Genomic DNA, 115,343 nt, shown 5'->3' with positions numbered 1-115,343 from the left:
AAAACTGAACTTACCAAAGAAGGCATCAGCTTTAACCGTGTAGAACTGGGAATCATGGTGGAAACGCCTGCCGCCGCCGTAATCAGCGATGCGCTGGCAAAGGAAGTGGAATTTTTCAGTATTGGCACTAATGACCTTACCCAGTATACGCTTGCCATAGACAGGCAGAATCAGAATCTTGACAATTTTTACGATTCCCATCACGAAGCCATCCTGCGTCTGATTAAGATGACCGTGGAAAATGGCCATAAGGAAGGAATCTGGGTAGGCATCTGCGGAGAGCTTGCCAGCGATACAACGCTTACCAGGACCTTTGTGGATATGGGAGTGGATGAATTATCCGTATCCCCCACCTATGTGCTCAGTGTCAGAAAGGCCGTCAGGGATATCTGAGAGGTAATTTATTAAATGGTATCTGCCCGGCCTGCCATGAGCGGGACGCGGTAAGAATAGATATGAAAAACAGAAGGGAGACAGCAACATGAAAGAATTCGAGTATACAATCACAGACGAATTGGGAATCCATGCCAGACCGGCAGGACTTCTTGTGAAGAAGGCCGCGGAGTTTGCCAGTACGGTATCCGTTGATAACGGAACCAAAAAAGGAGACGCAAAGAAAATCATGTCTCTGATGATGATGGCCGTTAAGCAGGGCCAGACCGTGAAATTTACCATAGAAGGTCCGGATGAAGACGCAGCTGCACAGGCGCTGGAAGCATTCATGAAGGAAAATCTGTAACTGAAGCTGTATTCCAAAGGAAGGAGAATTCCTTTTGAATAAAACAAGCTCCGTAGCTAGGGCGGGGCAAAAAAAAGAAGGGGGCATTTTTAATTATGATGAAGTATTTGCAGAAACTGGGTAAATCCCTGATGCTGCCGGTTGCTTGTCTGCCGGTATGCGGTATCCTGATGGGCATCGGATACATCCTTGCACCTGCGGCTATGGCCGGTGAAGTAGCCGGTTTTACGGCAGGAGGCTTCGCTTATACACTTGGTCTGTTCATGATCAAGGCAGGCGGCGCCCTGATCGACAATATGGCATGGCTGTTTGCAATTGGTGTTGCAATCGGTATGTCTGATGACAATGACGGCACAGCAGCCCTGGCTGGTCTGGTTGCCATGTTACTGTTCCAGAACCTGCTCAGCTCCGGCGTTGTTTCCGCATTGACCGGTAAAGAAGCTGCTGCTGCGTTCGGCAAAATCAATAACCAGTTTATCGGTATCCTGGCCGGTATCATTGGTGCGGTTTGCTACAATAAATTCAAAAATACCAAGCTTCCCGATGCGCTGTCATTCTTCAGCGGCAAACGTGCCGTTGCTATTGTAACAGCATTGGTATCCCTGGTATTCACAGGTATCCTGTTCTTCGTATGGCCGGTTCTTTACGGAGCACTGGTTGCAGTAGGCGAAGCTATTTCCGGACTCGGCCCGATCGGCGTAGGTATCTACACCTTCCTGAACCGTCTGTTAATCCCTGTAGGTCTGCACCATGCACTGAACTCCGTATTCTGGTTCGACGTTGCGGGAATCAACGACCTTGGAAACTTCTGGGGAAATACAGGTACCTTTGGACAGACTGGTATGTACATGACAGGTTTCTTCCCGTTCATGATGCTCGGTCTTCCCGCTGCCTGTCTCGCTATGTACCATACAGCAAAAGACAACAAGAAGAAGATGGTATTCGGTCTGCTCGCATCTGCAGCATTCTGTTCCTTCTTCACAGGTGTTACAGAGCCTATCGAATTCTCCTTTATGTTCCTGGCTCCCGGCCTGTATTTAGTTCATGCTCTGCTGGCTGGTATTACAGCAGCAATTACCGTTGCACTGCCCGTAAGACTGGGCTTCTCTTTCTCCGGCGGCGCTATCGATGCTGTTCTCAGCTCCTTCCTGCCTCTTGCTGAGAATCCCTGGTTAATCATTCCGATCGCAGTTGTGGTTGGTATCATTTACTATGTGGTATTCAGATTCGTTATCACAAAATTCAATCTGAAGACTCCCGGCCGTGAAGATGATGATCTGGAAGCTGAGAAGAAAGTAACCCTCGCCAACGATGACTTCACAACGGTTGCCAAGATCGTTCTGGAAGGACTCGGCGGAAAAGAAAACGTGAAATCTCTGGATAACTGTATTACAAGACTCCGTCTTGAAATTAAAGATTATACCAAGGTTGACGATAAGAAGATTAAATCTGCAGGTGTTGCAGGCGTTATCAGGCCCAGCAAGACATCTGTTCAGGTTATTGTCGGCACCAAAGTCCAGTTCGTTGCAGATGAAATGAAGAAGCTGCTGTAAGGAACACACGGACGTTACAAGAAATTCCCACCTAGCACAGTCGGAAGCTCCGTAAAAGGAGCTTCCGAATTTGGTTATAAAGATTTTTCAGACAAATATGGTTAAAAAAAGACCAGATTGTACATAGAACAAGCTGGTGTACGGCTGTATAATAGATTATAATAAAAGTGTACATACTAAAACCAAGAAAAGGAGCAATAATTATGAAGATTATCAAAGCTAAAGATTATAAGGATATGAGTAGAAAAGCCGCCAACATTATTTCCGCACAGGTTATTATGAAACCCAACTGTGTGCTGGGACTGGCAACCGGTTCCACCCCTATCGGCACCTACCAGCAGCTGGTGGAATGGTATAACAAGGGCGATCTGGATTTTTCAGAAGTAACCTCCGTGAATCTGGATGAGTACAAGGGACTTACCAGAGATAACGACCAGAGCTATTATTACTTCATGAATGAGAACCTTTTCAAACATGTCAATATCAATAAGGAAAGAACCCACCTGCCCGACGGCACACAGCCCGATGCTGCAAAAGCCTGCGCAGACTATAACAACGTTATCGCTTCTGTAGGCGGCATTGACCTGCAGCTGCTGGGACTGGGCCACAACGGCCATATCGGCTTCAACGAGCCTTCAGACAGCTTCGAACTGGAAACACACTGCGTTGACCTGACAGAATCCACAATCAAAGCAAACCAGCGCTTCTTCGCTTCCTACGATGACGTGCCCAAACAGGCATACACCATGGGCATCAAAACCATCATGCTGGCAAAGAAAGTACTGGTAGTGGTAAGTGGAGAAGACAAAGCCGATATCGTTAAAAAAGCCTTCTTCGGCCCTGTAACCCCTCAGGTTCCCGCTTCCATACTCCAGCTCCACAGCGACGCCATCGTAGTTGCAGACGAAGCAGCACTCTCCAAAATCTGAGTACCTGAATTTTACTCCGCAAAACAAGGAGGAAAATTCCTCTGCCCGCAGAGGGGTTCGCATTTTGCTCCGCAAAACAAGGAGGAAAATTCCTCTGCTCGCAGAGAGCTCGCATTTTGCTCCGCAAAACAAGGAGGAATATATGATAATACAAAGTAAACGGGTATGGATTGCCGGACAGTTTCTTGCCATGCAGATAGAAATGCAGAACGGCAAAATTACGGACATCCTCCCCTATGGAACCAAAGCAGCGGACATAGATTACGGTGACAAACGCATTGTCCCCGGATTTATTGACGTACACACCCACGGAGCCTACGGCTTTGACACCAACGATGCAGAACCCGAAGGCCTGCGTGACTGGATGAAACGCATACCGGAAGAAGGCGTAACCGCCATCCTCCCCACCACCGTAACCCAGATGCCCGACGTACTCACCGCCGCCCTGAAAAACGTGGCAGCAGTAGTGAGCGAAGGCTACGAAGGAGCCGAAATCCTGGGCGTTCACTTTGAAGGCCCCTATCTGGACATGGAATACAAAGGAGCGCAACCGCCGGAAGCCATTGCAAAAGCCACGGTAGAACAATTCAAAATGTACCAGGAGGCCGCACAGGGACTGATTAAATACATCACCATGGCTCCTGAACACGACGAAAACTTTGCCCTCACCAGATACTGCAGAGAAACAGGCGTGGTAGTCAGCATGGGACACTCCTCCGCCACCTACGAACAAGCCATGCTGGGCATAGCCAACGGCGCAACCAGCATGACCCACGTATACAACGGCATGACACCCTACCACCACAGAAAACCCGGCCTCGTAGGCACTGCCCTCAGAGTCCGCGACATCTACGGCGAAATAATCTGTGACGGCTGCCATTCCCACCTGGCCGCCCTCAACAACTTCTTCCAGGCCAAAGGAAGAGACTACAGCATCATGATAAGCGATTCCCTACGCGCAAAACACTGCCCGCCCGGAGGCAACTACCAGCTGGGCGGCCATGACATCGAAATCGGCGAAGACGGCCTGGCAAGACTCAAAGGCACCGACACCATAGCAGGAAGCACCCTCAACATGAACAAAGGCCTCAAGATCCTGGTTGAACAAGCCATGGTTCCCTTTGACGCCGCCCTCAACTCCTGCACCATCAACCCCGCCAGATGCCTCGGCGCAGACAACCGCAAAGGCAAAATAGTAACCGGCTACGACGCAGACCTTGTCATCCTCGAAGACAACTACGACGTAACCCAAACCTACTGCAAAGGAACCCCGATGCTATAGTCATTACAATTACCCTTATTATACCTGTACCATAAAAACACAGGTACAATAATCACAAGAAACAATAAATAAGAAATTGCAAATCAGTTACAAGTAACAAACACCAAATACAATGAAATACCATATATAAAATAGCCCAAATAAAAAACAACGCCTTTCAACACAGACGTTGTTTTTTACTATCCTTTTACGATAATCCATATATTAAAATTACCTCTTTTCAACTATATCTCCTACGCTTATCCTAATCCCCAGGTCTGCCGGTGTTTTCCTGCGCCTTCCCTCCCAGGACCAGGAGCTACGGACAGCCGCAGGAAAACACCGGCAGACCGCACTCTTTTTTCAGGAAATTCTTTTAAAAAGGGTGGTTTTGGTGTATAGTATTAAAGAAGCCCGGATTGCCCGTCCCACAGGAAAGGAGGCCGCCCATATGGATTGTAAACAAGCAGAAAAACTGATTCCTGATTTTATCAAAGGAGAAATGGATACCAGGACGGCGAAGCAGTTCCTGGAGCACGTGGATAAATGTCCGTCCTGCAAAGAGGAGTTAAGCATCCAGTTCCTGGTAACTGTAGGAATGGAACGTCTGGAGGACGGCGAGGCTTTTAATTTGAATGATGAGCTTTCGGCAAGGCTTCAGACCGCTGAAAGCCATATAAAAATACGCCAGATGCTGCAGAGAGGGCTATATTATTTTGAAGCCATAGCGATCCTGACAGTCATTCTGGTTATGACAACGGTGGTATTTGTATGAGTAAAAAAATGGTTCTGATTGACGGGCACAGCATATTGAACAGAGCGTTCTATGGTGTGCCTGATTTGAGCAATGCCCAGGGGCTCCATACCAATGCGGTATATGGCTTCCTGAATATCATGTTCAAGATTCTGGAGGAGGAAAAGCCTGAATATCTGGCGGTGGCTTTTGACGTGCATGCGCCTACCTTCCGCCATGAGCTGTTCAAGGAGTATAAGGGGACGAGAAAGCCCATGCCGGAGGAATTGCGGGAGCAGGTGCCGGTCATGAAAGAGGTGCTTCAGTCCATGGGCATCTGCACTGTGGAAAAAGCCGGCCTGGAGGCGGATGACATTCTGGGGACCCTGGCAAAGCGCGGGGAAAAGGAAGGAATGGAGGTGGCTCTGGTTTCCGGAGACAGGGATCTTTTGCAGATAGCCAGCGACCATATCAAGATCCGTATTCCCAAAACCAAAGGCGGAAAAACGGAAATAGAAGACTATTATGCCTCTGATGTTCAGGAAGCCTACCAGGTGACGCCGGTACAGTTTATTGAACTGAAGGCCCTTATGGGGGATTCCTCCGACAATATTCCCGGAGTGCCCAAGGTAGGACCCAAGACAGCCACGGATCTTATGGTCCAGTACGGCTCCCTGGACAACATTTATGCACATTTAGATGAAATTACGAAGAAAAGTATCCGGGAGTCCCTGGCGGCCAACCGGGAGCTTGCGGATCTGAGCAAGGTGCTGGCAACCATCCACACGGATTGTGAACTGGATGTAACCTGGGATATGGTCAGGCTGCAGGAGCTTTTTACCCCGGAAGCCTACACTCTCTTTAAACAGCTGGAATTCAAAAATCTGCTCAGCCGGTTTGAAGAAGATGCGGTTACACAGAATGATCAGAAGGAAACCTTCCGCATGACCTCGGAGCTTTCCGATGCGGAGGAAGCTTTCAGTGCGGCGGAAAAGGCAGGAAAGGCTGCATTTCTTGTGCTGGAGGACGGCAGGGCGGACGGGGATTTTGCGGCCCTGGCCCTGGCAAGCGCCGCGGATCAGATTTGGATTTTCATCCCCCAGGGCTTCCTGACGAAGGAATACCTGACGGACAAGCTGAAAAACCTGGTGAAAAAGGGCGTCAAACTATCCACCTTCCAGATCAAGAACCAGTATGGGTATCTGGAAAGCGATGAGACGGAGCGGTTTTTTGATGTGCTGATTGCGGCATATCTGCTCAACCCGCTGAAAAATGATTACAGCATAGAGGATATTGCAAATGAACAGCTGGGCCTGATGATTCAGAGCCGGCAGCAGCTTTTGGAAAAGCTTTCTTTGGTGAAGGCGTCCCAGGAGAGGGAGGAGGCCTTCCGGGAATATGCAGGCTTTGCCGTATATACGATTTTCATGGCGGAGCCCAGGCTACGGGAAAAGCTGCGGGAAACCGGGATGGAGAAGCTTTTTGAGGAAATAGAGATGCCTCTGACAAGAGTGCTTCATGATATGGAAGAAGAAGGCGTGGAAGTGCGTCCGGAGGAGCTGAAGGCCTATGGAGACGCGCTGGTGGAACGGATAGAGGAGCTTGAACATTCCATCCATAAGCAGGCGGGAGAGGACTTTAACATCAATTCCCCCAAGCAGCTGGGAGAAATCCTTTTCGAAAAAATGCAGCTGCCCGGCGGAAAGAAAACGAAGACCGGATATTCTACCGCCGCGGATGTGCTGGATAAGCTGGCTCCGGATTACCCTATCGTTTCGGAGATTCTGGAATACCGGGGGCTGACCAAGCTCAAATCCACCTATGCGGACGGACTTGCGGCCTATATCGGGGAAAACAACCGGATTCATACCACACTGAACCAGACGATTACCGCCACGGGAAGAATCAGCTCCACGGAGCCGAACCTGCAGAACATTCCCATGCGTATGGAGCTGGGGCGTCTGATCCGCAAGGTGTTTGTTCCCAGGTCAGGCTATGTGTTTACCGATGCGGACTACTCCCAGATCGAACTGCGCGTGCTCGCCCATATGTCCGGGGATGAGCAGCTGATTGAGGCGTACCGTTCCGATGCGGACATCCACCGCATTACGGCGGCCAAGGTATTCCACACTCCATTTGAGGAGGTGACTGACCTTCAGAGAAGGAACGCCAAGGCAGTGAATTTCGGCATTGTGTACGGAATCAGCTCCTTCGGGCTCAGCCAGGATCTGAGTATTTCCAGGAAGGAAGCGGCGCAGTATATTGAAGAATATTTTAAAACCTATCCTAAGGTCAAGGAATTTCTGGACAGAGAGGTGGAAAATGCCAAAGAAAACGGCTATTCCGTCACGATGTTCGGCCGCAGGAGACCGGTGCCCGAACTGAAATCCAGCAATTTCATGCAGCGCTCCTTCGGTGAGAGAGTGGCCATGAATGCGCCGATCCAGGGAACGGCCGCGGATATTATAAAGATTGCCATGATACGTGTCTGGAAGCGCCTGAAGGAAGAAAACCTGAAATCCCGCCTGATTCTGCAGATCCACGATGAGCTTCTTGTGGAGACTGCGGAGGATGAAATGAGCCTGGTGGCGGACATTATGGAAAAGGAAATGAAGAATGCCGCTGAACTGGCGGTTTCTCTGGAAATCGACCTTCACACGGGAAAGAACTGGTACGAGGCAAAATAAGGGGAGTTTTACAATGAAGCTGATAGGCATTACAGGCGGCGTGGGAGCGGGAAAGTCACAGGTGCTTTCCTGTCTGGCTTCCCGCTGCCGCTGCCGCATCCTGCTTGCGGATGAGGTGGGAAACGAAGTCAAGCTGCCCGGACAGCCCTGCTATGAACGGCTGGTGGAGCTGCTGGGAAAGGATGTGCTGGCGGAGGACGGGACCATTGACAGGGAAAGGATGGCTGAAAAGATTTTTGCAGATGATTGCCTACTTTCCCAGGTAAATGGTATCATCCATCCGGCGGTAAGGGTTTACATATTGCAGGAGGTGGAGAAAGAAAGAAGCCTTGGAAGGGTGGATTTCTTTTTCCTGGAAGCCGCTCTTTTGATAGAGGAGGGCTATGACAGGATCGTGGATGAGCTGTGGTACGTCTATGCGGATGAGGAAGTGCGCAGAAAGCGTCTGAAGGAAAGCAGAGGGTATTCGGATGCGAAGATAGACCATATATTCCACAGCCAGCTGCCGGAGGAGGAATTCCGCCGCCACTGCCGGAGAGTGATTGAAAATAACGGGGATCTGCAGGAAACCTGCCGCCAGATTGATGAGGTGCTGGCAAAACTGCAGGAGTGATGTTTTGAAGGGCGTTTGCAGTTTTTCCTTGCAAGCGGCGCCGGAATATGGCATATTAGAGAGTGTTTGAAATTACAAAGACTTTTGGTACGCCTGCAGACAGGGCGGAGGATGAAGGAGTAAGAAACTTATGAGACTGTGCAGCATTGCAAGCGGCAGCAGCGGAAACTGCATTTATGTGGGAACGGATACGACGCACGTTCTGGTGGATGTTGGAATAAGCAGAAAGCGGACGGAGGAAGGGCTGAAGAGCCTTGGCATCTGCCCCGGCGAGCTGGATGCGATTTTTGTCACCCATGAACACAGCGACCATATCAGCGGGCTGGGCGTTTTTTCCCGCAAATATAATGTGCCCATTTATGCGACAACCAGGACGGTGGATGCCATTAAGGGCGCAAGGAGCCTGGGCGAAATAGACGGGGAGCTGTTTCAGACCGTAAAAGCGGATGAAAGCTTTACCATAAAGGACATGACAGTGAATCCCATGCGGATTTCCCATGACGCGGCGGATCCGGTGGCCTACCGTTTTTCCTACGGAAGGCAGAAAATCGGCGTGGTGACCGATCTTGGCACATATAACGATTATACGGTGGAGTGCCTGAAGGGAATGGACGCCCTTCTTCTGGAGGCGAACCATGACGTGAACATGCTTCAGGTAGGGCCTTATCCTTACCCGCTCAAGCAGCGGATCCTGGGCGACAGAGGGCATCTTTCCAATGAAAATTCCGGCAGGCTGTTAAGCAGGCTGCTGCATGATAAGCTTCAGTATATCGTGCTGGGGCATCTGAGCAAGGAAAACAATATGCCAGAGCTTGCCTATGAGACGGTGAAGCTGGAAATCACCCAGTCGGATAACTGCTATAAAGCCGGGGACTTCCCGATTCAGGTGGCGAAACGGAGCGAGGTATCCCGTTTAATAGAAATCGCGTAAAGGTGAAGGCGTGAAACGGCTGAAAAATTACGAAAGAAGCGGAGGAACTTTTGATGAAGAAGACAATTATTACAGTAGTAGGACATGATACGGTCGGTATTATTGCAAAGGTGTGTACCTACCTGGCCGACAACAACATTAATATCCTGGATATCAGCCAGACCATTGTCCAGGGATATTTCAACATGATGATGATTGTGGACATGAACCATACCGGAAAGCCTTTCGGGGATATTACAGACGAATTAACCGGGCTGGGTGAAGAAATCGGCGTTATTATCAAATGCCAGAGCGAAGAAATCTTCAGTCAGATGCACAGGATTTGAAAGTAAGAGGTTTGTGGAATGATAAATATATTTGAAGTAAATGAAACCAACAAGATGATTGAAAAGGAAAATCTGGACGTGCGCACTATTACCTTGGGCATCAGCCTCCTGGACTGTGTGGATTCCGATTTATCCCGTGTAAATGAGAAAATCTACCGTAAAATCACCCATGCCGCCAAAAACCTGGTGCAGGTGGGAGAGGAAATTTCCAGGGAATACGGGATCCCCATTGTAAACAAAAGAATTTCCGTAACCCCCATAGCGCTCATCGGCGGCGCGGCCTGCAAGACCCCGGCGGACTTTGCGACCATAGCGGATACGCTGGATAAGGCGGCCCATGAGGTGGGCGTTAACTTTATCGGCGGCTATTCGGCGCTTGTTTCCAAGGGCATGACCTCCGCGGACGAGCTGCTGATCCGTTCCATTCCCATGGCGTTAGCGAGGACGGAAAGAGTCTGCAGCTCCGTCAACTTAGGTTCCACCAAGACGGGCATTAACATGGACGCGGTGAAGCTGATGGGAGAAATCATCCTGGAAGCGGCGGAATATACCAAAGAAACCGATTCCTCCGGCTGTACGAAGCTGGTTGTTTTCTGCAATGCGCCGGATGACAACCCGTTTATGGCAGGCGCCTTCCACGGCGTGACGGAGGCGGATCAGATCATCAACGTAGGCGTCAGCGGCCCCGGTGTTGTTAAAACCGCGCTGGAAAAGGTGCGCGGCGAGAGCTTTGAAGTGCTCTGTGAAACCATTAAAAAGACGGCGTTTAAGGTGACAAGAGTCGGCCAGCTGGTAGCGAAGGAAGCTTCGAGAAGACTGGGAATCCCTTTTGGTATCGTGGATCTTTCCCTTGCCCCCACGCCTGCCATCGGCGACAGCGTGGCGGATATCCTCTGTGAAATCGGCCTGGAATATGCAGGGGCTCCCGGGACCACGGCGGCGCTTGCCCTGCTTAACGATCAGGTGAAAAAGGGCGGCGTTATGGCATCCTCCTATGTGGGAGGCTTAAGCGGCGCATTTATCCCTGTCAGCGAGGATCAGGGCATGATAGACGCTGTATCCGCCGGCGCCCTCACGCTGGAAAAGCTGGAAGCCATGACCTGTGTCTGCTCCGTAGGCCTGGATATGATCGCAATCCCCGGAGATACCAAAGCAACGACCATTTCCGGGATAATCGCAGATGAAATGGCAATCGGCATGGTTAACCAGAAAACAACGGCAGTCCGCCTGATTCCTGTTATTGGTAAGACTGTGGGAGATCATGCGGAGTTCGGCGGCCTTCTGGGACATGCGCCCATTATGCCTGTGAACCAGTTTGACTGCTCTGCCTTTGTGAACCGCGGCGGAAGAATCCCGGCGCCGATCCACAGCTTTAAGAATTAGAATATGGCCGGGAGGATAACCGCATCCGCCTCGGTTCCCGCCCCTGTCCGTCCGGAGTCCTGTTTCCTTCTCCGGGCTGTGGCAGGGGTATTTTTTATCCAGTTTCAAAAACGGGGTGTTTCTGACTGTCCCGGACTGCCGGAATTCTGCCAACACGGCCATAACTCCTCACGCAGCCAACGCAGTTGCTGCGTGAGGAGTTATGGCCGTTAGGGAAGGGGTCAGGTTACGGGGAGTTGGCGTTGGTATTCGTTGGTGAAGGGAATGTGGTATTTTTGGCAGAGGACAGTTTGGTAAATGTGGGAGGCCTGGATGTCTTCCTGGAGCATTTGGGTGGTGAAGGGGGTGAGGAGGGGGGAGGCGGCGGATAGTTTGGGCAGGTAGGGGATTTTGGCGTTATTTTTTATGGCGTTCAGGAGAGGGGCGGCTTTTTTGGTGAAGGCCAGGGGGCGGGCGTAGGAGGGGAAGCGGGTGCTTTTTCCGGCGTCCTGGTTTTCCTGGGTGAGGTTCAGAAGTATGTGGGTGAGGCAGCGGCTGGCGCGGGCATAAGTGAGGTCTTTGGTGTTGAGGAGCTGGCAGAAGCTTTTCCAGCCGGTGTAGTTATTCAGGTTTTTCTTCAGCTTGTCGGAGAGGTCCGGGGTGATGTCTGCGTATTTCTGGTAGCCGTTTTGAGCCTCCATCAGAAGGCGGTAGTGGATGAGGAGGGAAAAATCCTGTTCTGAGAGAAGGCCTTGTTGGTTCAGGTGTGTTTCCCAGATTGGCCAGGTTTGTTCCGGGAGGGAGGCTTTGACGGTGTGGAAGCCGGTTCCTTCCAGAAGGGCTTTTCTGATGGCGGTGGCAGAGCTGAAGCTTTCCTGGCTGCAGTGGGCGGCCGAGAGGTTTTCTTCGTGGTAGGCGGAGCCCTGGCGGAGGATTGTGAGGGGGCGTATTTTGCTTTGGGAGAGGGTCAGGGCTTTGCAGTATTCAATTCCGAGGATATTGTTCGGGAGGGTCCAGTATTGGGTGTCGGTTTCGTCGCTTAAATTAAGGGCTTTGGCCCTGGCGGCGGGGTAGGAGAGGCCTTCTTTTTGGTTTTGTCTGATGCGTCGGCGGTATTCATCGTCTTTTTCGGCGGAGAGGAGGGCATGGGCGGATGCGGCGATTTTTTCAGTATCTCCGGATTCGCTTCCAAAGCACAGATAATCCACAACGCGCAGGCCGTCCAGGACGGAGACGGCTCCGCCTGCAAAAAATTCTGCGCTTGCACAGGCATATCGTACCGGAAGCTCCAGTACCAAATCCGCGCCGCAGGCCAGAGCCATTCTGGCTCTGGTGTATTTATCAAGTAAAGCCGGGGCGCCCCGTTGGGTGAAATCTCCGCTCATCACTACTATTACGTAATCGGCGTCTGTCAGTTCGCGGGCTTTTTTTATCTGGTATTCGTGTCCTTTGTGGAAGGGGTTATATTCGGCTATAATTCCTGTGACCTTCATATCGGTTATTTTTCCTCCATAGGTCTGATTGTTAATGCTGTTCGGGCTTTCCGCAGTTATTTTTTATTTCCCAAGCGTAACTGTGAGGGGCTGAACAGTTACTCCTAATCACAAAAAGCATATCATGTTTTGGCGGGCGGGACAATAGCGTGAGCTTCGGCTCTTGCTTTTGTACAAATTCATGGTTACTGTACACTCCGTGGCCGGTAACTGCATAAATCCATTTAAAATTGCCTGCAGCAATGGGATTTATGCACTCTTGAATCACTTTCTTACGTACTGTGCAGTAAAGGCACAGTACTGTGTGAACAGTAACAATTCACGAACAATTTATGCCCATTGGTGAAATGTGCAAGATTTTGTACAATAAAATCAGGAAAATAGCCTTGTATACAAAAAAAGAATTCTGTATAATTTAGCTAGACGAAAAGTGGACGACAAAAATTGGAAGAAGTGGAATAGAAAGGAGTTTTTTGGGTATGTCTTATATTGATACGATTAAAGAGAAGGCTAGGTCTGACAGAAAAACAATTGTAATGCCTGAAACAAATGACAAAAGAACGCTGATTGCAGCCGCGCATGTGCTGCAGGAGGGAATTGCCAACATTATTATGGTGGGCAATGAAGAGAAGATTATGGACGGCGCCGGCTGGCTGGAAGTGGATCTGACCGGGGTTACGGTGATTGATCCCAACAAGACAGACAAGCTGGATGAGTATGTGGAGATCCTTTACGAAACAAGAAAAGCAAAGGGAATGACCATGGAAAAGGCAAGGGAGATCCTTCTGAGCGATCCTCTGACCTTCGGCGTGGTTATGGTAAAGGCCAATGATGCGGACGGAATGGTTGCCGGTGCGTGCCATGCCACTGCGGACGTGCTCAGGCCCTCCCTGCAGATACTCCGTACAGCTCCCGGCGTGAAGCTGGTTTCCGCATTCTTTATCCTGGATGTGCCGGATTGTGAGTATGGCGAGCACGGCACCTTCCTTTTTGCAGACTGCGGTCTGAATCAGGATCCCACCTCGGAAGAACTGGCTGCCATCGCCGATACAAGCGCAAAGAGCTTTAAGCAGCTCATCGGCGCAAAGCCCATTATTGCCATGCTTTCTCATTCCACCAAGGGAAGCGCACACCATGCGCTGGTTGACAAGGTGGTTAAGGCAGTGGAAATTGCCCATGAGGAATACCCGAACCTGACGCTGGACGGAGAATTGCAGACAGATGCCGCGCTGGTTCCCAAGGTGGCCAAATCCAAGGCTCCCGACAGCGATGTGGCCGGCAAGGCAAATGTGCTTATTTTCCCCAACCTGGATGCGGGCAACATCGGCTATAAGCTGGTTCAGCGGCTGGGCAGGGCGGAAGCCTACGGCCCCATGCTCCAGGGAATCGCAAGACCCGTCAACGATCTGTCCAGAGGCTGTTCCTGGGAGGATATCGTAGGTGTTGTTGCGCTGACGGCGGTACAGGCACAGCTTGTTTAAAAAGGCATGGCAGCTGTAGAGCTCCTTATTAACCACGGCCTGTGATAAAAGAAAAGGGAAAAGGTGTTGTTCAATGAATATTTTAGTAATTAACTGCGGAAGTTCATCCCTGAAGTTCCAGCTGATAGATTCGGAAAGTGAAAAGCTGATTGCAAAGGGACTGTGTGAAAGAATTGCTATCGAAGGAAGCCGGCTGGTTTATACTCCTGCGGGAGGAGAAAAGCAGATTACAGAAGCTCCCATGAGGGATCATAAGGAAGCGGTCAGCCTTGTGCTGAAGGCCCTGACGGATGAAAAAACGGGCGTGGTAAAAAGCCTTGATGAAATCGGCGCCGTAGGACACCGCCTGGTACACGGCGGGGAGCATTTTTCAAAAGCTACCCTGATTACGGAGGAAGTAAAAAAAGCGATCCAGGACTGCTGTGAGCTTGCGCCGCTTCATAATCCGGCCAACTTAATCGGCATTGAGGCCTGTGAGGCGCTGATGCCGGGAACTCCCATGGTGGGCGTATTCGATACGGCCTTCCATCAGACGATGCCGGAAGAGGCCTATATGTATGCCATTCCTTACCGTTATTACCAGGATTACAAAATCAGGAGATATGGTTTCCACGGCACAAGCCACGCTTATGTTTCCAAAAGAGCGGCGGCTGTGCTGGGGCAGCCCGTTGAAAGCCTGAAAACCATCGTATGCCATCTGGGCAACGGCGCTTCCGTATCCGCAGTGAAATACGGAAAGTGCATCGATACCTCCATGGGCCTTACCCCTCTGGAAGGCCTGGTTATGGGCACCAGAAGCGGCGACATCGATCCCGCCATCATCGAATTCATCGCCCATAAAGAAGGCAAAAGCATCGATGAAATCATGAATATCCTGAACAAGGAATCGGGCGTGTACGGCCTTTCCAATGGCTTCTCCTCCGATTTCCGTGACCTGGAGGACGCTTACCTGGAAGGAAATGAAGACGCAGCCCGTGCTTTAAAAGCTTTTTCCCAGAGAGTTATCAAATACATCGGCGCGTATGTCGCGGAAATGGACGGCGCAGACGCCATCTGCTTTACCGCAGGGCTGGGAGAAAACAGCCCTATCATCCGGGATATGGTATGTGCAAGCCTGTCCTACCTGGGGATAACACTGGACGAGGAAGCAAACCATAAACGAGGCGAGGAAATCATAATTTCCAGGCCCGGAAGCGGCACTAAGGTACTGGTAATCCCCACCAACGAAGAACTGGCGATTGCCAGGGAAACCGCTGAAATTGTAAAATCTTAAAATTTTTGCTTGCTTTTATGAAACTTTAGCGTTATAATGCAATAAAATAAAACATGAAACAACTTAATAATTTTTTGAAAACCGATGATGTGGAGATAAAAACAGATCGTGCACTTACAGAGAGTCCGGAATGCTGAGAACGGACAGGACGCAGCCTGTTAAATGGACCACGGAGGGCATGGTGAAGGCAGCCGCAGAGGCTGGCCCAGTAGCCGTGACGTGAGGCATACGTCAGTTGCCGCGGATATGATAGTATCCGGCGAGAGCGCGCAGTTTATTTATTTGCGTGAATCAAGGTGGCACCGCGGGAGCAGTTTATTCACCCGTCCTTGACAGAAAACTTTTATGAGGATTCTGTCTTGGACGGGTTTTTTGTATTGCGAAGGCTTTGCCGGAGCGCACCGTCCGGGCAGGGAGCAGGAGGTATAAAAATGGAACAGATGACCCTGGAACAGGCGAAAAGAATAGCGCAGGAGGGAGATTACGGGCTGGTGCCGCTGACCAGAGAGCTTTATGCGGATGCAATAACTCCCACAGAGGTGATGCGGATTCTGAAAAATATCAGCAGGCATTGCTACATGCTGGAAAGCGCAGAGGATAATAAGCGATGGGGCAGATATACCTTCCTTGGATATGAACCGGCGCTGGAAATTACCTGCCGCAACGGTTCGGTACAGATAAAAAACGCACTCCACAACATCCGGACGGAGGGCGGCCCCGGGGAGTGCATCCGTCAGCTGCTGTCGGAAAACGCAAGTCCGGCGGTGGAGGGGCTTCCTCCGTTTACAGGCGGCCTGGTGGGATATTTTTCCTACGATTACATTAAGTACAGCGAACCGGGCCTTGTGCTGGATGCCACGGATACGGAAGGATTCCAGGATGTGGATCTGATGCTTTTTGATAAAGTAATCGCTTTTGACAATTACCGGCAGAAAATCATTCTCATAGCCAATGCGAAAACGGATGATTTGGATCACACTTACAATAAAGCCATGGAGGAACTGAGGAACATGGAGGAGCTGATCCGAAGAGGACGGAAAGCACTGATCCCTCCGCTGAGGCTTCATTCCGGTTTCCGGCCGCTCTTTGAAAAGGAAGAATACTGCGGCATGGTGGAAAGGGCAAAGCATTATATCAGGGAGGGAGATATTTTCCAGGTGGTGCTCTCCAACCGGCTGGAGGCGGATATGGAAGGGAGCCTGTTTGATACCTACAGGATACTGCGTACCGTGAATCCTTCGCCGTATATGTTCTATTTTTCCGGGGACAGCATGGAAATAGCGGGCGCCTCCCCGGAGACTCTGGTAAAGCTGGAGGACGGGACGCTTTATACCTTCCCATTGGCCGGAACGAGGCCGAGAGGGGCGGACAGGGAAGAGGATGAACGGCTGGAAAGAGAGCTTCTGGCAGATGAAAAGGAATGTGCGGAGCACAATATGCTGGTGGATTTGGGAAGAAATGATATCGGCAGGATCGCAGGCATAGGAACGGTTAAGGTAGAAAAATACATGAGCATCCAGCGTTATTCCCATGTGATGCACATCGGATCCACGGTTTCAGGAAGCCTTCGGGAGGATAAAGACGCGCTGGATGCAGTGGATGCCATCCTGCCTGCGGGAACGCTTTCCGGAGCGCCCAAGCTGCGGGCCTGTGAAATCATTAATGAACTGGAAGATAATAAGAGGGGGATCTACGGCGGCGCCATTGGTTATCTGGGCTTTACCGGAAATATGGATACCTGCATCGCCATCCGCCTGGCCTATGCAAAAAACGGAAAGGTATTCATCCGCTCCGGCGCCGGCATTGTGGCGGACAGCGAGCCGGAAAAGGAATATCAGGAATGCATTAACAAGGCAAAGGCAGTGATGACTGCCCTTGAGATGGCGGAAGGAGGGATTGACAGATGATACTGCTGATTGATAATTATGACAGCTTTTCCTATAACCTGTATCAGCTGATTGGCTCAGTAAATCCGGATATCCGGGTTATCCGCAATGATGAGAGAACCGTAGAGGAAATTGAGGCCATGGGGCCGGAACTGATTGTTCTCTCCCCCGGCCCTGGGACGCCCTCCCGGGCCGGTGTGTGTGAAGAGGTGGTCAGAAAGCTTTCCGGCAGAATACCGCTGTTTGGGGTTTGCCTGGGCCATCAGGCCATCTGTGAGGCCTTTGGCGCGAAAATCGGATATGCAAAACAGCTGATGCACGGAAAGACCTCGGAAGCCTTTCTGGAAAAGGAAAGCCGCCTTTTCCGGGGGATGGGCGGCTCCATACAGGTTGCCAGGTATCATTCGCTGGGGGCGGAGCCGGAGAGCATACCGGAGGAGCTTCGGATAACTGCCAGAACGGCAGACGGGGAAGTGATGGCCGTGGAACACCGGGAATATCCTGTATATGGTGTCCAGTTTCATCCGGAATCGGTGCTGACGCCCGCCGGAATAACAATAATTAAAAATCTGCTGCAGGTCTTTTAAGGCCATCCGGGCGGAGGAAACCAGTAATATATAATATAACAGAAAGGAATACAGAAATGATTAGAGAAGCAATTGCCACACTGGCAAACGGAGAAGATATCGGATATGAAACCGCCAAAACGGTTATGAATGAGATCATGTGCGGAGAGGCCAGCGACATCCAGAAAAGCGCATATCTGACGGCGCTTTCCATGAAAGGGGAAACCATTGAGGAAATCACAGGCTCGGCGGAGGAGATGAGAAATCATTGTGTCCGGCTTCTGAATGATATGGATGTGCTGGAAATCGTGGGGACCGGAGGGGATCGTTCCAATTCCTTCAACATTTCCACCACCTCCGCCCTGGTGATCGCGGCCGGCGGCGTACCTGTGGCAAAGCATGGCAACCGGGCCGCTTCCAGCAAATGCGGCGCTGCGGATGTGCTGGAGGCGCTGGGCGTGGACATTACCATAGCCCCGGCCAAAAGCGCGGAGCTGCTGAAGGAAATCGGAATCTGTTTCCTGTTTGCCCAGAAATACCATACAGCCATGCGTTATGTGGGGCCGGTGCGTAAGGAGCTGGGAATCCGTACCGTATTCAATATCCTGGGTCCTCTGGCCAACCCGGCGGGAGCGAATATGGAGGTTATGGGCGTGTATAATAAGGAACTGGTGGAACCGCTGGCAAGAGTGCTTGTAAATCTTGGCGTAAAGAGCGCGATGGTAGTGTATGGGATGGATAAGCTGGATGAAATATCCATGAGCGCGGAAACCTTTGTCTGTGAGGTAAAGGATGGCAGCTATAAAACCTACTACATCGAACCAGAACAGTTTGGCTTTCACAAATGTGATAAGAAGGAGCTGGAAGGCGGGACGCCGGAGGAAAACGCGGAGATTACCTTAAAGATCCTGGACGGGGAAAAAGGCCCCAGAAGAGATGCGGTGGTACTGAATTCAGGCGCCGCCCTGTATATTGCGGGCAGGGCGGAAAGCATGGAGGAGGGCGTGAGAATGGCAGAGGAAATCATCGACAGCGGAAAAGCGAAGCGGAAGCTGGAGGAGTTTGCCGCCTGTTCCAGAAGCTAGGAGGATTGGGTATGATATTGGAAGCCATAGCGGATAAAACAAGAGAACGGGTAGCGGAGCGCAGGAAAAGGGTCCCTTTATACAGACTGCAGGAGGAAGCGGAGAAGCTCCCGGCTGTTACGGGCTTTCCTTTTGAAAAAGCCATTGCCGGGCAGGAGCTTTCTTTCATCTGTGAGGTGAAAAAAGCGTCTCCGTCAAAAGGGCTTATCGCGCCTGATTTCCCCTATCTTCAGATTGCAGGAGAATATGAAAAGGCGGGGGCTGCCGCTGTTTCCGTCCTGACGGAGCCTGATTTTTTCATGGGAAGCGACAGGTATCTGCAGGAGATTGCAGCTAAGATCCATATTCCGGTACTGCGGAAGGATTTTACCGTAGATGAATACATGATATATGAGGCCAGGCTGCTGGGGGCGTCGGCAGTCCTGCTGATTTGCTCGCTTCTGCGGGAGGAGGAACTGAAGCGGTATCTCAGGCTGGCGGACAGCCTGGGAATGTCGGCGCTGGTGGAGGCGCATGACAGGGATGAGGTAAAAAAGGGGCTGGAGTGCGGCGCGAGGATTATCGGAGTGAACAACCGGGATTTAAAAACCTTTCAGGTGGATATCAGCAATTCGGTGCGGCTGCGGGAGCTGGTTCCAAAAGAAATTCTGTTCGTTTCCGAAAGCGGCATGAAGACGGCGGAGGATATCCGGATACTGGAAGAAAACGGCACAAACGCAGTTTTAATTGGGGAAACGCTGATGCGCAGCCCTGACAAGCGCAGAGAACTGGAAAGACTGCGCGGCCGGCTGTGAGCCCCCTGATACCGGCGGCTTTTCCGGAAGAAGAGAAGCCGGCGGAAAGAAGGACGAAGGTTAAAATCTGCGGACTGAGCCGGACAGAGGATATCTTCTATGTTAATGAGGCATGTCCCGATTATGTGGGCTTCGTCTTCGCAAAAAGCCGCAGACAGGTGGAACCGTCCCAGGCGGCCGCCCTTCGGAGGCTCCTTCGAAGGGAAATCTGCCCGGTGGGCGTATTTGTGAATCAAAAGCCGGAGGAGATACTCAGGCTCCTGCGTGATGGAACCATTGAAGCGGTTCAGCTTCACGGACAGGAAACGGAGGAGCAAATCCGGCTTATCAGGCGGGAGAGCGGGAAAAAGGTGATTAAGGCCGTCAGAATTACGGATGGCAGGCAGCTGGATGCATGGAAGGAAAGCAGCGCCGATTATCTGCTGCTTGACGGCGGCTGCGGAGATGGGAAGGTGTTTGACTGGTCCGTGGCGGAAAAAGCAAAAAGCCTGGGAAAGCCCTTTTTCCTGGCAGGAGGGCTGAATGCCTGCAACGCGGCGGAGGCGGTGCGGCTGTTTGAACCATATGCGCTGGATTTAAGCAGCGGTGTGGAAAACGCCGGGGTAAAGGACCGGCAGAAAATACTGGATTTTATGAGAGCGGTCAGGCTGGCCGGGAAAGAAAGGGAGAATTGCGATGAGTAAGGGACGTTTTGGTATTTTTGGAGGACAGTATATTTCAGAAACCCTGATGAATGAACTGATCCGTCTGGAGGAATGCTATGAATTTTATAAAAAGGATCCGGATTTCCTGGAGGAGCTGGACCGTCTGCAAAAGGAATATGCCGGCAGGCCTTCCCTTCTGTACTATGCGGAAAAGATGACCAGGGATCTGGGCGGCGCGAAGATTTATCTGAAGCGGGAGGATTTGAACCACACCGGATCCCACAAAATAAATAATGTGCTGGGCCAGGTGCTCATGGCCAAAAAGATGGGAAAAACCAGGGTGATCGCGGAGACCGGAGCAGGGCAGCATGGGGTGGCAACCGCTACGGCCGCGGCGCTGCTGGGCATGGAGTGCGAGGTTTTTATGGGGAAGGAGGATACAGACAGACAGGCGCTGAACGTATACCGGATGGAGCTGCTTGGCGCGAAGGTGCATCCGGTAACCAGCGGAACGCAGACCTTGAAGGATGCGGTGAATGAAACCATGCGGGAATGGACCAACCGGGTGTCCGATACCCATTATGTGCTGGGTTCCGTGATGGGGCCTCATCCTTTTCCTACTATAGTGCGTGATTTCCAGAGCGTGATCAGCAAAGAGGCGAGGGAGCAGATTCTGGAAAAGGAAGGAAGGCTTCCGGCAGCGGTTGTGGCGTGCGTGGGCGGCGGTAGCAATGCCATGGGAATGTTTTATCGTTTTATTGAGGATGAGGGCGTGAAGCTCATCGGCTGTGAGGCCGCGGGAAAAGGCGTGGACACACAGCTGCATGCGGCTACCATGGCTAAGGGGACGCTGGGAGTGTTCCACGGGATGAAATCCTATTTCTGCCAGGATGAATACGGACAGATAGCGCCGGTTTATTCCATTTCCGCAGGGCTGGATTATCCCGGGATCGGGCCGGAGCACGCGTATCTGCACGATACGGGAAGAGCGCAGTATGTGCCGATAACCGATGAGGAGGCTGTGGAGGCCTTTGAATATCTGGCGCGCACGGAGGGGATTATCTGTGCGATAGAAAGCGCCCATGCGGTGGCCCATGTGATGAAAACCGCAAGGCAGTACGGGCCGGAGGAAAATATTATTATCTGTCTGTCAGGCAGAGGCGATAAGGATGTGGCGGCTATAGCGCGCTACAGAGGGAGGAAGCTTTATGAGTAACATAAAAAATGCATTTCAAAATGGAAAGGCTTTTATTGCCTTTCTTACCGCGGGGGATCCGAATGCGGATAAAACGGTGGAATATATTCTGGAAATGGAGAAGGCAGGGGCCGATCTGGTGGAAATCGGCATTCCCTTTTCCGATCCGACGGCGGAGGGCGTGGTGATACAGGAGGCCAATATCCGCGCCCTCGGCGCAGGGATGACCACGGACGGCGTGTTTGATATTGTACGCAGGGTCAGGGAAAAATCCCGGATTCCGCTGGTGTTCCTTACGTATTTGAACCCGGTATTCCACTATGGTTATGATCGGTTTTTTGAAAAATGCGGGGAGCTTTCCGTGGACGGAATCATCATTCCGGATCTTCCGTTTGAAGAAAAGGGGGAGCTGGCGCCTGCGGCAACAGCACATGGCGTGGATCTGATTTCCATGATTGCGCCTACCTCTAAGGAACGGATTCGGAAGATTGCTTCGCAGGCAGCAGGCTTTCTCTACATCGTCTCTTCCATGGGAGTAACCGGTGTAAGGAGTGAAATCACCACGGATTTAGGCGCCATTGTCAAAGAGATCCGGGAAGTTACGGATGTCCCCTGCGCGGTGGGCTTCGGCATCAGCACGCCGGATCAGGCCCGGCAGATGGCAGCATTATCCGACGGGGCTATTGTGGGCAGCGCTATTGTGAAAATTATCGCCGAAAAGGGAGGGCAGGCCGGGGAAGCTCTTGCGGAATACGTGAGTAAAATGAAGGCCGGCGTATGTGCCGCCAGGGAGGCGCAGAAGAGCCTGTAAAGCGCTTTGCGGCAGCAGATTGTAAATTATTACAGTAATATTAAGATTTCATTAAGTTAAAAAAATCGCGAAAATTCTCTTTTCATTCCTATTAAAATGTATTATGCTTAATAGGCCGTGGCAGGTCGTTTTATGTCGTAATCAATATGGCGGGCGGTATGCAAATGCATGGTCCAATGCCGGGACAGTGGGGCTGGGGCCGCGGTAATACTGAATTAGAAATGACGTTTGGAGTGGAGAATGTGGCAGGATTTGAAATAGGAAAGATAATGAGTGAGAATAGCCTTGTATTCAGCAGTCTGGAATTCCTTTTTCGGTTCCTGCCTGTTTTTCTGGTTATTTTTTATCTCACCCCTGTAAAATACAGAAAAATTGTACTTTTTATCGGCAGTATCCTGATGTATGCCTGCGGGGAGCCGCAGTTTGTCCTTTTGCTGCTGGCGTGTACGGCGCTTAATTTCCTTATCGGGCGGAATATGCGCACGGATATCGAATCGCCCTGCCCGCACAGCAGGTGGCGGCATAAGAAGCAGCGGAAATGGCTTCTGCTGGCGCTGGCAACGGATGTGGGAGTGCTTGCTTTTTTCAAAATCGGAAATGCTGCGGACAGCAATATCCTCCTTCCCCTGGGAATCAGTTTTTATACCTTTAAAATGATTTCCTATCAGATGGATGTTTACCGGGGAAAGGCGGAGGCTGCCGGTTCCTTCTGGATTTTCGGCTCTTACATATGCATGTTCCCGCAGCTGACAAGCGGCCCTATCATGCGGTATGGGGATGCGCAGGACAGCCTGGAGGCGCCCCGCTGTACGCCGCAGCAGTTTGAAGAGGGCCTGCGGCTGCTTGTAATCGGTCTGGGGGCCAAGGTGCTGCTTGCGGACAAGCTGGGACTTTTATGGAATGATATCCAGACCATCGGTTTTGAAAGTATTTCCACGCCCCTGGCCTGGCTGGGAGCGTTTACCTACTCCCTGCAGCTGTATTTTGACTTCGAAGGCTATTCCCTGATGGCGGTGGGAATCGGCATGATGATTGGGCTGCCTTATATTAAGAACTTCAATCAGCCTTACATGGCTGTTTCGGTCAGTGATTTCTGGCGAAGGTGGCATATGACGCTGGGAAGCTGGTTCAGGGACTATGTCTATATTCCCATGGGAGGCAACAGGAAAGGGCTGCCCAGGCTGGTTTTGAACCTGTGTGTTGTCTGGCTGCTGACGGGGCTGTGGCACGGCGGAAGTGTGAATTTCCTTGTCTGGGGCATTACGGTAGGCGTTTTTGTGATTCTCGAAAAGCTTATATATGGAAAGTGGCTGAGCCGGCACAGCGTGCTGTCCCATGTTTATGTGTGGATTATAATCCCTCTTACCTGGGTGATTTTTGCAGTGACCAGCCTGAAGGATCTGGGCATTTATTTCGGCAGGCTGTTCCCTTTCTTCGGTGTGGGAGAAACGCTGAATCCCGGGGATGTGTTCAAGTATCTTTCCATGTACTGGTGGCTGCTGCTGGGCGGTATTTTCTTCTGTATACCGGCGGTATCCGTATGGTTTAACAGGCATAAACGGAAATGGTATGGATATGCGCTTGTGCTGGTGATTTTCTGGGCGGCTGTTTACCAGCTTTCGAATGAGGCTAACAATCCTTTTATGTATTTCAGATTTTAAGGTGGCATAATAATGAAGAATTGGAAAAAATGTCCGCTCTTTCTGCTTTTGCTTGTGAGCGGGCTGGTAATAACAGGAGCCGGGTACGCAGGTGAGCACAGTATCTATGCAGCCTACAGTAAGCCGGACGGGTGGATGACGCCGGGGCTGTCTCTGGTTTTTCAGGGATGGAAGGACGGCGTGTATCCGTGGGAGCTGTTCGGCAATAGCGATGCCAGCCAGACGATGGCGGAGGCGGGAACAGATACTGAGAACAGCGTTTTGCAGGAAACGCAAACCCTGGGAAATGTCCCGGACACGGCGGAAATGCCGGAACCTGAGGAAACACAGACTACACAGGCTTCAGATAATGGGTCAGGTCAGGCTGAGGGAAACGGTCAGGGCAGTGTATCGCAGAATTCGGTCAGCGGCAATTTCCTGGCGGGGGACGGACTGGTATCAGGCAATTCCGTACAGCCGATGTATGATAAGTTCGGAAAGCTGATCAATCAACCGGCTCCGGAGCAGATAAAGCAGGAAATTCCCATGCAGATACCGGACGGCGGAGGTGTATCCGAAAATCAGGTTCCGGCTGAAGGGGGAGGGGCTTCCCAGGCTGAGAACCCGGAAAATATGCCGGAGAACGGAGCACAGAGCCAGGAACAGCTGGCAGAGGGGCAGGAACAGCAGGGTGCTTCGGAAGAGAACACCAATAAAACATATGAATTCACTACGGTGAGCGAGGATTATTTTAATGACGCGCTGTTCATTGGGGATTCCAGAACGGTGGGATTGTGTGAATACGCAGGAATGCGGGATCGCGCTACCTTCTATGCGGCGACCTCGCTGACGATTTATAATGTATTTGAATCGCCCAAAAAGGTGGCCCAGCTGGACGACGGCACGAAGGTGACGATTGAAGAGGCGCTGTCACAGAAGCAGTTTAAGAAGATCTATATAATGCTGGGAATCAATGAGCTGGGAAGAGGGACAACGCAAAGCTTCTTTACCGTTTATGCCGACACCGTGAACCGGATACGCCAGCTGCAGCCGGAGGCCATTATTTTCGTACAGGGCATCATGCGTGTAAGCGGTGAAAAGAGCCGTACGGATAAGGTGTTCAACAATGCCGCTATTAATGAAAGGAACGAGGCGCTGGCAGCCATGGCCAACAATCAGGATATCTTCTATCTGGAAGTAAATGATGCGGTCTGCGATGCCAACGGCGACCTGGTGACGGAATATACCTTTGACCAGATACATTTGAAAGCGAAGTACTACCAGCTTTGGAAGAATTATCTGCTGGGACATGGTATTGTGCGGGATGAATAGAAGGAAAATTTGGTGGTTGACAAAATGTGCATGGTTATGTATAATTGTTGAAGTGCGAATGGGATTCGGCTTGACCGGATTCGTTGGGAGTCTACTATGTTAATCAATTTGACAGATGTCTTTACAGAAGAAGAAAAGTCTGTTACAAAAGAGGTTCCTCTGGAGCTGACAAGCATACGATTTCAGGGTGAGGATTTCAGGATTCTTGAGAAAACACCCGTCAGGCTTACTCTTGCCAACAATGGTCAGGGGAGAGCATTGATTGAAGCGGATGCAGAGGTGACTGTGGAGTTGAAATGTGACAGGTGCCTTCGTGAAGTAACAAGAGAATTTGCGGTTCACGCTTCTGTGGCTGCCGTATCGCCCGATGTGGCTAATGCGGAGGAACAGGATGAGGAAAGCGGATTCCTGGAAGGATATCAGCTGAATGTAGACAGCCTGATAAGCAATGAAATCATTACATGCTGGCCGATGAAAATTCTCTGTAAAGAGGACTGCAAAGGACTTTGCAGTGTCTGCGGGAAAGATTTGAATGAAGGGACATGCGATTGCGACACCTTTGTTCCGGACCCCAGAATGGCGGCAATTATGGATATCTTTCGTGAGAACAAGGAGGTGTAAGTAATGTCTATCTGTCCTAAGAATAAATCTTCTAAATCCAGAAGAGATAAGAGAAGAGCAAACTGGAAAATGAGCGCTCCGACACTGGTTAAGTGCAGCAAATGCGGCGCACTGATGATGCCTCACAGAGTTTGCAAGGCTTGTGGCTCTTACAACAAGAGAGAGATCGTTTCCGTAGAAAACTAATTGTTTTTCCGCTTGATTAAGCGGCAGGGAACACAGAACAGTCTATCATGGAAATCCATCGTATTTCAGTTTTGAAATAGATGGATTTCTTTTTTTACTATTTGCCGGTAAGAGAAAGAAGGGTTGGTTAACAGGCAGGAATCGTGTATAATAAAGTACGGGTGCGGATGATCAGGAATGGGCAATTGATAATGAAACACAATGATGACTGCGGCGGAGGGATGTAAGGGCGGCTGCAGGGACTGCGGGAAATGGAGGCGTAATTAATATGCGGAAAAAGAAGTTAACAGTTCTTATTTTTGTCAGTCTGGCGTTTTTGCTGACAGCGTGCGGCAGACAGGGAAGCGGGAAAGAGACTGCGGCGGAGGAACCGTTGAAAATAGAGACAGAAGCCGGAAATACCCGGAAGGAAGAAACGCAAACACCGGCAGACGGAACAGAAAAACCGGCGCTCGGAACGGATATGCAGGAGCAGGAGGGAAAAGTACCGGAAACGGATGCGGGTGACGATGAAGTGAAAGGCCGCTTTGAAATATTCGAGGTAACACAGGATGGACTGCTGGCCTGTGGAATGGACAATGCCTATCCGGGGCTTTGCCGCATCGGGCACGGAAATATCCTGGAAAACCAGGACGGTGAAACGATAGGGCTGTCTGAGCTGGTTCCGGGAATGATAGTGGAGCTGACCTGGAATGGAGGTGTGGAGGAAAGCTATCCGGCGCAGTTTACTTATTCCGCTCTGAAGCTCACCGGGGAGTCGGGGAACCCGGAATTTTTGCTTTATCTGCAGCTGCTTCAGGATTTGGCGAAGACAGATCCGGGACTGAATGAAGGTATTACGGAAAGCTATTTTGATTTTACGTCAGTTGCCTCTTTAAGCGAAGGGGAGAAAGAAGGGCTGGCTTATCTGGGAGGCACGTATTTCGGCGGATTCGGTTCTCAGTCCACACAGGAGGAACTGGCGGCGCAGGGGATCCTTGATCGGGAAAAGGGAATAGAAAACGGGATTCTTGTAACGATAGAGGAGCTTTCCAACCAAAATGGAAAAGTGACCTGCAATGCGGAAAAATACAGAAGCGGAACCGGCGCTTATTATTTTCATGATGTGACTGCGGAATATAAGAACGGGAAATGGAAATATGAGATTGGTGCGGAAATGATAAGCTGAATGATGGCGCCGGGCTTTTATGGTCTGTCCGCTGTGTTGGCTGTAGGTATGGTGTAAGTGACATATGGTTTCATAAAAAGAGTGGCTGCCAGGCGAAATATAAAACCGGCAGCCACTCTTTTTCGTTTCGATAATTTCAGGGTTTAGGACTGTTTTTCTGCAGCGGTATTCTGATAATGACTTCAGTACCGTTGTCCGCCTCACTGTTTATTATCAGGCCCAGATTATCTCCGTAGGAAAGCTTCAGCCTCTCGTTTACGTTTTTTATCCCGATATGCGTTGTTTCACAGGCGAAAAGCCCCTGCATTTTATCGGGGGGAATGCCGCAGCCATTATCGCTTACCCGGATAAAGCATATTCCTTTTTCCTCTGACAGGGCGATAATAAGCCTTCTGGGCTGTCTGCGGCTGCTGCGCAGGCCATGCTCGATGGCATTTTCAACAATGGGCTGCAGTATCAGGCAGGGAATAGGCAGCTCCAGAAGAGCTTCCTCCAGCTGATATTCCACAAGGAAGGAATGGCTCGTAAGAATCAGCTGAATTGAAATATACGCCTTTATGTTCTCCAGTTCATTCCGTATGGTGGTAGTATCCTGCCCTTTATTCAGGGAAGTCCGGTAAAAAAGTGTCAGAAGCTGCACTGTTTCACTGATTTCGGTTTGCTCCGCTATAATAGCCCGTGCGCTTATCAATGAAAGCGTATTGTAAAGAAAATGCGGGTTAATCTGAGCGCGCAGGGCGTTCAGCTGATATTCCTTTGCTTTCAGCTTCTGTACATAAGCTTCATCAATAAGAGAACGTATCCTTTTCAGCATGGAATTAAAGGTGTGAATCAGCTTTCCGATTTCATCATTCCGGTTGGGGATAATCAGCAGCTCATGCTTCTCGATGTCTGCCAGGGATATTTTGCTTATCACCCCGGTCAGCTGTCTGAGGGGGGAAAGGATAGAGTTAACGGTAAAAAAGGTGAGCAGGAAAAGTATGGTGAAACAGAGGGCTATCAAAAAGAATGAGGTAAAGATTGTCCGTTCCACCGTCCCTTTCACATTGCTGATAGGACTGTAATAGTAAATAGTCCATCCGGCCGATTCTACAGGCGCTGAAAGAAAAATATAGCGGCTGCCGTATTCCTCCACGGTTTTTTCATAATCCGTCAGCAGCTCCTGTGCATTCACAGGAAAGTCATCCCCGGGGAAGGAATGGTACTGATAAATCAGGGAATTGTTTTTTCCGGCGATAACAAGACCATAGGCGTCCTGGCTGATGGAATTGGTGCAGGCGAAAAAATTCTTATAATCCGTTTCCAGATACAGATAATTATCAAATGGATAGGAGGGTATCTTGGGAAGCATACGTATGGATGCCAGGCTGGGGCTCTCCTTTGTGCCGGTTACTATCCAGCTGGGAGTATGGATATCCTTTATTTCCGGAAACCAGGGTTCTGTTTCCAGATCTGACAGACTGTTTACCAGATTTTTGTGGGGGAAAATCCCACAGGAGGAATAAAGCAGGATATCGGTAACCTCCGGAATCAGGCATTTATAAATGTATAGCTCCGGTTTTATGATATTGCTGTAGGCAGTATACATTTTGAAATAATCTTTCCCGTAATCCACATTGATTGCGCTTATAATATCGTCATTATTATAGATTACATTTGAAAGATTAATGGTGTCATTTATCTGGGCATCCAATTGGGAGATGCTTTGATTGAGCGCATTGCTCAGCATGGATTGTTCATGGGAAAACAGCTGCTTCCCCAGGGCGGCCTTCAATACTATCAGAAGAAGGAAAAGCGCCGAAAAGGAAGCGATGATATAGATGCAGATGAGCTTTGTCTTAAGCTTCATATCACGTATATATCGGAAAAACAGGTCTAAAGTTCTCATAATGATTTCCCTCCGGAAAACTGGTTGTGCTGCTGACGGTATTTTTCAGGGCTGATTCCGAAATGCTCCGTAAAGGAACGGATAAAGTAGGCACAGTTCTGGTAACCGACAGAGGCGCTGATGGCTGTGATTTTCTGCTGTGTGGTTTCCAGCTGGCGGCAGGCCTGATTGAGCCGGAAGGTCTTTATGTAGCGGTTCAGGTTCATTCCCGTTTCTTTCTTGAAAATCCGCGACAGATAATCAGGATGGAGATAAGAAATTTCTGCCAGTGCCTCCAGGCTTAAATTCTCCTGATAATGAGTGGAGATATATTCGCAGACAAACCGTACCTTTCCGTTTGCAGAGTCCAGGTTTTTAATTTCCTGTTTATTTTCAGAAGGTTCCGGGGGCGTATCGGAGAGAGACAGTTCCATGGCCTGTACCGTCGGCAGAAGCTGTTCCGGAGCAGGCATGGAAGAAGAAGTTCCGCGAAATGGCAGATGGTACATATTCTTAAGCCGTTCCACAAATTTATCTGCCCTTTTCTTTGCATTGCCGCATTCTTCATCCGCCGGGATTGAAAAATCCACAGCAAGCAGAAGAAATTGGGAATCAATGGGAATACATCGGGCGGGATAATTAAAAAACTGGCTGGCAAGCTGGCAGATTTCAGCCTTCAGGTTAAAGAGGGAGCTGAGGCTTCCGGACTCGGCTGTCAGTAACAGCAGTTCCCCTTTATCAGGCATCAGGCTGCGGATCTCCCTGGGCAGCATTCCGTCTTTTCCGCTCCGCAGGGCGCCGCGGAGCAGCTGCTGGGTAATTTGATCCCGGCTGTAGGCAAGCTGAAGGTGGTCAGCCTGCCTTTTTTGTTTCTCTTTTTCCAGTTTATCAGCAATTCTTAAAATAATCTGTGTAAATTCCTGTGGCTGAATCGGCTTGAGAAGATATTCCTCCACTCCGAGGGAAATAGCGGTTTTTGCATAGGAAAAATCCTGATACCCGCTGCTTATAATAATTTTTAAATAAGGATTGACAGCGAGCGCTTTTGCCGACAGGGCCAGCCCGTCCATAAAGGGCATGCGGATGTCCGTTATCAGAAGCTCCACGGGGGACTGCTGTATGTAATGAAGCGCTTCTTCGCCGTCTGAGGCAACGGCTGGCTCCAGGGGAAGGGCATATTTTTTAATCAGATATAAGATGACATCGAGTTCCGCAATGGAATCATCGGCGATTAGTGTGGGAATCATTTCTGGCCTCCTGCTGCATTGATTTAATGGGGTTTTTGACAGGACCGGGCGGATATTGCATCCAGTCACTGGCATATATAAAAAATACACTACGAATAAGTGTATCATAAAAGAAAGTGATACACAATTCAACATTTGTACGGCTGTAAAATGCCGGTGCTTGGGTGAAGTGTACAAGAAATTAAAATGAATGTCGGATTTTTATTATATACGCATCATGAAAATAAAAATATAATATTAATATAAATTAACTGGTGTGCACAAGTTAATAAAATTGAGATAGAAAAGGAGTATTACAGGTTATGAGAAGAAAGTTTTCAAAGGGATTATCCATCGTACTTGCACTTACCATGGCAGGTTCCCTGATGGCATGTGCAGGAGCGGATGACAACACAGCATCTTCTGCAGCAACGCAGCAGGCAGAATCAAAGGGGGAAGGTACAGAGGCGGCTGCCGCATCGGAAGAAGCGGATCCTTATGGCCCGGTGGCGGAGAAAATTACGCTTCATGTGGGAAGAAGTGAAGATACCGGAGCTACTTATCTGGATGGACAAGATTCCTCCAATAACTATCTTGTAAATCATATCAGTGAAAAGCTGGGTATAACGTTTGAGTATGATTTTTCCGTTCCCAGCGATACCTATGAAACAAAGGTCAGCATGGCGATTACCTCCGGTGAAATTCCGGATGTTATGGTGGTGAACGAATCACAGCTTCGCCAGCTTGTGGCCGCAGGCGCCATAGAGGATATGTCGGATGCTTATAACAAATATGCTTCCGATAACCTGAAGGCAGCTTATGATACCACAAAAGGAATCAGCTTTGCCAGTGCTACCTTTGACGGGAAATTAATGGGCATGCCCAGCATCAGCCCTGGGGCGGACGGAATTCCGATGCTTTTCGTGCGCGGCGACTGGATGGAGGAATTAAATCTGGAGGAGCCTAAAACAGTAGAAGACATTGTTAACATTGTGGAAAAATTTAAGGCTGAAAAGGGTACGACCAACGGTCTGATAGTGTCCTCCAAGATTGTAAGCAAGGGAGGCAGCAATACATATGGAATAGACGCTCTGTTCGCCCGCTACAATTCCTACCCGAAGCATTTCATTACGGGTGCGGACGGCAAGATCGTTTATGGATCCAATACCGCTGAAACTAAAACTGCTCTGGAAGAAATCAGAAAGCTGGTGGAGTCAGGTGTGATTGATTCTTCCTTTGTAGTAAGAGACAGCAGTACCTGTGAAGAATTGATTACCAGCGGACAGTCCGGAATTTTCTTTGGCGCATGGTGGAATATGAACTGGCCGTTGAATGGTATGCTTTCTGACGATCCTTCCATCTTCTGGAATTGCTATCTTGCACCTCTTGCAGATGATGGAAAATATAATACTGCAATGATTTCTCCTTCCGCAAACTATCTTGTTGTAAAAGCAGGTTCTTCCGAAGCTGTAAAGGAAGCGGCGATCAAAACAATGAATTATCAGTTTGATATCGACCAGGATCAGGGTGTGAGCCTGAAAGCAGATCCTACAGATCCTTACAGCTGGACAACAATGCCTTTTTCCATTCTTCTCTCCAGATATGATGATAAAGAAGGTAAGGCTCTGGCAGCATTGGAAGTAATAAACGGTAAAAAAGATGTTTCTGAGTTATCCGGTGAAGCTTTGCAGTGGTATGAATCTTATCAGGCGGCAACGAAAGATGTAAAATCAGCATCGGAAGCCAATAATCTGTTTGGATGGTCTTATGTCCGTTCGGCAGGCCTTCTGGGACAGGAAGTGGGCAATATGAACCAGATTTTTGACGCTTCTTATTCGAGAACGGAGACAATGGACAGTAAATGGGCAACTCTGGAAAAATTAGAAGATGAGACCTTTTTAAAGATATTAAATGGAGAGGCATCCATTGATTCCTTTGATGAATATGTTGAACAGTGGAACGCCCTGGGCGGCAGTGACATTCTTGCAGAACTGGAAGCTTTGAAACAGTAAAAAGAATCAATCTGTTGAGATACCTGTTATGGAAGGGAGAATCCTTGTGATTCCCCCTTCTTGCAAGGTAGCGTTTTTTGCGGCAAAAGTAGAAATTTCTCTGTGGAAAATAAAACAGGAGTGTATGATCACATGAAGAAAGTTGAAAAGAAAAGGAAAATAACCTTAAAAAATACATGGCCGCTTCATCTGATGCTTCTTCCCGGGGTATTGGTGTTGTTTACCTACACGATACTTCCTTTTTTCGGAAATATTATGGCCTTTGAAAATTTTCAGCCGGTACTTGGTTTTTTTAAATCAAAATGGGTCGGCTTGGATAATTTCAGATATATGTTTATGCTTCCGGACACCTTTAAGATATTCAGAAATACCCTTGTCATTGCTGTGGGGAAAATTGTTTTCAATCTGGTTATGTCCGTCTTTTTTGCAGTTCTGCTGTATGAAATGTCAGGAAAAAGATTTAAAAAGACGGTTCAGACCATCTGCTTCCTGCCACATTTTCTTTCCTGGGTTATTCTTGCCATGATTTTCAGGGATATTCTTGACGGAAGCGGAATCATTAACATGGCGCTGATGAAGCTGGGAATTATTGATGAAGCAATCGTTTTTCTGGGAAACAACAAACTGTTTCAGGGGATTATTGTAGGAACGGATGTATGGAAGGAATTCGGTTACGGAGCCATTATTTTTATTGCTGCGCTGGCAGGAATTAATCAGGAGCTGTATGAAGCGGCTTCCATCGACGGGGCCAGCCGGCTGCAGAAAATATGGAATATTACGCTGCCCGGTATTAAAGTAACAGTGGTCCTTGTGGCTACGCTAAATATTGCCAATGTGCTGAATGCCGGCTTTGATCAGATATATAACCTGTATTCTCCTATTGTCTATGATACGGGAGACATTATAGATACCTATGTTTACCGGATGAGCTTCGAGAGCGCACAGTATTCGCTGGCAACGGCAATCGGGCTGATGAAGTCGGTAGTCAGTTTCCTGCTGATTGTAACTTCCAATTATCTGGCGCGCAAGTTTGCGAATTACCGCATTTTTTAGGAGGATAGAGTATGCTGAAATATAAAACGCTGGAAAACAGAATATTTGATTTTGTGGTAACTCTGATTCTCATTATCCTTGGACTGCTGTGTTTTCTGCCTCTGCTTCATGTGCTGGCCTTGTCATTGAGCAGCAAAAATGCGGCCGTGGCAGGAAGGGTAAGCTTCTGGCCGGTGGAATTCACTCTGGCTTCTTATGAATATCTGCTGAATGATTCCCGATTTTTTCAGGCCTTCTGGATTTCCGTGAAAAGGGTTATTCTAGGCGGCGGCCTGAACCTGATCTGCACCGTGTTGATGGCTTATCCGCTGTCTTTGGAAAAGGATGAGTTCCCTTCCAGAGACCGCTACATGTGGTTCACCATTTTCTGTATGCTTTTTGGGGCGAGCCTGGTTCCCTGGTATTTTGTGATTAAAGGCACCGGACTGCTGAACAGTATCTGGGCGCTGGTAATTCCCTCCGCAGTGCCGGTTTATAATGTTATCCTGCTGATGAATTTTTTCAGGAACCAGCCGAAGGCCATCAAAGAATCTGCGAAAATCGATGGAATTAACCAGATACAGATGATGTCTTTAATCTGCGTCCCGCTGGCCAAGCCCGCTATCGCAACGGTTACTCTGTTCAGCATTGTGGGGCACTGGAACAATTTCTTTGACGGCATGCTGCTTATCAATACGCCGTCTAAGGTTCCGTTGCAGACATATATACAGTCCCTGGTAATTAATATGTCCGACACCTCAAAGCTGTCAACGGAGCAGCTCATAAATATGATGTCGCAAAGAACCTTCAATTCTGCTAAAATAGTGATAGCGACGGTGCCCATATTAATTATATATCCTTTTATGCAGAAGTATTTTGTGACGGGTATTACGTTGGGTTCCGTGAAAGAATGAGCATAAGGAGAATACGGCAGTGGAAAAAGATTTACTTAAGGCGGATTTTACAAATCCTGTACTAAAGGGCGAATATGCGGATCCGGATTTGGTGTGTTTTGATGGCGTATGGTATCTGTATCCCACAACGGACGGATTTGAAAACTGGTCGGGGACACAGTTTTATGTGTTTTCATCTGAGGATGGAATAAGCTTTCATAACGAGGGATTGATTCTTGACGTGGCATCAGAACAGGTGCCATGGGCATCAGGCAGTGCCTGGGCGCCCTGTATTGCGCGAAAGAACGGAAAATATTATTTTTATTACTGTGCCAAGGATAAAAGCGGCAGTTCCTGCATCGGTGTAGCAGTTGCCGAACATCCTGCCGGGCCTTTTCAGGCACAGCATCAGCCGCTTCTGACAATGGAAATGATGAAAAAGTACGGAATTTCCATGGGGCAGACGATTGATCCATCCATTTATCAGGAGGACGGGGATACCTGGCTTTTGTTTGGGAACGGAAATCCGGCTATTGTGAAGCTGCAGGATAACATGACATCGATTTGTGTTGAGACACTGAGGAATCTGGAAGGCGCGTTTGATTTCAGAGAAGCCATTACTGTTCTGAAACGACAGGGTATTTATCATTTCACCTGGTCCTGCGACGATACGGGAAGTGAGAATTATCATGTAAACTATGGAACCTCCGAATCTCTTACGGGCCCGATAACTTACCGTTATGCAATTTTGGAAAAGGATCCGGAAAGAGACATACTGGGAACCGGACACCATAGCATTTCCGCCGTGCCCGGAGAGGACACTTATCGAATTGCCTATCATCGTTTTGCTACGCCGTTGGCTAAGTACGATAAGGGGAAAGGGTTTCACAGGGAAACCTGTATCGCTGATTTACGGTTTGGAGCTGACGGATTGATGGAGAAGGTGGAAATGAAAAATTAGTGCGGCCGGTATGCTGCGAAACAAAAACAAATAATATGTAATTTCACACAAGCCCCGGCCTGTTTTCAGGCCGGGGCTTGTGTCATTGAAATGCGGCGGGCTTGTGCCCACTCTGCCCTCCGGCGGACAATTCGCTTGATTTTTACAGGCATGTCTAGTATATTTATATAGGATACTCAAATTCCGCAGGTGGGCTTTGCGGTTTGCCTTTTATACGGCTGCAGCGCCGTAGCAGCAGGAACGGACAGAGCCTGGCTGCGAGGTTTGAGCGGATTACGCAGTGCGGCATGGGAGAAAAATAAATTTATATTCCCATTCAGTGTGTGCTTTGATGCACAGGGAGAGTGGGGATGAAAGCTCCCATACTCAGAATCAGCGGCGACAGGGAGGAAGCAAGATGGCAGATTATGTAAAGGTGGCAGTGGATGCCATGGGCGGTGACAATGCGCCTGCAGAAATAGTCAAGGGCGCGGTGGAAGCGATCCAGGCGGAAAAGAAGATAAAAGTGTTCCTGGTGGGGAAAGAGGAACAGGTAAAGGCGGAGCTTGCCAAATATACCTATCCCCAGGAGCAGGTGGAGGTCGTGAATGCGACGGAGGTAATTGCCATGGCGGAGCCTCCTGTGGCGGCCATCCGCAGCAAGAAGGATTCCTCGATTGTAAAGGGTCTCTATATGGTAAGGGAAGGAAAATGCGATGCCTTTGTGTCCGCGGGAAGTACGGGAGCCGTACTGGCAGGCGGACAGGTTATCGTGGGACGCAGCAAGGGTGTGGAACGCCCGCCGCTGGCGCCGCTCATTCCTACGGAAAAGGGAGCCTCCCTTCTCATTGACTGCGGGGCCAATGTGGATGCCAGGCCTTCCCAGCTGGTGCAGTTTGCAAAAATGGGTTCCATTTATATGGAAAATGTCATGGGAATTAAGAAGCCCAGGGTGGGCATCGTCAATATCGGCGCGGAAGAGGAAAAGGGAAACGCGCTGGTAAAGGAAACCTTCCCGCTGCTGAAGGAATGCAGCGATATCAATTTTATCGGCAGCATAGAAGCGAGGGATATCCCGGCAGGTGCGGCTGACGTGGTAGTCTGCGAGGCATTTGTGGGAAACGTGGTCCTGAAGCTGTATGAAGGCGTGGGGGCTACATTAATCAGTAAAGTCAAGTCCGGCATGATGGTGAATCTGCGAAGCAAGATAGGGGCGCTGCTTGTAAAGCCCGCGCTGAAGCAGACGCTGAAGGCCTTTGACCTGGAGCAGTACGGCGGGGCGCCGCTGCTTGGCCTGAAGGGATTGGTGGTTAAGACACACGGAAGCTCCAAAGCCGTGGAAATCAAAAACACAATTCTGCAGTGCTTAACCTTTAAGGAACAGGATATTAACGGGAAGATCCAGAAAGTGATTTCCGGAGCGGCTGAGTAAGTAAGAAAGGACGAAAGATATGGAACTTGACAAGCTGAGAACTATCATAGCGGAAGTGTTATGCGTGGATCCCAAGGAAATTACAGAAGAGACCACCTTTGTTGACGATCTGTGTGCGGATTCTCTGGATGTGTTCCAGATCGTGATGGGCATTGAGGAAGAATTCGGTATCGAAATCGCACCGGCCGATGCGGAAAAAATCAGCACGGTAGGCGAAGCGGTCGAGCTGATCAGAAATACAAGATAGAGGACGGCAGAGGGAAAACGACTCCCGTCAGGGCATGGAAACAGTTGCCGATGAATCTAATAATCGTATAAGAAAAGCCCGTGGCAGGGAAACCTGGAGGGCTTTTTGATATGCAGAAAGGACCGGATAAGTGTGAAATATACATTGGAAGAGCTTGAAAAAAGGATCGGGTACACCTTCCGTGACAAAAAGCTGCTGAGGCAGGCTTTGACCCACAGTTCCTTTGCCAATGAGCAGAAGATAAACAAACTGGAAGATTATGAACGGCTGGAATTTTTGGGGGATGCGGTGCTGGAGCTGGTATCCAGTGATTTCCTGTTCCATGAGAACCCCCAGATGCCTGAAGGCAAGCTGACGAAGCTGCGTTCTTCCATGGTCTGTGAACCGGCGCTGGCGTACTGTGCCCGTGATTTGGAGCTGGGGCAGTATATGCTGCTGGGCAAGGGAGAAGAAGCTACCGGAGGCAGAGGACGGGATTCCATTACCTCGGACGTTATGGAAGCGGTAATCGGAGCCATGTATCTGGACGGAGGTTTTCAGGCGGCGCATGATTTTATTCACCGGTTTGTGCTTTCTGATCTGGAGAATAAAATCCTTTTTTATGACAGTAAGACCGTGCTTCAGGAGATGATACAGACTATGCCGGAGGCCGTATTTGAATATGTGCTTACCGGGGAGGAAGGGCCGGATCATGACAAGGAATTTCTGGTAGACGCCGTGCTTGACGGAAAGCTTATCGGGAAGGGAAAGGGCCGCACCAAGAAAGCGGCGGAACAGCAGGCGGCCTATGAAGCGATCCTGGCGCTTCGGAAGAATAAGGAATAAGGATTAAACTAATGTACTTAAAAAGTATTGAGATACACGGATTCAAATCCTTTGCCAACAAAATAACCTTTCAGTTCCACAATGGAATCACCGGAATCGTAGGACCCAATGGAAGCGGGAAAAGCAATGTGGCCGATGCCGTCCGCTGGGTGCTGGGCGAGCAGCGGGTGAAGCAGCTGCGCGGCGCTTCCATGCAGGACGTCATTTTTTCCGGCACGGAGCAAAGAAAGCCCATGGGCTACGCCTATGTGGCCATCACCCTGGACAACAGGGATCACCAGCTGGCAATTGATTATGATGAGGTGACGGTGGCCAGGCGCATTTACCGTTCGGGGGAAAGCGAATATCTGATGAACGGTTCGCCGGTCAGGCTGAAGGATGTGAATGAGCTTTTTTACGATACGGGTATCGGCAAGGAAGGCTACTCCATCATCGGCCAGGGCCAGATTGACAAAATCCTGAGCGGAAAGCCGGAGGAAAGAAGAGAACTTTTTGACGAAGCTGCAGGAATCGTTAAGTTCAAGCGCAGGAAAGCCGCCGCCCAGAAGAAGCTGGAGGATGAAAAACAGAATCTGCTGCGCGTCAGCGATATTCTTTCAGAGCTGGAAAAGCAGGTGGAGCCGCTGGAAAAGCAGGCGGAAAAAGCAAAGGTCTACCTGAAGAAAAAAGAAGATTTGAAGAATCTGGATGTCAATGTGTTTCTCCTGGAAAATGACCGTCTGCGTGGGCAGCTGGCCGGAGTTGGTGAAAAATACGAAATAGCCTCCCGGGATCTGCAGGAAACCACGGAGAAATATGAACATATCAAAGAGGAATACGATCAAATCCAGACGGAAATCGAAGAACTGGATAAGCGCATTGAACAGGCCCGTTCCCAGCTGAACGACACCGGCATGCTGAGGGGAAAGCTGGAAGGGGAAATCAACGTCCTGAAAGAGCAGATCAATTCCGCCAGAGGAAATGAAAAGCATCTGCAAAACCGTAAGGAAACCCTGCAGCGTGAAATTGATGCAAAGAGCGGGGACAAAGCGGCAATCCTTACAGAAAAGGGCAAGATAGACGCCCATTTGAAGGAGGTAGAGCTTGCAAGGCAGGAGGCTAAGGCCAGGCTGTCCGAAGTACAGGCCAGGATTGATGAGCTGAATACGGAAATAGAAAACGGTAAAAATACGATTATTACCGAGCTGAATGAACGCGCTACCATCAAATCCCGTATGGGACGTTTTGATACCATGCTGGAGCAGATCCAGATCCGCAGGGCAGAGCTGAATTCCCGGCTGCTGCGGGCAAAATCGGATGAAGCCTGGCAGGAGGAAAACATTAAAAGGCTGGAGGAGGAATTCCTTCAGATTAATGAAAATATATCGGCCCTCAACGATAAGCAGACATTGCTGGAGGAAGAGCTGAACCAGATACGGGATGAGCTGTCGGGGAAGGATCAGAAGCTGCGGGATACCCAGGTGCTTTACCATCAGGATAAATCCCGGCTGGACGCCCTGTCGAATCTCACGGAGCGTTATGAAGGCTATGGTGGCAGCGTAAAGCGTGTCATGGAGCAGAAGGAAAACAGCCCGGGGATTATAGGCGTTGTTGCCGATCTGATCAAGGTGGACAAAAAATATGAGGTGGCCATTGAAACGGCCCTGGGCGGTAGCATCCAGAACATTGTGACGGAAAATGAAGAAACCGCCAAGGAAATGATCGCCTTTCTGAAACAGAACAAAGCCGGCCGCGCCACGTTCCTGCCCCTGACCAGCATCAGTAACAGGCAGGAATTCCAGAGAAAAGAGGTATTGCAGGAAGCCGGTGTCCTGGGTCTTGCGGACTCCCTGGTGACGACGCAGGAGCGCTACCGCGATGTTGCGGCCTCCCTTCTGGGAAGAATCGTTGTGGTTGACAACGTGGACAATGCGGTCAGGATTGCAAGAAAATACAAATACAGCCTGCGGATGGTGACGCTGGAGGGCGAGCTTTTTAATCCCGGCGGTTCCATCAGCGGCGGTGCCTATAAGAACAGCAGCAATCTGCTGGGACGCCGCAGGGAAATGGAGGAGCTTGGGAAAAAGGTCAGGGAAACCCTGATGGCTATTGACAGGCTGCTGGATTCCATTGAACAGACAAAAAAGCGGAGAAACCAGCTGCGCATGGATCTGGAACAGGTAAAGGCCTCCCTTCAGGAGGAATTTATCCATCAGAATACGGCGCGGATGAATGTGGCGGCCGCCAGAGAGAAAAAAGAACAGACGGAACAGGGATATGGAGATCTGCAGACCGAGCAGAAGGAAATCGCCGCCCAGATAGAAGAGATAAAAAACGGAAAAGATGAAATCCTCAGACAGCTGGAAGCCTCCGAAATGCTGGAAAAGGATGTGGATGCCAGAATCGGCGAGGCGCAGAAGCTGCTGGAGGGGCAAAGGGGCGAGGAAAGCCTTCACAGCTCCCGTGTGGCCGAATGGGATCTGGAAGTGGAAAAAATCAGGCAGAAGCAGGGCTTTGAACAGACCAACCTGGATCGTATTGAAGGCGAAATCAGCCGGTTTGCCGCTGAGCTGGAAGAAATCCTGGAGGGAATGGAAACAAACCTTGTGAATATCACCCGGAGGGAAGAGGATATCCGCCGGCTGCAGCAGACCATAGCGGATTCCCTGAGCACCCAGACCGACGGCGAAGAGAAGCTGAAGGCCGACATGGAAAGAAAAGAAGCCTTAAGCGGACGGCAGAAAAACTTTTTTGCGGACAGGGAAAGCCTGTCGGACAGGCTGTCAGGGCTGGATAAGGAAGTATACCGGCTGAACGCCCAGCGTGAAAAGCTGGAGGAGGCTGTGGAAGCCCAGATCAACTACATGTGGGATGAGTATGAAATTACCTTGAGCAGCGCTGCAGCGCTTAAAAAGGAAGGCCTGCAGGATCTGGCAGGCATGAAAAAGGAAATCGCTTCCCTGAAGGAGCAGATAAGAAAGCTGGGGGATGTAAACGTAAACGCCATCGAGGATTATAAAAACCTGATGGAACGTTATAACTTCCTGAAAACCCAGCATGATGATCTGGTGCAGGCGGAGGAAGCCCTGAAAAAGATTATCCTGGAGCTGGATGAAGCGATGCGCAGGCAGTTTAAGGAAAAATTCGCCCAGATCGGCCAGGAGTTCGACAAAGTGTTCAAAGAGCTTTTCGGCGGCGGAAAGGGAACCCTGGAGCTGATGGAGGATGAGGATATTCTGGAAGCGGGAATCCGAATCATCGCCCAGCCGCCGGGAAAGAAGCTGCAGAATATGATGCAGCTTTCCGGCGGTGAAAAAGCACTGACTGCGATTTCCCTCCTGTTTGCTATTCAGAACCTGAAGCCTTCGCCGTTCTGCCTGCTGGATGAAATCGAGGCGGCGCTGGACGACAGCAACGTAGGCCGGTTCGCCAATTATTTACATAAGCTGACGAAGTCCACGCAGTTTATTGTTATTACACACCGAAGAGGAACCATGGAAAAGGCCGACAGGCTCTATGGTATCACCATGCAGGAAAAGGGTGTTTCCACGCTGGTAAGCGTAAGCCTGATAGACAGGGATTTGGAAAACTAATCGTAACAGCAGGATGGTTTGAGATGCTGCGGCTAATCAGTAGGAGGTAGCTATGAGCGAAGAAAAGAAGGGCTTTTTTGCCCGGCTGAAAGAGGGCCTGAATAAAACAAGAAATAATATTGTGCATGGAATCGACTCCGTATTCAGCGGCTTTTCGGCGATTGACGATGAATTTTATGAAGAACTGGAAGAAATCCTGATTATGGGGGATATCGGCGTAAATGCCACCTCCAATATTCTGGATCGCCTGAAGCAGCAGGTGAAGGAACAGCATATCAAGGAGCCCTCCGCCTGCAAGCAGCTGCTCATCGACAGCATAAAGGAGCAGATGCAGGTAGGGGAAACCGCCTATGACTTTGAAAAGAAGCAGTCGGTGATTCTGGTAATCGGCGTAAACGGCGTGGGAAAGACTACCTCTGTGGGCAAGCTGGCGGGCATGCTCAAGGAAGAGGGCAGGAAGGTGCTGATTGCCGCAGCGGATACTTTCCGCGCCGCCGCAGGGGAACAGCTTGCGGGCTGGGCCAACCGGGCGGGCGTTGATATGATCGGCGGGGCGGAAGGCTCGGATCCCGCCAGCGTGGTCTTTGATGCGGTGAATGCAGCAAAGGCCAGGCATGTGGATGTGCTTCTGTGCGATACCGCCGGAAGGCTTCATAATAAAAAGAACCTGATGGAAGAGCTGAAGAAAATGAACCGGATCATAGACCGGGAATTTCCGGATGCCCATCGGGAAAACCTGGTGGTCCTGGATGGAACCACAGGGCAGAACGCCCTTGCACAGGCCAGGGAATTCGGCGAGGTAGCCGACCTGACCGGTATTATCCTTACAAAGATGGACGGTACGGCGAAAGGCGGGATTGCGGTGGCAATCCAGTCGGAGCTGAATGTGCCGGTGAAATATATCGGCGTGGGAGAGGATATGGAAGACCTGCAGAAATTCGATCCGGAGCAGTTTGTCAATGCTCTGTTTGATGTAAAGACGGAAGAAGAATAAAAAGGCAGGGCATGTCTGGAAGAAAACCAATGCCTCCGGACTGAATTGTACGCGCCAAAGTGCGCAGATGGGAGTAAACATGGAAGAAAACAAAATGCTCACCCTGGAGAAGTTTGAAGAGGCTTCCGAGGTGGTAAAAAAAGTAACACAGGAGACTAAGCTGGTATTCAGTGAATATTTCAGCAACCAGTCGGGAAACAAGGTCTATTTTAAGCCGGAGAACATGCAGCTGACCGGCGCGTACAAGCTTCGCGGCGCTTATTATAAAATAAGCACCCTGACGGAGGAGGAACGAAGCAAAGGACTGATTACAGCCTCCGCCGGCAATCATGCGCAGGGAGTGGCCTATGCGGCGAAGGCCTATGGCTGCAAGGCGGTGATTGTAATGCCGACCACGACCCCCTTGATGAAGGTAAACCGCACCAAGGGCTATGGCGCGGAGGTTGTTCTTTACGGAGACGTATATGATGAAGCCTGCGCAAAGGCCTACGAACTGGCGGAGGAATACGGATATACCTTTATCCATCCCTTTGATGATCCGGTAGTTGCCACCGGCCAGGGAACCATAATGATGGAAATTTTCAAGGAGTTGCCCCTGGTTGACTATATTCTCGTGCCCATCGGCGGCGGCGGACTTGCCACAGGCGTTTCCACGCTGGCAAAGCTTCTCAACCCCAAGATTCATGTGGTTGGCGTGGAACCTGCAGGGGCCAACTGTATGCAGGCGTCCCTGGAGCAGGGAAAAGTAGTGACGCTTGACAAGGTCAATACCATTGCCGACGGTACGGCCGTAAAAACGCCCGGAAGCATCATCTTCCCTTACATACAGCAGAATATTGATGAAATCATAACCGTGGGCGACGAGGAACTGGTGACAGCATTCCTTGATATGGTGGAAAACCACAAGATGGTTGTGGAAAATTCCGGACTGCTTACCGTTGCGGCGCTCAAGCACCTGAACGTGAAGAATAAAAAAGTGGTTTCCATTTTAAGCGGCGGCAACATGGATGTAATTACCATGTCCTCCGTGGTGCAGCACGGACTGATTTTCAGGGATCGTATTTTTACCGTTTCCGTTCTGCTTCCTGATAAGCCGGGCGAGCTTTCCCGCGTGGCGGCTGTGATTGCAGAGGAAAACGGAAATGTTATCAAGCTGGAGCATAACCAGTTTGTATCCATCAACCGCAGCGCGGCTGTGGAGCTGCGCATTACTCTGGAAGCCTTTGGGACGGATCATAAAAATCAGATTCTGGCCGCTTTGGAGAAAGAAGGTTATCAGCCGAAACTGGTCAGAACGAATATTTAAGCGCCATATTGCAGAAAATGGACAATGGCGGTTCATTTCCGAAGGAAGCAGGCCGGGGATAAATCCATCCGGTGACTGCTGCGGGAAATATATCGCAGTAAACCAGGTTTACTGCGCCTGCCGGCGGAGGTTTGGCTTCCGCCGGCTCTGGAGAGAATGTTGATATGAAAGATGTGTCGAAAGCAGCCGTAGGCTTTTAGATGCTGATTAAACCGCGTAAGTTAATTATGCGGTTTTTTTAATAGGGATTTACCGTGGCAGGCACGGCGTTTTAGAGTTGATGCCCGTTGCCTGCGGCGGGGTGCTGACTGTGGGATTATGGAAAGGGAGGTTTTTTATGACAGAAAAGTTTGTGGAAAAGAAATCGGTGAAAAGGCGGATTTATGATTACGTCATGATTACGGCGGCGGCCTGTATTTATGGCGTGAGCATCAGTCTGTTTCTGGATCCCAACAACCTGGCGCCCGGAGGCGTCACAGGTATTGCGGTGATCATAAACCGTCTGTCCGGACTTCCCACCGGTACCGGCATGCTGCTGATAAATATCCCGATACTGATAGCGGGATTGTGGAAGTTTGGCTTAAGGTTTATCATTTCCACCATTTACGCTACTTTGATGTGTGCCGTGTTTACCAATTTTTTTGCCCGGTTCGGGGCGCTCACCTCACAGCCGCTGCTGGCCGCCCTGGCAGGGGGGATTCTCATGGCCATCGGGCTGGGGATCGTTTTCAAAGCCGGAGCGACTACAGGAGGGACGGATATTATTGTTAAATTCCTTCGGCTTAAGTATAAACATCTTAAAACAGGAAGGCTGTTCTTCCTGACGGATATCCTGATTGTATCCGCCTCTCTCTTGGTATTTGGGGATTTTGATACCATTATGTATGCTATCCTGGCCGTTGTGGTGTGCAGCATTATGTTTGACGCGGTACTTTATGGCAGGGATGAGGCGAAGCTTATCTATATTATCAGTGACAGTTCGGAAAAAATCACCGCAAGGATTCTGGAGGAGCTGGATATCGGCGTAACCTATCTGGAAGGCAAGGGCGCCTACAGCAACAGTCCCAAAAAGGTGATTATGTGCGTTATGCGCAATACCATGTCCCCAAAAGCGGAGGAGATCGTGAAGGAGGAGGATCCTCTCGCTTTCATGATTGTTTCCAGCGCCACGGAGATTTACGGGGAAGGGTATAAGAATATTTTCAGCGAGAAAATTTAAAGGATGTTAAAGAAGAAAATGGATTATTGTTTACAGAGAGGGTATGAAAAAGCAGCAGCGGAACAGGAAGAATTGAAAATAAGGGTAGTCAGAAGCGGCCGCAGAACGGTCTGTCTGCAGATAGATGAGAAGCTCGATATTACGGTTCGCGCGCCATACAGGATGCCTGATTCGGAAATCCGCAGATTTGTGGAAGAAAAATCTTCCTGGATCACAAAACATATAAAGCAGATAAAGGAAAGACAGAGGAACGAAGCACTGCAGCCTGAGGAACGCCTCACAACAGAAGAAATCAGAAAGCTTGCCGGGGAGGCGCTTAAGTATATTCCGCAGAGAACCGCTTATTATGCGCCTTTGGTAAAAGTAAGCTATGGAAGGATAACGATACGCAACCAGAAGTCCCGTTGGGGAAGCTGCAGCAGCAAGGGAAACCTGAATTTTAACTGTCTTCTCATGCTTATGCCGCCGGAGGTGATTGATTACGTAGTGGTCCACGAGCTTTGCCACCGCCTGGAAATGAACCATTCGGAACGGTTCTGGAAGGAAGTGGAAAGAGTGCTGCCGGATTATAAGCTTCGGAAAAAATGGCTTCGTGAGAACGGGGACAGGATAATGAGGCGGATGGCGCTGCCTGACTGACAGCTGGCGGGATTGGTACTGCAGAAAAATGCAGATATTCAGGAAAAATAAGATGTTAAGGAAAAAAAGAAGGTGTCAAGAAAAAATACTTGACACCTTCTTCCTTTTATAGTAAGATTACAACTGCGGTTATCCGGGCGCAGTAGCTGATGAGAACCTTCACAGCTTCCGGAGAGAGCCGGGCAGCAGATAACAGGCACAGGGTGATAAGGCAATGGAAAAGATAGTGGAACAGGGTCTGTTATATGATTTTTACGGCGAGCTGCTCAATGAGCACCAGCGCCGGATATATGAAGATGCGGTAATGAATGACATGTCCTTAAGCGAGATTGCCCAGGAAGCGGGAATCAGCAGACAGGGTGTTCACGATTTGATAAAGAGGTGCGACAAGACGCTGGAGGATTACGAAAGCAGGCTGCACCTGATGGAAAAGTTCAGGATTATCACAGAAAAGCTGGAAGAGATCAAACAGCTGACGCCGGATGAAAAGATCAGGAAGCTGGCGGATGAGATTCTGGCAGAAATGTAATTTATTCTGTGACTGTGATGTAACCAGACAGTTACACATCAGCAAAGGAAACAGTGTTTATGGCATTTGAAAGCTTAACAGATAAACTCCAGAATGTATTCAAGAACCTGAGAGGAAAAGGCCGTCTGACGGAAGAGGATGTGAAAACAGCCTTGAAGGAGGTCAAGATGGCGCTGCTGGAAGCGGACGTTAATTTCCGCGTGGTAAAGCAGTTTGTGAAATCCGTGGAGGCACGCGCCATCGGCGCCGATGTTATGAACGGCCTGAACCCAGGTCAGATGGTCATCAAAATCGTAAATGAGGAAATGACCGCCCTGATGGGTTCGGAAACTACGGAAATCGCCATGCAGCCCGGCAAGTCAACCACCGTCATCATGATGTGCGGCCTTCAGGGCGCCGGCAAGACGACGACCGCGGCAAAGCTGGCCGGTAAATTCAAGCTGAAGGGAAAGAAACCGCTGCTGGTTGCCTGTGATATTTACAGGCCGGCCGCGATTGAACAGCTGGAAATCAACGCTAAGAAGCAGAATGTGGATGCTTTTTCCATGGGAACCAAAAACAAGCCCCTGGACATTGCAAAGGCTGGCATGGAGCATGCACAGAAAAATGGAAATAATGTAGTCATCATCGATACGGCGGGCCGTCTTCACATTGATGAAGAGATGATGCAGGAGCTTCAGGAGATCAAAGAAAACATCACCGTGCACCAGACGCTTCTGGTGGTGGATGCCATGACTGGACAGGATGCCGTGAACGTGGCGAAGGAGTTTGACGAGAAGGTAGGCGTGGACGGCGTAATCCTTTCCAAAATGGATGGCGATACCCGTGGCGGTGCGGCGCTTTCCATCAAGGCGGTGACCGGAAAGCCCATCCTTTATGTAGGTATGGGTGAGAAGCTTTCCGATTTGGAGCAGTTTTATCCGGACAGAATGGCCGGCCGGATCCTTGGCATGGGCGATGTCCTTTCCTTAATAGATAAGGCCCAGGCCAACATGAATATCGACGCTGATAAGGAAAAAGAAATGGCGTCGCGCATGAAGAAGGGTAAATTCGATTTTGAGGATTACCTGGAAAGCATGAAGCAGATGCGCAACATGGGCGGCCTGTCCAGCATTCTCAGCATGATGCCCGGCATCGGCGGCAAGAGTGCGGAGATCGAATCCATGGTGGATGAAAAGCAGCTGGCCCATATGGAGGCCATTGTCCTTTCCATGACACCGGCCGAACGCCGGAACCCCAAGCTCTTAAATCCCAGCAGAAAGCACAGGATTGCAAGAGGCGCGGGCGTGGATATCAGTATTGTAAACCGCTTCATCAAGCAGTTTGAGCAGAGCCAGAAAATGATGAAGCAGCTTCCCGGCATGATGGGAGGCTTCGGAGGCAAAAAGGGTAAGTTTAAACTTCCTTTTTAATAAATTAAAGCAAACAAAGCAAAAGATTCTTGGAGGTAAGAAAAAATGGCAGTAAAAATCAGATTAAGAAGAATGGGACAGAAGAAGGCTCCTTTTTACAGAATTATCGTGGCAGATTCCAGATCTCCCAGAGACGGAAGATTCATCGAGGAAATCGGAATCTATGATCCTAACAAAAATCCCAGTGAGTTCAAGGTAAATGAAGAACTGGCAAAGAAATGGCTGAACAATGGTGCACAGCCCACTGAAGTAGTAAGCAAAATCTTCAAAGCAGCAGGAATTGAGAAATAAGACCTCTTGGCAAAGAAGAGGGTATCGGCGCCATTTACCGGTACCCGGGTTGACGCCTGCGGCGGAATGGAGGAAAAGTAATGAAAGAACTGGTTGAAGTGATTGCAAAAGCACTTGTTGACAACCCGGAGGAAGTAGTCGTTACGGAAAAGGAAAGCGGTAAAATAACGACGATTGAGCTTCACGTTGCACCGTCCGACATGGGCAAGGTAATCGGCAAGCAGGGCCGTATCGCCAAAGCAATCCGTGCGGTTGTGAAAGCGGCAGCACTGGGAGATAAAAAACATGTGGATGTAGAAATCATCTGAAACGAAAAGGCTGCTCCCTTTACGGAAGCAGCTTTTTGCTGAGCAAAACCTGGTTTGCGCAGGAACGGTTATTGTGCCGGAGGCGTAAATCCTGTTCGTTTGGAGGAAAAGAATGGAACAGAAACTGCAGGTAGGAATCATTACGGCAACTCATGGCCTGAAGGGCGAGGTAAAGGTTTACCCTACGACGGATGACCCGGGACGGTTCCGGAGGCTGAAGAAAGTGATTCTGGATAACGGTAAAGTGTCCGTGGATCTGGAAATCGAAAGTGTTAAATATTTCAAACAGTTTGTAATACTGAAATTCAAAGGGCTGGACGATATTGAACAGGTGGAAAAATACCGGAAGGCCAGCCTGTATGTGACCAGGGACAATGCGGTCCGGCTGAAAAAGGACGAGTTTTTTATTGCAGACCTTATCGATATGAAGGTGGTAAACGAGGATGGTTCCCCTTTGGGAACGCTTCGGGATGTTATAACCACAGGGGCGAATGATGTTTATGAGGTGGCACTGGATGAGGGAGGCACTGTTCTGATTCCGGCCATTAAGGAATGCATTCTGGATGTGGATGTGGAAAATGCCGTAATGAGGGTCCATCTTCTGGAAGGGCTTCTGGATTTACAGTAAAACAGGCTGCATGCAGGCGGCGGATGGGAGCAGGTATGAATTTCCATATACTCACGCTTTTCCCGGAGATGGTTACAGGCGGGCTGAATACCAGCATTCTGGGGCGTGCCGCACAGAACGGGCATATTGGCCTGGAAGCGGTAAATATCCGGGATTTCACCAAAAATAAGCATAAAAAAGTGGACGATTATCCCTATGGAGGAGGGGCCGGCATGCTGATGCAGGCCCAGCCCGTTTTTGATGCATTTAAATCGGTGGAAGAAAAAATAATTTCCCGTGGCGGAAAGTCCCCCCGTGTGATTTACGTTACACCCCAGGGAAAGGTATTTAACCAGCAGATGGCGCAGGAACTGGCGCAGGAGCAGGATCTTGTCTTCCTTTGCGGCCATTATGAAGGGATTGATGAACGGGTGCTGCAGGCTGTTGTGACGGATTATGTGTCCATCGGCGACTATGTGCTGACAGGAGGAGAGCTGCCGGCCATGGTCATGATTGACGCCGTTTCCCGTCTGGTCCCGGGTGTGCTTAAGAATGAAGAATCAGCGGAATTTGAATCCTTCCATGATAATCTTCTGGAATATCCCCAGTATACCAGACCGGAGGTCTGGCAGGGCGCAGAGGTCCCTGAGGTGCTTCTTTGCGGGGACCATGCAAAAGTGGACCGTTGGCGGCTGGAGCAGTCGGAAGCGCGGACAAGGGAGCGCAGGCCTGATTTGTATGAGCTTTATGCAAGAAAAGGCCGGGCTCTCGGCTATCTGCAGAAAAGGAAGCTCTCCCATATGGATATGCTTGAGGTTATCCGCAGAGGACAGGGCGAGCTGCTTTACGGCGCAGAGGACGGCGTCCTTGTCAGGGATATTCCCAGCGGTGCCTATATGCTGTCCGCAGCGGATGAGGATATGGGGGAAAGGCTGATTTCCCTGATCCCGCGCGGCCTGAAAAACGGCCTGTATGTGGCGCATCAGGATTTCCTTAAGGACAGCCTTTGCAGAAGATTTGGCTGCAGCGTGATCAATTCCTGCGTACAGGCGGTTTATACCAGGAAAACGCCATGGGAAGAAGCTGCGGCGTATGATATCAGGCCGTTGGATCTTTCCTGGCTGGAAAGCGTTTACGGACAGTACCATACGGTTCATGACAGGGCTTATCTGGAGGAGAGGATCAGCGCCGGAATGATGTATGGGGTCTTTCTTGAAGGAAAGCTGGCCGGATTTGCCGGAATTCATGCGGAAGGAAGCATGGGAATGTTAGAGGTAGCGGAAGAATTCCGCAGGCGGGGAATCGGCGAGGCGCTGGAAAAACATCTGATAAACAGGATGCTGGAGCGCGGCTGGGTCCCCTTCTGCCAGGTATTTACCGACAACGAGGCGTCCGTGCGTCTCCAGGAAAAGCTGAAGCTGCGCATCGGCAGGGAAAAGGTCTACTGGATATCATAATTTTTACTTGCGTTTACAGGAATGATATGGTATATTATAAACGTTGCGATAATGAGATGGTCCTCTGTTACAGGTAAATGTATTAAGAACATCCAGGAAATCAGGAGGAAGAGCAATGAACGACATTATTAAGGCAATTGAAGAGGAACAGCTGAAGCAGGAGGTTCCGGAATTTTCCGTTGGTGATACCGTAAGAGTTTATGGTAAAATCAAAGAAGGTAACCGTGAAAGAGTCCAGGTATTTGAAGGTGTTGTCCTGAAAAAGCAGGGCGGCAGCAACAGAGCTACCTTTACCGTAAGAAAGAGCTCCAACGGCATCGGCGTTGAGAAGACATGGCCGCTGCACTCTCCCAATGTAGAGAAGGTTGAGCTGGTAAGAAAAGGTAAAGTAAGAAGAGCCAAACTGAACTACCTGAGAGACAGGGTAGGCAAGAAGGCCAAAGTTAAAGAACTGGTAAAATAATCGGATACGGTATGAGGGGCAGCCGCTGTGGTGGCTGTCTCTTTTTATATTGTTGATGCAGCGGTTCTGCTTCCTGGACATTAACACCGTTTCCTTTGTGGCCAGCAGGCAAGACGGAGATGCTTGCAAGGTTCGCCCCTTTCGTGATAGAATGTAAGCGTCGTTTAGCAAATGATAGGAAAAAGCAGGCGTAACCGGGAAGGCATTATATAGCTGCCAACCGGAGTAAAAACGGCTTTTTACAGCATTCTATATAGGAAGAACAAATGAGAAGAACCAAAGGATTAAGCTTCTACAGAAGAAGGAAAAAAATAAGCACGACCATTGTCCACGAGATATTGAGCTATGTGGCAGGAATTTTAATTGCCGCTTTTCTTGCCTTTGTCATCGTTTATTTTGTGGGAATCAGAACCAGTGTGATCGGGGTATCCATGGAACCGGCGCTTTATAACGGGCAGGGAATCCTGATAAACAGGTTTGCTTACAAGCTTGCCAATCCCAGGGCCGGAGACGTGGTGGTTTTTCTTCCCAACGGCAATCAGAACACCCACTATTATGTAAAGCGCGTTGTGGCCGGGCCGGGTGAAACCGTACAGATCAGGGAGGGAATCCTCTATGTAAATGGAAAGGCGGTGGAGGATGACACCTATGACCTGATAGCGGACGCGGGAATTGCGGAGCATGAGATCAAGCTGGGAAATGATGAATATTTTGTTATGGGGGATAACTGCAACAGCAGTGAAGACAGCCGCTCCGGCAATATCGGCCCGGTTTCCAGAGATGATATCGTGGGAAAGGCCTGGTTTAAGATGGCGGGCGGAGGCAGCAATATGGGACTTGTGAAATAGGACGGACTGCCGGGCGGAAAAGCAGGATTTTTAAAAGAATCCGTAGCCGTGAAGGCATGATAACTTAAAAAAAATTCAGGAACGGATTTGGAGATGCCGCCACCTGGCTTCCAAATCGGAAAGGTATGGGAAAGTATATATGAATTATCAATGGTATCCCGGGCATATGACAAAAGCCAGGCGCGCCATGCAGGAAGATATTAAGCTGATAGACCTGATTATTGAGCTGGTGGATGCCAGAATACCGCAGAGCAGCCGCAATCCGGATATTGATGAGCTGGGACGGAACAAGGCCAGGCTGGTGCTTCTTAATAAATCGGATTTGGCGGATCCGGCATGTAACAGGGCCTGGACGGCCTGGTTTCAGGAAAAAGGGATCAAGGCCCTGGAAATCAACGCGCAGACCGGACAGGGGCTGAAGGCCATTCAGGGAGCCGTACAGGAGGTGTGTAAGGAGAAGATAGAGAGGGACAGAAGGCGGGGAATCCTGAACCGTCCGGTGAGAGCCATGGTAGCGGGAATCCCCAATGTGGGGAAATCCACCTTTATCAATTCCTTTGCCGGAAAGGCGTGTACCAAAACGGGCAACAAGCCCGGCGTAACCAAAGGAAAGCAGTGGATCAGGCTGAATAAGGGGCTGGAGCTTCTGGATACACCCGGAATTCTCTGGCCGAAGTTTGAAGACCAGAGCGTTGGCATGAAACTTGCATTTATAGGCTCCATGAACGATGAAATCATCATTATGGACGAACTGGCCATAGACTTGATTGCCTATCTTCAGGAATGGTATCCATCCCTTCTTCAGGAGAGGTATTCGCTTGCCGGAGGGGAAACTCCGGTCCAGGTGCTGGAAGCGGCGGCCGAAAAGCGCAAATGCTACAAAAAGGGCGGCGAGCCGGATTTAAGCAGGGCGGCCCAGCTTGTAACGGATGATTTCAGAAGCGGGAGACTGGGAAGAATTTCTCTGGAAAGACCCGGGACAGGGAATGTCTGAGAAGTGATTTTCAAATATTCCCGAGAATAAATGATTGGAGCACAATAAAATGAAAAATGTGGTAAAGGAAATTATCAGTACAATACTTTATATTCTGGCGGTTCTTCTTGGAACCTATCTGCTGATAACCTTTGTGGGACAGAGAACCTCGGTGAGCGGAAGCTCCATGGAGCCGACCTTGAGCAATAACGATCAGCTGATACTGGATAAGATATCCTACCGTTTTTCAGAACCGAAACGTTTTGATATCATCGTTTTCCCCTTTCAATATAAAGAGAATACTTACTATGTAAAGAGAGTCATCGGCCTTCCCGGGGAAACGGTGCAGATTGATTTGGAGGGCAACATTTACATTAACGGCGAGATACTGGTAGAGGATTACGGCAAAGAGAAGATCAACTTCCCGGGACTTGCGGTGGAACCCATTACATTGGGGGATGATGAATATTTTGTCATGGGTGATAACCGGAACAACAGCTCGGACAGCCGGGATCCAAGCGTGGGGAACATCCGGCGCAGCAACATTATCGGTAAGGCCTGGGTGAGGATATGGCCGTTAAACAAGTTCGGCGTGCTGAAGCATCAATAGGCGCAGGCCGTAAAAAAGGTGACTGACGATGAAAATACAGGAGATAAAGGATCAGTTTAACAGCTGCTCCCCGGAAGACCTTCCGCGGCTGATGGAAGCCTATAGCGCGGATGAAAGAAGCGGTGTCCAGGCGGAAATTGCCAGGGCAAAGAAGCGGCTGGAAGCCCTGGAAAAAGAGAAAGAACGCACCAGGGCGCTGCAGCAGTATGAAAGAAAATATGAAAGCGCCGGCTTTGTCTGCGGAATCGACGAAGTGGGAAGAGGCCCGCTGGCAGGCCCGGTTGTGGCAGGCGCCGTGATTCTGCCCCGGGATTGCGGGATATTGTATCTGAATGATTCCAAACAGCTGAGTGCCAGGAAGCGGGAAGAGCTTTATGAGGTTATTATGAGGGAGGCGGTTGCCACGGGAATCGGTTATGCCTCGCCTGCGAGGATTGACGAAATCAATATTCTTCAGGCGACTTATGAGGCCATGCGTGAGGCGATAGGAAAGCTGGCCGTAAAGCCGGATATCCTGTTGAATGATGCGGTGACGATTCCCGGCGTGAATATCAGGCAGGTGCCCATCATCAAAGGGGATGCCAAAAGCGTATCCATCGCGGCTGCCAGCATCATTGCCAAGGTGACGAGAGACAGGCTGATGGTGCAGTATGACAGCGTTTTTCCTGGGTACGGCTTTGCAGCCAACAAGGGCTACGGCGCTGCGGCCCATATTGAAGCGTTGAAGCAGCTTGGCCCCACGCCGATTCACAGAAGAAGCTTTATTAAAAATTTTATGGAAGGCTCCAATGAATAGAAGAAAAATCGGGGAATCCTATGAAGAGGCCGCCGGCGTATATCTGCAGAAAAAAGGGATACGGCTGGCGGAAAAGAATTTCCGATGCCGTCAGGGAGAAGTGGATCTGATCGGCTGGGACGGGGAATATCTTGTTTTTTTCGAAGTGAAATACAGAAGGACTTGCGACGCCGGTTATCCGGCGGAGGCAGTGGGAATTGGAAAACAAAAGAAAATATGCCGTGTGGCGGATTATTACCTCTATTATAAGAGGCTGGGAGAAAGCATTCCGGTACGGTTTGACGTGGTTGCAATATGTGGTGAGAGCGTGAACTGGTATCAGAATGCTTTTGATTATATCAGGCCATATTAAAGGCGGCTTTAATATCCGGGAATGAACCGGAGCGCTGCCGGCGGCGGAAAGGAAGGTGACCGGTTTGGAAAATGTGACGGCAATTAGGAGAAAGAACAGGCCTGTGCCGGTGATGGCGCAGACAGTAAAAGGCGGCGCAGAGTTTTTGTCCTTTCCTGAAATAGAAAAAACAGGTGTGGTAAGGCATCTGATGAGTACAAGGCTGGGCGGCGTGAGCGAAGGGGATCTGTGGTCCATGAACGTAAGCTATTCCAGAGGGGACAGGAAGGAAAATGTGGATGAAAATTACCGCAGGATCGCGGAGGCGCTGGGCTGTGGTATGGAAGATTTTGTTTTTTCCGATCAGACGCATACCACCAATATCCGCCATGTAACCGGGGAGGACAGGGGAAAAGGAATTTTGCGTCCCAGGGATTATACGGATGTGGACGGCATGATAACGGATGAGCCGGGGATTGTGCTTTCCACCTTTTATGCGGATTGCGTTCCCCTCTTGTTTGTGGACCCGGTAAAGAAGGCGGTGGGGCTTTCCCATTCGGGCTGGAAGGGAACTGCCGGCTGTATGGGAAGGAAAACGGTAGAGGCCATGCAGGAGGCCTTCGGAAGCCGTCCGGAGGACATACTGGCAGGGATTGGCCCGTCTATCTGCCGGGACTGTTACGAGGTCAGCAAAGATGTGGCAGAGGTCTTTCAGGCGCTTTTTGCAGAAGATATTATGCGGAAAACGGGAGTGGGCATCAGGGAGATTCTTGAAGAAAAGGGAAATGAAAAATATCAGCTGGATTTGTGGAAGGCCAATGAGGCGATCTGCCTGTCTGCGGGAATCAGCCCGGAGCATATCAGTGTGACGGATGTCTGTACCTGCTGCAATCCAACCTATCTTTTTTCCCACAGGGCCAGCAATGGCAGAAGAGGAAATCTGGGGATGTTTGTTGTGTTGAATTAAGAGGAGTATCGCATATGGCAAAAACGGAATTGGCAGTAGCGGAACTGATTTGGAACATGATAGCGAGGAAAACCGGGAATGTGGGAAAGGTGGATTTTTTCCCGCAGAAGCCGGCATTTCCCTTTGGAGAGGGCTTTCCGGGGCGGGAAGAAGCGGAACAGCCCCTGGAAAGGGCGATTCCCGAAACGCAGGGGATATCCTCCGCCCGTATTGCGGCCTTTTTAAAGGATCTGGCGCTTCATGAGAGCATTGATATTCACCAGATTATGCTGGTGCGCAATGGGAAAGTCATCTGTGAATGCGGATTTGCCCCTTATCCTGCGGGGATGTGGCATGCAAGCTATTCCATGTGCAAAAGCATTACAGGCATGGCCATTGGCATGCTGATTGCGGAGGGAAAGCTGAAGCTTGGCGATAAGGTGATTGATGTATTCCATACCAGGAAAAATCTGTTCAATATTTTCCGGCTGAAGGATGTCACCGTGGAAAACCTGCTGGACATGACCAGCTGCGTCAGCTTTAATGAAACGGGAATCGTGTCCGGGAACGACTGGGTGAGAGGCTATCTGGAATCAGGGCTGGCAGGCGTGCCGGGACGCGATTTTGAATATAACAGCATGAACACTTATATGCTGTCTGCAATGATTACGGAAATTACCGGGGAAAGCCTGATGGAGTACCTGCGGCCCAGATTATGGGAACCGATGGGCATACGCAGGATTTTCTGGGAAACCTGTCCCAAGGGGATTACCAAGGGCGGCTGGGGGCTTTTTATCTGCCCGGAGGATGCCGCCAAGCTGGGAATGCTGTACCTGCAGAACGGAAACTGGAAGGGTGAGCAGCTCGTCCCGGAGGAATGGGTAAGGACCTCCAGCACCCTGCATATGGAAACGCCTTCAGAAATGAGCAGCTACGGTTATGGCTATCAGATGTGGATGGGCGGCAGGGAAGGCTCTTTTAACTATAATGGCATGCTGGGGCAGGATGTGCTCGCTTACCGGGATCTGAACATGGTGGTAGTGACCAATGCGGGAAGCAAGGAGCTGTTCCAGAACTGCGTGCTGCTGGGCATTGTCAAAAAATATTTTGAAGGTGACTATAATCCGCCTTCCCGGCTTCCTGACGATCTGCGCAGCCAGATCATGCTGCAGCATGTAATTGAAGAAATGGAGGGGAGGCGGACCGGCCTTCCGGTCATTGAAAAGGGCGGCTGGGAAAAGCGGAAGGCTGTTTACATCCGAAGCACGCTGCGGCAGAACAGAATCCATTATCTGGACGGCAAAACCTATGAAATGGAAGAAAAGCATGTGGGCCTTATGCCGTTGATGATGCAGGTGTTTCATAATAATTTTACCGACGGAATTGGGAAAATCGGTTTTACCGCCGCAGGGAACAGGCTGTTTATCCACCTGTTTGAGGGCGAAGAGGAAATTTCGCTGGAAATCGGCTTTGTGAAGGCGGCGGCCGCCAACGTATCCTTCCATGGGGACATTTACCGCCTTGGCGTCAAGGGGGAATTTTCCACGGATGAGGACGGCAGGATGGTGCTGAAAATAGATTTTGCATTCCTGGAGGAGGCCTGCAGACGGAAGGTAAAGCTGTATTTTGATGGGGATACGCTGGAGGCCCACTGGGATGAGACACCAGGAAAAGAAGTGATTATGGAAGGCCTGGACTCGCTGACGGATATCGGCGGGAAAATGGGCTTCCTGCTGAATACCATAAAAGAAAGCGGCGGAATAGATGTTTTTCATATTCTGGTGGAACGAACCGTGCAGCCGGTTTGCACAGGCAGGCTGATCGATCCGAATGTGGAAGTGGAAAAGGAAAAGGGAACGGAAACGGAAATGCAGGAGGCCCAGGATGCCGTGCAGGATACGCTGCAGAATACGGCCCAGGATGCTGTACAGGATACACCGCAGAAAGCCGTGCATAAATTCGTGGGAGATGCCGCACAGAAAATAGTCCAGAACATTGTGGGAGGCGCTGTACAAAAAACTGTGCAGAACATTGTAGAGGATATTGTGCAGAATACAGAGGACACAGAACAGAATACCGTGGAGAATACCACGGAGGAAAATACACAGGTTAGTTCGCTGACAGCGGCGCAGAATGTGTTGGCGGATAATACGCACAATAAGGAAGGGGAGCATGTCAGTGGATGGAAGTCATGTTAGGATAGGGTCGTGTATACTCGCGGGCGACATGGATATTATGGTTCGATTTTACAGGGATACGCTGGGCTTTCAAACGCAGTGGGATGGAGGGGATTTTGCTGAATTTGAAACAGCTGGGGGCGAATTATCCTTTTGGCTGTACAGCAGGAAGGAATTTGTTAAGGCAATCGGGGAGAACTATATCCCGCCTAAGGGAATCAATCAGACATTTGAAATCGCCCTTTGGTTACCAAGTTTTGCTGATGTGGATGCGGAATATGAGCGGCTGTCAAAGTTGAATGTACAGTTTCCGACAGGAGAACCTATCACCTATCCTTTTGGTATTCGCAACTTTTATGTTGCCGACCCGGAGGGCAATCTACTTGAAATCGGCAGTACAAGAGAATTGTAATGCCACACAGTATTAGAATATTACAGGCAGGGGCCGCAAAATCATCTGAAATGTTGATTTTGCGGCCCTTGTAGTTTTTTGCAGGTTTAAGAGAGGAGGCTCATGCCATGTAATCAGATTTTTGATTTCCGCTGTACAGGCCAGCATGAAGGGCTGGTAGTAAGAAAGTGATTCAGGAATGTCAGAATCTATCGCTGAAGGCGGCTTGGGATGGATTTTGGCAGTAACTGTGAAGGTGCTGAACAGTTTCAGTATACTATAATTGAAAATTATCACAAACAAATATAATAAATGTCTATTTATGTATAGACATAATTGATTTATGATAGTATAATTCATGTATGGGCAATCATAATAATAAATAGCAGGTTAGTAGTAGGCGGGAATAAATGACAGTGCGGAAATGCCAGTGAAAGGACGAAAAAATTTATGTTGATTCACGCAGTATATGCAGTATATGTATAAAGCCCCGCAGTTTACAGAATGCCGGAACAACCAGCTGGGACACAAATAAAATATAGTATCACCAAGGGAGGAAGAAAAATATGGCTTACGACAATATGGAAAGCAGAAACGAGCTTTTTTTCAGCGCCGATACGGAAGAACTGAAAAAAGGCTGCCGGGAAAACGATAAAGAAATGAAATGTCTCATTTGCGGTGAAACCTATGAGAAGGGGGAAATTTTCCCTTTTGAGGGAAGATATTTCGATGCGGGAAAAAGGATGAAGCTGCATCTTGAAAAAGAACATGGCTCCATGCTCCATTTCCTCTTAAATTCCGGCCTTGCAGGCGTTTCAGAAATACAAAGCGCCATCCTGGCAGCAATGGCAGAGGGCTTAAGCGATAAGGAGATAGCCGCCAGACAGCAGATTGCCCAGTCAACGGTGAGGAACCACCGCTTCAAGCTGCGGGAAAAGGAACGGCAGGCCAGAGTATTCCTTGCGATAATGGAGCTTATGAAAGAATCTGTGCCCACAGAGGAAAACGATCCCGGTGAGAAGCTTTGCGAACCGCACCGGACAGCCTCCATGGTGGATGACAGGTACGTGATTACTGAGGAAGAAAGAACGCAGATTCTGGGGACTTTTTTTGATGAAAACGGACATTTAAAGGAAATCCCGGCCAGAGAGAAGCGAAAAGTAGTGATACTTCGTAAAATAGCAGAAAATTTCAAACCGGGTACAAAATACACGGAAACAGAAGTAAACCGCATTCTGAAAAGAATCAACGACGATTTCCCTTACATCCGCAGACTTATGATTGAATACGGTTTCCTGGATCGCACCAGCGACTGTTCCAGTTATTGGATAAAGGAATAGAATCAGTAATACTTGGTCAGGCCTGCCCATTTACTGTGCCGATCGAAGGAAAGTAACAAAAAAGGCCATGAAGCGAACCACCTGTAACAGCTCGGATCCCCGGGCTGCTGCAGCATTGCAGGCTATCCCTGCATCAGTTCCTCCATGGCCTCTTTCAATCCTTTTACAGTCATGGGAAACATGGGAAATATCCCCTTAACCGCAGTTTCGGATTCCCTCCAGGGCGCGTTCCCCTGCGCCATTTTAGGATTCAGCCAAACGCTTTTCCGGAAATGCTCCTTCATAAGCTCCAGCCAGCCGATGCCGGGAAGCCCGTCATTGGGACCACGGTAGTTGCCCGAAGGCGAATAAAGCTCCTCCGGAGCCATGGCGGCATCACCCACAATCACCACACGGGTATCGCTTTTCAGGTTACGAAACAGCCATTCCGTATCAATCCAGTCGCCATAATCACAAACAGGGGACTGGTAAACCTTCCCATATATACAATTATGGAAATAGTAAAAATGCGTTTCCTTAAAATGATTGGACTTGCTCACCGCCTGAAAAAGCTCATTCATCAGCTGTGAATAAGGCAGCATCGTACCGCCGGAATCCATGAGAAGCAGCAGCTTTATTGCATTTTTACGCGGTTTTTCCATAACAACCTGAAGAAAACCGCCATTCTGGCAGGTTTTATCTATCGTTCCCTCCACATCCAGATCGGTTCGGGGAAGATCCTGCCTCGAGGAATACTGCCGCAGCCGCCGCAGCGCCTGCTGGAATTGGCGATTGTCAATGATCCTGTCATCCCGGAAATCTTTATATTTACGCTCGCCCATGACGGCAAAAGCTGACTGATGCCCCGATTTGCCACCCACCCGGATACCGCCCACGCTGGCGCCGGTATTCCCGAAAGAAGAACGGCCCATAGTTCCCACCCAGTAACTTCCGCCATTGTGCTCGCTGGTCTGCTCCTTCAGCCTCTTTTCCAGAAGGGCCTCTGTTTCCTCCGCGCTTTCCTCCCTGCGTTCCAAAGAAAACGCGCCCTCGCTTCTTTTTTCCTGAAGCAGCTCGTTCATTTCAGGCTTGTCCAGCCATTCCAGAAGCCGGGAAGAAAGCGCCGTCCCCTTTTCAATCCCCTGGAAAAATTCCCCGAAAGCCAGGTCAAACCTGTCATAATCCGTCTCCCGTTTTACAAGAAGCATCCGGGAAAGCATATAAAAATCAGAAAGGCTGCAGCCGCACAGCCCCTTATCAAGCGCCTCCTGTAAAGAAAGCCACTCCCCGGGAGTAACCGCGATTCCCTTCCCCTTCAAAACCACAAAAAAGGCCTCAAACATAACCCCGCTCCTTACAGAAAACGATGCTTTTTCAAAGCATCCAAATCCTCATCCTTTTTCAACAGCACCCCTGGAAACGGCAGCTCTTTCTCAAGGACTTCCCCGGAAATCCCGCCAAGCTGCAGTGCATTCACCCAATCCAGCAGCTCCGAGGTACCGGGCTTTTTACGCAGATTCCGTATGGAACGGATTTCCTCAAACGCCGAAACCGCCGCACCCAGCAGCTTATCCTCCACCTCAGGGAAATGCGTCCTTACGATTTTCTCAAGAAGCTCCCTGTCCGGAAAATCAATATAATGAAAAATACACCGCCGCAAAAAAGCATCCGGCAGCTCCTTCTCCGCATTAGAAGTAATAATAACAACCGGCCTTTGCTTCGCCCGCACGGTCACCCCGGTTTCCGGAATATAAAACTCCATCCGATCCAGCTCCCAAAGCAGATCATTAGGAAACTCCAAATCAGCCTTATCGATCTCATCAATCAGCAAAACCACCTGATTTTCATGCGAAAACGCCTCCCCCAGCTTACCCAGCCGGATATACCTTGAAATATCGCTGACCCCGGCCTCCCCGAACTGACTGTCATACAACCTTTTAACCGTATCATAGCTATAAAGCCCATCCTGAGCCCTGGTAGTAGACTTAATATTCCAGACAATCAAATCCATCCCCAAAGCCTCAGCCACTGCCTGCGCCAACACCGTCTTCCCTGTCCCCGGTTCCCCCTTAATCAACAAAGGCTTCTCCAAAGCCACCGCCACATTCACACTCTCAATCAACCCCGTCCCCGCAATATACGAGCCCGTAGACCGAAACAATTTCTCATGATTCATACAAACATCCCTCCTGAAAAAAGAATCCCCAACAAACACCACCCTCCATAATAATTGACATTCCCCCCAAAATCAACCCACAACCCACCAACTGATAAATTTTATCCGCCCCGGTACGTACTGCCGCCTCTCTCCATTCGCTTCCCCTCCCCCAACCTTAAGAAAATATTAATAATGTTCCTTTTCCTATATTAATAACTATATGTTTAAATAAAAATACAAACATCACAGATCTGCATCACACACGCGGCGGCTCTTACCATATATTGCATGGGCGGGGCCGCCGTAACATGCCGAAAAGGCTACAAGTCGGCCGCAGTTTGTGGTATACTGATGCAAAAAGGCAGGCCTGTCCGGCAGGGAATGATAAAGCACGGTCTGCGGAAGGAGCGACAGAAGATGACGAATATTCTTGTATGCGACGATGATAGAGAAATTGTGGAAGCGATAGAGATTTACCTGGCTCAGGAGGGCTACCATGTTATAAAGGCATATGACGGGGAACAGGCCATCCGTGCCCTGAAGAACAATGAGGTGCACCTGCTTATCATGGATGTGATGATGCCCAGGCTGGACGGCATCCATGCCACCCTGAAAATCAGGGAATACAGCAGCATCCCGATTATTATCCTTTCTGCCAAATCTGAGGATGCGGATAAGATCCTGGGCCTGAATATCGGAGCCGATGATTATGTGACCAAGCCCTTCAATCCGCTGGAGCTGGTGGCAAGAGTGAAGTCCCATCTGCGCAGGTATACCCAGCTGGGAAACCTGAATGCGGAAAACAATGCAATTTTCCGTGCGGGAGGGCTTGTGATCAATGACGAAACCAAGGAAGTGACGGTGGATGACGAGCCGGTTAAGCTGACCCCCATCGAATATAATATCCTCCTTCTTCTGGTGAAGAACCAGGGCCGTGTGTTTTCCATTGATCAGATATATGAAAGCATCTGGGAGGAAGAGGCTATCGGCGCTGATAACACGGTGGCCGTCCATATCAGGCATATCCGTGAAAAAATTGAAATCAATCCCAAGGAGCCCCGTTATCTGAAGGTTGTATGGGGAGTGGGCTATAAAATCGAAAAGCAGTAAAGGCCGGGAAAAGTACAGCAGGGCGGGAGGAAGAATTATGAAGAAAAAGAATGTGATGGGAAGAGGAAAACGTACGTTGCTCCTGTTTGCAAAAAGAGTATTGACGGCGGCGGCGATCGGAAGTGTAATCGCAATTATTTCCAACTCCTTCATTACGGTGGAAGGCACCAATGGAAAGAGCCGCTACTTTATTTCTCCCTTTGCCCAGAAGGAAATGTTTGAGGATTCGGAGGTTTTTGATGATATCCTGCGTAAGGATGCCCAGGATATTACCAGAATGTCCGTCATCAAAAGCCAGCTGGAAACGGACGGCGTCTATGATGGAAAGAAACAGATCGATATCACCGCATATGTGAACAGGACGAGCATGGTATCGGAAGAAGAAGTGACCGCAGAATATTACCTGGACGATCTGATTAAATGGGGAAACTACGGATTCAGTTATGAAACGGTTTATGGAACGGAAAGTGATTTTGCCATCTATTTCGGTCTGGGGAAAAGCGAGACGGAGATGGAAATTCCCAGTGATCTTACCATGGGGGACTATGCACTGCAGTCAGAGCTTACCAGGCAGGCCATCAAATATTCCGCACAGGTTGCGGATAAGGGAACGGACTCCCTGAGCATGCGGATGATCATGGAGCTTCCGGACAGTCTGGAAAGCTATATGGAAAGAGCCTCGGAAAAGGGAGAAATGACCGTAAACACGGAAGATGTATTGGCCCTGGATATTCTCGTCCCCAGATATTATTCCGCATCGGGAATGGATCTGGCTGATTATGCCTCGGATATGGAAGAATATATGATGCTGCGGAATAATCTGGTGGAGGCCTGCAACCAGCTCTATCACAATTTTACGGAATACAGCAGCTTTAAGAAGTTTTACGGAGAAGACAAGACGAATGTCCGTTACTGCTACCAGATGGTAGTGGATGGAGAAATCCGTTATTTTACCAATCTGTCCCAGAGCTATACCAATAAAAGCGAGAAGCAGATAACGGATGAATTCAGCGCCTACGGACGTTATCTGTATTATAATCCTGATCGGGTGGAGATTAAGACCAATACCCAGATGACCACGGAGGAAATGCGGGAAATACTGGGTTCTTACGAATATGCCTTCGGAGAAAATTCCAGAGTCTGGATCGGCGTGGATACTTCCTATGAAGTAAATGACAGCCTGGCGAAGGCCAGGGCGGCTTTTGTCAGCTTTATGCCTTATTACTGGCAGACGGTGGCCCTTGGCGCGCTGGCAATGATCCTGTCCCTTTGGCTTCTGGGCGTCCTTACCGTATATGAAGGAAGAAAAGAAGAGGAAAACGAGGACGGCTATGTGGTTACCCTGAAAAAGGGAGATCATTTTCCCACCGAGATTTTCCTTGTCCTGGCAGCTTCCGTGACTGCAGGCTTCTGCGTACTGTGCGGCGCGGCCTATGATATTGCTTTTTCCTATACGCTCGCAGGGGAGGGCGTCAGTCCGTTCATGCTTACGGCGGCGGCCGTTGCGGCAGCCTTCCTGCTGGACTGGATCAGCACCTCCTTCTATCTGGGGCTGGTGCGCCGTCTGAAGGTGCATACCTTCTGGAGGGATTCTTTGCTGTGGCAGCTGGGCAGGCTGTTAAAGCGCATTGTCCTGCGTCTGTATGACAACAGCCATATTGTGAGCAGAATCCTGATTCCCTTCCTTATCATTGCCGCCTTCAACCTGTTTATGGGGATTCTGGGCACGGTGGGAATACTGTTTGCGGGAATCGTGGATATTTTTGTGGCGGTCCTTTTGTATATGGAAAGAAAGGATCTGCAGAAAATTGTGGAAGGCACGCAGACTATCGGAAGCGGAGATTTCGGCTTCAAAATAGATGACAGCAAGATGCATGGGGAAAACAGGGCGCTGGCGGAAGCGGTCAACAGCATCGGCGACGGGATTCAGGAGGCTGTGGCCACCAGCATGAAGGATGAAAGGCTGAAGGCGGACCTGATTACCAATGTGTCACATGATATTAAGACCCCCCTTACCTCCATTATTAATTTCGTCAATCTCCTGAAAAGAGAGAATATCCAGGATGAAAAAATAAAGGGCTACATTGAGGTGCTGGACAGCAAATCACAGAGACTGAAACAGCTGACGGACGATCTGGTGGAAGCATCCAAAATATCCTCCGGCAACATTTCACTGCAGATGGAGAGACTCAACTTTGTAGAACTGATCAATCAGACTGTGGGTGAATTTTCGGAAAAGATGAATGAAAAGTGCCTGGATTTAATCGCAAACATGCCGGAAAAACCGGTCTATATTGAGGCAGACAGCAGGCGGATCTGGCGCGTGGTGGAAAACCTGTTCGGAAACGTATATAAATACGCCCTGGAAGGAACCAGAGTTTATCTGGATCTGGCGGTGAAAGAAACCGACGGACAGAAACTGGCCTCTTTTTCCATGAAAAATATTTCAGCACAGTCCCTGAATATCAGCGCGGATGAGCTGACAGAACGTTTTATCCGCGGGGATGTTTCCCGGAGCACGGAGGGAAGCGGCCTGGGGCTGTCCATCGCCAGGAACCTGACGGAGCTTCAGAACGGAAAGTTCGACATTTATCTGGATGGAGATTTGTTCAAGGTGATAATTACCTTCCCTTGTCTGGAAGAACAGCAGTAAAAAATTCCCCGCGGCCTGCGGGGAATTTTTTTATAAACCACTTCTGTAATGCTTCTTATGCGATTCTTTTCTGTTAAGCCTTCAGCAATTTTCCTTATATCTTTTCCTTAAGCCACCCGATATGGCAGATCAGATATGGTATTCTTCCCTGTTATTGTATCTGGCCAGGATTTCATTGATTTTTTCCGTAGGAGTCATAACGTGGGACATGGAAATGTCATGATTCATAAAATCAATGATGGATGCCAGGAACTTGCTCATATCGGCCTCGGTATAATAGGGCCTGGTGTAAAGCTCCGGCGGCTGATAGGTGAGGTTGGTGGTGATTACCCGGTCGAACCAGCAGTTTTCATAGGCCTTGTCGAAGGCCTCAAGGCCATTGGTGAACAGTCCGAAGGTACAGCAGATGAAAACACGCTTGGCATTCATTTCCTTCAGCTGTCTGGAGGTATCCAGCATGCTTTCTCCGGAGGAAATCATATCGTCAATAATGATAACGTCCTTTCCGTCAACGCTGTCTCCCAGGAATTCATGGGCGACGATGGGGTTCTTGCCGTTTACAATGGTGGAATAATCGCGGCGCTTGTAGAACATGCCGGTATTGACGCCGAGTACATTGCCGAAATATACGGCGCGGTCAAGGGCGCCTTCATCGGGGCTGATAACGATAGTATGATCCTGATCGATGATCAGATCATCCTCCGTATCCAGCAGCGCCCGCATGAACTGGTAAGGCGGCGTAAAATTGTCAAAACCGTTGAGCGGGGTTGCATTCTGCACCCTTGGGTCATGGGCATCAAAGGTGATAAAATTATTCACGCCCATATTTGCCAGCTCCGTGAGCATATATGCACAGTCAAGGGATTCCCTGCTTGTCCTCTTGTGCTGGCGGCCTTCATAAAGGAAGGGCATGACCACATTGATTCGATGCGCCTTTCCTGCGGCAGAGGCTATCATGCGCTTCAGGTCCTGGTAATTATCATCGGGCGATTTGTGGTTCGTATAACCGTTAATGGAATAGGTCAGACTATGGTTACATACGTCAACAATGATGAAAAGATCCTTTCCGCGGACGGATTCCCTGATGATTCCTTTTCCTTCCCCGCTTCCGAAGCGGGGGCTGGAAGCATCCACAAGATAACTGTTTTCAATATACCCCTGGAAAGCGGGATCGTCGTGTCTTGTATTTTTCATATTTTTCCGGAATTCAACAAGGTAATTGTTGACGCGTCTTCCGATGGTTTCTGCGGATTCCATGGCAAGCACCTTAAGAGGCGCTACCGGAAGGGCGTTTTCCAGTTCTCGTACGTTTGGCATATGGTTCTCCTGTCTGTCTGCCTGGGCAGACGTTTTCTCTTTTTTAGATCTGGCAACATTACTTATTTTATAACATTATGCTAGTGACACGTCAAGAAAATTCTAGTAGAATAAGGAAAGGGCATGACAGTTTGGACAACCGGACTGTTATGAAAGGGCCGCAGGATACTGACGTTGTGCCGAAATAAGAAAAACGGATGCCCGCAGGAAAAGGAGAAAGAATTCATGAAGGAAAAAGGCCATTTGATCCAGGCTGTGGAAGAAGGCGGAATCGCTGAGGAAATGGGAATTGAGCCGGGAGACAGGCTGCTGGAAATCAATGGAGAGACGGTGGAGGATATTTTTGACTACCAATATATGATTGAAGAGGAATATGTGGAGGTGCTGATTGCGAAGCCCTCCGGTGAAGAATGGCTGCTGGAAATAGACAAGGATTATGAAGAAGATCTGGGAGTGACCTTTGACAATGGTCTGATGGATGATTACCGCTCCTGTACCAATAAATGTATTTTCTGTTTTATTGACCAGATGCCGAAGGGGATGCGGGAAACGCTGTACTTTAAAGACGATGATTCCCGGCTTTCTTTTCTGCAGGGAAATTATGTGACCCTCACCAACATGTCGGAGAAGGATGTGGACAGGATTATCAAGTATCACCTGTCCCCTATCAATATTTCCTTCCAGACGACCAATCCGGAATTGCGCTGCCGGATGCTTCATAACCGGTTTGCGGGAGAGTCGCTGAAAAAGGTGGACAGATTTTATGAGGCCGGCATACAGATGAATGGCCAGATAGTGCTTTGCAAGGGTTTTAATGACGGAGAGGAGCTGGAACGTTCTATCCGGGATCTGACAAAGTACCTCCCTCATCTGCAGAGTGTGTCCGTTGTGCCGGTGGGGCTGTCCAGATTTCGGGAGGGCCTGGAGCCGCTGGAGCCTTTTACGAGGGAGGATGCCAGGCGGGTGCTGGAGCAGATTCACCGCTGGCAGGAAAAGCTGTACCCCGAATACGGGCTTCATTTTGTCCATGCCAGCGATGAGTGGTATATCCTGGCAGGGGAGGAGCTGCCCCGGGAGGAAAGCTATGACGGATATCTGCAGCTGGAAAACGGCGTGGGTATGATAAGGCTGATGCTGGAGGAGTTTGAGGATGCGCTCGCCCGGCTGGAGGAGCCGGAAGCCCTGGAAAACAGAATACTGAAGGGCACCTATTCCTCCGTAACGGGCCAGATTGCCTATCCCTATATCCGCCGGATGGCGGATCGGCTGATGGAGCGGTTCCCGGAGGTGAAAATACAGGTATTCCCCATAAGAAACGATTTCTTCGGGGAACGGATTACCGTGACCGGGCTTCTCACCGGACAGGATATCATAGCCCAGCTGAAGGGCAGGGATTTGGGAGAAATCCTCTATCTTCCCGAGAACATTTTACGGAGCGGGGAGCGCGTCCTGCTGGATGATATCACGGTGGAAGACCTGGCTGGGGCTTTACAAGTGAAGACAGATATTGTAAAATCAAGCGGATATGATTTTGTGGACGCATTTATAAGGAAACTGTGAAAGGCCGCTGACGACAGGCGGCAGAATGGATGGTAAATATATGAGCAATACAAACAGAAAATCAATCGTTGCGGTGGTTGGAAGGCCGAATGTGGGTAAATCCACCCTCTTTAACGCGCTGGCGGGAGAGATGATTTCCATTGTAAAGGATACGCCGGGCATTACAAGAGATCGTATTTATGCGGATGTAACCTGGCTGGACCGGGCTTTTACCCTGATTGATACAGGCGGTATCGAGCCGGACAGCAGCGATATTATTTTATCACAGATGCGGGAGCAGGCGCAGATTGCCATTGATACCGCGGACGTGATCCTTTTTATGGTGGATGTGAAGCAGGGCCTCGTGGATTCGGACTCCAAGGTGGCGGATATGCTCAGACGCTCCCATAAGCCGGTGGTGCTGGTGGTTAACAAGGTGGATGATTTTGATAAATTCATGCCGGACGTGTATGAATTTTACAATCTGGGAATCGGGGATCCTCATCCGATTTCTGCCGCCAACCGCATGGGACTGGGGGATTTGCTGGATGAGGTAATCAGCCATTTTGAGGAAAAGACGGAGGCTGAGGAGGAAGACGACCGGCCGAGAATCGCAATTGTAGGAAAGCCCAATGTGGGGAAATCTTCTATTATTAACAGGCTGATCGGAGAGAACCGTGTGATCGTTTCCGATATCGCCGGAACCACGAGGGATGCGATTGATACGGAGGTGGTCCATAACGGAAAAGAATATATTTTTATTGATACCGCAGGACTGCGCCGTAAAAATAAGATAAAAGAAGAGCTGGAGCGCTACATGATTGTCCGTACGGTCAGCGCCGTAGAGCGCGCCGATGTGGTGGTTCTTGTGATTGATGCCCAGGAGGGAGTTACCGAGCAGGATGCCAAAATCGCCGGGATTGCCCATGAACGCGGCAAGGGAATGATCATAGCCGTCAACAAATGGGATGCCATTGAGAAGGATGACAAGACCATTTACCGTTTCTCGGAAAAGATTAAAAATACGCTTTCTTACATGCCTTATGCGGAAATGCTTTTTATCTCCGCAAAGACAGGACAGCGTCTGCCCAAGCTTTTTGAAACCATAGATGCGGTGATTGAAAACCATGCCATGCGCGTGGCGACAGGCGTTCTGAATGAAATCATGGCAGAGGCGGTGGCCATGCAGCAGCCCCCGTCGGACAAGGGCAAGAGACTGCGTCTTTATTATATTACCCAGGCAGCGGTGAAACCGCCTACGTTTGTTATTTTTGTGAACGATAAGGAACTGATGCACTTTTCCTATACTCGTTATATAGAAAATAAAATTAGGGAAGCCTTTGGATTCAGAGGCACCCCCCTGAAGTTTATCATCAGGGAACGGAAGGAGTCGAAGTAAAATGATACGTATCGTTTGTCTTTTGATTGGCTATGTATGCGGCCTGTTCCAGACTTCATTTATCTATGGCAAAATGCATGGCATTGATATCCGGAATTACGGAAGCGGGAACGCAGGAACCACCAATGCGCTCCGCGTGCTGGGCACCAAAGCCGGCCTGATCGTTTTTGCCGGCGATGTGCTCAAGTGTATACTGGCGGTATTGCTTGCGAGGCTTTTGTTTGCAGCCGGCCATCCCGACATGAAATATCTGTATATGCTTTATGCCGGGGCGGGCGCGATTCTGGGCCATAACTTTCCCTTTTATCTTCATTTTAAGGGAGGTAAGGGGATTGCGGCCACAGCCGGCCTGATTCTGTCCTTTCATCCTTATTTTATCCCCATGGGCGTGGTGCTTTTCTTCGGCGCCTTCCTGACGACCCACTATGTATCCCTTGGATCGCTGCTGGTTTATGCCGGTTTCATGATTGAACTGGTGGTCCTGGGACAGCTGGGGGTTTTCGGAATGGGGCAGGCGGCCCTGACGGAGCTTTACATAATCGGAGCTTTCCTGACCATAATGGCTTACTGGAAGCATCGTGAAAATATTAAACGGCTTCTTCATGGAAATGAAAGAAAAACCTATCTGTTTAAGAAAAATAAAGAAGCGGTGTAGCTGTCCGGCCAGCTCTGCGTATATACTGCGCAGAACGTATATAAAAGCAGGGGTACCGGTGAAATAAGCGCCGGGGCGTGCTGATGGCAGAAATGAATTTTCAAACATGCTCCGGGCAAAGGTCTGAAAAACAGACAGAAGGGAAGTAAACATGGCGGAAATAGGAATGATCGGAGCAGGCAGCTGGGGAACAGCGCTTACCTGGCTTCTTACAAATAACGGACATAATGTGACCGTATGGTCTGCACTGGATGCGGAAATCGAAATGCTGAAAAAGGACAGGGAGCAGAAAAGCAAGCTTCCGGGGGTTATCCTTTCGGAGGATACCCGGTTTACCACGGATTTAAAGGCAGCGGTGGAAGGAAAGGATCTGCTGGTGCTGGCTGTGCCTTCCCCGTTTACAAGAAGCACCGCCGCCCGGCTTAAGGATGTTGTAGAGGACGGCCAGATCATCGTGAATGTTGCAAAGGGAATCGAAGAAAATACGCTGATGACGCTTTCCCAGATCATCGAAGAGGAGGTCCCTCAGGCAGAGGTCGCCGTCCTTTCCGGCCCTTCCCATGCGGAGGAAGTGGGAAAAGGCCTTCCCACCGTTATTGTGGCAGGCGCAAAGCATAAGGAAACAGCGGAGTATATCCAGAATATTTTTATGAATGAGGTATTCCGTGTATATGCCAGCCCGGACGTGCTGGGCATCGAAATCGGTGCGGCCCTGAAAAATGTGGTGGCGCTGGCAGCAGGCATTGCGGATGGCTTAGGCTATGGTGACAACACAAAAGCGGCCCTGATCACACGGGGAATTACGGAAATTGCACGTCTAGGCATTAAGATGGGCGGCCATTTTGAAACCTTCTGCGGACTGTCCGGCATTGGCGACCTGATTGTAACCTGCGCCAGCATGCATTCCAGAAACCGCCGTGCCGGAATACTTATCGGTAAGGGATATACCATGGAGGAAGCCATGGACGAAGTAAAGATGGTGGTGGAGGGTGTTTATTCCGCCAAGGCGGCCATGACGTTGGCTGAGAAATACGAGGTACAGCTTCCCATCATCGAACAGGTCAATGAGGTGCTTTTCCATGGAAAAGCAGCAGCCCAGGCGGTCAATGATCTGATGCTGCGTGATAAGAAAATAGAAATTTCAGACGATACGATGTGGTCATAGCTGTCACAGGCATTCGTCAGCTATTAGCAGGCATTTCCGGGTATACTGTGCGGAAATGCCTGAAATACATAAATAACTAAATAAAAAAGAGAAGGGGATTGAAAGAAATATGCAGGAGAAGCAGCTTCAGGAATTGTTGGGCTCCTTAAGTCTGACAGAAAAAATCGGGCAGCTGGTGCAGGTGCCGGGAGAGGTTCTGAATGCAGAGGGACAGGAGCTGGGGGTCCGTGAGGATCTTGGCCTCAGTGAAGAAATCATCCGTAATGCAGGCTCCACGCTGAATGTGGTGGGCGCAAAAAGAATCAAAGAAGTACAGAAGGCATATCTGGAGAGGAGCAGACACAAAATTCCTCTTTTGTTCATGGCGGACATTATCTATGGGTTCCGTACGGTATTTCCCATACCGCTGGCGCTTGGCTGTACCTTTGAGCCGGAGCTCCTGGAAAGGCTGTGTGAAGTGACCTCCCAGGAAAGCGTGGCGGCAGGGGCGCACGTTACTTTTTCGCCCATGGTGGATCTTGTGCGGGATGCCAGATGGGGAAGATGCCTGGAATCCACCGGAGAGGATCCTTATATGAACAGCCTTTATGCAAAGGCCATGGTGGAAGGCTTCCAGAAAGGAATGAGTGACGGGGCAAAGGAGCCGAAAGGCATGGCGTCGTGCATCAAGCATTTTGCAGCTTACGGCGCTCCCGAAGGCGGAAGAGATTACAATACGGTGGATATGTCCGAGCGCAGGCTGCGCCAGGAGTACCTGCCCTCCTATAAAGCCGGTGTGGATGCGGGCTGTGAGATGATCATGACCTCCTTCAACACGGTGGACGGCATCCCTTCCACGGGAAACAAGTGGCTGATGGACGATGTGCTCCGGAAGGAGTGGGGCTTCGATGGTGTTGTCATCACCGATTATGCTGCTATTGCCGAGCTGGTAATCCACGGCGCCGCGGAGGATCAGAAGGAAGCGGCGCGTCTGGCCATGGAAGCGGGCGTGGATATCGATATGTGTACAGGCTGCTATGCCAACTATCTGGAGGAACTGATTCAGGAAGGCAGAATTGATGAAAAACAGCTTGATAAAGCCGTAATGCGTATCCTGAAGCTGAAAAACAAGCTGGGACTGTTCGAAGACCCCTACAGGGGAGCAGATGAAGCGAAGGAAGCCGGGCTGTTCTTGAGTAAGGAAAACCGCAGGCTGGCAAAGGAAGCTGCCGTGAAGAGCATGGTACTTCTGGAAAACAGGGAAGAAACGCTTCCTCTGGCAGCCGGCGCCAAAATCGCCTTGATCGGTCCCTATGCGGACAACCAGGATGCCCTTGGCTTCTGGGCAATCCATGGAACCAAAAGCGCGGTGATAACCCTGAAGACCGCACTGGAAGAAGCTGTGGGAGCTGAAAATGTGATGAGCGCTCCGGGCTGCGAAACCATACTGGAAAAGGATTACCATGATCTGCCTGCGATGCAGAAGCAGTATGGTATGGAAGGCTGGAGTGACGAAAAACGGCAGGAGGAAATGGAAAAAGCCGCAGAGCTTGCCGCACAGGCGGATGTGGCGGTCCTTGCGCTGGGAGAAGCGGTGCTGCAGGGCGGCGAAGGCGGAAGCCGGACCAGCCTTACCCTCCCGGGGGATCAGCTTGCGCTTCTGAAAAAAGTGCGGGAAAAAGCGGCAAAGGTGGTAGTAGTCCTTTTCGGAGGCCGTCCGCTGGTACTGGATGAGGTGAGTAAGCTCTCCGATGCGCTGCTGGAGGTATGGTTCCCGGGAACTGAGGGAGGCCATGCAATAGCCGATGTACTGCTGGGAAAAGAAAGCCCCTGCGGCAGGCTCTCCATGAGCATGCCCCGCTGTGTGGGACAGATGCCGCTGTACTATAACCACTTCAACACGGGACGTCCCTACGACGGTATTACCCCGAACCGTTTCTTCTCCCGCTATACGGACTGTGAAAACACTCCGCTGTACCCATATGGTTACGGCCTTTCCTATCATAAGGCGGAATATGGTCCTGTGACCTTAAGCAGCCATATCATGAAAAAGGGTGAGACGATTACGGTGCAGGCGGATATTACCAATACAGGCAGCAGGGCCGGTATTGAAACAGTGCAGCTGTATCTCCGTGATGTGGCGGGCAGCGTGGTCCGCCCGGTGAAGGAGCTGAAGGGCGTACAGAAGGTAGCGCTGGATGCAGGAGAGACTAAGCGGGTTAAATTTACCATTACTGAAGAAATGCTTCGGTTTTATGGGAAAAACATGGAGTACTGCTCGGAACCGGGAAAATTCCAGGTGATGATCGCCCCGGACAGCAGCTACGATATGCAGGCTGAGTTTATACTTGAATAAGTAAAATGAATTGATAAATAAAAATATTGGTAACTGCGGGGAAACTGAACAGTTACCAGTCTTGATGATTAACATTGGAGGCCGCGGTAAAACGCGGCCTCTGCTGTATTTTACAATAAGTGCGGCCAGGGTAAGGGAAATATTTACAGTATTGCCGGAAGCAGCAGCGTAATCCTGCAGCCTTTTCCCGGAAGGGATTCTGCCCGGACGCTTCCCCGGTGCTCCTGCGCAATTGTTTTTACAAGGAAAAGTCCCAGCCCGTTGCCGCCGTCTTCTTTTCTGGTGGTAAAGGAGCGATCAAAAATATGGGGAAGAAGATTCTCCGGGATGCCGCAGCCGGTATCGCTGACGGATAACAGATAGCTGCCATCCTCCGCGGAAAGCGAAAGGGTGATTGTCCCGTCTGCAGGCGTAAAATCCATGGAATTGAAAATCAGGTTTTCTATGGCTCTTATGATGGAATCAGGATTTCCCAGCATCCGGCAGGGGGAGGAAGGGAGGGAGAGAAGGAACCGCGGGCCGAAGACTTCCACGTCCTGCCTGTTCCTTGAATAATAGTTTTGTATGAGCTTGCGTAAATCAAACTGCTCCCGTCGGGCGGCATGGGGAAGCCCGGCGTTAAAATCCTGTATGGAACGGATTTGTACCGAAAGCTCCTCATATTTTTTTTCAATCATATCAATTTTTTCCTGTGTCTTTTTGTCCACATGGATGTCATTTTCCTTTACCAGCTGAAGATAAGCGGAAATACAGGCGATGGGGGATTTCAGGTCATGAAGGAATTCTGACAGGATTTTCTGTCGCTCCGAAAGCAGCAGGGTCACTTCATTCGTCCGTTCTTCCACCATATCCTGCAGATGCTCCGTCAGCTGACGGTTTTGGGCCGCCATCTGGAAGTGCATCCTCAGCATGAGTCCTGAAAAGCAGAGAATCAGAAAAAACGTGCCATATTCATCAGGCCAGCCGGCACAGGCAGGCTCCCAGCGGTTAAGTGTAAGGACGGAGGAAAGAAGCCCGGCACTGTATACGGCAGTTCCGGCGGCAAGCCAGACCGTATATTCTCCCCTGGAGCCCCATAGTGAAAAAATAAGCAGCAGAAAGGCTATGCCAAGCTTGTACCAGGAAATAAGCTGACCGTACCAGGGAATGAAATAGGGTAAAGAGGGCAGCAGAAATAACGGAAGAAGCACACTGACAAGCAGCATTGCCAGAGCGGTCAGTTCTATGAAGGTGGCTGCTTTCTTTTTCCGGGTCTTTGACAGGACGAATACGATTTTTGCGGTACACAGAATGATGAGCATTGAGCTGCCGTCCTCCAGGCCATACAGTATGCGGGGAAAGGGAAGGCCCGCGGTATGGAAAAAGGGATAAGCGCAATGCAGGGAAAATGTCAGCGCCAGGATGCCGAGCCAGTAATAAACCTTCCGGCCGGACTGCTTCCTGCTTCCCAGCCAGACGGCGGCGGACAGCAGGGCGGCGGACAGGGAGAAAAAGCAAAGAAGACCGTAAAAGCCCATTCGGACAGCGTTCTGCAGGTGTATTGTCTGAGCGGTCCCCAGCACCGGGGGATATGTAATTCCGCTGTAGTAATGGCTGTAATTGGCGGTCTGGATGATGATTTCTATTTCAGGCGCGTCAGGAACCGTGAGGGTAAGATCGTGCACCATGGGGGAATAGGGCTGTAAGCTTCCTTGTGCAGCAGCCTCTCTGCCGTTGATGAATACGCGGCAGGCCGAGAAAACTTCCGGCAGATATACTACAAGTCCGCCCGTATCCTGCCGGGAAGCAAGCCTGAGCCGATAGGTGGCGAGCCCATGAGGAGAATGCCCTTCATGAAAGCCGGCAAAATTCAGGTAATCTCCGATGCGTATTGTGATATGGCTCTTTTCATCGACGGAGGATGGAAAATCTTCCGGTGAGAGCAGTCTGTCAGGATAGACTTCCCAGCCCTCAGTCAGATACACAGGGGAACCGCTGCCAACGGCCTGTGTGTCAATAAGCAGGACGCCGTCTTGAATGTCGCAGCTATCTTTGTTATATTTATTATCAGTTATATAGAGAAGATGAAGGGCTGTAAGAGCGAGCAGGAATAAAAAGCTGCACAGCAGCAGTTTTTTTCCTGCCTGAAGTTTTTTTTTCGTGTGTTTTGTGTGTTTCATAGGCACCTCGCAGGAAGGAGAGCAGACATTTTGAAAAATTGGAAAGGGTTCTTCTTTGTCTATACAGCCATTATTATACTACTTTTTTGTAGTAAAATCGCGGAAGCGTCCTCCGTATCGTATAATTCCATTTTGACTGAAGAGGCCGACTGGATTGAAATCGCTGATTTTAAGGAACTGCGCAGTATAATGAACGGAAGCATAAGACCGCAGACAAGGCATATCCGCCTGACTGCGGATATTACAGTTTCCGGGGGAAAAGACGACATTTATTATATCATATCTCCTGAGTATGCGCCAATTTATATTGATACAGGGGAATATACCATCTATGTGGAAGGCCAGCTGCAGATATTGGGAAATGCTTTGATATTTGGAAAAGGCGGGGAGGAGGGACTTGTACATATCCGGAAGGGGGGCTATGCGGATATCCAGGGAGCAAGTCTCAGGGCGGAAGAAGGCTATGCTGTCTGGCAGGAGGATGGCGCTTATTTCAGCGCATCGGATTGGAATGAGAGCACATCTTATCCTGCCTCCTATTCCTGCGAGGGAGAGTGCAGATATCCGGATAAGCCTGTTGTATGGGATTCTTATGAAGAAAGCAGTGAGGAAATTCCATATCGGATAGTCCCTGCGGAAACTGCTTTTACACAGGAAATGCTTCCTGAGGCGCTTTTTTGCGTCTGGTGCGAGAATGGAAAGCGCTGTGAAGGGAAGCTGCCGGTTTTCTGGGAGACGGAGGAGGATACACATACATCACTTCAGGAGAGGAAAAGAACCTTGCTGAAGGGAAATTTTGGAATGGACCGGGATGCGGCGCGCCGGCCGGAATGCATGCTCGTCTTCCAAAATAAAAATGGTGCAGTGATTATCAAAGGAGAGCTGACGGCATATACGGAAGATTTCTTTGTCATGAGCCTTGATTTTGTTCTTGATAACTATGAAGAGGAAAATGACAGCTTTTATGTGATATGTTCCGGAGACGGGAAAGAATGGCAGCGGTCGGAACAGGGAAATTACAGCCTTCAAAACGGGATTGCCTACTATGATGAGACATTTGAAGACGGACGGCAGCCTCCGGTCTATTTTTGTGTATGTGTTGAGAAGAAGGACAGGCTTTATTATTCGGATACTGTGATGATATCGGAGGATAACACACTAGTTATTGCTGATATTCAGGGAGGCAGAGGAGGAGGCACCCCTGTTTTGACAGGTACGGGCAAACTGGAACCGGAACAGGAGGTGGTGAGCGCTGCAGAAAACAGCGCTTCGGAAGACGTGCAGACGGATGCCCCGGCACAGAAAAAGGAAGAGGGCTGGGAGGAATCGGCGTATTCGTCGGCAGAACAGGAACAGGAGACTGTTTTGCAGGTTGGGGAACCGGAAAATGCTATTTTGGATTATACGGAAGAACAGAATGAACAGACAGAAGGAAAAGAAGCTGAGCCGGAAGGAACGGAAGCGTTTCCTGCTGAAAAATCCGGGACATATACCGAAGAAGCTGATTTTGGAAAAACAGGGTCAGAGACAGACATGGAGGCAGGCGAAGAAACAGAGAAAGTAACAGACCAGGGATCAGAAAAAGGATTGGAAAAAGAAACAGCACCCCGGCCGGCGGAACTGCCGGAGGATATCAGGCCGGGCGAAAGCTTCGGACAGGACAGCATGGAAAGAAAAAGACAGATTTTTATGGGCTTTTGTTCTGTAGGCATCATTCTGGCTGTGGTATTTGCAGGGAATGCTTTTTTCCGCAGCCGGGGAAGAAAATGAGCCAACCGGAGCCGGCCGTATACACTGCCGGCTCCGGTCACGGAACGAACAGGTAACCTTTGTGACGTACTGTACGGATATACTCCTTTTCCGGGCAGATGTCACACAGCTTTTTCCTGACCTTGCCAATGCGGGCCTGAAGGTTATGGCGGCTTTCATTGATGGGCTGCTTCCATATATTGTCATAAAGCTGCTCATAGGTAAAAAGCTGGTTCGGATGGCGTGCAAAAAAGGTGAGAATATCGAATTCCAGACGGGGAAAGGCATATTCCATTCCATGATAAATGACCATGAGCCTGCCGGTATCAATAGTTAGTTCCCCGAATTTGAGCAGCTCCGGCGGCTGATTTTCATAACGGCGCCGGATTCGTACATTGATGCGCAGCTCCAGCTCCTTCAGTGAAAAGGGCTTGGAGACGTAATCGTCCCCTCCGGAAAGAAAGCCTTTGATTCTGTCGTCATTTTCCGTATAACAGGATAAAAATATGATCGGTACGGAAGAAAACTGACGGATGGAGGTGCACAGCTCGAACCCGTTGCTATCCGGCAGGTCAACGTCAAGGATTACACAGTCTATGCTGGTACTTTTCAGATAGTCTATGGTTTTAGCTGCTGATGCCGTACAGATAATGTCATATTGACGTTCGTTGAAATATTCAGACACTACATTCCGGAGCGCAATATCATCATCCACGAAAAGAATTTTATACATGTCACGTATCCCCTTTAAAATAAATATTGTCCTTTGTCCTTTCGTATTGCAAGTATATCATAAAAATTTATTGAAAATAGTCGCCCCAATGTCGCTTTTTGTAAAATTGTGCTAATCTTGGAAAATATCTGCTATAATTCAACCATATCTTAGATGGAAAGGTAATGGAGTATCACAATGAAAGAAAGCAATTTTAAAAAGGCAGTGAATGAGATTCTGAGTTTCGATTTCTCAGGGGACGGACAGAAGGCAAAAAATTCAGGAGAAAGTTCAAGGAAACCGGAGGGGAGGGAGAATCCGGATATAGGCACAGATGCAGAAATCGTAAAAGGGAGCTTGTATCCCGATAAAAATGCTGTGGGTGAGATAAAAAGAGAGAATACGGCAGGAGAAAAAATGGCGGAAGAATCAGCAGGCGGAAGAGCAAAGGGAGTAAACGCCGCCGGATCCACGACGCCTGTCCCGGCCGGAGCGGATACGGCGGCAGCAGACAACATGACACCCACATTAAAAAATGAGTCTGTTATTACGGAAGATATGGTAATTGACGGAAGCGTCAGGACAAAGTCAAACCTGCGAATCCTGGGACAGATTTCCGGGGATGTAAGGTGCGAGGGAGCGCTGCTGCTGGCAGGGAAGGTGATCGGTGATGTTTATGCCGACAGCATGCGGGTCCAATCGGGAAACATAACCGGGAATATTCAGGTGACTGATGAAATGGTGGTGGATAACAATTCCTGGATCAAGGGGGACATTACCTCAGGGCGGCTGATGTTTAACGGGCACAGTGAAGGAAACATGATGGTGCAGGAGAGCATTGAGCTGAGGGAGTCTGCCAGGGTGAAAGGAAATATATCCTCGGAATGTATTTCCATGTACAATGGCGCGCATGTAAAGGGAATGATCGACATTGGAGGCCTGGAAGAAGTCAGGGAAGAATAGCAGGAGGGAAAAACCATGGATTTTTCCACTGTGAACAGGGAGTTTTGTGCAAAGACAGCAGGCGGGGACTTTGGCAGGCTTCCGGATAAGCCTGCCGTATCGGGGAGAGGAAGGCGGAAAAGGAAAAACAGGTATTGGGGAAGCGTACTTTTCTATAAACATCTGATATTGGGAATGACTGCGCTTGCGATTCTGTTACCTTTATTTGGCCTGACCGGAATGGTTTATAAATATACCTGTCTGAAGGCGGAATATCAGGGGCTGCTGCGTCGTGCGAATGCTTTGTGTACGGCGGAGGCTGCCGAAAAAGACAATAAAATATCCGAAATCGGCAGAAAGATAAAGGAAGAGCTTTCCGTATGGACAGAAGGCGTGGGAAAAATCCCGTTTCAGGTAAATACGGAGGACTGGAATTATATCCTGGTAAATGACTGGAATCCTCTTCCGGCATCCTATAAGTTTCAGCTGGATGTACTGGAGGATGGACATCAGGTCGATTACCGCATTGCAGAAGATTTGGGGGAAATGCTCTCTGATGCAGAGGCCGAGGGATTGGAACCGTTGGTATGTTCTGCCTATCGCAGCTATGAGCGGCAGGCAGATCTGTTCAACAGCTCGGTTGAGGAACTGATGGAGCAGGGAATGACGTACAGAGAAGCTTACTACAAGACCCATGAACAGGTTGCGATTGTGAACTACAGCGAGCATCATACCGGACTGGCGGTAGACATTGTAGGGAAAAACCATCAGATGCTGGATGAGCGCCAGGGGAGAACAAAGGAGGCACAGTGGCTTGCCCAAAACTGCTCCCGTTATGGTTTTATCCTCCGATACCCAAAAGGAAAAGAGAAGATTACGGGAATCGAATATGAATCCTGGCATTTCAGGTATGTGGGTAGGGATGCTGCGCAGTTTATTACAAAAAATGATTTGACGTTGGAGGAATTTTTAAAAATAGCGAAAATACAGCAGAAAACCGGAAGATAAGGTCCTCAGGGACATAGCTGGCATACATGCTTAGCGCCAGCCGAAGCAGAGCGCAGACCATATACCTGCGGACTTTACATTCCCGTTCATGGCATTTCAGGTTGGTGCCCCATTGCCTGCGGAAGCGGGCTTATTTGATTGCGGAAACGATCTCCCGGGCAACCTTCGGCTTGTTCATAGTATAAATATGGATGCCGTCCACATGATGGGCCTTCAGGTCAAGAATCTGTTCTATTGCGTAATCTATGCCGGCTTTCCTCATTTCCGCCGGATCGTCTCCGTAGGTGGCGATGAGATCCGCCAGCTTCTTGGGGACGGAGGAGCCGGAAAGGGAAACCGTGGTTCCCAATTGTTTGGCCGAGGTGATGGGCATGATACCGGCGCAGATGGGGAGGCTTATGCCCGTACTGCGCGCCTTGTCCAGAAATTCATAATACACCTGGTTGTCGAAAAAGAGCTGTGTAATCAGAAATTCAGCCCCAGCGTCACATTTTTTCTTCAAATGGAGAAGATCGCGGTCCAGATCCTTTGCTTCATAATGCTTTTCCGGGTAACAGGCGCCTGCAATGTGGAAATCTGTGGAGCTGTTCAGATAACCTGTCAGATCCGAAGCATGGGGGAAATGCCGGCTGTTAAACTGTTCATCGCTCATATAGGACGGCCTGTCGCCGCGCAGGGCCAGGACATGGTTCACATTGGCTTCCTTCAGCTGTGCTGTTACCGCGTCAATGTCTTCTTTCCCGGAGCCAACACAGGTCATATGTGCCAGGGCATTGATTTTCAGGTTATTCTGGATATAGGAAGCGATTTCCACGGTTTTCTTCGACTTGCTGCCGCCGGCCCCGTAGGTAACGCTGATAAAGTCAGGCTGCAGCCCGGCAAGGGAATCCAGCACCAGAAACGCATTGGCAAATTCCTCTTCCTTTTTGGGCGGAAAAACCTCAAAGGAAAGAAGCTGCTTATTTTCAGAAAAAAGCTCTTTTATCATCTGTTTAACCTCTTTAACATGAATTTTATTTTAGATTGCATTTGACTCATAACAGATAGTATCGTAACATGTTATTGTGTGAAATTCAAGAAATGATTTGTCTGCGCATTCGGCCACACGCGCGGCGTTTTTATTAGCCGGATGCTGTAACGGTTCAGGCCCGTCTGAACCGTTACCATATATGGAGGGAAGCAGTCATGGATAAAAATATCTATCATGTTCCGTATATCTATGGAAAAATGGACGGCAGGGGCACGGTGTCCGTCAGGGTGCCGGGTTCAAAGAGCATCACTAACCGGGCGCTGCTGCTGGCAATGCTGGCCGATGGGCCATGTACGCTCACGGGCGCTCTGTTCAGCGATGATTCCCGGTATCTGCAGCAGTGCATCGCGGATTTGGGGTTTGAAATAGAGGCGGATGAAGAAAGGGCTGAGGTGCGGGTGGAAGGTCTGGGAGGGAGGCTGCCGGTGCGGGAAGCCTCCCTTTATGTGGGAAGCGCGGGAACGGCGGCGCGTTTCCTCACAGCCTTGCTTGGGCTGAAGAAGGGAGCCTGGCATTTGGATTCTTCGGAGCAGATGAAGCGGCGTCCCATGCTTCCGCTGCTCCAGTCGCTTCAGGAGCTGGGGACCCGTGTGGAATATCAGGGGCAGGAGGGACATTTCCCGTTCACCCTGTATCCGGGAAACAACGGGCGGCAGGATATTGCAGTCAATATTGAGCACAGCAGCCAGTTTTTGAGCGCGCTACTGATTGCGGCCTGCTGCGCAGAACGGAGCCTAGATATCCGTGTGGAAGGAACCCATGGTATGGCCTACATAGATATGACGCTTCGGATGATGGAGCAGTTCGGGGTAAAAGCGGAGAAAAGAGGCGGGGATTGTTTCCATATGGAAGCAGGGCAGAGCTATCGGCATCAGGAGTATGCAATAGAGCCTGATGTCTCGGCGGCCTGCTATTTTTACGGGATGGCGGCAATCCTGGGGATCGAGGTGCTGGTGCCCGGCGTACATTTTGGTTCACTGCAGGGAGATGTGCAGTTCCTGCGGATTCTGGAACGGATGGGCTGCAGCCTGCACGAGACGGCAGAGGGAATCGCATTGAAGGGACCGGAAAACGGAAGGCTGCGGGGCGTGGAAGCGGATATGCATGCCTGCTCCGACCAGGCCATAACCCTTGCGGCTATAGCGCCGTTTGCAGATGCGCCTGTCACCATAACAGGCATCGGACATATCCGGTATCAGGAAAGCAACCGTATGGAAGCGATTTCCACGGAGCTGGCGCGGCTGGGAATCCGCTGTGAGCAGGGGGAGGACAGCCTGAGAATATGGCCCGGCAGGCCTGTGCCGGGAGTTGTGGAAACCTATGATGATCATCGGATGGCTATGGGATTTTCCTTGCCTGGGCTGAGAGCCGAAGGGATTACAATTGCGGATCCCGGGTGCTGCAGAAAAACCTTTGAGAATTATTTCCAGGTGCTGGATGAGGTGGTCAGAGGCGTGACAGGATAAAAGAATCCGGCCGTCCCTTCCTCCTTTGGGAGGGGGGACGGCCGGATTCTGGCATTTTGCGGCATGGGGGAGAAGCGTTATTCTTTTCCGTCCCAGCAGTAGGTGCATAATTTGCTGCGGTCGATTCCCACGGAGTCGATCATATCGTCCAGGCGGTTGTAGCGCAGGGAGGTGAAGTTGAGCTGCTCTCCAATGCGGGATACCATGGCCTGGAATTCAGGGGTCTCAGGATTGGAGTAAGCGTCCAGATTTACGTATTTATTGTCGCCCTCCATTTCTTTGATGACCCTTCTCGTAATGAGATCCATTTCTGAGGTGGATCGGGAGAAGTTGAGGTATTTGCAGGCATAGAGGAGAGGAGGGCAGGCGGGACGAATGTGTACCTCTTTTGCGCCGCTTTGGTACAGGAATTCCGTTGTTTCTCTCAGCTGTGTGCCGCGGACGATGGAATCGTCGATGAGAAGCATGCTGCGGTTCTGTATCAGATCGCGGACGGGAATCAGCTTCATTTTGGCAATCAGATTCCTCTGGCTCTGTATGGTGGGCATGAAGGAACGGGGCCAGGTAGGGGTGTATTTGATAAAGGGCCGGGAGAAGGGGATGCCGGAGGTATTGGAATAACCGATGGCATGTGCGGTTCCGGAGTCCGGTACGCCCGCTACGATATCAGGTGACGCATCGTCTCTTTTGGCCATGGACGCGCCGCAGTTATAGCGCATTTTTTCCACGCTGATTCCTTCGTAGGAGGAGGAAGGGTAGCCATAGTAAACCCAGAGGAAGGTACAGATTTTCATATCCTTGCCCGGCGCTACCAGGGTGCGCATGCCTTCCGGGGTGACAACCACGATTTCTCCGGGTCCCAGTTCGCGTTCGCTGACGTAGCCCAGATTGAGATAAGCAAAGCTTTCAAAGGAGATGCAGTAAGCATTTTCTTTCTTGCCGATGGCTACGGGAGTACGGCCCATTTTGTCACGCGCGACATAAATGCCCTTGGGGGTCATAAGCAGGATGGTCATGGAACCGTCGATGAGATCCTGGGCATACTGGAGGCCTTCGATGATGTTTTCCTTTTGGTTGATGATAGTTGCAACAAGCTCGGTGGCATTGATGGTGCCGCCGCTCATTTCCAGAAAATGAATGTGCGATGAAAAGAGAAGCTTCGTCAGAATTTCTTCCGTATTGTTGATTTTGCCCACGGTTGCGATGGAATACGTACCGTGATGGGAACGGACGATCAGCGGCTGGGGTTCATAGTCTGATATACTGCCGATTCCCAGATTCCCTTTCATTTCCGTGACTTCTTTGTCAAATTTGGTGCGGAAGGGGGCATTTTCGATATTGTGGATGGAACGATCAAAACCGCGTTCCCGGTCGTATACGGCCATACCGGCCCGTCTTGTTCCCAGATGGGAATGATAGTCTGTGCCGAAAAAAAGATCGAAGACACAGTCTTCCTTTGATGCTACTCCAAAAAATCCACCCATGATGTTCTCCTTAGTATTGGTTTTCTTGACTGTTCGTAACAGCCCGCATTCCGGACTGCTATGGTTCTTCCGATGGCGGGAAGGCACACGTATCGTTTCCTTTCAGCGCCGGCTCCGGTATCGGAAGTATGTAGATGTAATAAAAACTTGGCATTAAAATCATATCATGATGGAAAATAAATGTATATATGCAAAAGTACAGAAAAATTATATTGACTTTTCTGAAAACAGGCAATAGAATAGGTTACAGACATATTCATGAATCAAAAATGCGATGATGGCGCACAAAGAGTTGTATTTTCCCACAGAGAGAGGGAGTCGTCGGCTGGGAGCTTCCTTGGGTTCAGATGCAGCTTGAATTTCACGCCGGAGCTGTCCTTTTGAAGGCCTTCAGGCTTAGGAGGGAACGTGGCGGCACGTTACGCCGGAATGAGAGCCTGCGGTGCACAGGGCGTTAAACGCCGGATGTGAAGCAGGAATGTGGGTGGTACCGCGGAAATTATTTCGTCCCTGGATTTTTGCCGGGGATTTTTTTGTGTCCAAAATTCCCCGGAGGCTGTCAGGCGCAGCGAGCCGCGGCGGCTGCAGGACGGCCGGAGGCCGGACCACAGGCTGAAGCGGGCTGAAAAGCTGTCAACATTTTTCACATGGAAAAAAATATGCCGGTGTCAGGATTTACGCGCCGGCAGCAGGAGGTTTTTATGAAAGACAGATTGGAACAGATCAAGGAAGAGGTCAGAAAGCAGGTGGAAGCTGCCGGAACCCTTGATAAGCTGAACGAGGTAAGGGTAAACGCTCTGGGTAAAAAGGGAGCCCTTACCGAGGTTCTGAAGGGTATGAAGAACGTGGCAGCCGAGGAGCGGCCGAAAATCGGACAGATGGTGAACGATACCAGAACGGAAATCGAAGCCATGCTGGAAGAAACGAAGAAGAAAATGGAATCCGCCATCAGGGAAGCCAAAATGAAGGAAGAGGTCATTGACGTTACCCTTCCGGCCAGGAAAAACCAGGTGGGCCACCGTCATCCCAACACCATTGCCCTGGAAGAGGTGGAAAGAATCTTCGTGGGAATGGGCTATGAGGTAGTGGAAGGCCCTGAAGTGGAAAACGACTATTATAATTTCGAAGCCCTGAATATCCCCAGGAACCATCCCACCAGGGATGAGCAGGATACCTTCTATATTTCAGAGGATATCGTGCTGCGTACCCAGACCTCTCCGGTACAGGTGCGTGAAATGGAAAAAGGGAAGCTGCCCATCCGCATGATCGCTCCGGGACGTGTGTTCCGTTCCGATGAGGTGGACGCGACCCATTCTCCTTCCTTCCATCAGATTGAAGGACTTGTAATTGATAAGAATATTACGTTTGCCGATCTGAAGGGAACGCTGGCTGAGTTTGCCAGGGAGCTGTTCGGAGAGGAGACGAAGGTAAAATTCCGCCCCCATCATTTCCCGTTCACAGAGCCCAGCGCCGAAGTGGATGTGACCTGCTTCAAGTGCGGCGGCAAGGGCTGCCGTTTCTGCAAAGGCTCCGGCTGGATTGAAATCCTTGGCTGCGGTATGGTGCATCCCCGCGTATTGCAGATGAGCGGAATTGATCCCAAGGAATATTCCGGTTTTGCATTCGGCGTAGGCCTGGAGCGTATTGCGCTTCTGAAGTATGAAATTGACGATATGCGTCTGCTTTATGAGAATGACGTCCGTTTCCTGAAGCAGTTCTGATGGAAAAAGCGGATAACTGATTTTGTTTCTTCCTATTATAAAGGAGGAATTTTGCGGCTGTTTCATTCATGGGAAAGCCGTGTATACTCAGAATGCGGACTGAAGGAAATAAGAAAGGCATGGATACAATATGAATACAACGTTATCATGGATTAAAGCATATGTGCCGGAGCTGTCATGCACGGACCAGGAATACTGCGATGCGATGACAATGAGCGGCACCAAGGTGGAAAGCTATGAAAGGCTTGACAGGAATCTGGAAAAAATCGTAGTTGGCCAGATAGAAAAAATAGAAAAGCATCCTGACGCGGACAAGCTGATCGTCTGCCAGGTAAATATCGGCGCTGAGACCATTCAGATCGTTACAGGCGCTCCCAATGTGAAGGAAGGGGACAAGGTACCGGTGGTTCTTGACGGCGGTAAGGTGGCCGGCGGACACGACGGCGGCCCGCTCCCTGAGGAGGGCATTTCCATTAAAGCAGGAAAGCTGAGAGGAGTTCCCTCAAACGGTATGATGTGCTCTATTGAAGAGCTGGGATCCAGCCGGGATATGTATCCCGAGGCTCCTGAAAACGGCATCTATATTTTCAGCGATGATGTGGAAGTAGGTTCCGACGCAATCGATGCCCTGGGTCTGAGGGACACCGTATTTGAATATGAAATCACAAACAACAGAATTGACTGCTTCAGTATTCTGGGAATTGCCAGGGAAGCGGCCGTGACCTTCCATAAGCCCTTCGTCCCCCCGGTGGTTAATGTGCATGAAAATGGGGAAAATGTCAATGATTATATTAAGGTAGAGGTAAAGGATCCCGATCTGTGCCCCCGCTACTGTGCAAGGGTATGTACCAATATCAAAATCGCCCCTTCGCCCAAGTGGATGCAGAGAAGGCTGGCTGCCAGCGGTATCCGTCCCATTAACAACCTGGTTGATATCACCAACTATGTCATGGAGGAATATGGCCAGCCCATGCATGCCTATGACTTAAGCACCATAGCCGGCGGCCAGATCATTGTACGCCGTGCAAAGGACGGTGATGAGTTCCAGACACTGGACGGCCAGGTGAGAAAGCTGGACAGCGAAGTGCTGATGATCTGTGACGCTGAAAAAGAAGTGGGCATCGCCGGTATTATGGGCGGCGAGAATTCCAAAATAACAGACGATGTGAAAACCGTACTGTTCGAAGCCGCGTGCTTCAACGGAACCAATATCCGTAAATCCGCCAAGAGAATCGGCCTGCGCACCGATGCTTCCGGCAAATTTGAAAAAGGACTTGATCCTAACAACTCAGTGGAAGCGATCAACAGGGCCTGCCAGCTGATTCAGGAGCTGGGCTGCGGCGATGTTGTAGGCGGCATCGTGGATGTATGCGCGCCTCTGAAGGAAAGAGTACGCATCGCGTTTGAGCCGGAGCGCATCAACGCGCTGCTGGGGACACAGATTCCGGAAGCGGAAATGCTGGATTACTTCAAACAGCTGGAATTTGACTATGATGCAGACAAAAAGGAACTGATTATCCCTACTTTCCGTCAGGATATCGAAGGCTTTGCCGATGTGGCGGAGGAAGTGGCGAGATTCCACGGCTATGATAAGATTCCCACCACACTTCCCAGCGGGGAAGCCACCACAGGAAAGCTTTCCTTCAAGCTGCGCATTGAGGAAAAGGCAAGGGATATCGCCGAGTACTGCGGTTTTTCCCAGGGAATGTGTTATTCCTTTGAAAGCCCCAAGGTATTTGACAAGCTGCTGCTGGATCAGGATGATGTGCTGCGCAAGGCGGTAACAATCGCCAACCCGCTGGGAGAGGATTTCTCCGTCATGAGAACCATTTCCCTCAACGGCATCCTCACCTCGCTGGCAACCAATTATAATAGAAGAAACAAGGACGTCAAGCTCTATGAGTTGGGCAATGTATACCTGCCGGAAAGCGTGCCGGTAACCACGCTGCCTGAAGAGAGAATGCAGTTTACGCTGGGCTTCTACGGGGACGGAGACTTCTACACCATGAAGGGCGTCATTGAAGAATTCCTGGAAAGCATCGGCATGAAGGATAAGAAGGAATACGACCCTAAGGCCGGCAAAAACTTCCTTCACCCGGGACGTCAGGCCAACATCATTTACGGCGGTAAGGTTCTGGGCTATCTGGGTGAAGTACATCCGGAGGTACTGGATAACTACGGCATCGGGACAAAGGCTTATGTGGCGGTTCTGGATATGCCTGAAATCATTCCTTTCGCAACTTTTGACAGGAAGTATGAAGGAATTGCAAAATACCCGGCGGTTACCCGCGATATCAGCATGGTAGTGCCCAGAGAAATTCTTGTGGGACAGATTGAAGCGGTTATCGCACAGCGCGGCGGAAAGATTCTGGAAAGCTATGCCCTGTTTGATATTTATGAAGGCAGCCAGATCAAGGCAGGCTTCAAATCCGTTGCCTACACACTGACCTTCCGCGCGAAGGACAGGACACTTGAGGATGCCGATGTGAGCGCGGCAATGAAAAAAATTCTCAATGGCCTTCAGGGGCTTGGCATTGAGCTGAGACAGTAGTACAATAATACGGGGAGCACCGAACGGGAGGTGAGAATTATGGATATCGGACCAGTAAATCATGAAGTGGATTTCTGCAAGGTCTATGATATGGAAACCAAGGAAAAGGTAGAAAGAATACTTTTGAAAAACAGCATTTCCTATTTTGTGGAATGGGAAGTCAAGGGGGTAGGAGGCTTATTCTTTTTCAGAAAGCCCAGGGAAAAATCCGCCTGTATTTTCCGCATCCACAGTGACGAGGTTTCCAGAGCCAAAGAACTTCTCAAGCCGGTGCTCGGTTCAAAACTAAAAGAAACCGGAGGTAAGGCCTGATGGAAACGAAAAATGTATGGACCAGTTATTCCGAAGAGCAGCTGAAAGAAGCAGATGCTTTTGCCAGAGAATATATGGACTTCCTGGATGCGGGGAAAACTGAAAGAGAGTGCGTGGATACCCTTGTCAATCTGATTGAGAAGGAGGGCTACGTTGAACTGAATACGCTTATGGAAAGCGGCAGGGAAATCAAGCCCGGCGACAAGATCTACGCTGTAAACATGAACAAATGTCTGGTAATGTACCAGATCGGCAAAAAGCCTATGAAGGACGGCATGAATATCCTGGGTGCACATATTGATTCCCCCAGAATCGACGTAAAGCAGAATCCCCTTTATGAGGACAGCAACATTGCCTATCTGGATACCCATTACTACGGCGGCGTGAAGAAATACCAGTGGGTTGCCATCCCGCTTGCCCTCCACGGCGTAGTGGTAAAAAAAGACGGCACCACCGTTGAGGTGAATGTAGGCGACAATGAAGACGATCCTGTATTTTTCATCTCCGATCTGCTGATTCATCTGGCAGGGGAGCAGATGGATAAGAAGGCTTCCAAGGTAATCGAAGGGGAAGCCATGGATCTGATTATCGGAAATATTCCGGTGAAGGATAAGGACAAGGACGCCGTAACTGCAGGCGTGCTCAAGATTTTAAAGGATACTTATGATTTTGAAGAGGAAGACTTCCTTTCCGCAGAGCTGGAAATCGTTCCCGCTGGAAAAGCAAGAGAAGCCGGCCTTGACAGAAGCATGATCCTCGCTTACGGACAGGACGACAGAGTCTGCGCTTATACCTCCGCAAGGGCAGTGCTTGAGGTGGGCGGCACCATTACGGACCGTACCGCATGCTGTATCCTCGTGGATAAGGAAGAAATCGGCAGCGTAGGCGCAACCGGCATGCAGTCCCGTTTCTTTGAAAACATGACTGCAGAGCTGATGGAGCTGATGGGCGAATACAGCGAACTGAACCTGAGAAGATGCCTGACCAATTCCGCCATGCTCTCCTCCGATGTGAGCGCAGGCTACGATCCCGCATATGCTTCCTGCTTTGAAAAGAAGAATTCCGCTTTCCTTGGAAATGGCATGGTATTCAATAAGTTTACCGGTTCCAGAGGAAAATCCGGTTCCAATGATGCCAATGCGGAATATGTGGCGCATATCAGAGACATTATGGACAGCTCCGACGTGGTATTCCAGACTGCAGAGCTTGGCAAGGTAGATGTGGGCGGCGGCGGAACCATCGCTTACATCATGGCTTTATACGGCATGAATGTCATTGACTGCGGCGTTGCCGTGCTCAACATGCATGCGCCCTGGGAAGCCACCAGCAAGGCCGATGTATATGAGACCATGAGAGGCTATGTAGCATTCCTGGAAAAAGCCAGCTTTTAACATCCAAAGGCCTGTTGAATGCGGAATAACCGGGGAAGAAGAGTAATATGGAAGAATTGAAAACATCAGATTTTTACTATGAACTTCCGCCGGAGCTCATTGCCCAGGATCCCCTGGAGGACCGTTCGTCCTCCAGGCTCATGGTCCTGGATAAGGAGACCGGCGAAGTCTCTCACCATGTATTTAAGGAAATCGGAAGCTTTCTTGAGCCGGGGGATTGCCTGGTGTTAAATAACACCAAGGTAATACCTGCCAGGCTTATGGGTGTGAGAGAGGAGACCGGAGGAGCCATAGAGGTCCTTCTCCTGAAACGCAGGGAAAATGATATCTGGGAAACGCTGGTCAAGCCAGGTAAAAAAGCCAGGCCGGGAACTAAAGTTGTATTTGGGGACGGCCTGCTTCATGCGGAAGTGCTGGAAGTGGTAGAGGAAGGGAACAGGCTCATACAGTTCCATTATGAAGGGATCTGGGAAGAGGTCCTGGACAGGCTGGGGGAAATGCCCCTGCCTCCCTACATCACCCACAAGCTCCAGGACAAGAACCGTTACCAGACCGTTTATGCCAGGTACGAGGGATCGGCGGCAGCGCCCACCGCAGGGCTTCATTTTACACAGGAGCTTTTGAAGGAGCTGGAGGAGAAGGGGATTGATATTGCCTATGTGACCCTTCATGTAGGGCTGGGGACCTTCCGTCCGGTAAAGGTGGAAAACCTGCAGGAGCATCATATGCATTCCGAATACTATCAGGTAACCCGGGAAGCGGCGGATAAGATAAACAGGGCCAAGGCGGCGGGACACAGAGTGGTATGCGTGGGCACCACCAGCTGCCGTACTGTGGAAAGCGCCTGCGACGAAAACGGCCTACTGCAGGAATGTTGTGATAATACGGAGATTTTCATCTATCCGGGATACCGGTTCAAGGTGCTGGATGCGCTGATTACGAATTTCCATCTGCCGGAATCCACACTGGTAATGCTGGTGTCGGCGCTGGCCGGCCGGGAGCATGTGCTGGCGGCGTATGAAGAGGCGGTGAAGGAAAAGTATCGGTTTTTTTCATTTGGCGATGCCATGCTGATAAAATAGTTGTATAAAATCGGAATCATAACAATGTGTACTGTAAAGTATGCAGTAAGACAAACGGTGTTGGGACAGTATCCCGGCACCGTTTTTTTTTAGATGTATTTTTTAAGATATGCTTGAGAAAAATCAGATAGGATGATGGGCAGATGCAGATGGGGGTGCTCTGCCTCTTTTTGACTCCCTTACGATGATGACTTACCGGATGAAATGGGTAACTACAAAAGAGTAGTAGAAATGAACAGAATAATTTCAGAAGATTTTAGCTGCTTCTATTTCCGGCAGCTGCTAATGAAAATTTTAATGATTTTGAGAATGGAAGCTCTTTGCTTTTCAGGACATTTATCCAGGATATCCAAAACGGCGACTATCTCGTCTTCGTGTTTTTTCTCCGAGTTTTCACCGTATTCCCTGCCTAAAATGATATAATCCATGGGCATATTGAGCGTATGAGACAATGCCATTAACGTTTCCACCGACATGCCGCAGCTGCCTCGCTCTATATCAGCATAATATTTTGGTACTCTGTCAATTCTTTCTGCCATTTCTTCTTGAGTCATCCCCAATAAGGTACGTTTTAAACGTAGCCGTTCCCCTGCAGCAAGTCTATTATAGGTCTTAGACATTGCAGTTCTCCTTTCGAACAATTCATAACAGGTTAAATAGTTACGGGGTACCTTTTAGACGATCGCTGCCCAAACAGCCGGATACTCCGCCATCCGGCTAATTTCGGCCAATTTCAGCTATTTCTTACAAATCATTCCTTTTTTCGGAACAGTAAAAAATATCCATTTCCTATTATACAGAAATAAAAGTAAAATTGGTGCCTAAAATGTAAAAAAAAGTACCCATAATGGCATTATTTGATGAAATTGGATTTGACAACACATGTTTAAAACGTATATAATATAATAGTTTTAAACGTAGCTTAGTAAATTTCCTGAATCAAGAAGAAAAAAATACGAAAGGGAAAAAGCAAATTACAAAAAAAGTAACGTATATGGATGGATTTATTGATATACACTCGCACGTTATTCCGTGCGTGGATGACGGCTCCCAATCAATTGAACAGTCGGTGAAAATGCTGGAAATAGCGGCATCCGAGGGAATTTCGACCATAATAGCAACCCCCCACCAGAAGGCGGATAGAAGGTGTGTAACACCCGAGGGAATTGTGAAACGGATAGAAATCCTGCAGAAAAAAGCGGACGAGCTTAAAATTCCTGTCAAATTATTTCCGGGAAATGAAATTTTTTACCGCCACGGCCTGGCAGAGCTGCTGGAGCAGGGGAAGATCCGGACATTGGCGGATTCCCATTATGTGCTGATAGAGTTTTTGCCGGGGGAGGATTATGCATACATAAGAGATGCGATAGGCAGAGTGGCTTCCTTTGGATACTGGCCGGTGGTGGCCCATGTGGAACGGTATGTGAATGTGATTAAGGATATGGAAAAGGCGGAACGGCTGAAGGAAGATGCCGGGTGTTATTTTCAGGTGAATGCCTCAAGTGTTGTCGGCGACCAGGGTTTTGCGGCGAAGACTGTGGTGAAGAAGCTGCTGAAAGCCGGATTGGTGGATTTTGTGGGGACTGATGCACATAGTGATGGAAGCCGGGCGCCGAGACTGAGGAAGTGCGCTGGGTATTTGGAAAAGAAATATGGAGAAACCATGGCTGGGAAGCTGATGCGGGAGAATGCGGAGGCTGTTCTGGAGGATCGGGTTTTGTAAGGGTTAGTTTTAGTAAGAATATTTGGAACTGAGAACAAAAGAGAAATATGCGGGAGAAAATAGGAATGGAAGAAAATACGATACGGCAGACAGATGAAATTGAGATTGATTTGTGGGAAATCTGTCTGGTGCTGATACATAACCTGGCTTTAATTGTTTCTGGGGGAATTATGGTGGCGTTGGGGGCTTTTTTGTTTACACAGCTGTTGGTGACGCCTTCTTATGAGTCTACTACCAAGATTTATATCCTGAATAAGCAGGAGAACAGTGCAGTGACTTATTCGGATATTCAGCTGGGGACGCAGCTGACGAAGGACTATGCGGAATTGATTCAGAGCCGGTTTGTTTTAGAGGAAGTAGTGCAGGGGATGGGGCTGGATCTGACTTATGAGCAGATGAAGGAGAAGGTTTCAGTTACGACGCCTACGGATACGCGTATTTTGGCGATTACGGTGAAGGATAAAGACCCGGTGATGGCGATGAAGATGGCCAATGCAATCCGGGAGGCGGCCTCGGTGCATATTATGAACGTGATGGATATCCAGGCGGTAAATGTGGCGGAAACTGCCAATATGCCGATGAAGAAGGCCAGCCCCAGCGTTTTGAAGAATACGTTTCTTGGTGGGGTATTGGGAGTATTTCTGATAATTGCTGTTGTGCTGGTTCGTTATCTGATGGATGACACGATAAAGACCCCGGAGGATGTGGAGAAGTATCTGCAGCTTTCTACGCTGGCGGTGATTCCTTTAAATGAAGGGGAAGCTGACGGGAAGAAGAAAAAGAAGAAAGTGAAAAGAAGTTAGAAAAGGACGGGCAGAAAAGCGGAACGAGAGGGAAACTTTTCTGCTGTTATCATATGGGTGCTTGAAAACTGGAAGAAAAAGGAGAAGGCGGAGAAAGAATGCAGTCGGTAAATTTTAATGCGATAGAGAAACTGGATTTTAGGACGAAGGAAAGTTATAAGACGTTAAGGACGAACCTGGAGTTTTCCGGGAGGGACAGGAAGGTGATTTCTGTTACCAGCTGTACGCCGAATGAAGGGAAGACGAGTGTGTCTTTTCAGTTGGCATTGTCGGTCGCGGAAGGAGGGAAGAGGGTTGTTCTTGTGGATGCTGACTTGAGGAAGTCGGTGTTGAAGGGGAGGTATAAGACGAATGCATCCAGGTATGGACTGTCTCATTATCTGAGTGGACAGGCTTCGATTGCGGATGTTACGTGTAAGACAAATATTGAGAATTTCTTTGTTATTTTCTCTGGGCCGGTGCCGCCGAATCCCAGTGAACTGTTGGGGAATGATGCTTTCCGGCTGTTGTTGGAATATTTGAGGAATGAATATGACTATGTGATTGTGGATACACCGCCATTGGGGAGTGTTATTGATGGAGCAGTAGCTGCGCAGTATTGTGACGGAACGGTAGTTGTAATTGAGAGTGGGGCTATCAGCTATAAATTTGCACAGAAGGTGAAGGAACAGCTGGAGAAGGTAGATTGCCGGATTTTGGGAGTGATACTGAATAAGGTGAATATGAGCGGCAAGGGGTATTACGGCGCTTATTATGGGAAGTATTACGGGAAATATTATGGGAAATATTATGGTGGAAATGAGGAAGGCGGACTGCATTCTGCGGTGGTGCAGAAGGGACTGAAACCGGCGAAGACAGGAACGAAGCAGGAGGAAAGCGGTGCTGGTTCAAAAGGGCATGAAGGTAAAGCTGCAGCAAAGGCTGATGGGAATATAAAACTGATGGCCGGAGATGTGGAAAAGGAAGCTGAGAGCCTGTATGAAGAGGATGACATGATACAGCTGGACGTGGATATGGTGCAGCTGGAGGTTGAAGAATTGGAAGAAGATACAGAAGTGACAGAGGCAGGGAAGTAGGTAAAGGAGACGGGAGATGGAAGCAAAAAAGATAGTAGCTGTGGTTGGTGCGATAGATGTGGTGTTGCTGGTGGTATGCCTGGTTCTATACCTGGGGAAAGACAGGAAAGGACCGGAAATATTTTTTGATGAAGAGAAGCAGATAGAATATGCGGAGGGGATGGATGAAGAACTGCTGCTCAAAGGAGTGACGGCGGTGGATGAGAAGGATGGAGATGTGAGTGACAGCCTTCTGGTGGAGAAGGTGGCAGGGACGAATGGGAAAGAAGTGATAGTGACCTATGTGGCGAGGGATGGGGCTAATAATGTGGGGAAGGCATCAAGAGCTTTTACGGTAGTTGACAGTTATGATAGAGGAGATATCTTGCCTGTGGAGGAAGAAACTTTTGAGACTGGGGACATGCTTGGAACAGAAGGAGTTACAGAAACAGAGACGGGAAGTAATGAGGAAGGCAGTTCTGGAGAGGAAGAGGGTCAGGACGAAAATCAAGGAGAAAGAAATAATGAGGGAGAACCAGCAGGCCCTAATCCAGTATTAGTGTTGAATGCAGATGTGATAGAAACCAAAAAAGGAGTAGCACCAAACTGGAATGAAGTGATAGAGACGATGAGTGATGATAAGGATGATTATAATACGCTTTATAACAATTTGAAGTTGGAAGGACAGGTCAAATTGAATGAAGAAGGGGAGTATCCTGTGACTTTGTATACAGTGGATACGGATGGAAATAGATCTGAGGTTAGAAATTTGGTGGTTAGAGTTAGTTGAAATGTTAAAATTTTTTAGGGTGCCAAAACTACGCTTTTCTATTATAAAAAAATTATGTAGGGCTGTATGTAGTTGAAAAGATAACAAGATTCTTCCGTATTTGACTTTTGGTATCATTGAAAACATAGCATTTTGTCAGCTATTTTCATATAAATACGGACAATTGCAGAAGAATCGATAATAAAATGACTATTTATAAAAGAAATTAAGAAGTACAATGAAAACCAATGAGAAGAATTTGAGCAATGGCAACAAGTGGGTAGGTGTATTCGAGAAGAATTAGTTAGAATATGAAAGTCTTTCGGCTCTGTTTGGCTAATAATTTGTACTCGAAGATTTGATATAGATACACAAAGTCATCGAAAAGATGGAAGTTAGGTGTAAAAAATTATGAAAAAGAAATACAACATTGCGGCGGATGCAACTGGTTATGTAGGTCTGTCGATTGCGACACTGCTCTCAGCATCATCATGTTACTGCTGTGGATATAATTCCGGAGAAGGTTGAGATGATTAACAACAGAAAATCTCCGATTAAGGATGAATATATTGAAAAATATCTAGCTGAGAAGGACTTGGATTTAACGGCCACACTGGATGTAAAGGAAGCATATGCAGATGCGGATTTTGTGATTATTGCGGCACCGACCAACTATGACAGTACTACACAGCATTTTGATACATCTGCCGTTGGGACAGTTATCAAGCTGGTTATGGAATATAATCCGAATGCGATTATGGTTATTAAGTCCACAATCCCGGTTGGTTATACCGCAAGCGTAAGGGAGAAGATGGGTAGTAAAAACATCATTTTCAGCCCTGAACTTTTGCGTGAATCTAAGGCGTAATACGATAATTTGTTCCCTAGTCGTATCATCGTGGGAACGGATATGAATGATGAAAAATTAGTTGAAGCTAATCATATCTTTGCCGGATTACGCCAGGAAGGTGCCATTAAAGAAGAGGTGGATACTCTTTTTATGGGATTTACTGAAGCTGAAGCCGTCAAGATGTTTGCTAACACCTATCTGGCATTGAGAGTTAGCTACTTTAATGAGCTATACATATGCAGAACTGAAAGGGTTGAACACACAGCAGATTATTAATAGTGTTTGCCTTGACCCGAGAATTGGTAGAATTACAACAAGCCGAGCTTCGGATACGGAGGATACTGTTTAACGAAAGATACGAAACAGTTATTGGCAAACTATGCAGATGTGCCGGAGAATCTGATTGAAGCAATCGTTGAAAATAATAGAACAAGAAAAAACTTCATCGCTGACCGTGTGTTGAATATGGCTGGATACTAGGGATATGAAGAGGATAATCAGTACGGCAAGAGCAAGGAAAAGCCTGCCATAGTCGGTGTTTATAGACTGACGATGAAGAGCAATTCCGATAACTTCCGGCAATCGAATATTCAGGGAGTTATGAAGAGGATTAAGGTGAAGGACGCTACGGTTGTAATCTATGAACCCACTCTGCTGGATGGTGAGACCTTCTTTGGTAGCCTTGTGGTTAATGACTTGGAGAAGTTTAAGGCAATGAGTCAAGCGATTATTGCGAATAGATATGATGAGTGCTTGGAGGGTGTTGCAGAAAAAGTAAACACTCGCGACATCTTTAAGCGTGATTAAAATACGGAAAGAAGGAGTCACACAAGTGGCGGATAAGAAAAAACTATTAATTTATGCGCACTACTATGTGCCTGACACAGCATCCACGGGTCAGATTCTCAGGGAACTCGCCGAAGGAATGCTGGATACATTTGGCATTACGGTAATCTGCGTTGTGCCGAGCTATCTTGGGACGATTGAGGATAAATACAAAACCCAGAAGTACTACGAGGAGAATATTAACGGTGTAAAGGTTCTGCGCATCCGTGTTCCGGAGTTCAACAAGACCAATAAAATGAGCCGCATCAAAAATATCCTCGGCTATTTCTTCGGAGCAATGGCAGCTACATTCAAAGTAGGCAAGCAGGATTATGTGTTCTCCATCTCCCAGCCACCTATTCTCGGTGGACTTATCGGTGTGTGGGGCAAGTGGATGAAGCACGCCAAGTATATATATAATATTCAGGATTTCAACCCGGAACAGGTTCTAGCTGTTGGTTATAGCAAAAATAAACTCATTACGGATTTGATGATGTGGTTTGATAAGTTTAGTTGTAAGAGGAGTGACCTCGTCATCACGGTTGGTCGAGATTTGATTGACACATTGAATGGGCGGTTTAAGGGAAAGAAACCGGAGACTGCCTTGATTAACAACTGGATTGATGAAAAAGAAATCTATCCGTTGGAAGCCGGAAATGAAAAGGTTGAGGCTTTCAAGAAACAGTACGGACTAGATGGTAGATTTGTCATCATGTACAGCGGGAACATTGGTTTGTATTACGACCTGGAAAATCTGTTGAAAGTGATTGAAAAGTTTCAGCCGGGTACAAAAACGGCAGATGGCAGAGAAGTTGTATTTGCCTTCGTTGGTGCTGGTTCAGTGCTGGACAAACTGGTCATGTACAAGGAAAGCCATAGCATGGACAATGTGGTGTTCATCCCGTACCAAGACAAGGAAGATTTAATTTACAGTCTGAATGCTGGAGATGTCCATTGGTGTGTGAATGCGAAAGGTATCAAAGGTGTGAGTTGTCCTAGTAAATACTATGGATTGGCTGCTGCCGGGAAACCGATTATCGGCGTGTTGGAAGAAGGTTCCGAAGTTCGTTGCCTGATTGAAGATACCAGGGGTGGTCTTTGCTGTAACCCCGGAGATTATGTGCAGATTAAAAAGAACATCCAATGGTTTATTGATAATGTTGGAAACGGCGAAGTGGTTGCTATGGGGCAGCGCGGGCATGATTATTTGATTGAAAATTTGACGAGAGAAAAAAGCGTTAAGAAATACGCAGAAGAAATTAGTAGAGCATAATGTTGGAAGTTAGCATTAAGTTAGTACAAGTTTGAGGAGGAAAAATATATGTCACATTATCGTCATAGAATTAGCGAGGGGGCAAGAAATATATTGTAATTATTTTGGATATTGTGTTGGGGGCTCTTTTAATTGGAATGCTTTACACCGAAAATAATCAAGAAAAAGCTCAAGAAGAAAATTTGAGGGAACTTGCTCAGAAACAACGGGAAAAAGAGAATGAAATTGAGAAAAGCATTTCAATGCTAAGCCAGACAATGTCTGACTATATGCCGGGTATTGTCTGCTGGGGAGATTCGTTAACTGCTGGAGCGGGAAGTAATGGGAATCCGTATCCACTTGTGCTGGACAATTTAATTCAAGAAAGCATTACAAAGGAATTTAATAGGATCAATTCACAGGTTCTTACCCGAGCACAACGTTTGACTAATATACCCGTAATAAATATGGGGGTAGGCGGCGAAAACACAGTTACAATTTGTGGAAGAAACGGTTCCATTCCTTTTGTTGTTTCAGAAGACATGACGATACCGGCTGAATGTCAAGCAATCCAAATTCATATAAAGTCATCAATAGGTATTGGCGCTTCACCACTACGACAAGGTGCAGCCGGCATGGATTATGTAATTATTGGTGGTATTAAAGGAAAAATTGAAATTATGCAAGAAAGCTACACAAGTCCGGAGTATTCATATGTTTTCACAAGAGAAAAACCTGGCGGTTCAGTGCATATAAAAGCAGGAACAGAAATAATAACTTCAGGGTCTGAAAATTATTTAAACTATATTCCAATTATTTTTATTGGAACAAACGGTGGATATTCTGACTATCAGGATTTGATAGCGCAACAACGTGGAATTATCAATCACCAAAAAGGTAATCCGAAAGGACGATTCATTGTTGTTGGTCTACATTATGGAAAATCAGCCGAAGAATTTGAAATGATGGAAGCTATACTGAAAGAGGAGTATGGAAACCAGTTTATCAATTTAAGAGAGTATTTATGTACCAATGCCATGAAAGATGCAGGGCTGACGCCCACTGAAAAAGACAAAAAGGCAATGGCAAACGGACAGACACCTTACAGCTTACTATCTGATGAGGTACATTTTAATGAGGCAGGTTATAAAGTCCTTGGGGAACTGATATATAAACAAATGGAACAGTTGGGGTATTTTTCAGAAATAAAAGAGTCAATTGAGCAAACTATAAGCATCATGAAATAAATTAAACAAGAAGAAAAGGGATAGGATTATGAACAGTAACTGGTTCAAAATACTGATGAAAGTTACTAAAGTTGAATATGGAAAGAACCTGTTGCTGAAAGGCATGCCAGTTATCTTCAACAAGGGTGGAGCAACGCTGTCAATTGGAGACAACTGTACTATCAAAAGTTCGTTTTTGTCCAATCTTGTGGGGCTTTATTTAAGGACTATTATTGTGACCCGTGCTTCGGAAGCGGAGATCGTGATTGGAAATAATGTGGGCATTTCTGGAGCAACCATTTATGCCCGGAAGAGTGTCCATATTGGAGATAACACCTGTATCGGGGGCAATGCCAAGATTTTAGACAATGACTTTCATCCAATTGAATGGGAAACCCGGAATCGTCTGTTAAACGATCCTAATGGCGGAGATTCTGATTTGATTCCGGCAAAGCCGATTGTAATCGGCAAAAACTGTTTTATAGGATGTAACAGCATTATTCTTAAAGGCACCATCCTTGGAGATGGATGTGTGATAGGAGCAGGTGCAGTAGTTAGTGGGAAATTTGAATCAAATTCTGTGATTGCCGGAAATCCGGCACGAGTGATAAAAAAACTGGAGGGCTGATATGGGTAAGAAAAAGTTACTGATTTTTGCTCATTACTATGTCCCAGACATGGCATCTACTGGTCAGATTCTGAAAGACCAGGCAGAGGGTATGTTGGATGAGTTTGATGTTACCGTAATTTGTGTTGTACCGAGTTACAGTGGAATTGTTGAGTCGATGTATAAAGCTCAAAAGTACTATTTTGAAGAAATCAACGGTGTGAAAATAATTCGAGTTCGAGTACCGGAGTTTACGAAAAACAATAAAGCAAGCAGAGTCAAAAATATAGTAGCTTATTTCTTTGGGGCTTTGATTGCGAGTTGTAAAGCTGGTAAGCAGGATTATGTGTTTACTATTTCCCAACCGCCAATTCTTGGTGGATTATTGGGGGTACTTGGTAAATGGCAGAAACATGCCAAGATGATTTACTGTATCCAGGATTTTAATCCGGAGCAGATTATGGCCGTCAAATATAGCAAAAATAAACTTATTCTGTGGGTCATGATGGTTGTAGATAGGTTCAGTTGCAAACATAGTGATTTAGTTATTACTGTGGGGCGTGATCTTGTAGAAACGCTGAAGAAGCGTTTTAATGGAAAGAGCGTACCTAAGCATGTGATAATCAATAACTGGATTGATGAAAAAAAAATCTATCCTCTAAAGACAAGTGACGTAAAGTTACTTGCCTTCCGCAAACAGTATGGTTTGGAAAATAAATTTGTTATTATGTATTCTGGAAATATTGGTCTTTATTATGATCTTGATAATTTGTTGAAGGTGATAGAAAAGTTTAAGCCAGGTACTAAAGCAGCAGATGGTAGAGAAGTAGCCTTTGTTTTTGTTGGAGCAGGTGCGATGCTGGATAAGTTAATTTTTTATAAGAAAGAGCATCATATGGATAATGTAATATTTATTCCTTATCAGGAAAAAGCTAATCTGATTTATAGTCTAAATGCCGGTGACGTTCATTGGGTTGTAAATTCAAAGGGGATTAAAGGTGTGAGCTGTCCTAGCAAATTCTATGGCTGTGCATCAAGTGCTCGTCCGGTTCTGGGTGTTCTAGAATATGGTTCTGAAATACGGATGATAATCGAGGAAACTGGGTGCGGACTTGTGTGTGAACCAGAAGAATATGGAGCAGTTGAAACGAATATTCAGTGGTTTATTGATAATGCTGGGAGTGGGAAAGTAGTTGAGATGGGAATGAAAGGAAGAACCTATTTGGAAGAACATTTGACTAAAGAGATCAGTATACAAAAGTATATTGATGCGATAAAGGCTCTTTAAGATATGAGTAACAAAAATGATTCATTTAAAAATAATAATAAAATAAAAGAAATATTATGGAAATTGTATAAAAATTTTTAAGCTACAGCAAAGCAATTCGTATTTATTAGCAGCTTTAGTTCAGAGGTGATAGAAGCAGTTTGAAAAAAAGAATATATGACTTCGAAAAAATGATATATTTCTGGATTTTTGTTAAAATAAATAAGTAGACAATTTGAAATAATTTCACCGAAAAATAATTTTAATGAATATTACGACTGTGTTTTTTATATGTATGGACACAGATAAAGAGTCTAGGAAAGATTTTGTAGAGTAAATTGATGAAAAGCTGAGCGAACAGTTTGGTTCAAAAGAATGGTGTCATAGTTCATTACCATTTGAATTTTTGGAGCAATGGGTGGAGCGATGGTAAGCACTTTACAGAGTTGGCTCTTCTTTTCATACTAGGAAAGGTAGCCTGTGAGTAGAAAATTGCAGATGAGCGAAGGATTCTTTATGAGAAAAACTGTATTATTTAAATATGTTCTGAACAATAACAATCAAAAAGATCTAGAGAATATGAAGCTTAAAGAAGGATTGGTTAGTAAGCAGGAAGCGTTCGTACATCGGATGATGCTGTTATGAAGTGCCAAAAACTAGACCTTAACCCAGTAGTCAAATATCATTCAAATGTAAGATTAAGAGTAGAGAGCTTATTTAGAACGCCCAAATGAAGGGGAGTAAATTTTACTTTATTTATATATAGTTAGATAGAATATTTTCTATTTCTTATGAGCTTATTTGTATAGATTTTTGTGTTTTATATGGTATTTGAGGGAAGGAGTATGGTGATGTGATGAAAATACAAGATTCGCTTGAAGCTGTGCGTACGTATCATGTTGGTTGGTACTACTTAAGTTGAACTTTTGACATATTACTGGAAGGATGGTGCTGACATGAAATTGAGATATATAATACAGAAAGTATTTAGAAAGATATTTAATCGCCCGTGTATTGATGCTTCTACACTAGATAAAACATCTAGAGTGGATATTGGAACAGTGATTATAGCTTCGAAATTGGGACGATATTCATATGTGGGTGAGCATTCTTCTTTGTTATATGTAGAAGTTGGAGCTTTTACCTGTATATCAAATTACTGTGCTATTGGGGGTGGAAGCCATCCTACAGAATGGGTATCGCTTTCACCTGTTTTTAATACTACCAAAGGTATTATAAAAACAAAACTTGGATCTTTGGTGTATAATCCGTTTGTTAAGGTTGAGATCGGAAATGATGTGTGGATTGGTTCACATTGTCTGATTAAAAGTGGTGTAAAAATTGCAGATGGAGCAATTGTTGGTATGGGATCGGTGGTTACACATGATATTGGCCCTTATGAAATATGGGGGGGGAATCCAGCAAAACTTCTGCGGAAGCGATTCAATGATGAAACAATAGAAGAATTACAAAAAATTAGTTGGTGGGATTGGAATGATGAATTAATCAATATGAAAGCACAGTTATTTTCAAATCCAAGTGACTTAATTCAATCGATGAAAGGATAATAGCAAAATGGAAAGGATTTTGATAATAGGGGAATTTCCAGCTCCATATAGATCAGAAGTGTTTGCTGATTTAGCTAGGCGGTGGGAAGCAAGAATTTATTTTGAATGTCAGTGGGACGAAAAGAGAACAGCAGAATGGTTAACTAGAGTTTCTGTTAATTGTGAGATTTTGGATAATAAAAAAAGTAAAAAAATGTTCTGGAATGATATAAAAAATCTTGAGAAATTTAACGCAATTATAATATATAATAATTGTTTTTACAATTCAATTATTTTAGAAGTATTTTGCAAAATTAAAAAGGTTCCATTTTTTGTAAATTGCGATGGATGTAATGACATTGAAGAGCACAATCTGTTAAAGAAAATATTAAAGCATTATTTGATGAGAGGAGCAAAAGGGTATTTTGCAGGAAGCCAGTCAGCAGTAAAATATTTCGAGTATTATGGCGTAGAAAAAAAAAGAATTCACTTACACCACTTTACTTCATTACATGAGGATGAAATAAATAAAAGGAATCTTACGGATATCGAGAAAACTATACTAAAGCAGAAAATAAATATGATCGGTAATTTCAATGTAGTGACGGTTGGCAGACATATTGAGTGCAAAGGATTTGATATTGTACTTAAAGCAGCTGAACGTATTGGTGTATTAATTGATTTTTATATAATTGGTGGAGAGGCATCTGAAGAAAATAGGCGATATCAGGAACAACATAATTTGAAAAATGTACATTTTATTGATTTCTTGAACAAGAACTCATTAAGAGAATATTATAATGCAGCTGATCTGTTTGTGCTGATGACACGTGGTGATACATGGGGATTAGTTATTAATGAAGCAATGGCAAATGGACTACCTATCATAACAACGGATCGATGTGTTGCTGGTGTGGAGTTAGTAGAGAACGGTGTGAACGGTTACATCATTGCTGTAGATGATACAGATGCGTTAGTTGAAAAAATCAAGCTACTACGAGATAATATAGCATTAAGAAGAAAAATCGCTGACGCCAATATCGAAAAAATGAAGAAAAACATAATCGATAATATCGCCAAAAATCATATTCAAGTATTGGAAGATTTCTTTGAAGATAATAAGTAGTAAAAATAATTTTATTTTTAATGAAAAGGACGCTCTAAAAAATTATGAAAGTAATATATGTTGATATAGAGACAGATGGTCACCATCTAACGTATTTGCGTGCTTTGACGAATATTAATAATAAAGAAAATATTCTTGTCTTACCTCAAAAATTACCTGACTTTGATAATAAGCAGTATGTGTTTTCGAAGATGGATTTTTATAATAAAAAATTAGGTGCTTATTTACGATGGATAAAAGAAATAAAAAAGATAATAAAGAAAGAACAGCCAGATGTTGTCCATTTTCTGTATGGAGATGTTTTCTATAAATATTTTGGACTTGGCTTAGAAGGATTAAAGCGGAAGTATAAAGTGATTAACACAGTTCATGCACTAAAAAAGGGAAAAATAGGAATGTTGAGTTTGAAAAGAATCTTTCGCTTATCATCCATGGGCGTAGTCCATACAGATGCTATCTATAATGCTATTACGAAAGGTGGAATTACAAACATTTCACATGTGGAATATCCACAGTTTTCTTTCGGGTACTATATAGATGTAGAAACTGCAAGAAAATACTATAGTATTGCGAAAGAAAGTTTTGTGTTAGGTTGTATAGGGGGAACACGTTATGACAAAGGTTTGGATATCCTTTTGAGGGCGCTTCAAAGTGTTGAAGGGAACTTTGAACTACTAGTTGCTGGGAAGGAATGCGAAATAAAAAAGGATGAAATTCAACGACTAAGTGCCAGCTACAAGGAGCGAGTGCATTTGTATTTAAATTATTTATCTGATGAAGAATTAGAAATGGCTTTTCAAGCTGTGGATGTTATTGTTTTACCATACCGAAAGACCTTCAATGGAGCTAGTGGGCCGCTGGGAGAGGGAGTAGGTAAAGAAAAAATGATTATAGGTACAAATTATGGAAGTATAGGAGACATCATATCAAAGAATCATTTGGGATACACTTTCGAGGCTGAAAATGTAGAGAATCTTAAGCAAGTAATTAATAGAGTTTTAGGTTTTCAATTTAATTATGATTTAAAAGCAATGACTTATAAAAAAAGCCTTTCAGTAGAATATTTCAAAGACAAATACAAAAAAGTGTATGGGATGTGAAAAGAGGAATATGAAAATTAACAAAGCATTGTTTCAAAGAAACATATGTACAGTATTATTTTTTGGGTGTTTGTTTTGTTCATCAATGTATTTATTTGAAATGTATAATGGGTTTGTTTCAGGTATTATGTTACTATTTTTTAGTGCAATGCTGTATGTCTTTGGAACGAAATCATTTGTAAAAAAGTTTTTTATACAATATTTGTTTGTTATTGGAACAATTATTCTATCGATGTTTTTTAATAAATCGTTTGAATCAATTGATTATCGGGTTTTAATTGTAGTAACTGCTGCATTTCTAGCTGTAACTAGTATGACTTTTGATGAATTTATTGCTGAGTATAAGAAGTGTATTTTTTTGATTGCAATTGTTTCAGTAGTACTTTACTCTTTATTTAAAATTTCTCCGCAACTATTTAATAGAATGCCTACGTATACATGGAGATATGGAAGTGCCCGATTTGTTAATCTGTGGTTAACAGTTGTTCCTGTAAGCATGGGGGATTACTTTAGAAACTTTGGGATTTTTTACGAACCGGGAATTTTTCAGTTCTATTTGAACTTGGCAATTATTTTTGAATTATTTAAAAGTGAAAAGATTAATGTTTTCAAAGTTTTAATTTTGTCGGTCGCAGTTATTACAACATTATCAACAAATGGTTATATTACACTCGTTCTTATTTTTTTTGTATATGCTCTTAGGGTTAATACGAAAACGAAAGAAAAAAAGAAACATAATAAAAAAGTTACTTTTTTTATCATAGTTACAATTTTATTAATCGTTTTTTTAGTGCTATTGGATCAAGGAATTATTGGAACAAGAGTATTTAATAAGTTTGTGTCAACGAAGGAAAGCGGAAGCTTTTATGATCGAAGTAATGCTATTAGTTATGCATTGAAAAAGTCAGGAAACAATCCATTGCTGGGAGTAGCAGCTCGCGGGATTTTTGATGCTTATAATGTGACATTTACACCACTGAATTGGTTGATGATGTACGGGATTGTAATTGAGGTGATTGCCATGATTGGTTTTTCATGTTTTTTTATAAATATGACTGAAAAAAAATGGAGTCAAGTTGCTCTTGGGATTTGTGCATTTTCATCTATATTAAGTCAAGATCTATCATTTGAATGGATTATTTGGTGCTTAATTTTTGGGGGATTTAAGCAATTGAATAGTAATTCTAAGATCTCGTTGAAGGAACAGTAATGAAACTATTAAAGAAAATTAAAAATAATCGTGTTGTTCAAGCTGGTATGGGATATACAGTAGGAAACTATTTTCTTAAAGGTATAAATTTATTAACAATGCCGATTTTTGCACGTCTTATGAATACCTCTGATTATGGTCTATTTAATGTGTATATGGCATATGAAGGAGTTTTCGTTATATTAATAGGTGTGACACTACATAGTAGCTTAAAAGGAGCTAAATACGAATTTAGTAATGATTATAGAAGTTATGTGTCGTCTATTTCTATTATTCCAATAATTATGCTATTATTCGCATTAGTTATTGTCAATGTGTTTTCAAAAGCAATGATAGCCCTATTGGGGTTAAATATATTTGTACTTAATTTGCTGATGATACATAGTTATTGTAGTGCGTTGTTACAGTTTTACAATGCAGATTTGAGCATAAGTTATAGATATAAGTCGTTTCTTAAAATATCATTTTTTAATACAGCAACTAATGTGTTTATTTCATTAGTATTAATGATAACTCTATTCAGAGATATGAAGTATGCGGCAAGGATTATCGGTTGTGTTACCCCGCTTGTTATTATCAGTGTATATATTTTGAGTAAAATTTTTTCAGTAGAAAAACCCAAATTTAATAAAAGCTTTTGGAAGTTTGGAATTAAGTACAGCCTACCAATTGTACCACACGGTTTGTCACAAATAGTATTATCTCAATTTGATAGAATAATGATTAGTACTCTGGTAAGTGTATCAGCAGCAGGTATATATAGTTTTGCGTTTAATATAAATACTATTGTTCAGATTCTTGTCAATTCGTTGGATACCGTCTATGGACCTTGGTATTACGAAAAAGTTGAAATGAAACAATTCAAACAGATAAAAAATATTTCATCATTGTATATATATTTTATATGGTGTGTGATTGTATCAATTATGCTTGTAGCACCAGAAATCGTGCTCATATTGAGCGGTAGAGAGTACTATGAATCCCGTATAGTAGTTCTTCCGTTATTGGCATGTACTTTTTTTACATTCCTCTATTTGTTGCCATCTACTACGGAATATTATTTGAAGAAGACATGGAATATAGCTTTGGCAACTTCGTGTATAGCAGGTCTTAATATTATTCTGAATTATATATTTATAAGGAAGTATGGATATGTAGCAGGTGCGTACACTACATTGTTTTGCTATATTTGCTACTTTATTTTCCATTATTTGATGGCAAAGAAACTTATGGGTAAACAGCAGTTTAAAACATTAGTAATTGTAGTTTTATCAGTCTTGCTTTTTGTGTTTATGGCGATAGCCTATTTGCTTCTTGAAATGATGATATGCAGATTTGTAATTCTTATATGTTTCGTAATAATTAATGCTATTATTATGTTGAAATTGTATAAAAATGAGAAGTTTAAGGGGATAATGGAGGAAAAGTAAATGAATGATAAAGAATATATTTGCGATGAAATAAGAGATAAATTTCAGGTTTCTTCCATAAGGAAGAAAGTTTGGTTATGTGAGCTAAAAATTGCACAATGGTTTTGTACAGTCTGTAGTAAATATAACTTAAGCTATTTTTTGATTGGAGGAAGTGCGATAGGTGCAGTCCGTCATAATGGTTTTATCCCATGGGATGATGATTTGGATATTGGAATGCTTCGAAACAATTTTGAAACATTTAAAGAAGTTGCCCCTAAAGAACTTCCTGATGAATACTACATAGAGTATGGGGTATTGTCTGATAATATTTTTAGTTCGCTTTTGAGAATACGTAATAAAAATACAACAGGAATACTTGTGGATGAGTTCAGGCAAGGTTCAGAAGGCGGAGGAATTTTTATTGAAATTTATCCATTTGACAATACAATTGGTGGAGTCAGTAGAAAAATTCAGTTATTGAAGTCGAGTATGTTTTTTCTTGCTCTGAATAATTGGAACAGAAAAAATGATTTTAGGGGAACAAAAAGATTGATTATAAGTATTTTAAGATTATTTCCAATAAGCTTTATTTGGGTATTATATGAAAAGAATAATAAGAAATATAATAACTATGGCACAGACTATGTAGATACGATAGCTCTTCCATCATATGCAAAACTTGGTATACATTACTATTTGTTATCTGATGTTATTGAGACTGTGGCACATGAATATGAATTTATAAAATTAAATATCCCGATTGGTAATGATAGATGTTTAAGACAGCAGTATGGGGAATATATGCGACTTCCGCCAATTGAACAGAGAGGGATACATCATGATTTTATTGTATTTTATGATCCAGATAAACCGTATTCTGATTACAAAAACAGTTCAATATTAAAAAGGTATTTTGATGGAGATGTATCTTTGGAATTGTTATAACAAAGTGTATTAGGAGAAGAATAAATGAACAAAGAAATTACAATAGATTCAATAAGAAATTTTCTCCAACCGGAAGTGCGCTGTGATACTTATATCGGTATAGAAATGAAAAAAATCTGGTATATTGAATTGAAAATGTTAGAACTTCTTATGGATATTTGCAAAAGATATAATCTTAAATATCTAATGGTTGGAGGTAGTCTTCTTGGTGCAATGAGACATAAGGGATTTATTCCATGGGATGATGATATTGATGTCGGAATGCCAAGATGTGATTATGATAGGTTTGTCAAAATTGCTAAGGAAGAACTAGTCGAGCCATTTTTCCTTCAAACTCCATTGACCGATCCTGGACGCAATATCGATTATGTACAAATAAGAAATAGTGAAACAAGTGCAATTGATATCAGGTATATAGATTGTCATTATACATATAATCAAGGCATTTTTATTGATATTTTTCCGATTGATGGAGTTGGTGATGATAATACCTTAAGATGTCAGGAAAAAAAGCAAAGGATTATAAGAAGAATATATACGAGCGCATTTAATAAAAATACTGATGGGATTGCTAAGGTTAAGCATTATGTATGTAAAGTAATATACTGTTTGATTGGGAGTAAACGTTATGATATCATCCGAAATAACATTTTTCGGAAGGTTAGTTTTGACAAGTGTGGAGAGGTAGGGTTGGTTAGCTTTCTTTTTAATAATAATAGAAGAAATTACTGGAAACGAGAATGGATAGAAGAATGTATCACTGTACCATTTGAATATCTACAGGTATCTGTACCTCGTTATTATGACGAGGTTCTTACTAAGACATATGGTGAATGGCGGAACTTCGTAAGGGGAGATGCAATGCATGGAAAAATTGATTTTGATCCTAATACTTCATATAAGGTTATACTACGAGACAAGTATAAATATAGTGAATTTAAATCTTGTGAGAAAACAAAGCTGATTTCAAACTCCTCTTATTTTTCCTCGGGCGGAATATTGGTACCGTTATCGCCAGCTGATGGAATAGAAATCTATAAAATGCTTCAAAATATTGGGAAGAGAGAAAATGATTTCACTAATGATGTGAAAGGAATGAGTTATGATTTGTTTACTGAATGGTGTAGAATTCAATTTGAATACGCAAATGGTTGGAACCTTCCAAACGGCTATGTTCCACAAAGTATTTACTGGTTGTATATTGATGGAAAACCAGTGGGGGTTGGAAAAATTAGATGGGCATTAACTAATGCGTCAAGAGAGGCTGGAGGGAATATAGGATATGCAATTGCTGAATCATATCGTGGACAAGGATATGGCACAGTTTTATTTAATGAACTGATTAAAATCGCAAAGATTGGACATTGTTCAGAAATAGTGGCAACAGTTAATAAAGACAATGCTGCATCAAAGCGTGTAATGGAAAAATGTAATGGAAAGTTAATTAAGGAAAACGAAAAACGATGGTATTTTTCATTTGTTTAATGATAACGGAATAAGAAACGAGGTGTGACAGTGGTAAAAGTAATTACGTATGGAACATATGATATGCTCCATCAGGGGCATATAAGATTGCTCGAGAGAGCTAAAGCGTTGGGGGAGTATCTCATTGTAGGTGTGACCGCAGATGATTTTGATAAGACAAGGGGGAAGATAAATGTTCAGCAATCTCTCATGGAACGTATTGAAAATGTAAGAACAACGGGACTTGCGGATGAAATAATAGTCGAAGAATACGAAGGACAGAAGATTGATGATATTAGAAAGTATGACGTGGATATTTTTACTGTTGGATCAGATTGGATAGGTAAATTTGATTATCTGAATGAGTATTGTAAGGTGGTCTACCTAGAGCGGACGGAAGGGGTTTCTAGTACGGAAATACGGGAACAAAAGAGAAGTCTGCGTCTTGGTATAATTGGCGAATCGCAATACCTTTGCAAGGTAGTAAGAGAATGCTCTTTTGTAAACGGAATTAAAGTCCAAGGATTATTCTCTGATTCGATAGATAAAATCCCAAACGAATTAAAAATGCTACCTATTGTTACAGATGATTTTGATAAATTTCTTCAAGAGGTGGATGCTGTCTATGTTCGATCATTTCCTACAAAACATTTTGAGCACACAAGGCAGGCGTTACTGAAAGGAAAACATGTTTTGTGTGAATCGCCTTTGACAATGAGCAAACAGCAATGCAAAGAACTATTTGAACTTGCTCAACAGAAAAAGTGTATTTTAATGGAAGCAATAAAAACCGCTTATAATACAGCATTTTCTCGTCTTGTTTTATTAGCTAAAGGTGGGAGAATCGGTGATATTGTTTCTATTGATGCGACATGTACAAGTCTTAGAAATTTAAATAAGGATGAACTTAGTAGTTATACTATATGGAATAGTATTTGCGACTGGGGGCCTACAGCAATGCTTCCAATATTTGAAATACTCGGAGTAGAATATAGAAAAAAACATATCTATACTCATTTAGTTGATAGTGAAAAGAAATTTGATGATTTTACTAAAATTGACTTTCTTTATGATAAATCTGTTGCATCAATTAAAGTTGGTATTGGCGTAAAGTCTGAAGGTGAATTAATTATTTCTGGTACTAAAGGGTATATTTATGTTCCCGCACCTTGGTGGAAGACAGATTATTTTGAAATTCGATATGAGAATTTTTCTAACAATAGAAGATATTTTTACCAGTTGGAGGGTGAAGGTATACGCTATGAATTAGTAGCATTTGTTAGAGCGATTGATAATGGTAAAATAATTCGGTATATAAATAAAAATGTGTCAAAAACTATTGCCTCTGTGATAGATGATTTCTATATGAATATTGATGTGACTGAAATATAAACTTAAAATTTGGAGAGGAGAATAAAGTATGTATTATCTCAATAAAAATATAGAAAATTTATATCGTATTTTTGATCAAAATGAAAGAAGAGATTATCTACGACTTGATCTTAATGAAAATCCGGGTGGACTTCCGCAGGAGTTTATCAAGGAAGTTTTAAAGTCAGTTACACCACAATTTGTTGCCCAGTATCCAGAAACACTTCATTTCTCAGAAGTACTTGCTAATTATCTTAAAACAGATATTTCGCATATATGTCTAGTGAATGGTTCCGCTGAAGGTATTCGTTATATTATTCAAGCATTTACTTCTAAAAATGGAAGAATTGTTGGAGTAGTACCATCATACTTTATGTTCCAGGTTTATTGTGAGATGTATGACAGAAATTTTGTAAAGGTTCCATATAACGAAGATTTAAGTATGGATATTAATAATATTATCAGAGAATTAACAGATGATACTCAACTTCTAATTCTACTCAATCCGAATAATCCTATAGGAAATGTATATACAAATGACGAATTCAAGCAGATTATGGTTGTTGCGAAAGAAAAACAGATTACGGTTCTTGTTGATGAAGCATACCACTATTTTTACCCTCAAACGTTTATCCGGTATGCGTTGTATGAAGAACATATATTTGTTACAAGAACATTTTCAAAACTCTTTTCAATGGCGGGATGTCGTTTAGGATATGTAGCAGGTTGGCCAGAAGGCGTTAAAATGGTTCAAAAAATGTGTACGCCACATAATACGAATGCGTTTGCAATGAAATTTGCGGAAGCGATACTTACTACACCTGGAATGTTAGATTCCTTAATTAATAAGTTTAAAGAAGGAAGAACGTATTTTGTTGAGACTCTTGATGCAAATGGATATCAGCACAAAGGAGAGGCTGGCAACTTTATCTTTATAAAGCCTAAAACGGATGCACAAACGATTGTTGATCGAATGAAGAATGAAAAGAAGATTCTTATAAAGACATATCCTAATGTTGGTCAGTTTGGAAATTGTTTAAGAGTTTCCATTGGCGAAAAAAGGTACATGAAACAGTTTATGGATGCATTACTTGAATTTGACAAATAATGTATGTAATTTATTTATATCATATGATTCCTGTTGTGCTCGCCTGCGATAAGTTGTTGTCCAGTAATGATGCTTTCATGTTATAACAAAAAAACTTGTTTACTTAGTGTCTACTGATTAAGCTGTTTTCAGACTACACGGAGCGGTCAAAATCACATATCTGCAAAACTCCAGTTTAATACAGAAAGTATTCGCTTCTGAATCTAAAAAAGATTTGACACGAATACAGATAACGCGATAGAAGTTAGGCACATGGTTTGGCATTTACGTTCATACACTTTATAGATGGTTAACAGCGTTGGGATGTCCCTGGTATAATCTTCCAGGTGCCCGATATCCCTGTGTACATAGGAAAAATGTTTCTTTATGGTTGTATGTATCTGCTTTTGGCAAATACCAGATAGTCCTTCCGGGCCCGCCAGTGGTAACGACGTGGAAATATGTAATTTTGCACATTGTTTGGTTATAAATATTCTAAACTATGCAACAGTAGTCACTATAAGAAAGAATTCTATGAAATGCTGGAGAACATCTGGGATCTGAATCCATAGTTTGAATAACACTTTTACACGTACCTTGACATCCATCCAGATAACCTTTTATTTCGCAAGGATGGTTTGTCCTTCTTTAGACAGTTTGCATGTGGAATAAGGGCTTATGAGTGTATTCAAGATAACAGACACGGCTACATGATAAAGATAAATTGCCGTAAATAATTCAGAAAAAACAGTACTGACGTGATAAACTAATGAAATTAGGACAATTCGAGAAGGGATATGAATGGCTGTTTGGAGACTACAGGTAAACACAGGTGGTGCCAACATAGCATCATATTGCATTCAAAATCATGTTGCGGCAATGGGGTGGAGCTTGCGCGATTTACCTCAGGCAGACCGAGCAGGAATACAGAAATTTGAAGATTACTGTAAAATTGCGAAAACGGAGTATAAGAATTTTGATAGTGTTTGCCGTATGGCAGAAGATGTAAAAGTAAAAGACTTACTTTGGATGCGGACGCGGGAAGGAAAGTATTACATTGCAAGAGTAAAATCGGATAGCGTCTGGAATTTTAATGAGTCAGCCGTAGCCATTGATGCAGCAAATCAGCTGACAAACGTTGATTGGTATCCAGCGTCTGATACGGCAGATGAGGAAGCAGTGCCAGGGGCAATAGCAACAGCATTTATCAGAGGTTTTACATTGCAAAGAGTGAACAAAGAAGGCGTGGAAGAATATAGCCAGCTGCTTTACAATAAAGTGCATGATATTAATCGAGACATGTATATGTATCCGAGTCCGGACTTATCTTTGTCAGAAGGCTGCTTTTACAATTTACTGCAACCGGAAGATGTAGAGGATTTACTGGCATTGTGGCTTTATGATACAAAGGGCTATATCTGTATTCCTTCAACTAATAAGATTTCAACTCCAAACTATGAATGTGTGTTGATTGACCCACAGGATACAAACAGAAAGCATATTTATATTCAGGCTAAAAAGGGAACGGTAAATTTGGATGCAGAAAATTACGCATCATTGAAGGGCGAAACATACCTGCTGACTACAGAGGGTCGTATTGACAACTTAGATAAATATGAGAATGTGTTTGAAGTGAAAGCAGAAACGATATTCAATTTTGCAACAGATCCGGCGAAAGTTCATATCATTCCGGAGAGTGTTTTACATTGGGTGAAATTTCTGACTGAGTTAGAGAATTCTAAGATTCAGTTTGCAGGCTGCAAAGGAATTATGTTTGATACCAACAGAACGTATTCCAACAAGAATGAAGGTGAAATGATAACACAGAACAAAATATCTGCATATGGAGACGCAAAAAAATACATCCATTCTTTCAACAAGGGGGATTACGCACTGTTTTATTCCAAAGGAAGAGGCGTCATTGCGATAGGAAAAGTTTTGACGGATGAGTGTACTAATGCTGACAAAGATGAAGCTTATAGGAAGGTAGAGATGATTACCCCGAGGAATTTTTCTGGAAATGCAGCTGAGTTACCGGCATTGTCTCCAACAGAAATCAAAAATATACTTGGTAGAAATTTTTATTGGGCATCTACCATTAAGACTCCATTTTTGACAGGTACACAGGTGGAGCTGCTGATACAGGCACTGAACAAAAAACAGAGGTAAAGCAAGGGAGGAAGATCTGTATAGAAAATACATCAAAAGAACCAAGTGAGCATGATTACGATCGTAAATACTGAATTCAAGCAATTGTAAATGACAGCAAACTGTGTAAGCGACTGAATAAGGAAATCAATGGGCTGGAGAACCTCTGTTGAATTGGCCTGTTAAGCAATGAGGATTATGCTGAGTATAAGCTGAATCAGCAGGTAATGCCGGATAACCTTGGCATTATACATAAAGAAATTACAAGGAAGGATATTTGAGTGCTGGTCAACACAGCAGTTGCAGTGGAATGGAATTGCGGTCAGTGATGACAATATGGAATTTAGCATTACATTGAAGCAACTACTGAAAATCCTGTGGATGGCATCAAAAACCATGCCTCAACTATCACAAAAGAAAAATTTAAACTGATTAACTGGTTTATATCTCAGTTCGCATTTACCAAGGCAATATACATGTACTCAATCTAGAAATGGTGTGCTTAGGCTTCAATGATAAGAGCTGGATCTAATGTCAGGTTGGAGCATACCAAAATAGCCGTGCTGTTATTGTACTTTACAAGCACGAATTGTAGAGACTGTCTATATAACTGTGTATTGTAGTAAATTGGTATGTACCCGGTTTCC

General features: G+C 47.1%; 98 protein-coding genes, 2 pseudogenes and 1 other annotated feature (1 of these 101 running past the window's edge). Of the genes and pseudogenes, 89 read left to right on the top strand and 11 right to left on the bottom strand.

What is annotated here, in order from left to right:
• The 11 genes from ptsP to DXC51_RS18785 all read left to right on the top strand — a co-directional run.
• On the top strand, nt 1-393 hold the 3' end of the coding sequence (gene ptsP, locus DXC51_RS18835) for a phosphoenolpyruvate--protein phosphotransferase (protein ID WP_117545168.1). 1,224 nt of this gene lie to the left of the window's left edge; only the last 393 of its 1,617 coding nucleotides appear in the window; the start codon falls outside the window, past its left edge; it ends in the stop codon at nt 391-393.
• An 88-nt stretch (nt 394-481) separates the two neighbouring features.
• Nucleotides 482-739, top strand: coding sequence for an HPr family phosphocarrier protein (locus DXC51_RS18830; protein WP_021638867.1), 258 nt, complete (start codon nt 482-484; stop codon nt 737-739).
• Nucleotides 740-834: 95 nt separating this feature from the next.
• Nucleotides 835-2,292 carry an N-acetylglucosamine-specific PTS transporter subunit IIBC gene (gene nagE / locus DXC51_RS18825; RefSeq protein WP_021638866.1) on the top strand — a complete coding sequence of 486 codons (1,458 nt, stop codon included), beginning with the start codon at nt 835-837 and terminating at the stop codon, nt 2,290-2,292.
• A gap of 203 nt (nt 2,293-2,495) precedes the next feature.
• The gene (gene nagB, locus DXC51_RS18820) at nt 2,496-3,221 is read left to right on the top strand and encodes a glucosamine-6-phosphate deaminase (protein ID WP_021638865.1); all 726 of its coding nucleotides are present in this window, start codon (nt 2,496-2,498) and stop codon (nt 3,219-3,221) included.
• 142 nt (nt 3,222-3,363) lie between these two features.
• Nucleotides 3,364-4,503, top strand: a complete 1,140-nt coding sequence (gene nagA / locus DXC51_RS18815; RefSeq protein ID WP_025490209.1) for an N-acetylglucosamine-6-phosphate deacetylase — start codon at nt 3,364-3,366, stop codon at nt 4,501-4,503.
• Between the two features lie 430 nt (nt 4,504-4,933).
• A complete protein-coding gene (locus tag DXC51_RS18810; protein WP_025490208.1) occupies nt 4,934-5,257 on the top strand; it encodes an anti-sigma factor in 324 nt (107 codons plus the stop codon).
• Nucleotides 5,254-7,902: a DNA polymerase I gene (polA, locus tag DXC51_RS18805; RefSeq protein ID WP_117545167.1), complete on the top strand. Its 2,649-nt coding sequence runs from the start codon at nt 5,254-5,256 to the stop codon at nt 7,900-7,902. The genes DXC51_RS18810 and polA overlap by 4 nt, the downstream gene beginning before the upstream one ends.
• Nucleotides 7,903-7,915: 13 nt before the next feature.
• A complete protein-coding gene (gene coaE / locus DXC51_RS18800; protein WP_117545166.1) occupies nt 7,916-8,515 on the top strand; it encodes a dephospho-CoA kinase in 600 nt (199 codons plus the stop codon).
• A gap of 130 nt (nt 8,516-8,645) precedes the next feature.
• Nucleotides 8,646-9,446, top strand: a complete 801-nt coding sequence (locus DXC51_RS18795; protein ID WP_021637208.1) for an MBL fold metallo-hydrolase — start codon at nt 8,646-8,648, stop codon at nt 9,444-9,446.
• 53 nt (nt 9,447-9,499) lie between these two features.
• The gene (locus DXC51_RS18790; protein WP_021637209.1) at nt 9,500-9,772 is read left to right on the top strand and encodes an ACT domain-containing protein; all 273 of its coding nucleotides are present in this window, start codon (nt 9,500-9,502) and stop codon (nt 9,770-9,772) included.
• An 18-nt stretch (nt 9,773-9,790) separates the two neighbouring features.
• The gene (locus DXC51_RS18785; protein ID WP_021637210.1) at nt 9,791-11,155 is read left to right on the top strand and encodes a PFL family protein; all 1,365 of its coding nucleotides are present in this window, start codon (nt 9,791-9,793) and stop codon (nt 11,153-11,155) included.
• A 221-nt stretch (nt 11,156-11,376) separates the two neighbouring features.
• Here the strand turns inward: DXC51_RS18785 and DXC51_RS18780 are convergent, their stop codons facing one another.
• A complete protein-coding gene (locus DXC51_RS18780; protein ID WP_117545165.1) occupies nt 11,377-12,627 on the bottom strand; it encodes a nucleotidyltransferase in 1,251 nt (416 codons plus the stop codon).
• Nucleotides 12,628-13,106: 479 nt separating this feature from the next.
• Here DXC51_RS18780 and pta point away from each other — a divergent pair, with 479 nt between their 5' ends.
• The 14 genes from pta (at nt 13,107) to DXC51_RS18710 (ending at nt 27,309) form a co-directional block, all read left to right on the top strand.
• Nucleotides 13,107-14,108: a phosphate acetyltransferase gene (pta, locus tag DXC51_RS18775; RefSeq protein ID WP_021637213.1), complete on the top strand. Its 1,002-nt coding sequence runs from the start codon at nt 13,107-13,109 to the stop codon at nt 14,106-14,108.
• A 73-nt stretch (nt 14,109-14,181) separates the two neighbouring features.
• Complete coding sequence (locus DXC51_RS18770) at nt 14,182-15,381, top strand: acetate/propionate family kinase (protein WP_021637214.1); 1,200 nt, start codon at nt 14,182-14,184, stop codon at nt 15,379-15,381.
• Between the two features lie 431 nt (nt 15,382-15,812).
• Nucleotides 15,813-17,288, top strand: a complete 1,476-nt coding sequence (trpE, locus tag DXC51_RS18765; RefSeq protein ID WP_117545164.1) for an anthranilate synthase component I — start codon at nt 15,813-15,815, stop codon at nt 17,286-17,288.
• Entirely contained in the window at nt 17,285-17,854 is a 570-nt protein-coding gene (locus tag DXC51_RS18760) for an anthranilate synthase component II (RefSeq protein WP_102288682.1), read from the top strand. The genes trpE and DXC51_RS18760 overlap by 4 nt, the downstream gene beginning before the upstream one ends.
• A gap of 56 nt (nt 17,855-17,910) precedes the next feature.
• Nucleotides 17,911-18,918 carry an anthranilate phosphoribosyltransferase gene (gene trpD, locus DXC51_RS18755; RefSeq protein WP_117545163.1) on the top strand — a complete coding sequence of 336 codons (1,008 nt, stop codon included), beginning with the start codon at nt 17,911-17,913 and terminating at the stop codon, nt 18,916-18,918.
• Between the two features lie 11 nt (nt 18,919-18,929).
• Nucleotides 18,930-19,712, top strand: a complete 783-nt coding sequence (trpC, locus tag DXC51_RS18750; protein WP_117545162.1) for an indole-3-glycerol phosphate synthase TrpC — start codon at nt 18,930-18,932, stop codon at nt 19,710-19,712.
• The gene (locus DXC51_RS18745) at nt 19,709-20,395 is read left to right on the top strand and encodes a phosphoribosylanthranilate isomerase (RefSeq protein WP_243003231.1); all 687 of its coding nucleotides are present in this window, start codon (nt 19,709-19,711) and stop codon (nt 20,393-20,395) included. Before trpC ends, DXC51_RS18745 begins: the two co-directional genes overlap by 4 nt.
• Nucleotides 20,388-21,572, top strand: a complete 1,185-nt coding sequence (trpB, locus tag DXC51_RS18740; protein ID WP_021637220.1) for a tryptophan synthase subunit beta — start codon at nt 20,388-20,390, stop codon at nt 21,570-21,572. Before DXC51_RS18745 ends, trpB begins: the two co-directional genes overlap by 8 nt.
• Nucleotides 21,565-22,362, top strand: coding sequence for a tryptophan synthase subunit alpha (trpA, locus tag DXC51_RS18735; RefSeq protein WP_021637221.1), 798 nt, complete (start codon nt 21,565-21,567; stop codon nt 22,360-22,362). The genes trpB and trpA overlap by 8 nt, the downstream gene beginning before the upstream one ends.
• 269 nt (nt 22,363-22,631) lie before the next feature.
• Nucleotides 22,632-24,023 carry an MBOAT family O-acyltransferase gene (locus DXC51_RS18730; RefSeq protein ID WP_243003230.1) on the top strand — a complete coding sequence of 464 codons (1,392 nt, stop codon included), beginning with the start codon at nt 22,632-22,634 and terminating at the stop codon, nt 24,021-24,023.
• A 12-nt stretch (nt 24,024-24,035) separates the two neighbouring features.
• Nucleotides 24,036-25,334, top strand: a complete 1,299-nt coding sequence (locus tag DXC51_RS18725) for a GDSL-type esterase/lipase family protein (RefSeq protein WP_117545161.1) — start codon at nt 24,036-24,038, stop codon at nt 25,332-25,334.
• A gap of 96 nt (nt 25,335-25,430) precedes the next feature.
• A complete protein-coding gene (locus DXC51_RS18720; RefSeq protein ID WP_025490199.1) occupies nt 25,431-25,955 on the top strand; it encodes a YceD family protein in 525 nt (174 codons plus the stop codon).
• A 3-nt stretch (nt 25,956-25,958) separates the two neighbouring features.
• Nucleotides 25,959-26,141 carry a 50S ribosomal protein L32 gene (gene rpmF / locus DXC51_RS18715; RefSeq protein ID WP_081745460.1) on the top strand — a complete coding sequence of 61 codons (183 nt, stop codon included), beginning with the start codon at nt 25,959-25,961 and terminating at the stop codon, nt 26,139-26,141.
• Nucleotides 26,142-26,409: 268 nt separating this feature from the next.
• Nucleotides 26,410-27,309, top strand: coding sequence for a hypothetical protein (locus DXC51_RS18710; protein ID WP_117545160.1), 900 nt, complete (start codon nt 26,410-26,412; stop codon nt 27,307-27,309).
• Nucleotides 27,310-27,445: 136 nt separating this feature from the next.
• Here the strand turns inward: DXC51_RS18710 and DXC51_RS18705 are convergent, their stop codons facing one another.
• Both DXC51_RS18705 and DXC51_RS18700 read right to left on the bottom strand, forming a co-directional pair.
• Nucleotides 27,446-29,197, bottom strand: coding sequence for a sensor histidine kinase (locus DXC51_RS18705; RefSeq protein ID WP_117545159.1), 1,752 nt, complete (start codon nt 29,195-29,197; stop codon nt 27,446-27,448).
• Entirely contained in the window at nt 29,194-30,423 is a 1,230-nt protein-coding gene (locus DXC51_RS18700) for a response regulator transcription factor (protein ID WP_181970138.1), read from the bottom strand. The genes DXC51_RS18705 and DXC51_RS18700 overlap by 4 nt, the downstream gene beginning before the upstream one ends.
• 302 nt (nt 30,424-30,725) lie before the next feature.
• Here DXC51_RS18700 and DXC51_RS18695 point away from each other — a divergent pair, with 302 nt between their 5' ends.
• The 29 genes and pseudogenes from DXC51_RS18695 to DXC51_RS18560 all read left to right on the top strand — a co-directional run bounded on the left by DXC51_RS18695 (nt 30,726) and on the right by DXC51_RS18560 (nt 58,992).
• Nucleotides 30,726-32,414, top strand: coding sequence for an extracellular solute-binding protein (locus DXC51_RS18695; RefSeq protein WP_117545157.1), 1,689 nt, complete (start codon nt 30,726-30,728; stop codon nt 32,412-32,414).
• A 132-nt stretch (nt 32,415-32,546) separates the two neighbouring features.
• Nucleotides 32,547-33,467, top strand: coding sequence for an ABC transporter permease (locus DXC51_RS18690; protein ID WP_117545156.1), 921 nt, complete (start codon nt 32,547-32,549; stop codon nt 33,465-33,467).
• An 11-nt stretch (nt 33,468-33,478) separates the two neighbouring features.
• Entirely contained in the window at nt 33,479-34,360 is an 882-nt protein-coding gene (locus DXC51_RS18685) for a carbohydrate ABC transporter permease (RefSeq protein ID WP_117545155.1), read from the top strand.
• Nucleotides 34,361-34,379: 19 nt separating this feature from the next.
• Nucleotides 34,380-35,300 (top strand): family 43 glycosylhydrolase, encoded by a 921-nt coding sequence (locus tag DXC51_RS18680; protein ID WP_117545154.1) that lies wholly within the window; start codon nt 34,380-34,382, stop codon nt 35,298-35,300.
• 397 nt (nt 35,301-35,697) lie between these two features.
• Nucleotides 35,698-36,711, top strand: a complete 1,014-nt coding sequence (gene plsX, locus DXC51_RS18675; RefSeq protein WP_025490194.1) for a phosphate acyltransferase PlsX — start codon at nt 35,698-35,700, stop codon at nt 36,709-36,711.
• Between the two features lie 19 nt (nt 36,712-36,730).
• Nucleotides 36,731-36,958 (top strand): acyl carrier protein, encoded by a 228-nt coding sequence (gene acpP / locus DXC51_RS18670; RefSeq protein ID WP_021637236.1) that lies wholly within the window; start codon nt 36,731-36,733, stop codon nt 36,956-36,958.
• Between the two features lie 105 nt (nt 36,959-37,063).
• On the top strand, nt 37,064-37,783 hold the full coding sequence (gene rnc / locus DXC51_RS18665; RefSeq protein ID WP_330413854.1) for a ribonuclease III: 720 nt from the start codon (nt 37,064-37,066) through the stop codon (nt 37,781-37,783).
• Nucleotides 37,784-37,794: 11 nt separating this feature from the next.
• Nucleotides 37,795-41,355 (top strand): chromosome segregation protein SMC, encoded by a 3,561-nt coding sequence (smc, locus tag DXC51_RS18660; RefSeq protein ID WP_117545153.1) that lies wholly within the window; start codon nt 37,795-37,797, stop codon nt 41,353-41,355.
• Between the two features lie 52 nt (nt 41,356-41,407).
• Nucleotides 41,408-42,349, top strand: coding sequence for a signal recognition particle-docking protein FtsY (gene ftsY / locus DXC51_RS18655; protein ID WP_021637240.1), 942 nt, complete (start codon nt 41,408-41,410; stop codon nt 42,347-42,349).
• Between the two features lie 94 nt (nt 42,350-42,443).
• Nucleotides 42,444-43,655 carry a threonine ammonia-lyase gene (ilvA, locus tag DXC51_RS18650; RefSeq protein WP_025490192.1) on the top strand — a complete coding sequence of 404 codons (1,212 nt, stop codon included), beginning with the start codon at nt 42,444-42,446 and terminating at the stop codon, nt 43,653-43,655.
• Between the two features lie 337 nt (nt 43,656-43,992).
• The gene (locus DXC51_RS18645; protein WP_243003229.1) at nt 43,993-44,874 is read left to right on the top strand and encodes a YitT family protein; all 882 of its coding nucleotides are present in this window, start codon (nt 43,993-43,995) and stop codon (nt 44,872-44,874) included.
• 18 nt (nt 44,875-44,892) lie between these two features.
• On the top strand, nt 44,893-45,513 hold the full coding sequence (locus DXC51_RS18640; RefSeq protein ID WP_044915597.1) for a M48 family metallopeptidase: 621 nt from the start codon (nt 44,893-44,895) through the stop codon (nt 45,511-45,513).
• Between the two features lie 214 nt (nt 45,514-45,727).
• Complete coding sequence (ylxM, locus tag DXC51_RS18635) at nt 45,728-46,042, top strand: YlxM family DNA-binding protein (RefSeq protein WP_021637245.1); 315 nt, start codon at nt 45,728-45,730, stop codon at nt 46,040-46,042.
• Nucleotides 46,043-46,101: 59 nt separating this feature from the next.
• Entirely contained in the window at nt 46,102-47,454 is a 1,353-nt protein-coding gene (gene ffh / locus DXC51_RS18630) for a signal recognition particle protein (protein ID WP_021637246.1), read from the top strand.
• A 45-nt stretch (nt 47,455-47,499) separates the two neighbouring features.
• Nucleotides 47,500-47,745: a 30S ribosomal protein S16 gene (rpsP, locus tag DXC51_RS18625; RefSeq protein ID WP_021637247.1), complete on the top strand. Its 246-nt coding sequence runs from the start codon at nt 47,500-47,502 to the stop codon at nt 47,743-47,745.
• Between the two features lie 80 nt (nt 47,746-47,825).
• Complete coding sequence (locus DXC51_RS18620; RefSeq protein ID WP_021637248.1) at nt 47,826-48,053, top strand: KH domain-containing protein; 228 nt, start codon at nt 47,826-47,828, stop codon at nt 48,051-48,053.
• Nucleotides 48,054-48,165: 112 nt separating this feature from the next.
• Entirely contained in the window at nt 48,166-48,681 is a 516-nt protein-coding gene (gene rimM / locus DXC51_RS18615; protein ID WP_021637249.1) for a ribosome maturation factor RimM, read from the top strand.
• 35 nt (nt 48,682-48,716) lie between these two features.
• Nucleotides 48,717-49,403 (top strand): annotated as a pseudogene (trmD, locus tag DXC51_RS30845) (tRNA (guanosine(37)-N1)-methyltransferase TrmD); the annotation flags it as partial.
• A gap of 57 nt (nt 49,404-49,460) precedes the next feature.
• On the top strand, nt 49,461-50,117 hold the full coding sequence (locus DXC51_RS30840) for a GNAT family N-acetyltransferase (protein WP_320985440.1): 657 nt from the start codon (nt 49,461-49,463) through the stop codon (nt 50,115-50,117).
• Between the two features lie 115 nt (nt 50,118-50,232).
• Nucleotides 50,233-50,580: a 50S ribosomal protein L19 gene (gene rplS, locus DXC51_RS18605; protein ID WP_021637252.1), complete on the top strand. Its 348-nt coding sequence runs from the start codon at nt 50,233-50,235 to the stop codon at nt 50,578-50,580.
• Between the two features lie 266 nt (nt 50,581-50,846).
• Complete coding sequence (lepB, locus tag DXC51_RS18600; protein WP_025490189.1) at nt 50,847-51,428, top strand: signal peptidase I; 582 nt, start codon at nt 50,847-50,849, stop codon at nt 51,426-51,428.
• A gap of 139 nt (nt 51,429-51,567) precedes the next feature.
• Nucleotides 51,568-52,422, top strand: coding sequence for a ribosome biogenesis GTPase YlqF (gene ylqF, locus DXC51_RS18595; RefSeq protein WP_021637254.1), 855 nt, complete (start codon nt 51,568-51,570; stop codon nt 52,420-52,422).
• Nucleotides 52,423-52,471: 49 nt separating this feature from the next.
• Nucleotides 52,472-53,011 carry a signal peptidase I gene (gene lepB / locus DXC51_RS18590; RefSeq protein ID WP_025490188.1) on the top strand — a complete coding sequence of 180 codons (540 nt, stop codon included), beginning with the start codon at nt 52,472-52,474 and terminating at the stop codon, nt 53,009-53,011.
• Between the two features lie 28 nt (nt 53,012-53,039).
• A complete protein-coding gene (locus tag DXC51_RS18585) occupies nt 53,040-53,807 on the top strand; it encodes a ribonuclease HII (RefSeq protein WP_021637256.1) in 768 nt (255 codons plus the stop codon).
• Entirely contained in the window at nt 53,800-54,159 is a 360-nt protein-coding gene (locus DXC51_RS18580; protein ID WP_021637257.1) for a YraN family protein, read from the top strand. The genes DXC51_RS18585 and DXC51_RS18580 overlap by 8 nt, the downstream gene beginning before the upstream one ends.
• Nucleotides 54,160-54,223: 64 nt before the next feature.
• The gene (gene pgeF / locus DXC51_RS18575; RefSeq protein ID WP_025490186.1) at nt 54,224-55,105 is read left to right on the top strand and encodes a peptidoglycan editing factor PgeF; all 882 of its coding nucleotides are present in this window, start codon (nt 54,224-54,226) and stop codon (nt 55,103-55,105) included.
• Nucleotides 55,106-55,119: 14 nt separating this feature from the next.
• Nucleotides 55,120-57,282, top strand: coding sequence for a serine hydrolase domain-containing protein (locus DXC51_RS18570; protein ID WP_117545152.1), 2,163 nt, complete (start codon nt 55,120-55,122; stop codon nt 57,280-57,282).
• Entirely contained in the window at nt 57,263-57,673 is a 411-nt protein-coding gene (locus DXC51_RS18565) for a VOC family protein (protein ID WP_025490185.1), read from the top strand. Before DXC51_RS18570 ends, DXC51_RS18565 begins: the two co-directional genes overlap by 20 nt.
• A gap of 545 nt (nt 57,674-58,218) precedes the next feature.
• Nucleotides 58,219-58,992 carry a DUF2087 domain-containing protein gene (locus DXC51_RS18560; protein WP_243003228.1) on the top strand — a complete coding sequence of 258 codons (774 nt, stop codon included), beginning with the start codon at nt 58,219-58,221 and terminating at the stop codon, nt 58,990-58,992.
• 122 nt (nt 58,993-59,114) lie between these two features.
• Here the strand turns inward: DXC51_RS18560 and DXC51_RS18555 are convergent, their stop codons facing one another.
• Together DXC51_RS18555 and DXC51_RS18550 are read right to left on the bottom strand one after the other, a co-directional pair.
• A complete protein-coding gene (locus DXC51_RS18555) occupies nt 59,115-60,314 on the bottom strand; it encodes a VWA domain-containing protein (RefSeq protein ID WP_117545151.1) in 1,200 nt (399 codons plus the stop codon).
• Nucleotides 60,315-60,325: 11 nt separating this feature from the next.
• Nucleotides 60,326-61,147 (bottom strand): AAA family ATPase, encoded by an 822-nt coding sequence (locus DXC51_RS18550; protein WP_117545150.1) that lies wholly within the window; start codon nt 61,145-61,147, stop codon nt 60,326-60,328.
• A gap of 399 nt (nt 61,148-61,546) precedes the next feature.
• Between DXC51_RS18550 and DXC51_RS18545 the strand changes: the two genes are divergently transcribed.
• Nucleotides 61,547-62,239 (top strand): response regulator transcription factor, encoded by a 693-nt coding sequence (locus tag DXC51_RS18545; RefSeq protein ID WP_035324314.1) that lies wholly within the window; start codon nt 61,547-61,549, stop codon nt 62,237-62,239.
• Between the two features lie 37 nt (nt 62,240-62,276).
• The gene (locus DXC51_RS18540; RefSeq protein WP_117545149.1) at nt 62,277-64,892 is read left to right on the top strand and encodes a sensor histidine kinase; all 2,616 of its coding nucleotides are present in this window, start codon (nt 62,277-62,279) and stop codon (nt 64,890-64,892) included.
• A gap of 129 nt (nt 64,893-65,021) precedes the next feature.
• On the opposite strand, the gene DXC51_RS18535 is transcribed toward DXC51_RS18540, so the two are convergent.
• A complete protein-coding gene (locus DXC51_RS18535; protein WP_021640135.1) occupies nt 65,022-66,209 on the bottom strand; it encodes a ribose-phosphate pyrophosphokinase in 1,188 nt (395 codons plus the stop codon).
• Between the two features lie 225 nt (nt 66,210-66,434).
• On the opposite strand from DXC51_RS18535, the gene DXC51_RS18530 reads away from it, so the two are divergent.
• The 5 genes from DXC51_RS18530 (at nt 66,435) to bglX (ending at nt 73,302) form a co-directional block, all read left to right on the top strand.
• Nucleotides 66,435-67,769 (top strand): DUF512 domain-containing protein, encoded by a 1,335-nt coding sequence (locus DXC51_RS18530; protein WP_021640134.1) that lies wholly within the window; start codon nt 66,435-66,437, stop codon nt 67,767-67,769.
• Between the two features lie 25 nt (nt 67,770-67,794).
• Entirely contained in the window at nt 67,795-69,147 is a 1,353-nt protein-coding gene (gene der, locus DXC51_RS18525; RefSeq protein WP_021640133.1) for a ribosome biogenesis GTPase Der, read from the top strand.
• A 1-nt stretch (nt 69,148) separates the two neighbouring features.
• Nucleotides 69,149-69,802, top strand: a complete 654-nt coding sequence (gene plsY / locus DXC51_RS18520) for a glycerol-3-phosphate 1-O-acyltransferase PlsY (protein ID WP_021640132.1) — start codon at nt 69,149-69,151, stop codon at nt 69,800-69,802.
• A 151-nt stretch (nt 69,803-69,953) separates the two neighbouring features.
• Complete coding sequence (locus DXC51_RS18515) at nt 69,954-70,967, top strand: NAD(P)H-dependent glycerol-3-phosphate dehydrogenase (protein WP_117545148.1); 1,014 nt, start codon at nt 69,954-69,956, stop codon at nt 70,965-70,967.
• A 109-nt stretch (nt 70,968-71,076) separates the two neighbouring features.
• Entirely contained in the window at nt 71,077-73,302 is a 2,226-nt protein-coding gene (bglX, locus tag DXC51_RS18510) for a beta-glucosidase BglX (protein ID WP_117545147.1), read from the top strand.
• A gap of 143 nt (nt 73,303-73,445) precedes the next feature.
• On the opposite strand, the gene DXC51_RS18505 is transcribed toward bglX, so the two are convergent.
• Nucleotides 73,446-75,461: a sensor histidine kinase gene (locus DXC51_RS18505; RefSeq protein ID WP_117545146.1), complete on the bottom strand. Its 2,016-nt coding sequence runs from the start codon at nt 75,459-75,461 to the stop codon at nt 73,446-73,448.
• Between the two features lie 30 nt (nt 75,462-75,491).
• On the opposite strand from DXC51_RS18505, the gene DXC51_RS18500 reads away from it, so the two are divergent.
• Nucleotides 75,492-77,231 carry an ICP22 family protein gene (locus DXC51_RS18500; protein WP_117545145.1) on the top strand — a complete coding sequence of 580 codons (1,740 nt, stop codon included), beginning with the start codon at nt 75,492-75,494 and terminating at the stop codon, nt 77,229-77,231.
• Nucleotides 77,232-77,268: 37 nt separating this feature from the next.
• Here DXC51_RS18500 and DXC51_RS18495 read toward each other — a convergent pair whose 3' ends face one another.
• Nucleotides 77,269-77,943, bottom strand: a complete 675-nt coding sequence (locus tag DXC51_RS18495) for a response regulator transcription factor (protein ID WP_021640124.1) — start codon at nt 77,941-77,943, stop codon at nt 77,269-77,271.
• Between the two features lie 177 nt (nt 77,944-78,120).
• Between DXC51_RS18495 and DXC51_RS18490 the strand changes: the two genes are divergently transcribed.
• Nucleotides 78,121-78,885, top strand: a complete 765-nt coding sequence (locus DXC51_RS18490) for a bactofilin family protein (RefSeq protein WP_117545144.1) — start codon at nt 78,121-78,123, stop codon at nt 78,883-78,885.
• Nucleotides 78,886-78,900: 15 nt separating this feature from the next.
• Entirely contained in the window at nt 78,901-79,872 is a 972-nt protein-coding gene (locus DXC51_RS18485; protein WP_117545143.1) for a M15 family metallopeptidase, read from the top strand.
• Between the two features lie 130 nt (nt 79,873-80,002).
• Here the strand turns inward: DXC51_RS18485 and metF are convergent, their stop codons facing one another.
• Nucleotides 80,003-80,860: a methylenetetrahydrofolate reductase [NAD(P)H] gene (metF, locus tag DXC51_RS18480; protein WP_117545142.1), complete on the bottom strand. Its 858-nt coding sequence runs from the start codon at nt 80,858-80,860 to the stop codon at nt 80,003-80,005.
• Nucleotides 80,861-81,057: 197 nt separating this feature from the next.
• Between metF and aroA the strand changes: the two genes are divergently transcribed.
• Nucleotides 81,058-82,368, top strand: a complete 1,311-nt coding sequence (gene aroA / locus DXC51_RS18475) for a 3-phosphoshikimate 1-carboxyvinyltransferase (protein ID WP_117545141.1) — start codon at nt 81,058-81,060, stop codon at nt 82,366-82,368.
• Nucleotides 82,369-82,445: 77 nt separating this feature from the next.
• Here aroA and DXC51_RS18470 read toward each other — a convergent pair whose 3' ends face one another.
• A complete protein-coding gene (locus DXC51_RS18470) occupies nt 82,446-83,852 on the bottom strand; it encodes an amidophosphoribosyltransferase (protein WP_117545140.1) in 1,407 nt (468 codons plus the stop codon).
• A gap of 265 nt (nt 83,853-84,117) precedes the next feature.
• Nucleotides 84,118-84,367 (top strand) — a binding site (T-box leader).
• A gap of 186 nt (nt 84,368-84,553) precedes the next feature.
• Here DXC51_RS18470 and pheS point away from each other — a divergent pair.
• The 5 genes from pheS to queA all read left to right on the top strand — a co-directional run bounded on the left by pheS (nt 84,554) and on the right by queA (nt 90,909).
• Entirely contained in the window at nt 84,554-85,573 is a 1,020-nt protein-coding gene (pheS, locus tag DXC51_RS18460; protein ID WP_025490170.1) for a phenylalanine--tRNA ligase subunit alpha, read from the top strand.
• Nucleotides 85,574-85,703: 130 nt separating this feature from the next.
• The gene (gene pheT, locus DXC51_RS18455) at nt 85,704-88,124 is read left to right on the top strand and encodes a phenylalanine--tRNA ligase subunit beta (RefSeq protein WP_117545138.1); all 2,421 of its coding nucleotides are present in this window, start codon (nt 85,704-85,706) and stop codon (nt 88,122-88,124) included.
• A 39-nt stretch (nt 88,125-88,163) separates the two neighbouring features.
• On the top strand, nt 88,164-88,436 hold the full coding sequence (locus tag DXC51_RS18450; RefSeq protein WP_117545137.1) for a hypothetical protein: 273 nt from the start codon (nt 88,164-88,166) through the stop codon (nt 88,434-88,436).
• Complete coding sequence (locus DXC51_RS18445) at nt 88,436-89,827, top strand: aminopeptidase (RefSeq protein ID WP_021640113.1); 1,392 nt, start codon at nt 88,436-88,438, stop codon at nt 89,825-89,827. Before DXC51_RS18450 ends, DXC51_RS18445 begins: the two co-directional genes overlap by 1 nt.
• Before the next feature lie 56 nt (nt 89,828-89,883).
• Nucleotides 89,884-90,909, top strand: a complete 1,026-nt coding sequence (queA, locus tag DXC51_RS18440; protein ID WP_117545178.1) for a tRNA preQ1(34) S-adenosylmethionine ribosyltransferase-isomerase QueA — start codon at nt 89,884-89,886, stop codon at nt 90,907-90,909.
• Nucleotides 90,910-91,175: 266 nt separating this feature from the next.
• On the opposite strand, the gene DXC51_RS18435 is transcribed toward queA, so the two are convergent.
• A complete protein-coding gene (locus tag DXC51_RS18435; protein ID WP_021640111.1) occupies nt 91,176-91,529 on the bottom strand; it encodes a helix-turn-helix domain-containing protein in 354 nt (117 codons plus the stop codon).
• Between the two features lie 374 nt (nt 91,530-91,903).
• On the opposite strand from DXC51_RS18435, the gene DXC51_RS18430 reads away from it, so the two are divergent.
• The 19 genes and pseudogenes from DXC51_RS18430 (at nt 91,904) to DXC51_RS18340 (ending at nt 114,717) form a co-directional block, all read left to right on the top strand.
• A complete protein-coding gene (locus DXC51_RS18430; protein WP_117545136.1) occupies nt 91,904-92,632 on the top strand; it encodes a CpsB/CapC family capsule biosynthesis tyrosine phosphatase in 729 nt (242 codons plus the stop codon).
• Nucleotides 92,633-92,697: 65 nt separating this feature from the next.
• Nucleotides 92,698-93,435, top strand: a complete 738-nt coding sequence (locus DXC51_RS18425) for a YveK family protein (protein ID WP_117545135.1) — start codon at nt 92,698-92,700, stop codon at nt 93,433-93,435.
• 98 nt (nt 93,436-93,533) lie between these two features.
• The gene (locus tag DXC51_RS18420; protein WP_117545134.1) at nt 93,534-94,511 is read left to right on the top strand and encodes a polysaccharide biosynthesis tyrosine autokinase; all 978 of its coding nucleotides are present in this window, start codon (nt 93,534-93,536) and stop codon (nt 94,509-94,511) included.
• 16 nt (nt 94,512-94,527) lie between these two features.
• Entirely contained in the window at nt 94,528-95,280 is a 753-nt protein-coding gene (locus tag DXC51_RS18415) for a hypothetical protein (protein ID WP_117545133.1), read from the top strand.
• 390 nt (nt 95,281-95,670) lie between these two features.
• Nucleotides 95,671-96,916, top strand: a pseudogene (locus tag DXC51_RS18410) (nucleotide sugar dehydrogenase).
• Between the two features lie 25 nt (nt 96,917-96,941).
• The gene (locus DXC51_RS18405) at nt 96,942-98,207 is read left to right on the top strand and encodes a glycosyltransferase family 4 protein (RefSeq protein WP_117545132.1); all 1,266 of its coding nucleotides are present in this window, start codon (nt 96,942-96,944) and stop codon (nt 98,205-98,207) included.
• 137 nt (nt 98,208-98,344) lie between these two features.
• Nucleotides 98,345-99,433, top strand: a complete 1,089-nt coding sequence (locus tag DXC51_RS18400; RefSeq protein ID WP_147332379.1) for an SGNH/GDSL hydrolase family protein — start codon at nt 98,345-98,347, stop codon at nt 99,431-99,433.
• 28 nt (nt 99,434-99,461) lie between these two features.
• On the top strand, nt 99,462-100,040 hold the full coding sequence (locus tag DXC51_RS18395; RefSeq protein WP_117545130.1) for an acyltransferase: 579 nt from the start codon (nt 99,462-99,464) through the stop codon (nt 100,038-100,040).
• Nucleotide 100,041: 1 nt separating this feature from the next.
• The gene (locus tag DXC51_RS18390; RefSeq protein WP_117545129.1) at nt 100,042-101,307 is read left to right on the top strand and encodes a glycosyltransferase family 4 protein; all 1,266 of its coding nucleotides are present in this window, start codon (nt 100,042-100,044) and stop codon (nt 101,305-101,307) included.
• 935 nt (nt 101,308-102,242) lie between these two features.
• Entirely contained in the window at nt 102,243-102,854 is a 612-nt protein-coding gene (locus DXC51_RS18385; protein WP_117545128.1) for a CatB-related O-acetyltransferase, read from the top strand.
• Between the two features lie 7 nt (nt 102,855-102,861).
• Nucleotides 102,862-103,959, top strand: coding sequence for a glycosyltransferase family 4 protein (locus DXC51_RS18380; RefSeq protein ID WP_117545127.1), 1,098 nt, complete (start codon nt 102,862-102,864; stop codon nt 103,957-103,959).
• Nucleotides 103,960-104,003: 44 nt separating this feature from the next.
• Entirely contained in the window at nt 104,004-105,059 is a 1,056-nt protein-coding gene (locus DXC51_RS18375) for a glycosyltransferase (protein ID WP_117545126.1), read from the top strand.
• Nucleotides 105,060-105,069: 10 nt separating this feature from the next.
• The gene (locus DXC51_RS18370; RefSeq protein ID WP_117545125.1) at nt 105,070-106,269 is read left to right on the top strand and encodes an O-antigen ligase family protein; all 1,200 of its coding nucleotides are present in this window, start codon (nt 105,070-105,072) and stop codon (nt 106,267-106,269) included.
• Complete coding sequence (locus tag DXC51_RS18365) at nt 106,269-107,699, top strand: oligosaccharide flippase family protein (RefSeq protein WP_117545124.1); 1,431 nt, start codon at nt 106,269-106,271, stop codon at nt 107,697-107,699. Before DXC51_RS18370 ends, DXC51_RS18365 begins: the two co-directional genes overlap by 1 nt.
• Entirely contained in the window at nt 107,700-108,626 is a 927-nt protein-coding gene (locus DXC51_RS18360) for a LicD family protein (protein ID WP_117545123.1), read from the top strand.
• A 24-nt stretch (nt 108,627-108,650) separates the two neighbouring features.
• A complete protein-coding gene (locus DXC51_RS18355) occupies nt 108,651-110,111 on the top strand; it encodes a GNAT family N-acetyltransferase (RefSeq protein ID WP_117545122.1) in 1,461 nt (486 codons plus the stop codon).
• 30 nt (nt 110,112-110,141) lie between these two features.
• Nucleotides 110,142-111,482, top strand: a complete 1,341-nt coding sequence (locus tag DXC51_RS18350) for a Gfo/Idh/MocA family oxidoreductase (protein WP_117545177.1) — start codon at nt 110,142-110,144, stop codon at nt 111,480-111,482.
• A 28-nt stretch (nt 111,483-111,510) separates the two neighbouring features.
• The gene (locus DXC51_RS18345) at nt 111,511-112,569 is read left to right on the top strand and encodes a pyridoxal phosphate-dependent aminotransferase (protein ID WP_117545121.1); all 1,059 of its coding nucleotides are present in this window, start codon (nt 111,511-111,513) and stop codon (nt 112,567-112,569) included.
• Nucleotides 112,570-113,349: 780 nt separating this feature from the next.
• On the top strand, nt 113,350-114,717 hold the full coding sequence (locus DXC51_RS18340) for a hypothetical protein (RefSeq protein WP_181970137.1): 1,368 nt from the start codon (nt 113,350-113,352) through the stop codon (nt 114,715-114,717).
• The last annotated feature ends 626 nt before the right edge of the window (nt 114,718-115,343 follow it).

The organism is Eisenbergiella massiliensis, assembly GCF_003435485.1.
Note: the sequence above shows the minus strand (reverse complement) of the source record. Positions and strands in the feature narration are given on the sequence as shown.

What these genes read in the sequence shown, in the direction of transcription:
- DXC51_RS18830 (WP_021638867.1), top strand. Translation starts at nt 482, where the DNA reads ATGAAAGAATTCGAGTATACAATCACAGACGAATTGGGAATCCATGCC.
- nagE (WP_021638866.1), top strand. Translation starts at nt 835, where the DNA reads ATGATGAAGTATTTGCAGAAACTGGGTAAATCCCTGATGCTGCCGGTT.
- nagB (WP_021638865.1), top strand. Translation starts at nt 2,496, where the DNA reads ATGAAGATTATCAAAGCTAAAGATTATAAGGATATGAGTAGAAAAGCC.
- nagA (WP_025490209.1), top strand. Translation starts at nt 3,364, where the DNA reads ATGATAATACAAAGTAAACGGGTATGGATTGCCGGACAGTTTCTTGCC.
- DXC51_RS18810 (WP_025490208.1), top strand. Translation starts at nt 4,934, where the DNA reads ATGGATTGTAAACAAGCAGAAAAACTGATTCCTGATTTTATCAAAGGA.
- polA (WP_117545167.1), top strand. Translation starts at nt 5,254, where the DNA reads ATGAGTAAAAAAATGGTTCTGATTGACGGGCACAGCATATTGAACAGA.
- coaE (WP_117545166.1), top strand. Translation starts at nt 7,916, where the DNA reads ATGAAGCTGATAGGCATTACAGGCGGCGTGGGAGCGGGAAAGTCACAG.
- DXC51_RS18795 (WP_021637208.1), top strand. Translation starts at nt 8,646, where the DNA reads ATGAGACTGTGCAGCATTGCAAGCGGCAGCAGCGGAAACTGCATTTAT.
- DXC51_RS18790 (WP_021637209.1), top strand. Translation starts at nt 9,500, where the DNA reads ATGAAGAAGACAATTATTACAGTAGTAGGACATGATACGGTCGGTATT.
- DXC51_RS18785 (WP_021637210.1), top strand. Translation starts at nt 9,791, where the DNA reads ATGATAAATATATTTGAAGTAAATGAAACCAACAAGATGATTGAAAAG.
- DXC51_RS18780 (WP_117545165.1), bottom strand. Translation starts at nt 12,627, where the DNA reads ATGAAGGTCACAGGAATTATAGCCGAATATAACCCCTTCCACAAAGGA.
- pta (WP_021637213.1), top strand. Translation starts at nt 13,107, where the DNA reads ATGTCTTATATTGATACGATTAAAGAGAAGGCTAGGTCTGACAGAAAA.
- DXC51_RS18770 (WP_021637214.1), top strand. Translation starts at nt 14,182, where the DNA reads ATGAATATTTTAGTAATTAACTGCGGAAGTTCATCCCTGAAGTTCCAG.
- trpE (WP_117545164.1), top strand. Translation starts at nt 15,813, where the DNA reads ATGGAACAGATGACCCTGGAACAGGCGAAAAGAATAGCGCAGGAGGGA.
- DXC51_RS18760 (WP_102288682.1), top strand. Translation starts at nt 17,285, where the DNA reads ATGATACTGCTGATTGATAATTATGACAGCTTTTCCTATAACCTGTAT.
- trpD (WP_117545163.1), top strand. Translation starts at nt 17,911, where the DNA reads ATGATTAGAGAAGCAATTGCCACACTGGCAAACGGAGAAGATATCGGA.
- trpC (WP_117545162.1), top strand. Translation starts at nt 18,930, where the DNA reads ATGATATTGGAAGCCATAGCGGATAAAACAAGAGAACGGGTAGCGGAG.
- trpB (WP_021637220.1), top strand. Translation starts at nt 20,388, where the DNA reads ATGAGTAAGGGACGTTTTGGTATTTTTGGAGGACAGTATATTTCAGAA.
- trpA (WP_021637221.1), top strand. Translation starts at nt 21,565, where the DNA reads ATGAGTAACATAAAAAATGCATTTCAAAATGGAAAGGCTTTTATTGCC.
- DXC51_RS18730 (WP_243003230.1), top strand. Translation starts at nt 22,632, where the DNA reads ATGAGTGAGAATAGCCTTGTATTCAGCAGTCTGGAATTCCTTTTTCGG.
- DXC51_RS18725 (WP_117545161.1), top strand. Translation starts at nt 24,036, where the DNA reads ATGAAGAATTGGAAAAAATGTCCGCTCTTTCTGCTTTTGCTTGTGAGC.
- DXC51_RS18720 (WP_025490199.1), top strand. Translation starts at nt 25,431, where the DNA reads ATGTTAATCAATTTGACAGATGTCTTTACAGAAGAAGAAAAGTCTGTT.
- rpmF (WP_081745460.1), top strand. Translation starts at nt 25,959, where the DNA reads ATGTCTATCTGTCCTAAGAATAAATCTTCTAAATCCAGAAGAGATAAG.
- DXC51_RS18710 (WP_117545160.1), top strand. Translation starts at nt 26,410, where the DNA reads ATGCGGAAAAAGAAGTTAACAGTTCTTATTTTTGTCAGTCTGGCGTTT.
- DXC51_RS18705 (WP_117545159.1), bottom strand. Translation starts at nt 29,197, where the DNA reads ATGAGAACTTTAGACCTGTTTTTCCGATATATACGTGATATGAAGCTT.
- DXC51_RS18700 (WP_181970138.1), bottom strand. Translation starts at nt 30,423, where the DNA reads ATGATTCCCACACTAATCGCCGATGATTCCATTGCGGAACTCGATGTC.
- DXC51_RS18695 (WP_117545157.1), top strand. Translation starts at nt 30,726, where the DNA reads ATGAGAAGAAAGTTTTCAAAGGGATTATCCATCGTACTTGCACTTACC.
- DXC51_RS18690 (WP_117545156.1), top strand. Translation starts at nt 32,547, where the DNA reads ATGAAGAAAGTTGAAAAGAAAAGGAAAATAACCTTAAAAAATACATGG.
- DXC51_RS18685 (WP_117545155.1), top strand. Translation starts at nt 33,479, where the DNA reads ATGCTGAAATATAAAACGCTGGAAAACAGAATATTTGATTTTGTGGTA.
- plsX (WP_025490194.1), top strand. Translation starts at nt 35,698, where the DNA reads ATGGCAGATTATGTAAAGGTGGCAGTGGATGCCATGGGCGGTGACAAT.
- acpP (WP_021637236.1), top strand. Translation starts at nt 36,731, where the DNA reads ATGGAACTTGACAAGCTGAGAACTATCATAGCGGAAGTGTTATGCGTG.
- smc (WP_117545153.1), top strand. Translation starts at nt 37,795, where the DNA reads ATGTACTTAAAAAGTATTGAGATACACGGATTCAAATCCTTTGCCAAC.
- ftsY (WP_021637240.1), top strand. Translation starts at nt 41,408, where the DNA reads ATGAGCGAAGAAAAGAAGGGCTTTTTTGCCCGGCTGAAAGAGGGCCTG.
- ilvA (WP_025490192.1), top strand. Translation starts at nt 42,444, where the DNA reads ATGCTCACCCTGGAGAAGTTTGAAGAGGCTTCCGAGGTGGTAAAAAAA.
- DXC51_RS18645 (WP_243003229.1), top strand. Translation starts at nt 43,993, where the DNA reads ATGACAGAAAAGTTTGTGGAAAAGAAATCGGTGAAAAGGCGGATTTAT.
- DXC51_RS18640 (WP_044915597.1), top strand. Translation starts at nt 44,893, where the DNA reads ATGGATTATTGTTTACAGAGAGGGTATGAAAAAGCAGCAGCGGAACAG.
- ylxM (WP_021637245.1), top strand. Translation starts at nt 45,728, where the DNA reads ATGGAAAAGATAGTGGAACAGGGTCTGTTATATGATTTTTACGGCGAG.
- ffh (WP_021637246.1), top strand. Translation starts at nt 46,102, where the DNA reads ATGGCATTTGAAAGCTTAACAGATAAACTCCAGAATGTATTCAAGAAC.
- rpsP (WP_021637247.1), top strand. Translation starts at nt 47,500, where the DNA reads ATGGCAGTAAAAATCAGATTAAGAAGAATGGGACAGAAGAAGGCTCCT.
- DXC51_RS18620 (WP_021637248.1), top strand. Translation starts at nt 47,826, where the DNA reads ATGAAAGAACTGGTTGAAGTGATTGCAAAAGCACTTGTTGACAACCCG.
- rimM (WP_021637249.1), top strand. Translation starts at nt 48,166, where the DNA reads ATGGAACAGAAACTGCAGGTAGGAATCATTACGGCAACTCATGGCCTG.
- DXC51_RS30840 (WP_320985440.1), top strand. Translation starts at nt 49,461, where the DNA reads ATGGATATGCTTGAGGTTATCCGCAGAGGACAGGGCGAGCTGCTTTAC.
- rplS (WP_021637252.1), top strand. Translation starts at nt 50,233, where the DNA reads ATGAACGACATTATTAAGGCAATTGAAGAGGAACAGCTGAAGCAGGAG.
- lepB (WP_025490189.1), top strand. Translation starts at nt 50,847, where the DNA reads ATGAGAAGAACCAAAGGATTAAGCTTCTACAGAAGAAGGAAAAAAATA.
- ylqF (WP_021637254.1), top strand. Translation starts at nt 51,568, where the DNA reads ATGAATTATCAATGGTATCCCGGGCATATGACAAAAGCCAGGCGCGCC.
- lepB (WP_025490188.1), top strand. Translation starts at nt 52,472, where the DNA reads ATGAAAAATGTGGTAAAGGAAATTATCAGTACAATACTTTATATTCTG.
- DXC51_RS18585 (WP_021637256.1), top strand. Translation starts at nt 53,040, where the DNA reads ATGAAAATACAGGAGATAAAGGATCAGTTTAACAGCTGCTCCCCGGAA.
- DXC51_RS18580 (WP_021637257.1), top strand. Translation starts at nt 53,800, where the DNA reads ATGAATAGAAGAAAAATCGGGGAATCCTATGAAGAGGCCGCCGGCGTA.
- DXC51_RS18570 (WP_117545152.1), top strand. Translation starts at nt 55,120, where the DNA reads ATGGCAAAAACGGAATTGGCAGTAGCGGAACTGATTTGGAACATGATA.
- DXC51_RS18560 (WP_243003228.1), top strand. Translation starts at nt 58,219, where the DNA reads ATGGCTTACGACAATATGGAAAGCAGAAACGAGCTTTTTTTCAGCGCC.
- DXC51_RS18555 (WP_117545151.1), bottom strand. Translation starts at nt 60,314, where the DNA reads ATGTTTGAGGCCTTTTTTGTGGTTTTGAAGGGGAAGGGAATCGCGGTT.
- DXC51_RS18550 (WP_117545150.1), bottom strand. Translation starts at nt 61,147, where the DNA reads ATGAATCATGAGAAATTGTTTCGGTCTACGGGCTCGTATATTGCGGGG.
- DXC51_RS18545 (WP_035324314.1), top strand. Translation starts at nt 61,547, where the DNA reads ATGACGAATATTCTTGTATGCGACGATGATAGAGAAATTGTGGAAGCG.
- DXC51_RS18540 (WP_117545149.1), top strand. Translation starts at nt 62,277, where the DNA reads ATGAAGAAAAAGAATGTGATGGGAAGAGGAAAACGTACGTTGCTCCTG.
- DXC51_RS18535 (WP_021640135.1), bottom strand. Translation starts at nt 66,209, where the DNA reads ATGCCAAACGTACGAGAACTGGAAAACGCCCTTCCGGTAGCGCCTCTT.
- DXC51_RS18530 (WP_021640134.1), top strand. Translation starts at nt 66,435, where the DNA reads ATGAAGGAAAAAGGCCATTTGATCCAGGCTGTGGAAGAAGGCGGAATC.
- der (WP_021640133.1), top strand. Translation starts at nt 67,795, where the DNA reads ATGGATGGTAAATATATGAGCAATACAAACAGAAAATCAATCGTTGCG.
- plsY (WP_021640132.1), top strand. Translation starts at nt 69,149, where the DNA reads ATGATACGTATCGTTTGTCTTTTGATTGGCTATGTATGCGGCCTGTTC.
- DXC51_RS18515 (WP_117545148.1), top strand. Translation starts at nt 69,954, where the DNA reads ATGGCGGAAATAGGAATGATCGGAGCAGGCAGCTGGGGAACAGCGCTT.
- bglX (WP_117545147.1), top strand. Translation starts at nt 71,077, where the DNA reads ATGCAGGAGAAGCAGCTTCAGGAATTGTTGGGCTCCTTAAGTCTGACA.
- DXC51_RS18505 (WP_117545146.1), bottom strand. Translation starts at nt 75,461, where the DNA reads ATGAAACACACAAAACACACGAAAAAAAAACTTCAGGCAGGAAAAAAA.
- DXC51_RS18495 (WP_021640124.1), bottom strand. Translation starts at nt 77,943, where the DNA reads ATGTATAAAATTCTTTTCGTGGATGATGATATTGCGCTCCGGAATGTA.
- DXC51_RS18490 (WP_117545144.1), top strand. Translation starts at nt 78,121, where the DNA reads ATGAAAGAAAGCAATTTTAAAAAGGCAGTGAATGAGATTCTGAGTTTC.
- DXC51_RS18485 (WP_117545143.1), top strand. Translation starts at nt 78,901, where the DNA reads ATGGATTTTTCCACTGTGAACAGGGAGTTTTGTGCAAAGACAGCAGGC.
- metF (WP_117545142.1), bottom strand. Translation starts at nt 80,860, where the DNA reads ATGATAAAAGAGCTTTTTTCTGAAAATAAGCAGCTTCTTTCCTTTGAG.
- aroA (WP_117545141.1), top strand. Translation starts at nt 81,058, where the DNA reads ATGGATAAAAATATCTATCATGTTCCGTATATCTATGGAAAAATGGAC.
- DXC51_RS18470 (WP_117545140.1), bottom strand. Translation starts at nt 83,852, where the DNA reads ATGGGTGGATTTTTTGGAGTAGCATCAAAGGAAGACTGTGTCTTCGAT.
- pheS (WP_025490170.1), top strand. Translation starts at nt 84,554, where the DNA reads ATGAAAGACAGATTGGAACAGATCAAGGAAGAGGTCAGAAAGCAGGTG.
- pheT (WP_117545138.1), top strand. Translation starts at nt 85,704, where the DNA reads ATGAATACAACGTTATCATGGATTAAAGCATATGTGCCGGAGCTGTCA.
- DXC51_RS18450 (WP_117545137.1), top strand. Translation starts at nt 88,164, where the DNA reads ATGGATATCGGACCAGTAAATCATGAAGTGGATTTCTGCAAGGTCTAT.
- DXC51_RS18445 (WP_021640113.1), top strand. Translation starts at nt 88,436, where the DNA reads ATGGAAACGAAAAATGTATGGACCAGTTATTCCGAAGAGCAGCTGAAA.
- DXC51_RS18435 (WP_021640111.1), bottom strand. Translation starts at nt 91,529, where the DNA reads ATGTCTAAGACCTATAATAGACTTGCTGCAGGGGAACGGCTACGTTTA.
- DXC51_RS18430 (WP_117545136.1), top strand. Translation starts at nt 91,904, where the DNA reads ATGGATGGATTTATTGATATACACTCGCACGTTATTCCGTGCGTGGAT.
- DXC51_RS18425 (WP_117545135.1), top strand. Translation starts at nt 92,698, where the DNA reads ATGGAAGAAAATACGATACGGCAGACAGATGAAATTGAGATTGATTTG.
- DXC51_RS18420 (WP_117545134.1), top strand. Translation starts at nt 93,534, where the DNA reads ATGCAGTCGGTAAATTTTAATGCGATAGAGAAACTGGATTTTAGGACG.
- DXC51_RS18415 (WP_117545133.1), top strand. Translation starts at nt 94,528, where the DNA reads ATGGAAGCAAAAAAGATAGTAGCTGTGGTTGGTGCGATAGATGTGGTG.
- DXC51_RS18400 (WP_147332379.1), top strand. Translation starts at nt 98,345, where the DNA reads ATGCTTTACACCGAAAATAATCAAGAAAAAGCTCAAGAAGAAAATTTG.
- DXC51_RS18395 (WP_117545130.1), top strand. Translation starts at nt 99,462, where the DNA reads ATGAACAGTAACTGGTTCAAAATACTGATGAAAGTTACTAAAGTTGAA.
- DXC51_RS18390 (WP_117545129.1), top strand. Translation starts at nt 100,042, where the DNA reads ATGGGTAAGAAAAAGTTACTGATTTTTGCTCATTACTATGTCCCAGAC.
- DXC51_RS18385 (WP_117545128.1), top strand. Translation starts at nt 102,243, where the DNA reads ATGAAATTGAGATATATAATACAGAAAGTATTTAGAAAGATATTTAAT.
- DXC51_RS18380 (WP_117545127.1), top strand. Translation starts at nt 102,862, where the DNA reads ATGGAAAGGATTTTGATAATAGGGGAATTTCCAGCTCCATATAGATCA.
- DXC51_RS18375 (WP_117545126.1), top strand. Translation starts at nt 104,004, where the DNA reads ATGAAAGTAATATATGTTGATATAGAGACAGATGGTCACCATCTAACG.
- DXC51_RS18370 (WP_117545125.1), top strand. Translation starts at nt 105,070, where the DNA reads ATGAAAATTAACAAAGCATTGTTTCAAAGAAACATATGTACAGTATTA.
- DXC51_RS18365 (WP_117545124.1), top strand. Translation starts at nt 106,269, where the DNA reads ATGAAACTATTAAAGAAAATTAAAAATAATCGTGTTGTTCAAGCTGGT.
- DXC51_RS18360 (WP_117545123.1), top strand. Translation starts at nt 107,700, where the DNA reads ATGAATGATAAAGAATATATTTGCGATGAAATAAGAGATAAATTTCAG.
- DXC51_RS18355 (WP_117545122.1), top strand. Translation starts at nt 108,651, where the DNA reads ATGAACAAAGAAATTACAATAGATTCAATAAGAAATTTTCTCCAACCG.
- DXC51_RS18345 (WP_117545121.1), top strand. Translation starts at nt 111,511, where the DNA reads ATGTATTATCTCAATAAAAATATAGAAAATTTATATCGTATTTTTGAT.
- DXC51_RS18340 (WP_181970137.1), top strand. Translation starts at nt 113,350, where the DNA reads ATGGCTGTTTGGAGACTACAGGTAAACACAGGTGGTGCCAACATAGCA.